At 70.7% G+C, this 87,044-nt stretch carries 80 protein-coding genes, 2 tRNA genes, 1 other RNA gene and 3 pseudogenes; 45 read left to right on the top strand and 41 right to left on the bottom strand.

All coding sequences use genetic code 11. From position 1 onward, the window contains the following. Positions 1-90: 90 nt before the first annotated feature. From lysA to ACWEOE_RS33040, 5 genes are all read right to left on the bottom strand, one after another. On the bottom strand, positions 91-1,428 hold the full coding sequence (gene lysA, locus ACWEOE_RS33060; protein ID WP_452016144.1) for a diaminopimelate decarboxylase: 1,338 nt from the start codon (positions 1,426-1,428) through the stop codon (positions 91-93). A 169-nt stretch (positions 1,429-1,597) separates the two neighbouring features. Further along, the gene (locus ACWEOE_RS33055; protein WP_452016140.1) at positions 1,598-2,500 is read right to left on the bottom strand and encodes a dihydrodipicolinate synthase family protein; all 903 of its coding nucleotides are present in this window, start codon (positions 2,498-2,500) and stop codon (positions 1,598-1,600) included. A gap of 68 nt (positions 2,501-2,568) precedes the next feature. Beyond that, positions 2,569-3,150, bottom strand: coding sequence for a dihydrofolate reductase family protein (locus tag ACWEOE_RS33050; protein ID WP_452016138.1), 582 nt, complete (start codon positions 3,148-3,150; stop codon positions 2,569-2,571). Further along, positions 3,147-3,608 carry a dihydrofolate reductase family protein gene (locus tag ACWEOE_RS33045; protein WP_452016136.1) on the bottom strand — a complete coding sequence of 154 codons (462 nt, stop codon included), beginning with the start codon at positions 3,606-3,608 and terminating at the stop codon, positions 3,147-3,149. The genes ACWEOE_RS33050 and ACWEOE_RS33045 overlap by 4 nt, the downstream gene beginning before the upstream one ends. A gap of 84 nt (positions 3,609-3,692) precedes the next feature. Further along, a complete protein-coding gene (locus ACWEOE_RS33040; RefSeq protein ID WP_452016134.1) occupies positions 3,693-4,163 on the bottom strand; it encodes a heme-degrading domain-containing protein in 471 nt (156 codons plus the stop codon). Between ACWEOE_RS33040 and ACWEOE_RS33035 the strand changes: the two are divergent. Next, positions 4,141-4,545, top strand: a pseudogene (locus ACWEOE_RS33035) (alkaline phosphatase family protein); the annotation flags it as partial. The gene ACWEOE_RS33040 and the pseudogene ACWEOE_RS33035 overlap by 23 nt on opposite strands. 122 nt (positions 4,546-4,667) lie before the next feature. On the opposite strand, the gene ACWEOE_RS33030 reads toward ACWEOE_RS33035, so the two are convergent. Continuing rightward, entirely contained in the window at positions 4,668-5,900 is a 1,233-nt protein-coding gene (locus ACWEOE_RS33030; protein WP_452016132.1) for a M20 metallopeptidase family protein, read from the bottom strand. A 76-nt stretch (positions 5,901-5,976) separates the two neighbouring features. Between ACWEOE_RS33030 and ACWEOE_RS33025 the strand changes: the two genes are divergently transcribed. The 4 genes and pseudogenes from ACWEOE_RS33025 (at position 5,977) to ACWEOE_RS33010 (ending at position 7,683) form a co-directional block, all read left to right on the top strand. Beyond that, entirely contained in the window at positions 5,977-6,459 is a 483-nt protein-coding gene (locus ACWEOE_RS33025) for a tRNA adenosine deaminase-associated protein (protein ID WP_452016130.1), read from the top strand. A gap of 23 nt (positions 6,460-6,482) precedes the next feature. Then, positions 6,483-6,908, top strand: a pseudogene (locus ACWEOE_RS33020) (nucleoside deaminase); the annotation flags it as partial. 45 nt (positions 6,909-6,953) lie between these two features. Then, a tRNA-Ser gene (locus tag ACWEOE_RS33015) sits at positions 6,954-7,040 on the top strand. Positions 7,041-7,476: 436 nt separating this feature from the next. Then, complete coding sequence (locus ACWEOE_RS33010; protein WP_452016128.1) at positions 7,477-7,683, top strand: contact-dependent growth inhibition system immunity protein; 207 nt, start codon at positions 7,477-7,479, stop codon at positions 7,681-7,683. Between the two features lie 104 nt (positions 7,684-7,787). Here the strand turns inward: ACWEOE_RS33010 and ACWEOE_RS33005 are convergent, their stop codons facing one another. The 3 genes from ACWEOE_RS33005 to ACWEOE_RS32995 form a co-directional block, all read right to left on the bottom strand. Further along, positions 7,788-8,360 (bottom strand): hypothetical protein, encoded by a 573-nt coding sequence (locus ACWEOE_RS33005; RefSeq protein ID WP_452016126.1) that lies wholly within the window; start codon positions 8,358-8,360, stop codon positions 7,788-7,790. Next, positions 8,360-8,659 carry a hypothetical protein gene (locus ACWEOE_RS33000; RefSeq protein ID WP_452016124.1) on the bottom strand — a complete coding sequence of 100 codons (300 nt, stop codon included), beginning with the start codon at positions 8,657-8,659 and terminating at the stop codon, positions 8,360-8,362. Before ACWEOE_RS33000 ends, ACWEOE_RS33005 begins: the two co-directional genes overlap by 1 nt. 260 nt (positions 8,660-8,919) lie before the next feature. Continuing rightward, entirely contained in the window at positions 8,920-9,156 is a 237-nt protein-coding gene (locus ACWEOE_RS32995; protein ID WP_452016122.1) for a hypothetical protein, read from the bottom strand. Positions 9,157-9,202: 46 nt separating this feature from the next. Between ACWEOE_RS32995 and ACWEOE_RS32990 the strand changes: the two genes are divergently transcribed. After that, positions 9,203-9,640, top strand: coding sequence for a limonene-1,2-epoxide hydrolase family protein (locus ACWEOE_RS32990; protein WP_452016120.1), 438 nt, complete (start codon positions 9,203-9,205; stop codon positions 9,638-9,640). 327 nt (positions 9,641-9,967) lie between these two features. Here ACWEOE_RS32990 and ACWEOE_RS32985 read toward each other — a convergent pair whose 3' ends face one another. Beyond that, positions 9,968-11,005, bottom strand: coding sequence for a CapA family protein (locus ACWEOE_RS32985; protein ID WP_452016118.1), 1,038 nt, complete (start codon positions 11,003-11,005; stop codon positions 9,968-9,970). Between the two features lie 90 nt (positions 11,006-11,095). Here ACWEOE_RS32985 and ACWEOE_RS32980 point away from each other — a divergent pair, with 90 nt between their 5' ends. Next, positions 11,096-13,609 (top strand): endonuclease/exonuclease/phosphatase family protein, encoded by a 2,514-nt coding sequence (locus ACWEOE_RS32980; RefSeq protein ID WP_452016116.1) that lies wholly within the window; start codon positions 11,096-11,098, stop codon positions 13,607-13,609. Between the two features lie 116 nt (positions 13,610-13,725). Here ACWEOE_RS32980 and ACWEOE_RS32975 read toward each other — a convergent pair whose 3' ends face one another. The 6 genes from ACWEOE_RS32975 to ACWEOE_RS32950 form a co-directional block, all read right to left on the bottom strand. Further along, the gene (locus tag ACWEOE_RS32975; protein WP_452016114.1) at positions 13,726-14,094 is read right to left on the bottom strand and encodes a hypothetical protein; all 369 of its coding nucleotides are present in this window, start codon (positions 14,092-14,094) and stop codon (positions 13,726-13,728) included. Continuing rightward, a complete protein-coding gene (locus ACWEOE_RS32970) occupies positions 14,091-16,832 on the bottom strand; it encodes an FtsK/SpoIIIE domain-containing protein (RefSeq protein ID WP_452016112.1) in 2,742 nt (913 codons plus the stop codon). The genes ACWEOE_RS32975 and ACWEOE_RS32970 overlap by 4 nt, the downstream gene beginning before the upstream one ends. Before the next feature lie 132 nt (positions 16,833-16,964). After that, entirely contained in the window at positions 16,965-17,213 is a 249-nt protein-coding gene (locus tag ACWEOE_RS32965) for a hypothetical protein (RefSeq protein WP_326566930.1), read from the bottom strand. Positions 17,214-17,217: 4 nt separating this feature from the next. Further along, positions 17,218-17,478, bottom strand: a complete 261-nt coding sequence (locus ACWEOE_RS32960; protein ID WP_220244957.1) for a hypothetical protein — start codon at positions 17,476-17,478, stop codon at positions 17,218-17,220. Between the two features lie 528 nt (positions 17,479-18,006). Beyond that, positions 18,007-18,091 (bottom strand) — tRNA-Ser (locus ACWEOE_RS32955). Between the two features lie 200 nt (positions 18,092-18,291). Beyond that, positions 18,292-19,041, bottom strand: a complete 750-nt coding sequence (locus ACWEOE_RS32950) for a PP2C family protein-serine/threonine phosphatase (protein WP_452016110.1) — start codon at positions 19,039-19,041, stop codon at positions 18,292-18,294. 77 nt (positions 19,042-19,118) lie between these two features. Between ACWEOE_RS32950 and ACWEOE_RS32945 the strand changes: the two genes are divergently transcribed. Continuing rightward, complete coding sequence (locus tag ACWEOE_RS32945) at positions 19,119-20,882, top strand: HsdM family class I SAM-dependent methyltransferase (RefSeq protein WP_452016108.1); 1,764 nt, start codon at positions 19,119-19,121, stop codon at positions 20,880-20,882. A 9-nt stretch (positions 20,883-20,891) separates the two neighbouring features. After that, complete coding sequence (locus ACWEOE_RS32940; RefSeq protein WP_452016106.1) at positions 20,892-21,776, top strand: serine/threonine-protein kinase; 885 nt, start codon at positions 20,892-20,894, stop codon at positions 21,774-21,776. Positions 21,777-21,820: 44 nt separating this feature from the next. On the opposite strand, the gene ACWEOE_RS32935 is transcribed toward ACWEOE_RS32940, so the two are convergent. After that, a complete protein-coding gene (locus ACWEOE_RS32935; RefSeq protein ID WP_452016104.1) occupies positions 21,821-22,333 on the bottom strand; it encodes a hypothetical protein in 513 nt (170 codons plus the stop codon). A gap of 225 nt (positions 22,334-22,558) precedes the next feature. Here ACWEOE_RS32935 and ACWEOE_RS32930 point away from each other — a divergent pair, with 225 nt between their 5' ends. From ACWEOE_RS32930 to ACWEOE_RS32920, 3 genes are all read left to right on the top strand, one after another. Beyond that, positions 22,559-23,227: a L,D-transpeptidase gene (locus ACWEOE_RS32930; protein WP_452016102.1), complete on the top strand. Its 669-nt coding sequence runs from the start codon at positions 22,559-22,561 to the stop codon at positions 23,225-23,227. Positions 23,228-23,321: 94 nt separating this feature from the next. Then, positions 23,322-26,315, top strand: coding sequence for a PQQ-dependent sugar dehydrogenase (locus tag ACWEOE_RS32925; protein WP_452016100.1), 2,994 nt, complete (start codon positions 23,322-23,324; stop codon positions 26,313-26,315). Between the two features lie 156 nt (positions 26,316-26,471). Further along, positions 26,472-26,918 (top strand): cupin domain-containing protein, encoded by a 447-nt coding sequence (locus ACWEOE_RS32920; RefSeq protein WP_452016098.1) that lies wholly within the window; start codon positions 26,472-26,474, stop codon positions 26,916-26,918. Between the two features lie 55 nt (positions 26,919-26,973). Here ACWEOE_RS32920 and ACWEOE_RS32915 read toward each other — a convergent pair whose 3' ends face one another. Both ACWEOE_RS32915 and ACWEOE_RS32910 read right to left on the bottom strand, forming a co-directional pair. Beyond that, positions 26,974-28,494, bottom strand: a complete 1,521-nt coding sequence (locus ACWEOE_RS32915; RefSeq protein ID WP_452016096.1) for a 3-hydroxyacyl-CoA dehydrogenase — start codon at positions 28,492-28,494, stop codon at positions 26,974-26,976. Positions 28,495-28,587: 93 nt separating this feature from the next. Then, a complete protein-coding gene (locus ACWEOE_RS32910) occupies positions 28,588-29,265 on the bottom strand; it encodes a TetR/AcrR family transcriptional regulator (protein WP_452016094.1) in 678 nt (225 codons plus the stop codon). Between the two features lie 127 nt (positions 29,266-29,392). Between ACWEOE_RS32910 and ACWEOE_RS32905 the strand changes: the two genes are divergently transcribed. Beyond that, complete coding sequence (locus tag ACWEOE_RS32905) at positions 29,393-29,842, top strand: nitroreductase family deazaflavin-dependent oxidoreductase (protein ID WP_452016092.1); 450 nt, start codon at positions 29,393-29,395, stop codon at positions 29,840-29,842. Position 29,843: 1 nt separating this feature from the next. Here the strand turns inward: ACWEOE_RS32905 and ACWEOE_RS32900 are convergent, their stop codons facing one another. The 4 genes from ACWEOE_RS32900 to ACWEOE_RS32885 all read right to left on the bottom strand — a co-directional run bounded on the left by ACWEOE_RS32900 (position 29,844) and on the right by ACWEOE_RS32885 (position 32,743). Then, positions 29,844-30,038: a hypothetical protein gene (locus ACWEOE_RS32900; protein ID WP_452016091.1), complete on the bottom strand. Its 195-nt coding sequence runs from the start codon at positions 30,036-30,038 to the stop codon at positions 29,844-29,846. Next, positions 30,035-30,718, bottom strand: a complete 684-nt coding sequence (locus ACWEOE_RS32895; RefSeq protein WP_452016089.1) for a response regulator — start codon at positions 30,716-30,718, stop codon at positions 30,035-30,037. The genes ACWEOE_RS32900 and ACWEOE_RS32895 overlap by 4 nt, the downstream gene beginning before the upstream one ends. Beyond that, the gene (locus ACWEOE_RS32890) at positions 30,715-31,866 is read right to left on the bottom strand and encodes a sensor histidine kinase (RefSeq protein ID WP_452016087.1); all 1,152 of its coding nucleotides are present in this window, start codon (positions 31,864-31,866) and stop codon (positions 30,715-30,717) included. Before ACWEOE_RS32890 ends, ACWEOE_RS32895 begins: the two co-directional genes overlap by 4 nt. A 262-nt stretch (positions 31,867-32,128) precedes the next feature. Next, a complete protein-coding gene (locus ACWEOE_RS32885; RefSeq protein WP_452016085.1) occupies positions 32,129-32,743 on the bottom strand; it encodes a hypothetical protein in 615 nt (204 codons plus the stop codon). 174 nt (positions 32,744-32,917) lie between these two features. Here ACWEOE_RS32885 and ACWEOE_RS32880 point away from each other — a divergent pair, with 174 nt between their 5' ends. The 3 genes from ACWEOE_RS32880 to ACWEOE_RS32870 all read left to right on the top strand — a co-directional run bounded on the left by ACWEOE_RS32880 (position 32,918) and on the right by ACWEOE_RS32870 (position 37,113). Then, the gene (locus ACWEOE_RS32880) at positions 32,918-33,667 is read left to right on the top strand and encodes a response regulator transcription factor (RefSeq protein WP_285971785.1); all 750 of its coding nucleotides are present in this window, start codon (positions 32,918-32,920) and stop codon (positions 33,665-33,667) included. Beyond that, the gene (locus tag ACWEOE_RS32875) at positions 33,645-35,138 is read left to right on the top strand and encodes a sensor histidine kinase (protein ID WP_452016083.1); all 1,494 of its coding nucleotides are present in this window, start codon (positions 33,645-33,647) and stop codon (positions 35,136-35,138) included. The genes ACWEOE_RS32880 and ACWEOE_RS32875 overlap by 23 nt, the downstream gene beginning before the upstream one ends. 88 nt (positions 35,139-35,226) lie before the next feature. Next, a complete protein-coding gene (locus ACWEOE_RS32870; protein WP_452016081.1) occupies positions 35,227-37,113 on the top strand; it encodes a glycosyltransferase family 39 protein in 1,887 nt (628 codons plus the stop codon). Here the strand turns inward: ACWEOE_RS32870 and ACWEOE_RS32865 are convergent. Continuing rightward, entirely contained in the window at positions 37,100-38,014 is a 915-nt protein-coding gene (locus ACWEOE_RS32865) for a serine/threonine dehydratase (RefSeq protein WP_452016079.1), read from the bottom strand. The genes ACWEOE_RS32870 and ACWEOE_RS32865 overlap by 14 nt on opposite strands. A 245-nt stretch (positions 38,015-38,259) precedes the next feature. Between ACWEOE_RS32865 and ACWEOE_RS32860 the strand changes: the two genes are divergently transcribed. The 3 genes from ACWEOE_RS32860 to ffs all read left to right on the top strand — a co-directional run bounded on the left by ACWEOE_RS32860 (position 38,260) and on the right by ffs (position 41,302). Continuing rightward, positions 38,260-40,761, top strand: a complete 2,502-nt coding sequence (locus ACWEOE_RS32860) for a nitrate- and nitrite sensing domain-containing protein (RefSeq protein ID WP_452016077.1) — start codon at positions 38,260-38,262, stop codon at positions 40,759-40,761. Beyond that, positions 40,758-41,186 (top strand): roadblock/LC7 domain-containing protein, encoded by a 429-nt coding sequence (locus ACWEOE_RS32855; protein ID WP_452016075.1) that lies wholly within the window; start codon positions 40,758-40,760, stop codon positions 41,184-41,186. Before ACWEOE_RS32860 ends, ACWEOE_RS32855 begins: the two co-directional genes overlap by 4 nt. Positions 41,187-41,207: 21 nt before the next feature. Further along, positions 41,208-41,302, top strand: an RNA gene (gene ffs / locus ACWEOE_RS32850) — signal recognition particle sRNA small type. Positions 41,303-41,328: 26 nt separating this feature from the next. Here the strand turns inward: ffs and ACWEOE_RS32845 are convergent. Then, positions 41,329-42,195: a spermidine synthase gene (locus ACWEOE_RS32845; RefSeq protein ID WP_452016073.1), complete on the bottom strand. Its 867-nt coding sequence runs from the start codon at positions 42,193-42,195 to the stop codon at positions 41,329-41,331. 125 nt (positions 42,196-42,320) lie between these two features. On the opposite strand from ACWEOE_RS32845, the gene ACWEOE_RS32840 reads away from it, so the two are divergent. Both ACWEOE_RS32840 and ACWEOE_RS32835 read left to right on the top strand, forming a co-directional pair. Further along, positions 42,321-43,913 (top strand): ALF repeat-containing protein, encoded by a 1,593-nt coding sequence (locus tag ACWEOE_RS32840; RefSeq protein ID WP_452016071.1) that lies wholly within the window; start codon positions 42,321-42,323, stop codon positions 43,911-43,913. A 45-nt stretch (positions 43,914-43,958) separates the two neighbouring features. Next, a complete protein-coding gene (locus tag ACWEOE_RS32835) occupies positions 43,959-46,088 on the top strand; it encodes a DNA polymerase III subunit gamma and tau (RefSeq protein WP_452016069.1) in 2,130 nt (709 codons plus the stop codon). 19 nt (positions 46,089-46,107) lie between these two features. Here the strand turns inward: ACWEOE_RS32835 and ACWEOE_RS32830 are convergent, their stop codons facing one another. Further along, the gene (locus ACWEOE_RS32830; RefSeq protein WP_452016067.1) at positions 46,108-46,941 is read right to left on the bottom strand and encodes an N-acetylmuramoyl-L-alanine amidase; all 834 of its coding nucleotides are present in this window, start codon (positions 46,939-46,941) and stop codon (positions 46,108-46,110) included. Positions 46,942-47,026: 85 nt separating this feature from the next. Here ACWEOE_RS32830 and ACWEOE_RS32825 point away from each other — a divergent pair, with 85 nt between their 5' ends. Together ACWEOE_RS32825 and recR are read left to right on the top strand one after the other, a co-directional pair. Next, complete coding sequence (locus ACWEOE_RS32825) at positions 47,027-47,389, top strand: YbaB/EbfC family nucleoid-associated protein (RefSeq protein ID WP_452016065.1); 363 nt, start codon at positions 47,027-47,029, stop codon at positions 47,387-47,389. Positions 47,390-47,392: 3 nt separating this feature from the next. Continuing rightward, positions 47,393-47,989 (top strand): recombination mediator RecR, encoded by a 597-nt coding sequence (recR, locus tag ACWEOE_RS32820; protein ID WP_452016063.1) that lies wholly within the window; start codon positions 47,393-47,395, stop codon positions 47,987-47,989. A gap of 57 nt (positions 47,990-48,046) precedes the next feature. Here the strand turns inward: recR and ACWEOE_RS32815 are convergent, their stop codons facing one another. Then, the gene (locus tag ACWEOE_RS32815) at positions 48,047-49,156 is read right to left on the bottom strand and encodes a UDP-N-acetylglucosamine 2-epimerase (protein ID WP_452016061.1); all 1,110 of its coding nucleotides are present in this window, start codon (positions 49,154-49,156) and stop codon (positions 48,047-48,049) included. A 71-nt stretch (positions 49,157-49,227) separates the two neighbouring features. On the opposite strand from ACWEOE_RS32815, the gene ACWEOE_RS32810 reads away from it, so the two are divergent. From ACWEOE_RS32810 to ACWEOE_RS32760, 11 genes are all read left to right on the top strand, one after another. Beyond that, the gene (locus ACWEOE_RS32810; RefSeq protein WP_452016059.1) at positions 49,228-50,253 is read left to right on the top strand and encodes a glycosyltransferase family 2 protein; all 1,026 of its coding nucleotides are present in this window, start codon (positions 49,228-49,230) and stop codon (positions 50,251-50,253) included. Continuing rightward, positions 50,250-51,557, top strand: a complete 1,308-nt coding sequence (locus ACWEOE_RS32805; RefSeq protein WP_452016057.1) for a hypothetical protein — start codon at positions 50,250-50,252, stop codon at positions 51,555-51,557. Before ACWEOE_RS32810 ends, ACWEOE_RS32805 begins: the two co-directional genes overlap by 4 nt. Positions 51,558-51,630: 73 nt before the next feature. After that, positions 51,631-53,595 carry a DUF6541 family protein gene (locus ACWEOE_RS32800; RefSeq protein WP_452016055.1) on the top strand — a complete coding sequence of 655 codons (1,965 nt, stop codon included), beginning with the start codon at positions 51,631-51,633 and terminating at the stop codon, positions 53,593-53,595. A 60-nt stretch (positions 53,596-53,655) separates the two neighbouring features. Further along, positions 53,656-54,360, top strand: a complete 705-nt coding sequence (locus ACWEOE_RS32795; RefSeq protein ID WP_452016142.1) for a glycosyltransferase family 2 protein — start codon at positions 53,656-53,658, stop codon at positions 54,358-54,360. A gap of 9 nt (positions 54,361-54,369) precedes the next feature. Further along, complete coding sequence (locus ACWEOE_RS32790; RefSeq protein WP_452016053.1) at positions 54,370-54,807, top strand: DUF2304 domain-containing protein; 438 nt, start codon at positions 54,370-54,372, stop codon at positions 54,805-54,807. A gap of 44 nt (positions 54,808-54,851) precedes the next feature. After that, complete coding sequence (locus tag ACWEOE_RS32785) at positions 54,852-55,325, top strand: uridine kinase family protein (RefSeq protein ID WP_452016051.1); 474 nt, start codon at positions 54,852-54,854, stop codon at positions 55,323-55,325. Positions 55,326-55,607: 282 nt separating this feature from the next. Next, entirely contained in the window at positions 55,608-57,278 is a 1,671-nt protein-coding gene (locus ACWEOE_RS32780) for an ABC transporter substrate-binding protein (RefSeq protein WP_452016049.1), read from the top strand. A 91-nt stretch (positions 57,279-57,369) separates the two neighbouring features. After that, on the top strand, positions 57,370-58,371 hold the full coding sequence (locus ACWEOE_RS32775; RefSeq protein ID WP_452016047.1) for an ABC transporter permease: 1,002 nt from the start codon (positions 57,370-57,372) through the stop codon (positions 58,369-58,371). Continuing rightward, on the top strand, positions 58,368-59,303 hold the full coding sequence (locus tag ACWEOE_RS32770; RefSeq protein ID WP_452016045.1) for an ABC transporter permease: 936 nt from the start codon (positions 58,368-58,370) through the stop codon (positions 59,301-59,303). Before ACWEOE_RS32775 ends, ACWEOE_RS32770 begins: the two co-directional genes overlap by 4 nt. A gap of 4 nt (positions 59,304-59,307) precedes the next feature. Then, positions 59,308-60,303, top strand: coding sequence for an ABC transporter ATP-binding protein (locus ACWEOE_RS32765; protein ID WP_452016043.1), 996 nt, complete (start codon positions 59,308-59,310; stop codon positions 60,301-60,303). Further along, on the top strand, positions 60,300-61,439 hold the full coding sequence (locus ACWEOE_RS32760) for an ABC transporter ATP-binding protein (protein WP_452016041.1): 1,140 nt from the start codon (positions 60,300-60,302) through the stop codon (positions 61,437-61,439). Before ACWEOE_RS32765 ends, ACWEOE_RS32760 begins: the two co-directional genes overlap by 4 nt. 63 nt (positions 61,440-61,502) lie before the next feature. On the opposite strand, the gene ACWEOE_RS32755 is transcribed toward ACWEOE_RS32760, so the two are convergent. After that, positions 61,503-61,925 (bottom strand): YybH family protein, encoded by a 423-nt coding sequence (locus ACWEOE_RS32755; protein ID WP_452016039.1) that lies wholly within the window; start codon positions 61,923-61,925, stop codon positions 61,503-61,505. A 99-nt stretch (positions 61,926-62,024) separates the two neighbouring features. On the opposite strand from ACWEOE_RS32755, the gene ACWEOE_RS32750 reads away from it, so the two are divergent. From ACWEOE_RS32750 to ACWEOE_RS32740, 3 genes are all read left to right on the top strand, one after another. Beyond that, a complete protein-coding gene (locus ACWEOE_RS32750; protein WP_452016037.1) occupies positions 62,025-62,405 on the top strand; it encodes a YciI family protein in 381 nt (126 codons plus the stop codon). Next, a complete protein-coding gene (locus ACWEOE_RS32745) occupies positions 62,402-63,589 on the top strand; it encodes an RNA polymerase sigma factor (protein WP_452016035.1) in 1,188 nt (395 codons plus the stop codon). Before ACWEOE_RS32750 ends, ACWEOE_RS32745 begins: the two co-directional genes overlap by 4 nt. A 104-nt stretch (positions 63,590-63,693) precedes the next feature. Next, a complete protein-coding gene (locus tag ACWEOE_RS32740; protein WP_452016033.1) occupies positions 63,694-64,335 on the top strand; it encodes a DedA family protein in 642 nt (213 codons plus the stop codon). Here the strand turns inward: ACWEOE_RS32740 and ACWEOE_RS32735 are convergent. Then, positions 64,332-64,904: a TetR/AcrR family transcriptional regulator gene (locus ACWEOE_RS32735; RefSeq protein ID WP_452016031.1), complete on the bottom strand. Its 573-nt coding sequence runs from the start codon at positions 64,902-64,904 to the stop codon at positions 64,332-64,334. The two genes, ACWEOE_RS32740 and ACWEOE_RS32735, sit on opposite strands and share 4 nt — an antisense overlap. Before the next feature lie 90 nt (positions 64,905-64,994). Between ACWEOE_RS32735 and ACWEOE_RS32730 the strand changes: the two genes are divergently transcribed. Further along, positions 64,995-66,137: an MFS transporter gene (locus ACWEOE_RS32730; RefSeq protein WP_452016029.1), complete on the top strand. Its 1,143-nt coding sequence runs from the start codon at positions 64,995-64,997 to the stop codon at positions 66,135-66,137. On the opposite strand, the gene ACWEOE_RS32725 is transcribed toward ACWEOE_RS32730, so the two are convergent. Further along, the gene (locus tag ACWEOE_RS32725; protein WP_452016027.1) at positions 66,134-67,036 is read right to left on the bottom strand and encodes an EamA family transporter; all 903 of its coding nucleotides are present in this window, start codon (positions 67,034-67,036) and stop codon (positions 66,134-66,136) included. The two genes, ACWEOE_RS32730 and ACWEOE_RS32725, sit on opposite strands and share 4 nt — an antisense overlap. 88 nt (positions 67,037-67,124) lie before the next feature. On the opposite strand from ACWEOE_RS32725, the gene ACWEOE_RS32720 reads away from it, so the two are divergent. Beyond that, positions 67,125-68,039 carry a LysR family transcriptional regulator gene (locus tag ACWEOE_RS32720; RefSeq protein ID WP_452016025.1) on the top strand — a complete coding sequence of 305 codons (915 nt, stop codon included), beginning with the start codon at positions 67,125-67,127 and terminating at the stop codon, positions 68,037-68,039. An 853-nt stretch (positions 68,040-68,892) separates the two neighbouring features. Here the strand turns inward: ACWEOE_RS32720 and ACWEOE_RS32715 are convergent. Then, positions 68,893-69,447, bottom strand: a complete 555-nt coding sequence (locus ACWEOE_RS32715; protein ID WP_452016023.1) for a DedA family protein — start codon at positions 69,445-69,447, stop codon at positions 68,893-68,895. 129 nt (positions 69,448-69,576) lie between these two features. Here ACWEOE_RS32715 and ACWEOE_RS32710 point away from each other — a divergent pair, with 129 nt between their 5' ends. Beyond that, the gene (locus ACWEOE_RS32710; protein WP_452016021.1) at positions 69,577-70,476 is read left to right on the top strand and encodes an SDR family oxidoreductase; all 900 of its coding nucleotides are present in this window, start codon (positions 69,577-69,579) and stop codon (positions 70,474-70,476) included. A gap of 255 nt (positions 70,477-70,731) precedes the next feature. Here ACWEOE_RS32710 and ACWEOE_RS32705 read toward each other — a convergent pair whose 3' ends face one another. Together ACWEOE_RS32705 and leuA are read right to left on the bottom strand one after the other, a co-directional pair. Beyond that, a complete protein-coding gene (locus tag ACWEOE_RS32705; protein ID WP_452016019.1) occupies positions 70,732-71,703 on the bottom strand; it encodes a helix-turn-helix transcriptional regulator in 972 nt (323 codons plus the stop codon). A 10-nt stretch (positions 71,704-71,713) separates the two neighbouring features. Next, a complete protein-coding gene (gene leuA / locus ACWEOE_RS32700) occupies positions 71,714-73,501 on the bottom strand; it encodes a 2-isopropylmalate synthase (protein WP_452016017.1) in 1,788 nt (595 codons plus the stop codon). 244 nt (positions 73,502-73,745) lie between these two features. Between leuA and ACWEOE_RS32695 the strand changes: the two genes are divergently transcribed. Continuing rightward, positions 73,746-74,123, top strand: a complete 378-nt coding sequence (locus ACWEOE_RS32695) for a hypothetical protein (RefSeq protein ID WP_452016015.1) — start codon at positions 73,746-73,748, stop codon at positions 74,121-74,123. A gap of 42 nt (positions 74,124-74,165) precedes the next feature. On the opposite strand, the gene ACWEOE_RS32690 is transcribed toward ACWEOE_RS32695, so the two are convergent. Together ACWEOE_RS32690 and ACWEOE_RS32685 are read right to left on the bottom strand one after the other, a co-directional pair. Beyond that, a complete protein-coding gene (locus ACWEOE_RS32690; protein ID WP_452016013.1) occupies positions 74,166-74,837 on the bottom strand; it encodes a hypothetical protein in 672 nt (223 codons plus the stop codon). A gap of 125 nt (positions 74,838-74,962) precedes the next feature. After that, positions 74,963-75,568 carry a nitroreductase family protein gene (locus ACWEOE_RS32685; RefSeq protein WP_452016011.1) on the bottom strand — a complete coding sequence of 202 codons (606 nt, stop codon included), beginning with the start codon at positions 75,566-75,568 and terminating at the stop codon, positions 74,963-74,965. Between the two features lie 234 nt (positions 75,569-75,802). Between ACWEOE_RS32685 and ACWEOE_RS32680 the strand changes: the two genes are divergently transcribed. Beyond that, positions 75,803-77,068 carry an aspartate kinase gene (locus tag ACWEOE_RS32680; protein WP_452016009.1) on the top strand — a complete coding sequence of 422 codons (1,266 nt, stop codon included), beginning with the start codon at positions 75,803-75,805 and terminating at the stop codon, positions 77,066-77,068. After that, positions 77,068-78,108, top strand: a complete 1,041-nt coding sequence (locus ACWEOE_RS32675) for an aspartate-semialdehyde dehydrogenase (protein WP_452016007.1) — start codon at positions 77,068-77,070, stop codon at positions 78,106-78,108. Before ACWEOE_RS32680 ends, ACWEOE_RS32675 begins: the two co-directional genes overlap by 1 nt. 54 nt (positions 78,109-78,162) lie before the next feature. Here the strand turns inward: ACWEOE_RS32675 and ACWEOE_RS32670 are convergent, their stop codons facing one another. The 4 genes from ACWEOE_RS32670 to ACWEOE_RS32655 are packed head-to-tail and all read right to left on the bottom strand — an operon-like array spanning position 78,163 to position 83,620. Beyond that, the gene (locus tag ACWEOE_RS32670; RefSeq protein ID WP_452016005.1) at positions 78,163-79,653 is read right to left on the bottom strand and encodes a M48 family metallopeptidase; all 1,491 of its coding nucleotides are present in this window, start codon (positions 79,651-79,653) and stop codon (positions 78,163-78,165) included. Continuing rightward, positions 79,650-80,963: a hypothetical protein gene (locus tag ACWEOE_RS32665; RefSeq protein ID WP_452016003.1), complete on the bottom strand. Its 1,314-nt coding sequence runs from the start codon at positions 80,961-80,963 to the stop codon at positions 79,650-79,652. Before ACWEOE_RS32665 ends, ACWEOE_RS32670 begins: the two co-directional genes overlap by 4 nt. 52 nt (positions 80,964-81,015) lie before the next feature. Next, on the bottom strand, positions 81,016-82,137 hold the full coding sequence (locus ACWEOE_RS32660) for a DUF4034 domain-containing protein (protein ID WP_452016001.1): 1,122 nt from the start codon (positions 82,135-82,137) through the stop codon (positions 81,016-81,018). Between the two features lie 10 nt (positions 82,138-82,147). Next, on the bottom strand, positions 82,148-83,620 hold the full coding sequence (locus tag ACWEOE_RS32655; protein WP_452015999.1) for a M48 family metalloprotease: 1,473 nt from the start codon (positions 83,618-83,620) through the stop codon (positions 82,148-82,150). Between the two features lie 247 nt (positions 83,621-83,867). On the opposite strand from ACWEOE_RS32655, the gene ACWEOE_RS32650 reads away from it, so the two are divergent. Together ACWEOE_RS32650 and ACWEOE_RS32645 are read left to right on the top strand one after the other, a co-directional pair. Continuing rightward, the gene (locus tag ACWEOE_RS32650; RefSeq protein ID WP_452015997.1) at positions 83,868-85,058 is read left to right on the top strand and encodes an RtcB family protein; all 1,191 of its coding nucleotides are present in this window, start codon (positions 83,868-83,870) and stop codon (positions 85,056-85,058) included. Between the two features lie 50 nt (positions 85,059-85,108). Continuing rightward, positions 85,109-85,486, top strand: coding sequence for a hypothetical protein (locus ACWEOE_RS32645; protein ID WP_452015995.1), 378 nt, complete (start codon positions 85,109-85,111; stop codon positions 85,484-85,486). A gap of 38 nt (positions 85,487-85,524) precedes the next feature. Here ACWEOE_RS32645 and ACWEOE_RS32640 read toward each other — a convergent pair whose 3' ends face one another. Together ACWEOE_RS32640 and ACWEOE_RS32635 are read right to left on the bottom strand one after the other, a co-directional pair. Further along, positions 85,525-86,685: an MFS transporter gene (locus ACWEOE_RS32640; RefSeq protein WP_452016141.1), complete on the bottom strand. Its 1,161-nt coding sequence runs from the start codon at positions 86,683-86,685 to the stop codon at positions 85,525-85,527. Between the two features lie 259 nt (positions 86,686-86,944). After that, positions 86,945-87,044 (bottom strand): annotated as a pseudogene (locus ACWEOE_RS32635) (IS481 family transposase); the annotation flags it as partial.

Raw genomic sequence — 87,044 nt, 5'->3', positions numbered from 1 at the left:
ACCACCTGCCACTGCTCGTCAGTCAACTCATGCCTACGCACCACAACCCAAGATCAAAGCAGGTCGCACCGCCCACTTTGAGGACAGGCCCTAGCAGCGGCGCAGCAGGTCCTCCTCGGTTTCGCGCGGCACGAGCAGCTTCGCGAAGCCGTCGCGCACGCCGACGAGCGGCGGACGGCCCACGAGGTTGTAGTTCGACGCCAGCGAGTGGTGGTACGCGCCGGTGCACGGCACGGCGAGCAGGTCGCCGGCGTGCACGTCGTCGGGCAGGCAGACGTCGGCGGCCAGCACGTCGCCCGATTCGCAGTGGCGGCCGACGACGGTCATCGGCGTGCGCGCGGACTTCGAGTGCCGGCCGACCAAGCGGGCGGTGTAGCGGGCGCCGTACAGGGTGGGGCGCGCGTTGTCGCTCATGCCGCCGTCGACGGCCACGAACGTGCGGCTGCCGCGCTTGACCGCACAGACCCGGTAGACGGTGATCCCGGCCGGGCCGACGATCGCGCGGCCGGGCTCGATCGTCAAGCGGGGCAAGGGAAAGCCGTGTGACGAGCAAACGTAGGCCAGCGCCACCCGCAGCCGGCGCGCATACCCGTCGAGGTCGAAGCTCGCTTCGCGGTCGAGGTAGGGCACGGCGTGGCCGCCGCCGAGGTCCAGCTCGCGCAGGGTGACGCCGTGGTGGTCACGCACGCGCACCAGCACCCCCACCATGCGCCGCGCGGCTTCCTCGTACCGGTCGACGCGCGTGACCTGCGAGCCGATGTGGCAGTGCAGGCCGACCAGCCGCAGTCCCGGCTGCGCGAGGACGGCGGCGACGGCGCGGTCGACGTTGTCGCGGACATCTTCGCGGAGTGAGAATCCGAACTTCTGCCCTTCGGTACCGGTGGTGATCGCCGCGTGCGTGTCACCGGAGACGCCGGGGGTCACGCGGATCAGCACCTGCTGCGCGCCGTGGGCCAGGGCGCCGAGGTGCTCGATCTCGTCGAGCGAGTCGAGCACGATCCGGCGCACCCCGTACTCCAGCGCCGCCTTGAGGTCTTCGGGGGTTTTCGCGTTGCCGTGCAACAGGATCCGTTCGGCCGGGAAGCCGACTGCCCGGGCGACGGCGAGCTCGCCCGCCGAGCACGCGTCCAGCGACAGGCCTTCCTCGGCCACCCACCGCAGCACGGCGCGCGTGCACAACGCCTTGCTCGCGAAGGCGACTTCGGCCTCGGGCAGCGCTTCGCGGTAGGCGCGGGCGGTGGCGCGCACCTGAGCCTCGTCGAGGAGGTACGCCGGGGTCCCGAACCGGTTGGCCAGGTGGCTCACCGGCGCACCCGCGAAGATCAGCTCACCGCCTTCGCCGAGGCGGGTGCCGCGCGGCCAGAGCCCCGGCTCGAGATGGTCGGCGGCCTCGCAACCGAGGCTGGGGAGGAGCTCGCTGAGCGTCACGGTGACCTCCGGACGATGGTCGAATTCGGACACCGTCAGCACACTGCGGTGGTGTTCGAATTGCCCCATCCGTGAACAGCACCCTGACGCTCCACGTGGTGGCGCTGATGGGTTCTTAACGCGCGAGTAACTTCGGCCACATTCCGTTTGACCTGCGAAGAGTCGATCCTTACGGAAGCTCCCACGACGACATCACGCCGAACAACCGTTCCCGCTCAGCCGCGGTCAACAGCCGGCTCGGTGGCCGCACGTCGGGGCGGCAGAGGCCGAGCTGCGACAGCGCGTCTTTGACCACGCTCACGTTGTTGGCGTTGTGCTCCGCCGCACGCATTTCCTCGAATGGCCGGACCAGCTCCCACAGCTTCATGGCGCCGGTGAAATCGCGGTCGCGCAGTCGGGCGAACAGGTCCAGCGAGATGCGCGGGGCCACGTTCACCAGTCCCGACGTGAATCCCTGCGCGCCGACGGCGAAGTAGCCCGGCGCCGAAAGCTCGGCCAGCCCGGCGATCCACACGAACCGCTCCAGGCCTGCGTCACGCGCGACGGTTGCGAATCGAACAGGATCGGGTACCGCGTACTTCACGGCGATCACGTTCGGTGCGGCGTCGGCCAGCCGGGCGAGTTCGGCGCCGCCGATGTCGGGGTTTCGGACATACAGCACCACCCCGACCTCGGGCACGGCCGACGCGATCGCGCGGTGGTACTCGACCCACCCTTCGCGCGAGACGTACGGGTGCACCGGCTGGTGGATCATCACCAGATCGGCTCCGGTGTCCCGCGCGTGCCGCGCGGCTTTCACCGCTGTGCGCACGTCGTGGCCGACTCCGGCCAGCACGCTCGCCTTCCGCGCCGCCTTAACCGTCACCTCGAGGCACAGCCGGGTCTCGTGCTCGTCGAGTGTGTAGAACTCGCCGGTGTTGCCGTTGGGGGTGACCACCTCGACGCCGCTGGTCACCAGCCGCTCGACGAGCCGGCCGTACGTCTCCGCCTCGACCCCGCCGCTCGCGTTGAACGGCGTCACCGGAATGGCGACGACGCCCGCCAGCCGCCGCTTCTGTGCTTCGAACGCCACTGGTGTGTCCGATCTGATATATGATGTGACAGCGGAAGCGTAGCAGGTCAGGTGTCCTGATCTTCGGGTCAAGCGGCCCGGTAGACCTGAACCGAGACGCCCTTGTCCGTGGTGCGGTGTTCGGCCAGCCGCAGCTTGTGCGGGGATGTTCCCTTTTCGAACAGCCGACGTCCCTTTCCCAGCACCACCGGGAACACCCACACTCGGTGCTCGTCGACCAGGCCGGCGGCCATGAGCGTGCGCATCAGGTCGAGGCTGCCGTGCACCTGCAGCTCGCGTCCCGGCTCGGCCTTGAGCTCGGCGACAGCGCGCACGACGTCGTCGCGCAGGAACGCGCTGCGCTGCCACGACGAGCGCTTGAGCGTGCGCGAGGCGACGTACTTCGGCAGGGAGTTCAGCGGTCCGCCGATCGGGTCGGAGCCGCCGACTGTGGGCCAGTAGCCGGCGAAGATCTCGTAGGTGCGGCGGCCGAGCAGGAACGCGTCGGCGCGCGAGAACCAGTCGGCGACGTACTCGGCCATCACGGCGTCGTAGTACGGCGTGAGCCAGCCACCGAGGTCGAAGCCGTCGCGCGGGTCCTCGGTGGGCGTGCCCGGGCCCTGCGCGATGCCGTCGAGGGAGACGAACGTGGTGGCGGTGAGGGTGGTCATGCCATCGCCCCGAACGTCGGCGCGCCCGCTGCCGCGTACTCGTGGATCACGACGCCGGTGCTCGTCGCGCTCGTGGCCAGCGGCCGCAGGGCCAGCGGCCGGGCGCCCGCGGGGAAGAGCAGGTGGCCTTCGCCGAGCACGATCGGGAAGACGAGCAGGCGGTACTCGTCGACGAGGTCGTCCAGCTCGGCCACGAGGCTGCCGCTGGCGTGCAGCTGCAGCTCGCCGTCGTAGCGGGCCTTCAGTCGGTGGATCTCGGCGGCGAGGTCGCCGGTGACGACGTGGCGCGGCAGGTCCTCGCCGCTCGGCCAGTCGTCCGCGACATCCCTGACCTGCAGGAACGCCGAGGCGCGGTGTGACCAGCGGGCCAGGGCCGCGCTCACCTGCTCGTCGACGTGGCCCGGCCCGCGCACCACGCCGTCCAGGGTCAGGAACGCCGTGACCGTCAGCTTGCCCATGTCCTCGCCTCCCTCGTTCGGGGTCTGTGTGTGAACCGTCGAACGAGGGAGGGGCGAAATCGACAACTTCGTGTGCGCGGCTTTTCAGCCGGCGAGGAACACCGCGAGCTGTTCGACGACGAACGCGTGGTCGTCGGCCTGCGGCAGGCCCGAGACCCCGACCGTGCCGACCGGTCCGACGTCCTTGACCAGCACCGGGAACACCCCGCCGTGCGCCGCGTAGAGGTCGGGGTCGAGGCGCGAATCGGCCTCGAAGCTGCTGCCCTTCGCGCGGAACTGGGTGCCGATGAGGAACGAGCTGTGCCCGTAGCGGTCGACGACGCGGCTCTTGCGGTCGATCCAGGCGTCGTTGTCGGCCGATGTTCCGGGGAGTGCGGCGTGGAACAACCGCTGTCCGTTTCTGCGCACGGAGACCGTGACGGGCAGGCCGCGTTCGCGGGCCGCCGCGAGCAGGTGCTGGCCCAGCGCGACGGCGGTTTCGTTGTCGAACCGGGAGAACACCAGCCGGCTCTCCTGCTCCAGCAGCTCCTGGATGAGCTCGGTTTCGGTCGTCATGCCCGCTATTAAATCAACACTGTTGTTTAATTGCCAAGCGGCGGGTCTCGGCGGCGCGTTCGAGGAGGCGACCGCGAGCCCGAGAAGGCGTGGCAGCCTCGACGACGTCGAGCACGTGGTGGTGCTCACGCAGGAGAACCGGTCCTTCGACCACCACTACGGCACCGCGGCCGGCGTCCGCGGCTTCGGCGACACCGCGGCCGTGCGCGGCGTGTTCCGCCCTCCAGACCCGAAGCGCGCCGACGGCGGCCGGCTGCTGCCGTTCCACCTCGCCCTCGCGAGCGGGTTCACCTTGTGCGACAACTACTTCTACTCGATCCAGAGCCAGACCACGCCCAACCGGCTCTACCACTGGACCGGCACGATCGACCCGGCCGGTGAGCTCCGCCCCGGGTTCGTCGTGGGTGCACACGGCTCCCACACCTTCACGACCGACGCCTCCGGCTGGTACGACCTGCGGCTGTCGCTCGTCGGGCACCCGGCCCAGCCACATGACTGGACCCCTCAACCCCGCAACGCGTCGAGCGCGAACCCCGCGTACAGGGCCACCCCCGAGGCCATCGCGGCCTCGTCGAAGATCACGCGGTTCGAGTGGTTCGCGGGCGCGTCCTCGGGCTCGACGCCCGGCGGACAGGCCCCGAGGAACGCGAACGCCCCCGGGACCCGTTGCAGCACATACGAAAAGTCCTCCGCCCCCATGATCGGGTGCGGGATCTCGGTGACGTTGGCCGCGCCCAGCACCCTGGCGCCCACTCCCAGCACCTCCGCCGCGGCGCCGACGTCGTTGACGGTCGGCGGGTAACCCGGCTCGACGTCGGCCAGCACGCGGCAGCCGTGGGCCGCGCCGACGGACTCGCAGACGCGCGGGATCTCGGCGCGGACCAGCGCGCGCGTCGACTCCGACAGCGTGCGGATGGTCCCTTCGAGCACCGCCGTCTCCGGGATGATGTTGGTCGTCGTGCCGGCCTCGATCCGGGTGACGGAGATGACGGCTGGATCGAAGACGCTGATGCGGCGGGTGACCATCGTCTGCAGCGCGCCGACCATCGCGGCCGCGGCCGGCACCGGGTCGACGGCCTCCTGCGGCGCCGAGCCGTGGCCGCCGCGGCCGACGACCGCGACGCGGAACGTGTCGGCCGACGCCATCATCGCGCCGCCGCGGACCTGCAGGGTGCCGGTGGGGACGTTGGCCATGACGTGGAGGCCGAACGCGCGCGAGACGCGCGGGCCGGCCGCGTCGAGCACACCCTCGTGGATCATGAAGCGCGCGCCGTGGTGGCCTTCCTCGCCGGGCTGGAACATGAACACCACGGAGCCGGCCAGTGAATTCACGCGCGCCGACAGCAGCCGCGCCGCGGAGGCGAGCATGGCGACGTGGGTGTCGTGGCCGCAGGCGTGCATGGAATCGTCGACTTCGGACGAGAACTCCAGGCCCGTGTCCTCGTGCAGCGGCAGCGCGTCCATGTCACCGCGCAGCAGCACGGCCGGGCCGGGGCGCGCGCCGCGGAGTACGGCGGTGAGCGACGTCGTCGCGCGGCCTTCGGTCACGGAAAGCGGCAGGTCGGCGAGGGCCTCGCGGATGGCGGCCTGCGTCTGCGGCAGCTGCAGCCCCTCCTCCGGCCGGCGGTGCAGGGCGCGGCGCAGCGCGACGGTGCGGTCCTGCAGAGCCCGTGCGGCGTCGAGGAGACCGTCGAGGCGGGCGTCCGGGAGCGTCGGCAGGTCGGTGGGTCCGGTCATGGCTCGATACTGGCACCAGGGACGCTTCGGGTGCACCGTGCGTGCGCTCGCTCGGGCGGCGGAATACGGTGTGCGCATGGCGGTGCAAGAGCCGGTCACGGGCTTCGCGATGGCAGTGGTCCGAGAAGACGGTCGGTGGCGGTGCAGTGCGCTCGATCCCGCGGCGCTCACGGAGCTCGACGCGGCGATCACCGAGCTGGGAAAACTCCGCTCGACCGGCGCGGCGTTCGGGCTGTTGGCGGTGGACGACGAGTTCTTCGTGATCGTGCGGCCGAGCCCGCGCGGGCCGTCGCTGCTCCTTTCGGACGCCGCGGCGGCGCTGGACTACGACATCGCGGCCGACGTGCTCGACGTGCTGCGCGTCGACCCGCCCGACGAGGACGACGACGCCGTCTGGCCCGAAGGCGACCTCGACCTCCTCGCCGATCTCGGACTGCCGGGCGGCGAGCTTGAAGTTATCGTCGGAGAGGTGGATCTCTACCCCGACGAGCAGCTCCAGATGATCGCCCAGCGCTGCGGCTTCGCGGCCGAGTTCTCGAAACTGCTGGACGAGCTCTGAGACGCCCGGCCGACACCGAAGCCGTGCAGGCAGCGCTCGAAGCCGCCCGCGGCCCAGGCGCCGATGTGCCCATCGGCGCCGTGGTGTTCGGCCCAGACGGACGCCTCCTCGCGGCGGCCCGCAACGCCCGCGTCGAACTCGGCGACCCCACCGCCCACGCGGAAATCCTCGCGCTGCGCGCCGCCGCCCGCGTCCACGGCGACGGCTGGCGCCTGGAGGGCTGCACGCTCGCGGTGACGTTGGAACCGTGCACGATGTGCGCGGGTGCGCTGGTGCTCGCCCGGGTGGCGCGCTTGGTGTTCGGCGCCTGGGAACCGAAGACCGGGGCCGTGGCTTCCCTGTGGGACGTGGTGCGCGACCGCCGGCTCAACCACCGGCCGGAAGTCCACGGTGGGGTATTGGCCGAGGAGTGCGCTGCGCTGCTGGAGACGTACTTCTCGACCCGTCGCCACCCCGCTGACGCCGTGGCTTCGGCCTCCGGTATTGTTCTCGGCGGTGGCGTGTCCGAGCGGCCGAAGGAGCACGACTCGAAATCGTGTGACGGTTAATCCCGTCCGTGGGTTCAAATCCCACCGCCACCGCTCGCGAGTGGGCGAGGTCTCTCGACGGAGTGCGTCGAGAGACCTCGCTCGCTGTGTTTCTGGGGGTGCAACCCCCAGGCCCCGCCCGGGGGCGTTGCCCCCGGACCCCCGGGGTGGGTTGCGTTGGCTGGGTGGGTTGCGTTGGCTGGCCGCCGGGAGAGACCGGCGGTGGGGGGTTGGTCAGGGCCCGGAGGTCGGGTCGCGATTCGGTGCACCTGTTACGTCGCAGACACGCGGACATTGTGATCGCGGCTGAATGTCGGCTTGGCGCCGGCGGCGGGGTTCTGGCGTGGTAGTGGCGTAGGACCAGCCGAACCGAGTCTGGATGACGTCGAGGGCGAGGCCTGGGGTGGCCCGCCGGGTGATGCGACGCGGCTTGTGCGGGCCGTGTACGCGTTGCGGCGCAAGCCGATTGCGTGGCTGACGTTCGAGGATTGTGCGGCTGTTGCTGCGCCAGGACGTGGGCGTCGACGTGTTGGTGCCGGAGGCCCTGAGCGAGCTCGAGGTCGATCCCTTGGTGGAAGGGGATTTCCACCCCGGTGATCTCCTGCTGGCTGTGCTCGCGCTGCCTGCCGAGCGTTGGGATGGGCACCACGCCGAGGCGGAACGTCTCGATCGCGTCGTGGTGAATGCTCTGTGCTGAGGCGGAGATGACGCCGGGGAAGCCCATTCGGCCGAGTACCGCGAACGGCGCCGGGGGCGGGCCGAGCCGCGTCAGGCGTTGGCCGGCCCGGATCCCGGGCAAGGTCAGTCGAACGGCAGGACCGGTGTTCCGAACGGTTCCAGGAACGAGATCGTCTCCGCGATCGTCGAGACGCCCGTCGCCACCGCGCGCGCCACGGCCGCGCAGGCGTCGAGGACCGGTTGGACCGAGGTGGTGGAGCGGTCGCCCGCCAGGACGGCCACGGCGGAAGCCGCAGCGGTGCCTGCGATGTGCGTGACCTGGGTGGCCGTTTCGGCGGCGAGGCGGTCGAGCAGGTCGGCCAGGTCGAGACCGACGGCGGCGGTGCGGGCGGCGGCCTCGGCGGCCTGGCGGTAGTGCACGTCGAGCTCGTCGGCGCGGGTGCGGAAGAGCGCGGCGGGCTCGCCGCCCCAGCGGCGTTCCGCGCGGTGGGCGCCGCTTTCGAAGGCGAGGCGGGCGGTCACCAGGACGTCGCGGCCGGTGGAGAGGGTGCGGGCGGACTCGCGGATCGCCGGGGGTGAACAGTCGATCTGCCGGAGGGCGGCCACGGGGTCCGGGGCGCCCAGGCGCGCGCCGGCCTTGCGCAGCGGCTCGAGGGTCGCGGCGGCTTTTTCCAGGGCGGGGTGGAGGAAGGGCATCAGGTGAACAGCGCCGTCGCCACGGAGGGGCGGATCTTCTCGGCGTGGCCGCCCGCGGTCATGCGCAGCCGGCCGGCCAGGTCGGACGTCGCGTCGCCCAGCACGCGGGCGTCGACGTCGCGCGCGGCGAGGGCCGCTTCCCAGCGGGCGGCGAGTTCCCGGGCGGGCGCGGAGATGCCGAACGGCGTGGACTCCAGGCGCGCCTCGGCGAAGCGGCCGGCCGCCTGGTCGGCGTCGGCCGCGGCCTTGTCGAGCGCGGCGGCCGCGGCGCGCAGGCGTTCGCTCGTCGAGCTCGCCATGGGCCCTCCCCTTCCCGGAACAACAACCAGATCAAGGTGGCCAGGCCCCGACCTCGCCACCCTGTAGGGGGAGATCTAACCTCATCACGTCCTGTGTGGTCACTCGGCCGGGCGAAGGACAGTTCCCCTTCGTGAGGGGCCACGACGTCACCCGGCGCCACCGCCGACGATCCCACATCCTTGCCCCGGAAAGGCACCGCGGCCCGGAAACCGAGTGATTCGCCACGGCGCCGGGCCAATTGTCGTGTAACAAAGCCAATTCACGTGCTCGGCGCTTCACCGACGACGGCCTCCGCCGAGATCCACACGGTCACCGAGAGGTGTGGGAAATCGACCGTCGAACTGTTCACTCTCCGTCTCCACTGTCGGGTGATGGGCGCAGAAATCGCGGCCGTCGACTTCGGAGCGTTAGTGACCCCCGGGATGAAGCCAAGGGACAGATGCTGTTGTTCCGCGAACGGAAAATGACCGACCTGCAACGCCACGCGTTCGTTCACCGCCAAGTGGTGGGGCCGATCGGCCATACGGGCCTAACCTGGGCACATGACCGAACCCCAGGCACCCCAAGCCGTGGTCACCTCGTTCCTGAAGGCGCTCGAGGACATGGACGTCGAACGGGCACTGAGCCACGTCGCCGTGGACATCACCTACCAGAACGTTCCGCTGCCGGCCGCCCGCGGGCTCACGGCGGTGGAAAAGCAACTTCGTTTGCTGACCCGGTTCGGCACCGGGTTCGAAGCACGCACGCACCACATCGCCGCGGACGGCAACGTCGTGCTCACCGAACGCACCGACGTGCTGCGCCGCGGTTCCTTCGCGGCCGAATTCTGGGTGTGCGGCACCTTCGAGGTCGAGAACGGCCGGATCGTGCTCTGGCGCGACTACTTCGACTGGACCACGTTCCTCGCCGCCGGCGCGAAGGGCGCCGGCCGCGCCGCGCTCTCGGGAGCCAAGACGCTCATCGGCAAATACCGTTCGTGAGCGGGCGCGGCCGCGAACCGCGCCCACCCACGAACGTCCCCCGGGGCAAAGCTCGCCAACGCCGCGGTCGCGGGAGAAGCGGAATGTCCCGCGTCCGCGGCGTTCCCCAGCGGGGCGCCTAACCGCGCGAGCCGAACACGATCAACCCCCATGTGATCGTGTCGCCTCCCCCCGCGGTGTGCGACCCGTGAGCTGCCGAGGAAGTGGTCTGCGCCACTTTCCGGTCGCTCGCGAGTAAAGGTACCGCCGTCGCGGACGGACCGCGCCAAAGCTTGAGCTGCATTTAAGACAGATGGGCCGTCCGGGTGACGACCAGCCAAAACGCCCTCACCGCTTCGGCGCCAGGAACCCTTCGACCGTGCCGATCCCCGCGCCCACGGCCACCTTTGTGGACCGCTTCGCCGACAGCTCGGCCACGTGCCTCAGCACCTGCGCCGCAGCCTCACCGGCCAGTGGCACGCACTCGTTGTCCTCACCGCGGCGCACCGGGATGAGCTCGAGCCGCGGCCGTTCGCCGAGCAGGCACCCGGCGAGCAGCCCGTCGACGTGGCGCCCGCGCATCGCGGGCCAGTCGAACACCAGGTTGCCGAGGCTGTAGAGGATCGGGCGGCCGCGGTAGACCTCCACGGCCTGGATGCTGTGCGGCCCGTGACCCACCACGAGGTCGGCCCCCGCGTCGACGATCGCGTGGGCGTAGGCGATCTGGTACTCGGTGAGTTCCTCGCCCGGCAGGCCCCAGTGCATCGACACGACCACGTGCTCGGCCGTCGCGCGAGCGCGGTGCACGTCGGCGGCCAGGCGCTCCAGATCCGCCGGCACCGGTGTGGTGTGGACGATCGGCGGCCGGCCCGGCACGTCGAGCACGCGGGGATCGGGCTGGTAGGAGGTGTACGCGCCGGCGACCGCGACACCCGCCGAGTCGGCCTTCGCCTCTTGACCGATCGGCCAGCACAGCGACGTGTACGCGAGGAAGGCGACGCGGCGCCCGGCCCGGTCGATCACGGCCGGCGTGTGCGCGGCGGTGAGGTTCGGACCGCCGCCGCAGTACGCGATCCCGGCCTTCTCCAGCACCGACAGGCTCGCGAGCATGGCCGGCGGCGGGTACGTCACGTTGTTGGCCACCGACACCACGTCGATGCCGGCCGCCGTGAGCGCCTCGACCATTTCGGGTGCGGAATGCCGCCAATCGGGCTTGTGCGGGATGTCCAGACCGCCGTGGTCACCCATCGAGCCCGACAGCGGGCCCTCGAGGTTGACGAAGCGCAGGTCGGCCCCGCTCAGCAACGGAGCCAGCGCCCGGAATGCCTTTTTCGGCTCAGTTCGGCCCTGCACGTTGACGTCTCCGCCGAGCACGAGAGAGATCACTGTGTCAACCCGTCCCTCGGAGGTAATTCCGCGAACTCGTTACGAATCGTTGCCTCTTAGTCTTTCTTCCCTTCGCTTGTTCGGGGGACGATGCGTCGACCGTTCAGGCAAAGGGGACTCAGGGTGACCATATCCGGTCGAAGAAAGAGCGTGCTGACCGCCGCTGCCGTCGTGGGTCTTGTGGTGAGCGGCGCTCCCGCCGCACTCGCCGCACCCAGCGCGGACGCGGTCATCGCGGAGGTCTACGGCGGCGGGGGCAACGCCGGCGCAACGCTCACCAACGACTTCGTCGAGCTGGCCAACCGCGGCGGGGCGCCGCTCGCGCTCGACGGCTTCAGCGTGCAGTACCTGCCGGCCTCGGCCAGTGCGTCGAGCACGTGGCAGGTCACGAAGCTCGCCGGTTCGGTGGCGGCTGGGGGCCGCTACCTCGTCGCGGAATCGAAGGGTCAGGGCGGCACCGTCGCGCTGCCCACTCCGGACGCGACCGGGACGATCTCGATGTCCGGCACCGCCGGCACGATCGCGCTCGTCACCGGGACCACCGCGCTGACCTGCAAGACCGCTGCCGACTGCGAGGCCGACCCGCAGGTCAAGGACCTCGTCGGCTTCGGTGACGCCGTAATCCGCGAGGGCAGCCCGACCGGGACGCTGTCGAACACCACCTCGGCCGCGCGCGCCGCATCGCTCGCCGACACGGACGACAACAGCGCCGATTTCACCGTCGGCGACCCGACGCCCACCAACTCCAAGGGCGAGACCGCCGGCGGTGGCGACACCGGCCCGGTCGACCCGGGCACGCCGGCGAAGATCCACGACATCCAGGGCACCACGCGGCTCTCGCCGTTGAAAGACAAGAAGGTCAGCGACGTCACGGGTGTCGTCACCGCCGTGCGCACCTTCGGTTCCGCGCGTGGCTTCTGGCTCACCGACCCGAACCCCGACAGCGACCCGCGCACCAGCGAGGGCCTGTTCGTGTTCACCGGTTCGACCACGCCCGCCGTGACCGTCGGCGACGCGGTGACCGCGGCCGGCACGGTGAAGGAGTTCTACCCCGACGCCCCGGCGACGTCGAACTACCAGTCGCTCACCGAGCTGTCCAGTGCACAGTGGACGGTCGGCGCGCACGGGAACCCGTTGCCCGCGCCCACGAAGATCACGCCAGACCAGATCCCGGACGTGCTGGCGCCCAACGCCGGCGGCAACATCGAAGCCCTGCCGCTGGAGCCGGCGAAGTACGCGCTGGACTTCTGGGAGTCGCACGAGAGCGAGATCGTCAGCATCTCCGACGCGCGGGTCGTCGGCCCGAGCAACGACTTCGACGAGCTCTACGTGACCACGAAGCCGCAGCAGAACCCGACTCCGCGCGGTGGCACCGATTACCTGGGCTACGACAAGATCAACACCGGCGTGCTGAAGGTGCAGTCGATCATCCCGTTCGACCAGCAGCCGTTCCCGAAGGTCAACACCGGTGACGTGTTGGCCGGTGTTACATCTGGCCCGGTGGAGTACAGCAGCTTCGGCGGCTACACGCTCTTCGCGTCGCAGATGGGCCCGGCCAAGGACAACCACCTGCAGAAGGAGGTCACGGCGCGCCAGCGGCCGGGGCAGCTCGCGGTGGCGACGTACAACGTCGAGAACCTCGCGCCGTCCGACCCGGACACGAAGTTCGCGCAGCTCGCGCACGGCATCGTCGACAACCTGGCCGCGCCGGACGTCGTGACCCTGGAGGAGATCCAGGACAACGACGGCGCCACCGACGACGGTGTGGTCACCGCCGACGTCACGCTCAAGAAGTTCACCGACGCGATCGTCGCGGCGGGCGGCCCGCACTACCAGTGGCGCGAGATCGACCCGGCCAACGACGAGGACGGCGGCGAGCCGGGCGGCAACATCCGCGTGGGCTTCCTGTTCAACCCGGCGCGAGTGTCGTTCGTGGACCGTCCGGGCGGCAGCGCGACGTCGTCGGTGGGGGTGACCAAGGACCACGGCAAGGTGCACCTCACGCAGTCCCCGGGCCGCGTCGACCCGACGAACGACGCGTGGACCGACAGCCGCAAGCCGCTGGCCGGCGAGTTCGTGTTCAAGGGCCGCACGGTGTTCGTGATCGCCAACCACTTCAACTCCAAGGGCGGCGACCAGCCGACGCACGGCCGGTTCCAGCCTCCGGTGCGCAGCTCCGAGGTACAGCGCCAGAAGCAGGCGACGGTGCTTCGCGGATTCGTGTCGCAGCTGCTCGCGGCCGACCGCAACGCCAACGTGGTGGTCGCCGGCGACCTCAACGACTACCAGTTCTCGCCGGCCCTGTCGCAGCTGACGTCGGGCGGCCTGAAGGACCTCATCGCGACGCTGCCCGCCGCCGAGCGGTACAGCTACGTGTTCGAGGGCCAGTCGCAGGTGCTCGACCACATCCTGGCCTCGCCGTCACTGCGCGGCGTGGACTACGACGTGGTCCACATCAACGCCGAGTTCGCCGACCAGGCGAGTGACCACGACCCGCAGATCGTGCGGTTCCGGCCGTCGTCGGGGAACCAGCTGGAGGACCTGGCTTACGACCTGCTCGACTACCTGGACCAGCTGCTGGGGCGGACGGCTCCGCGCAAGTAGGTTCGCTCTTCTCACCGGAGGCCACCGTCTTTCCCCACGGTGGCCTCCGGCGTTTGCCGGAATCGGCGGCCGGCAAGCGAACGGGCGATCCGACGTGGTGGTTCGGCAACCAGCCGTCAGCGTTTGGCGCGCCAGCCCAGCGCCAGCACCGCCTGCACCAGCTCCTGGTACGACGGCTTCACTTCCTCCAGGTACCGATCGAGGTACTGCGGCCGCGCCGTCGGCACGGGCTGGGGGTCGTCGGCGGGTTCGAGGAAGTTGAGGCGGGCGACGTTGTGCAGCGCCATCTTCCACCAGCGCGACGCGCGCTCGGCGGCCTTCTCCTCGCGTTCCTTCGCGGCGGCGACGGCGGCGTGCGCGTCGGCGAGCTGGTGGTCGATCTCGTCGGCGCGGGCGAGCTCCCAGGCGCGCAGGTTGTCGGCCGAACCGCGGGCCAGGCCGACGATCTCCTTGTAGCGCATGGCCGCGCTGGCACCGTCCGTCATGCCGGGTCTCCCGTCTGCTCGGGGCGCTGGAAGGGGATGATGACCTCCGGTGCGCCGTGCGTGGTGCGGTCGAAGAACAGCGCCCGGCCGGGCCGCGGCGACCAGTGCACGACAAGACCGGCGGCGAACGGCGAGAGTTCGTTGCCCTGCACGTCGAGTGCGGCCCACGTGCCGATGTCGTCCGTGCCGCCGAAGCCGAGGGTGTCCTTGAGGCGCGCGATGCTGCGCCACCAGCCGATGGTGTGCACGCCGTGGCCCGGGCCCGTCTTCAGCACCGTGCGCAGGTGGTCGAGGCCGCTCTTGAGCTGGCCGGGCGCCTTCGTCTCCAGTGCCGGCAACGCTGCGTCCACGCCGTACAGCAACAGAATCCGCGACGGGCCGCCGAGTTCGCCGTCCACAATGGAGGTGAGCAGAGCCGTCGGGTCGTCGATCAGATCGGCAACGTGGCCCTCGGCGCGCAGCCGGTCCGTGAGCTCGAGAACGGCCGGCGCGCACGCGTCGATCGCGCAGTACAGCACGAACTCGACCTCGCCGATCTCGTACTGCCGCGCCAGCGACCGCGCCGCGGAGTCCATGATGGACAGCGCTTCGGCCGACGCGCCGCCGAGCACCGCGACGTTGCGGCCCGGTGCGCGAGGCAGCTCGACGCCCTGCGCGGCCTCCGTCACGTCGATCGACTGGCCCAGCAGCGCGCGCGGGCGGGACGTCGGCTTGAGCTCCGTGTACGCCGGGAACTGTTCCAGCACCGGCGAATGCGCGCCGTCGAACAGTCGGGGGCGCGGGAAGCGCCCGGAGTAGAGCTCCCAGAGCTTGTGCTGCAGGTCGACGAACACGTTGCGGCTGCTGGCATCGGGGATGTGCGCGAGCAGGTTGCCGTGGGCCACGCCGGAGTCGTGGTTGATCACCGCGTGCCACTTCGGCGCGGACACGGCCGCGTTGTTGGTCTCCGCGAGCACGCGCCGTGCCTTCGGCATCGCGATGCGCAGCGTGCACTGCTCGAACACCGCCGGCTTGCCCCAGAACGCCTCGATGCCGGCGACGTCCTGACTCGCCAGCACGAGGTGGATGCCCTGCGAACGCCCGCGCCGAGCGATGTCCTCCAGCAGTTGCGTCGCGGTGGCCGTGACCTGGTCGCGGCCGGCGAAGAGGTACTGGAACTCGTCGATCACGGCGACGATCCGCGGCCAGTGCCCACCCGGGTCCTGCTCACGCAGGTCGGCCAGGTTGGTGACCTCGTGCTCCTTGGCCGCGGCCGAACGCCGGCGCAGCTCGTCGGCGAGGAACCGCAGCAGCGCCAGGCCGAACTCGCGGTCGGTGTTCACGTTGACACCCACGAGCTTCGCGTGCGGCAGCCAGCTCGCGTCCTTGCGCCCGGGCGCGAGCCCGGCGAACGACACGCCTTCCTTGAAGTCCAGCAAGTACAGGGCGAGTTCGTCCGGCGAATACCGCGCGGCGAGGCTGCCCAGGAGTGCGTAGAGGAAATTCGTTTTGCCGGAACCACTGGGCCCGCCGATGAGCGCGTGGGGGCTCGCGTCGCCGATCACGACCTCGACGGCCTCGCCCTCGTAGAACCCGACGGGCGCCCGCAGCTCCCGCGCCGAGCTCTCCTGACCGAACTCCGTGGGCAGCAGGTCGGCGAACGACCGCGGCCCGCCCTGCTTGGCGATCAACGCTTCCGCGATCCGCCCGGCCGCGCGGATCACCTGGCCGGAAGGCAGCGGCGGATCGAGGTCCACGACGAGGTCGGTGCCGGTCATGCTGCTGATCGCCCGCCGTTCGTCGAGCAGGCTCAGCGATTCGACCGACGCGCTCACGGCGGTGGGCACGTCGATGAGGATGAGGCAGATGCCGGCGGCGAGCGCGCCGCTGGCCACGCGCTTGAGGTCGCGCGCCAGCTCGGGTTCGAGCGTCTCGCCGTTGCCGTAGAGCACCGCGATCCGGTACGGCTCCACGCGCTGGTTGCTCGCACGCCGCAGCTCCCGCAACGACGTGTGCCCGGCTTGCATGCCGGTGGCGTGGATGCGGCGGATGTGGCCGGCGAGCTCGTCGAGCAGGTCTTCCAGCCGTGTCGGGTCATACAGCGACAGCGCGCTGGTGCGGCTGATCGGGTACAGGTCGGGCAGGATCGCGGTGAGCTGCCCGATGTCCCACAGGTGGATCTTCACGGCGCCGGGCTCGAACGTCGAGAGCACCCGCATCAGCAGGTTCTGCACGATCCCGTCGATCACCGGCCGCGTCTTCGGCGCGGAGGTGATCTGCAGGTGCGATTCGTCGAGCAGGGGCACGGCGACGTCGAACGTCCGCGAGATGTCGCGGCCGGCCGCCGTCGCCGAGCCGACGCGCCACAGCCCCGGCGCGGTGATGCCGGGGTTGGTCCCCACGCGCCCGAGCCATTCGCTCGGCGGCCGCCCCGCGGGGCCGGGGGCGTTGGCCGCCACCAGGTCCCGCAGGGCGCCCGGGCCCGAGCTCCAATCGGTGTAGAACGCGTTGCGCACGCCGCCGAGCGAAGCGAACACTTCGTGCGCGGCCGGGTGCCGCGCCCATTCCGTCTGCTGCTCGGCATCGGCGTGGTTCATGCCGACCCGCACGATTTCCTGTTCGAGAGCGAGCCGCGCCACGTCGGCCTCCGCGGCCTCGCGGGCGCCGGCGGCGGCACCGAGCACGAGCCCGATCTGGTGCCGGACCCGGTCCAGCGCCGTCTGAACGCGGTTGCGCTGCTCGGCGGATTTACTGGCCATTGGCGTCGCTCATCAGGCTGTGCCATTCGTTACCAATCCGGCCACAGTCACGGCCGCATGGCTTGTGTCGCAACGGTCACCTCTTCTCGAGGGGGCGGCCTACTTTTGGCCGGATCAGTAACGGGTTCTTCCCTACAGGCGTGACTGGTATCCGCTCACCAGGTCGTCGGCGGCGGCTAGGCGGGTGAGGAGGTGGTCGAGTCCCTCGTCGGCCTGATCCAGTTGCGACGGCAGCCAAGGATCGGCCTTCGCCTGTGCGTCGACGAGCGCTCTGCGGGCGTCACCGAGCAGGCTTTTGGCCCGCTCGGCGTGGGCGCGCCCGTCGGTGAGCCCGCTCATCGCGGCGGTGAGCAACTGGTGGATCTCGGCGAGTCCCGACATGCGGTTACAGCCGGGCCGAGTAGGAGTCGGCCGACGAGATACTGGCCTGGATGGTGCTTTGCATCCCGGTGATCCCGTTCAGCGCTTCGGCCAGCAGGCCGTGGGCCTGGTTGACCTCGTGCTGACTGCTGCCCTGCGTCGCCTGGGAAAGCGACAGCTGGGCTTCTTCGAGAGATTGCGCTGCCTGCTGCAGGGCGGCGATGCTCGCGGACGCCTTCTCGTTCGCGAGCGCGATGCCAGCGCGGATCTCTTCCACTCCGGGCATGGGGGCGGACTCCTCGGTGCGTCGGGGCTGGAACGACCACGTACAAACTTAGCGTGATCAGGTGTCTTCGGTAAGTGAGGAACTGGGGGAGAATCGACAAGGCCCCGGACGTGGGTAACGTCCGGGGCCTCGCGGGCGGCGGTCTGTCGCGGTACCCCCGAACCGTGTTCCAGCCATGGTGACCTGCGGTTTTCGAGGTTCGCGCGCGAACGGCCGCGCCCAGGTCAGGCCGGTATTCGTGACACCGAGGAACCTCTCCGAACTTCTACGATCGAGTCTGCGCAGGAGCGTAGCGGGTCGCGTCGGGGCCGATTTCGGAGGTCCTCGGGTGGGCGTTGACCTGCGGAGGTGTCGATCAGCAACGCTTCGGCAACGGTGAGCTGGGGGGAGAAATCGGGCAGGTGAAAGGAAATTCGGGTTTTTGGATCGTCGGTGGGGTCGCCACCGGTTCCGGCTCGTCCGCCGGTGATCCCGGAAACGACGAACGCCGGGCAACCCGAGTTGCCCGGCGTTCGTCGTTTGGTGCGGCGGAGGATACAGGATTCGAACCTGCGAGGGCGTGAACCCAACACGCTTTCCAAGCGTGCGCCTTAGGCCGCTCGGCCAATCCTCCGTGGAGAAGGGTACCGGATGGGGTGGTGCGGTCCCGCAGGTGGGCCGGGGTCGCGCGGTGCACGCTGGGGAAGCGTGCCGGAGATCAGCTCGACGACGTCGGCGTGCGCGACACCGGGAAACGGTGCGGCCGCGGCGCGGCGGTGGGACACGTCTGCCGAGTCCTGCCCCGGTGGGCCGGAGAGCCGAACTGCGGAGGGGTCAAGCCGGGACGACGTCCGCCACGACGATGGTGATGTTGTCCGGGCCGCCGCCGTCGTTGGCGAGGGTGATGAGCGCCGGGACGGCTTCGCCGGGGGTGCCGGTGGCGAGGGTTTCGGCGATGGCGGGTTCGCCGGCGCCGGCGGTGAGGCCGTCGGAGCAGAGCAGCAGGCGGTCGCCCTCGGCGGGGATGAACTCCCAGACGTCGGGGTCGCCCGAGCCGGTGCTCTGGAGGGCCTTCATGAGCAGCGAGCGGCGCGGGTGGTCGATCGCGTCGGCCTGGGAGATGCGGCCGTCCTCGACGAGGGCCTGGACGAGGGTGTGGTCGCGGGTGAGGCGGTGCAGTTCGCCGTCGCGCAGCAGGTAGCCGCGGGAGTCGCCGATGTGGGCGGCGGCGAAGCGGGTGCCGTCGAAGAGCAGGGTGGTGAGCGTGGTGCCCATGCCGCGCGTGGCCGGGTCCTGCTCGGCGACCTCGGCGAGGCGTTCGCCGACGCGCCGCACGCCGTCGGCGAGGGTGCTCTGCAGGTCGATCGACGTGAGGTCGAGCGAGCGCAGTTCGCCGTCCAGGCTCGCGAGCACGCCGACCGCGGTGGCACTGGCCACTTCCCCGTAGGGCTGACCACCGATACCGTCGGCCACGGCGAGCAGGCGTCCGCTGGCGTAGACGGAGTCCTCGTTGATCGAGCGTCGTCGCCCGGTGTCGGAGCCCGCGGCGTAGCGCAGGGTGAACCGGGTCTGGTTGGTGACCATGCCACCATGAAACCATTGGTTGATTGAGTTAACAAGCAAAACGCGGGAAACTCCAGTCATCAGCTATCGTGCTGGCCATGGACGACACCGCGACGGTCAGCGCCGCCGACATCGCCCGGCTCGCCGGGGTGCGCCGCGCCGCGGTGAGCAACTGGCGGCGCCGCCACGAAGACTTCCCACGGCCGGTCGGCGGCACCGCGTCCAGCCCGCTGTTCTCGCTGCCCGCCGTGCAGGAGTGGCTGAGCGGCCGCGGCCGGCCCGTCGAGCTCGCGCCGATCGACCAGGCCTGGCAGCGCCTGCGCGCCCTCGGCGACGACCTCGACCTGGGCGAACGCGTCGCCGATGCCGGTGCCTACCTCGCCCACGCCGCAGAGCACGACCAGGATCCCGAGCTGCTCACCCGGCTCACCGAGGTCGCCACGAAAAGCGGCGCGGCCTGGACGTTCGAGCAGCTCTGCGAACGCTACTTCGAAGCCCACGCCCGCCGCGTCTCCCCTACCGCGCCCGCATATGCGAGCCTGCTCGTCCGCCTCACCGGCGCGAACGGGACCGCGAACGGAACCACGACCGGGCCCACCGTGCTCGACCCGGCGTGCGGCTTCGGCTCCCTGCTGCTCGAAACCAAGCACGCCCACGTGCAGGGCCAGGACAGCGACCCCACCACCGCCCGCATCGCCGCGCTCCGCCTGCGCCTGCACGGCGTCGACACCGAAATCCACGCCGGCGACTCCCTGCGCGAAGACGCCTTCACCGGGCGGCACGCCGACGTCGTCCTCTGCGACCCGCCGTTCAACGAACGCACGTGGGGCCACGAGGAGCTCGTCGGCGACCCGCGCTGGGAGTACGGCCTGCCCCCGCGCGGCGAATCGGAGCTCGCCTGGGTGCAACACTGCCTCGCGCGGGTGAAACCCGGCGGCACCGTCGCCATCCTCATGCCCGGCGCCGCCGCCGGCCGGCGCAGCGGCAAGCGCATCCGCGCGAACCTCCTGCGCGCGGGCGCCCTGCGCGCCGTGCTCACGCTCGCCCCCGGCACCGACCTGTGGCTGCTCACGAGACCCGAGCCCGGGACCCGCGCGCCCGCCACGGTCCTGCTCGCCGAGACCACCGTCGACGAAGCCGAGGCCCTCTGGCGCGACCACCTCGACCACGGCACCGGCGAGCGCATCATCGACCTCCTCGACGACGACGTCGACCTCGCCCCGGCCCAGCGCCGCACCGCGCGCGAGGACCCTGGCCAGGCTTTCCTTGCCGCGCAACGGCTTTTCGGCCGCGTCGGCCTCGAGCTCCCGCCACTGGCACCCGCCGGTGAGGAACCGCCGCACACCACCGTCGGCGAGCTCGTGAAGGCCGGCGCGCTCGAGATCCACCACGCCCCCGCGCGCACCGGCGACGGCGACGAACTCGTGCTCACCCCCGACGACGTGCTGGCCGGCCGCGGCCCCACCGGCTACGCCGCTCCCGACGACGCGGCCGTGATCGCCCGTGAGGGCGACGTGATCGCCTCGGTCACGGGTGCCGTCAAAGTCCACAGTGGACCACCGGTGCGGCTCGGCGGCGCACTTTCGCTCTACCGCGTGGATCCCGCGCGCCTCGACGCCGAGTTCCTCGCCGGCTGCCTGCGCGCAGCCGACTTCCCGGTGCACAGCGCGTCGACCCGCATCGACGCGCGCCGTCTGAGGGTGCCGCGCTACCCGCTGGCCGAGCAACGCTCGTACGGCGCCGCGTTCCGCGCGCTCGCCGAGTTCGACCGGGCCCTGCGGGAGACGGCTGAAATCGGCCGTGACCTGGTGCGGCTAGGCTTTGCGGCGCTCGCCGAAGGACGGCTGCGGCCCGGCGCCTGAAGGGAACCCATGCTGATCGCCGATCGCTACGAGGTCGACGAGCTGCCGCTGGGCCGCGGCGGGATGGGCGCGGTGCACCGCGGACACGACCGGCACCTCGACCGCCGCGTCGCCATCAAGCTGTTGCGCCTGCCCGGCCGCGACGAAGAACTCGAAGAGCGCTTCGCCCGCGAAGCCCGCATCCTCGCCACGATCGACCACCCGGGCGTGCCCACGCTCTACGACTTCGGCACCCACGACGACCGGTTGTTCCAGGTCATGCAGTTCGTTGAAGGCGTCTCGGTCGCCGACCTGCTCGCCGAGCACGGCCCGCTGCCGGTGCCGTGGGCGGCGGCGATCGCGGCCCAGACGGCAGCCGTGCTCTCGGCCGCCCACGCCAGGTCCGTCTGCCACCGCGACCTCAAGCCCGCCAACCTCATGCTCTGCCCCGACGGCAGCGTGAAGGTGCTCGACTTCGGCCTCGCTGTGCTGCGTGAAGCCGACGTCGCCCGCTTCACGCGCGCCGGCCAGCTGCTGGGGACGCCGTCGTACATGGCGCCAGAGCAGATCCAGCGGGGCCTCGCCGAGCCGCGAAGTGACCTGTACGCGCTGGGCTGCGCGCTGCACGAGATGCTCACCGGCCGCCAGCTGTTCACCGGGCCCACCGCGTACGCCGTGTTCGAGAAGCAGGTGAAGGACGCGCCGCCCGCCGTCGCCGGCGTGCCCGCCGCGCTCAACGCCCTGCTCGCCGCGACGCTGGCGAAGGACCCGGCGCACCGCCCGGCCGGCGCCGACGAGCTGTTCGCCCACCTCGGCCCGTTCGTGCGCGACCTGCCGCCGCTGCCCGGCTTCCTGCACCCGGCGCCGAGCCCCGCGCGGATGTACGCCCGCGTGATGGCCCAGGTCGGGGGATGACGAAATCCCGGCCCGCAGGGGGACCGGGAGTGGTTCGCCGTGCGTCAGGCACGCACCGCCGGCCGGCTCTGCTCGGCGAGCGGCAGACCGCGCTGTTGGATGCGGTGGTAGGTGAGCGCGTTCTGCACCCCGATGCTCAGGCCCAGCGTCAGCATGATCGACGCCGAGGTGAGACTGCCGTCGATACCGAGGTACCCGCCGAGGAACCCGAAGCCGACGCGGGCGCCGATCGTGGCGAGCCACAGCACGAGCGTGAGCGCCGAACCCTTCTGGAAGGTCGTGGTGCCGCGGGCGGTGAGCGAGGTGCTCGCGCTGCGGGCCAGGCCGAGCACGACCAGCACCACGATGTCCGCGCCGAGCAGCGCGAGCTCGCCGGTGTTCGCCTTCGGCAGGGCGTCGGCGACGGTGACCACGCCGATCAGGGTGAGCACGAGCGGCATCGTGATCAGCGACTTGCGGCTCAGCAGCGTGCCGCGCAGCTGCTTGTAGACGACGCGGTAGAGAACGAGGGCCGCGAGGGCGACGTAGACGACGATGGTGAGCGGGCCGAAGTTCACGGGGACTCCTTGGTCGGTGGTGACACCCAGGTTCGTCTTTTCGGCCAGCGGATTCGTCGGCTCCCGGGCGGGTTTCGGGTGGATCGCCGAGTCCACCCCCGGGTGGACGCCGGGGTGGAGGCTGTACCGAATTCGTGACATTCGACCCGCAACCCGCGCGGGGCGACGGTCGTCTATCCCCGTGACAAGTTCGACCGACTTCGAATGGCGTGGGGGTACCGGATCGTGAAGAGGCTTCTGGTGGGGATCGCGGCCGTGGCCAGTGCGTTCGCGCTCGCCGCGTGCTCGGGCGGCGGCTCGGCGCCCGCCCCGGTGACCGGTGGTGGCGCGGTCGCGGCGGGCGCCGGCGGCGGTGGCGCCCCGACGACCTCGGCGGCCACGTCGAGCAGCGCGCCCGCGATCACGAGCAGCGCCCCGGCCACCACGAGCTCGCCCACCACCAAGACCAAGCCGCCGACCACCAAACCGCCGACCACCAAGCCGAAGGCGCCCACGACCAAGCCGAAGCCGCCGGTGACCCGGACGGCCGACGTGCCGTGCGCCAAGGCCGCCGCCGCGTCGGGCACGGCCGCGTGTGTGGACCTCTCGGCACACAAGGCGTGGCTGCTGCAGGACGGCAAGATCATCTACGGCCCCGTCGCCATGCTGCCGGGGCGCAAGGGCAACGTGACCCCGACGGGCTCGTTCCACGTGCTGTCGAAGGAAAAGATGCACTACAGCCGCGAGTTCGACAACGCGCCGATGCCCAACTCGGTCTTCTTCTACCCCGGCGACGCTTTCCACCAGGGCAGCCTCAGCACGTACTCGCACGGCTGCGTGCACCTTTCGGCGTCTTCGTCGCTGAAGTTCTACAACACCCTGCACGTCGGTGATGTGGTGCAGGTCGTGCCCTGACCGAAACGATCACGTTCGGGTAAATATCACCCGATCGCCGCAATGAGGTCCCCTTTTCGAGCGATTACAGATCACTCGGGAAGGGGATCTCTGCATGGCCCGCAAGACGCTCACCAAGCTCCGCTCGCTCCTCACGGCCGCCGTGCTGGCCGTGGCGCTCGTTCCGATCACCACCGCGGCCGCCGCGGCTGACGACGGGACACCGACGCTGCCGGCGGGGTTCGTCCTGCGGGACACGCCCACGGGGCTTTCTCCGTACGACTTCACCGACTTCGCCTGGCTGCCCGACGACAGCGTGCTGGCGCTGGGCAAGAGCGGGGTCGTGAACTGGGTCCCCACCGACGGGTCGGGCGCGCCGGTGCAGATCGCGAGCTTCCCGGTCGAGACGCAGGGTGACATGGGGCTCACGAGCATCGCGCTCGCCCAGGACTACACCACCTCGCACCAGCTCTACCTCAACCGCGCCGTGAGCACGGGTGGCGGCCGGTACGTGCTGCGCGCCGCGCGCTTCACCGTGAGCCTCGACAGCGACGGGCACCCCACCGCGTTGAGCAGCGAAAAGGTGCTCTTCGAGCTGCCCGGCAGCGCCTTCTACATCCACGGCCTCGACACCGTGATCCCGGCGCCCGACGGCACGCTGTGGTACTCCGTCGGCGACAACGGCGACGCGGGCAAGACCAACGAGGTCGCCTTCGCGGCGCAGGACCTCGACTCGCCGTCCGGCAAGATCCTGCACATCACGCAGGACGGCAAGGGAGTGGCGAGCAACCCGTACTACAGCGCTTCGGCGCCCGATGCCACGCGCAGCAAGGTGTTCGCGAGCGGCTTCCGCAACCCGTTCCGCTTCACGCTCGACCCGAAGAGCGGCCTGCCCGTGGTGGGTGACGTCGGCTGGTACCTCTGGGAAGAGGTCGACGTGGTGCAGCCGGGCGCGAACCTGGCGTGGCCCTGCTGGGAGGGCAACCACCCGACGCCCGGCTACAGCACCGACGCGCGCTGCGCCCGCGTCGTGAACACGCCACCGCTGTGGGAGCACCAGCACGGCGAGGGTCCGGCGAACGGCAACAGCATCACCGGCGGCATTGTCTACAGTGGAACGACTTATCCCGCTGCGTATCAGGGCGCGTACTTCTTCGGTGACTACGCGGGCCAGAAGATGTGGACGCTCAAGTACAACGCGCAGGGCGCCCTCACCCAGGCGCCGGTGAACCCGCCGCCGTTCGCGAACATCGGCGGGGTCACGAGGATCTCCTCGGCACCCAACGGTGACATCGTGTTCGCCGACCTCAACGGCGGCCGCCTGCGCCGCCTGAGCTACTCGACGAACAACGCGGCTCCGGTCGCCGTGGCGACGTCGTCGACGGACCCCGACACGCGCACGGTTTCCTTCGACGGCACCGATTCCTACGACTTCGACGGCGACGCCCTCACCTACACCTGGGAATTCGGTGACGGCACCACCGCGTCCGGGCCGACGGCGAGCCACCAGTACGGCACGGGAGCCTCGTTCACAGCCCAGCTGACCGTGCAGGACCCCCTGGGCGCCAGGGGAACCACGACGGTCGCGGTCGCGCCGGGCAACCACTCGCCGGACCTGCGGCTGTCCACTCCGGACAAGACGTTCGCCGTCGGTGAGCCGGTGCAGATCACCGCGACGGCCACCGACGCCGAGGACGGCACCCTGCCGGTCACCTGGACGTCGTTGATCCGGCACTGCCCGGACCTCGGCGCGTGCCACGTGCACCCGGACGACGGCGCGACGGGACCGGTGATCTCCGTGCCGTTCACCGACCACACCGACTCGCGCATGGAGTTCACCGCGACGGTGACCGACAGCGCCGGGGTGAAGGCGAGCGAGACCTACGTCGCGATGCCGCGCCAGCACCGGCTCACGCTGGTGGGCACGCAGCCGGCCGCGCTCAGCATTCCCAGCGAGGGCGGCGTGAGCAGCGCGATGGTCACCGAAGGCGCGACGTTCGACGTCACCGCGGCGCCGCTGGGCAGCGACGGCGCGTCGAAGTTCACCGGCTGGCAGGACGGGCCGGCCACGGCGTCGTGGTCGATCACCGTCGGCGCGAGCGACACGACGCTGACCGCGAACTACGCCACCGCGATCGACCAGCGCTACGCCGCGGAACCCGCGCTGCGCACGCTGATCGGCGCGCCGACCGGCCCCGAGGTGGTCGACGGCCCGGTGCGCTACCGCCCGTACGCCAACGCCCGCCTGTACTGGAGCGCGGCGACCGGCGTGAAGGAGATCGGCGGCCAGATCCTCGCCGAGTACCTGGCGATCGGCGGGCCCCAGGCTTACGGGCCGCCGGTGACCGACGAGACGCGGACCCCCGACGGCGTCGGGCGCTTCAACCACTTGCAGGGCACGCCCGGCACCCTGGCGGCATCGATCTACTGGTCACCCTCGTCCGGAGCCCACACGATCCAGGGGCTGATCCGCGCGAAGTGGGCGGCGCTGGGCTGGGAAAAGACCATGGGTTACCCGATCAACGACGAGGCCGCCACACCCGACGGCGTGGGCCGCTACAACCACTTCAGCGGCGGCGGCTCGATCTACTACACCGTGGCCACGGGCGCGCACCAGATCGGCGGCGCGATCAAGCAGAAGTGGGCCGCCTACGACTGGGAACGCGGGCTGGGCTACCCGGCCACGGACGAGTCCGTGACGCCCGACGGCGTCGGCCGCTACAACCACTTCACCTCCGGCGCGTCGGTCTACTGGACACCGTCGACCGGCGCCCACGAGATCGGTGGCGCGATCAAGCAGAAGTGGGCCGCGTACGGCTGGGAGCGCGGATTCGGCTACCCGACCACGGACGAGACCTCGACCCCCAACGGTGCCGCGCGGTACAACCACTTCACCGGCAACGCCTCCGTCTACTGGAGCCCGGCGACCGGTGCGCACAACGTGAAGGGCGAGATCCGCAAGCGCTGGAGCGCGCTCGATTGGGAGAAGTCGTACCTGGGCCTGCCGACATCCGACGAGTACCGCTGGGGCGCCGGTTATCGCAGTGATTTCCAGGGCGGGTACATCGTGTGGACGCCGTCGGGCGGCACGGTGGACCGGCGCTGGTGAGTGGTGGAGATCACCCACGCCGGGAGCAGTGGCGTGGGTGATCTGTCCATTGTGGCGTTCCGAAGCGTGGGAAATGCCCGCAAGTTCGTGAAGTAAGGAACTTTCAGACAAGGGCTCGTGGGGTAACTTCGCGGAAGATCACGAGAGAGGTCTTCCATGCGCAAGTTCGCCTTGGCCGCCGTCGCCGGCGTTGCCGCCCTCACCGCGTTGTTCACCCCGGCTGTCGCGTCGGCCACTCCCGCCCGGGATGCCGCCTCCGTCGACGTGGCCAAGTGGACGGTGGGCAACACCGACTACCTGCTTCGCAAGCTCACGCTCGGCCCCGGTTCCGCGGGCGAGCCCGGCACCACCGGCTGGCACACCCACCGCAACATGGTCCGCGGATGGGTTCTGTCCGGAACGCTGACGCACTACGACTCCAGCTGCGCCGTCGACGGGGTCTACCACGCGGGTGACGCCGTCACGGATCCCGCCGGAGACGACCACGTCCACGAGGGACGCAACGAGGGCACCACACCGATGGTGCTCATGGTTCTCTACGTCGTGCCCACGGGCGTGCCGCTGTCGGACGACGCGCCGAACCCGGGCTGCAGCTTCGACTGAACACGAACGCCGAGGTCAGGGACACCACGTCGGGGGGCGCCCCTGACCTCGGCGTTCAGAGCAGGTCGGCCGGCCGAGTGCCCTTCGCGGTGAGCGGCAGGCCGAGTGCCACGCGCTCGGTGAGCCAGCTGCTCGGCCGGTACCGCGGGTCCCCTGTGGACTGGAAGAGTCCGCTGAGGACCCGCAGCACCTTGTCCGGCCCCACGAGGTCGCCCCATTCGAGCGGGCCGCGCGGGTACCCGAGGCCGAGGCGGACGGCGGTGTCGATGTCGGCCGGTTCGGCGAGGTTCTGGGCGGCGATGGCGCACGCGGTGTTCACAATGGACGCCAGCAGGCGTTGCGCGATGGGCGCGGGACCGTCCTGGACGATGGTCACCGGGCGGCCCGTCGCGGCGAGGGCACCCCACGCGGCGCGTCCGGCGGCGGGATCGAGTCCAGGGTGGACGGACATGGTCAGGCGGCCTTCGTAACCGCCCAGCGCGTCCACACCGCAGACCCGAGCGGCGGGTAGTCCTTCACGAGCGGCGGCGTCCAAAGTGGACTCACCGCGCTGGGCGACGAGCAGCACCGCGTCGGGGTACGCGTCGGCCACGACCTGCACGCCGGCGGCGGTCAGGTACCGGCCGAGGCGTTCGTCGGCCGTGAACACGGGCTTGATCGGGGCGGGCGGTGCGGCCGGCTCGGGCGCGACCTCCTGCTTGCCGTCGACGTAGGAGTAGAAGCCCACGCCGTTCTTGCGGCCGAACAGCCCGGCCGCCACCCGCGGGCGCGTGAGCCAGGACGGCCGCAGCCGCGGCTCGGCGTGGAAACCGCTCCAGATGCTTTCGAGTACGGCGTGGGACACGTCGAGGCCGGTGAGGTCGAGCAGCTCGAACGGTCCGAGCCGCAGCCCCAGCACGTCCCGCGCGATGCGGTCGACGTCCGCCGGTTCGGCCAGCGACTCGGACAGGATCTGCAGCGCCTCTGTGTTGAGGCCACGCCCGGCGTGGTTGACCAGGAAACCCGGCGCGTCCTTGGCGAGCACGGGTTCGTGGCCCCACCGGCGCACCAGCTTCAGCGCTTCGTCGGGCAGCCATTCCGCCGTGCGGACGCCGGGGACCACCTCGACCAGCCGCATCAGCGGCACGGGGTTGAAAAAGTGCAGGCCGATGACCCGGGCCGGGTCGCTCAGGCCCGCGGCGATCTGCGTGACCGACAGCGAGCTGGTGTTGGTGGCGAAGACCGTGTCCGGCCCGGCGACCTGCTCGAGCTTGCCGAACAGCACGCGCTTGGCTTCGAGGTCTTCGCGCACGGCCTCGATCACGAGGTCGACGTCGCCGGCCGGGGACGACGGCGCGTCGACCATCACGAGGCGTTCCTTGGCCGCGCGACCGTCTTCCTCGGACAGCCGGCCCTTGCCGACCAGTTTGTCGATCATGCCGTGCGCGTGGTCCAGCGCGGAGCGCACCGCGTCGGTGTCGAGGTCGGCCAGCTCCACTGTGACACCTCCGGTCGCGGCCAGCTGGGCGATGCCGCGCCCCATCACACCGGTGCCGACCACCCGCACCCTGCTGACCCGCTCGGCCCATCCCGCCACGTCGAACCACCTTCCCCACGAAGTCGTCACGGCGAACGTACCGCCTCCACGCGGCCCGTGAACCGACTCAGGAGGGGTACTTCACAGCGTGGTTCACAGCCCGACGAAATCGGCCATCTGCCCGGTGAGGTGCTCGAAGTAGGCGTCGGACGGGTCGACGCTGCCCACGTACTGGCCGAACAGCTCGAAGCTGATCGCGCCGAACAGCTGCGTCCACGCGCCGATCAGCCGCGTCACGACCTCGGCCGGCGCGTGCGCGCCCAGCTCCGTGGCGAGCCCCTCGGCCTGCACGCGCAGCTCCGCCGACATCGGCGCCGTGACGGCCGGCTCGTGCGGGTCGGCCTCGCGCAGCACCTTCGCGAGCGCCAGCGCGACGCGCGCGGCGGGCACGATCGTGTCGCGCGGTGCCTCGTAACCGGGGATCGGTGAGCCGTAGATCAACGCGTACTCGTGCGGGTGCGCCTTGGCCCACGCGCGGGTCGCCTGCCACACGGCCTGCCAGCGCGTGCGCGGGTCGCCGTCGCCCGGGTCGGCCTTCTCCGCGGCCTCGCCAACGGCATCGTAGGCATCGATGATCAGGTCGGTGAGCAGCCGGTCGCGGCTGGGGAAGTAGCGGTAGAGTGCCGAGGAGACCATGCCGAGCTCACGCGCGACGGCGCGCAGGGACAGGCCGTGCGCGCCGACCTCACCCAGCTGCCGGCGGGCCTCGTCCTTGATCTCCCGCGTCAGCTCGGCGCGGGCGCGTTCGCGGGCGGTCTTGGTGGCGGTCATGAGGACAAGTGTGCCACTTCGAGAGCGTCGCACAAAATAGAGAGCACTGCTCTTGACGGGATGTGCGCCGTGGTGTTCACTGATCTCAACGGAGAGCACCGCTCTCGAATCAGCTGGGAGGCACGTCGTGAACACCGAAAAGCGCTACCTCGAGCCCGCCAAGGCCACCGACGCGTTCAACAACTTCGTGCAGCGGCTCACCAAGATGGGGGTGAGCGTGCTGGGCAGCCGCGTGCTGATGGTGCGGGGCCGCAAGACCGGCGAGATCCGCGAGGTGCCGGTGAACCTCTTGCCGTTCGAGGGCGGCCGCTACCTCGTCGCGCCGCGCGGCGAGACGCAGTGGGTGCGCAACCTGCGTGTGGCCGGCGAAGGGCAGCTGCGGGTCGGCAAGCGGGTGGAGGGTTTCAAGTACCGCGAGCTGGCCGACGACGAGAAGCCCGTGCTGCTGCGCGCGTACCTGAAGCGCTGGAAGTTCGAGGTCGGTGTGTTCTTCGACGGTGTGGACGCCAAGGCGCCGGAGGAGAAGCTGCTCGAGATCGCGCCGGGCTACCCGGTTTTCGAGCTGCTGCCGGCCTGAGTCACTTCCTCGTGGTTCGCCGAGCTGTGGCGGCGATGGCCACGACGCCGACCAGGAACGCGACCAGCCCGATCAGGAACCACAGCTTCTGCCCGGTCATGAAACTGCCGGTGATCACGCCGGCGCCCTGCAGGATCCAGACGGCTCCCACCAGCACCAGCACCGCGCCGACGGCCAGCGTGATCCAGCGTTTCACCGGGTTCCTCCTAGGTTTTCCGTGGTGGTCTTCGCGACGAGGTCGTTGCGGTAGGCGTAGACCACGGCGTGCACGCGGTCGCGCAGGCCGAGCTTCGCGAGCACGCGCGAGACGTGCGTCTTCACAGTCTCCTCGCCGACGTGAAGCCGGCGTGCGATCTCGGCGTTGCTCCGCGCGTCGGCGATGAGCAGCAGCACTTCGCGCTCGCGGGACGTGAGCCGCGCGAGCTCCGGCGGCTCGGCGGCGCGGGGTTCGAGGCTGGTGGCGAAGTGCGCGATGAGCCGGCGCGTGACCGACGGGTCGATCAACGCGTCCCCCCGCGCCGCGACGCGCAGCGCAGCCACCAGCTCCTCGGGCGCGAGGCTCTTGAGCAGGAAGCCGCTGGCGCCGGCGCGCAGGGCGCGGTAGACGTACTCGTCGGCGTCGTAGGTGGTCAGGACCCGCACGCGGGTGTCGTTGCCGGGGGTGGTGAGGATGGCCTCGGTGGCGGCGAGGCCGTCGAGGCGCGGCATGCGCACGTCGAGCACCGCGACGTCCGGCTGGAGGCGCTGGGTCTCGGCCACGGCTTCGCGCCCGTCGGCCGCTTCGCCGACGCACTCGAAGTCGGCCTGCGTGTCGAGGAGGGCGCGCATGCCGGAGCGGAACATCGCGTGGTCGTCGGCGAGCAGCACGCGGATCATGCGACCTCCAGGGGGAAATGAGCTTTGACCTGCCAGGTGTTTTCGCGGCGGCCGTAGGTGACTTCGCCGCCGAAGAGCGCCACGCGCCGGCGGATCCCGGCGAGTCCGCGGCGGGCGCCGTCGCGTGGGGGCGGGGGTTCGCCGGCCTCGTTGGTGACGGTGAGGACGATCTCCGTGCGCCGGTGGTCCAGCTCGACCTCGACGAGGCCGGTGCCGTGGCGCAGGGCGTTGGTGAGGGCTTCCTGCGCGATGCGGTAGAGGGCGACGTCGAGTGAGCCGGGGATTTCGCGGACGTCGCCCTGCACCGTGAGGCGCACGGGCAACCCGGCGGCGCGGACGGTGCCGAGCAGCTCGTCGAGGTTGTCGAGCCCCGGCTGGGCGGCTTCGTCGCCGCGCGCGTGCAGCAGGTCCAGCAGCCGGCGCAGGTCGGCCATCGCCGAGCGGCTCGCGGACTCGACGGCGCCGAGGGACTTGTGGATCGCCCCGTCACCGGCCGGCAATCCGAGCCGGGCCGCGCCCGCGTGGACGCCGATCGCGCTGACGTGGTGGGAGATCACGTCGTGCAGATCACGGGCGATCGTCTCGCGCTCCTCCTGCACCGCGCGCCGGACGGCTTCGGCTTCGTGCCGTTGGCGGGTTTCCGCTTCGCGCTCGAGGTCGGCTATGTAGGCGCCTCGGGCCGTCGTGTACCGCCCGACGAGCCACGGCAGCAACGCCGAGACCGCCATGCTCACCCCGATCAACGCCGGGTTCGCCCCCCGGCCACCCCCGAACAGCTCACTCGCCCCTACACCCACCAGCATCGCTGCGAGCGCGGCCACCGCCGGGCCGGTCCGGAGCCACGCCCCGGCCCGGTACCCGGCCACGAGAATGCCCGCGTTGTTGCCCACGACGAACCCGGTGCACGTACACAACAGCAAGGGCGCGGCGGCGAAGAGGACGGCATGCGCCCCCGCCACCCAGCCGGCGTACCGCGCCGCTCCGGCGAGCGCCCCGTCGACGACCACCGCCCCGGCCAAAACCACCCAGCCCCGCCAACCGGCCTCGGGGAGCGGCCCGCGCAGGGAGAACAGAGCGACGTCACAGACCAGACAGACCAGGGCGACGAGCAGGGCTTGCCGTGCCAGTGAGCTGCTGATGTCGCGCACGGGGTCAACCTACGCAGGGGGGTGGGGTTGTGGGGCGGTTTGGGGGAGGGGCCGCACGGTTGGCTGGGTTGTTCGGGGTTTTGGGGACCGCTCGCGGCGGGCGGGTGGTGCGAGAGGACTGGTCAGGTCGAGCCCGCCGTGCGAGAGGTCCGGTCGCGCCGGCTTGTGTGCGCGAGGGAACCGGTCGCACGAAGGTCTCAACCGCGCCGGCGCCCCGTCCCGGTGGTGGTCGGGACGGGGCGCCGGCAGGGGGACCCGGGCGTCAGTTGTTGCCGTATCGACGACGTCCCTGGCCGGGTTGGCCGCCGGTGCCAGGTTGGGTCGGGCGGGTGGCCGTGGTGGCGGGCTCGAGGGAGGTGGCGGTGGCGGTGGCGCCGTCGAGTTTGGCGAGGACGGTGACGTTGTCGCCGGTTTTCGGGGTGGTGGTGGGTTTCTGGGTGGAGGCGTCCAAAACGTAGGTCTGCTTGTAGCCGTCCTTGCTGGTCAGCGTGACGGAGGTGGCGCTGATCTCCGTGATGGCGCCGGTCTGGAGGCGTTCGGTGGTGTAGCCGCCGGTGGGGGCGGTGACGACGAAGTCGCCGTGGAGGGCGTTGCGGAGGGCGGCGGCGCCGCCGAAGGCGCCCGGGCCGCGTTGGCCGCCGAAGCCCTGGCCGCCGCGGAAGCCGCCTGGCCCACCCGGGCTGCCGGGGGACTGCTGGGCCGAAGCGTCATTGGCGCTCGTGCCGGCCCAGATCGCGAGGCCGCCGCCGACGGCGATGACCACCGCGACGCCCGCGGCGATGGCCGTTTTGCGGCCCGACCACGACTTCTTCGGGGTGGCCGGTGGCTCACCGCCAGGCGCGCCCCACGTGGCGCCCTGTGCTGGATCGGTCGTCATGGCGAAAGTCCTCCGGGAGACGGTGGCTGTCGGACCGAGCGTCGTGGTCGCCGCTGTGTGTGAGCTGTGTCCGGAGTGGGTTGAGGCTGTGTGCCGCGCGCCCGGCGAACGGCGCACAGGAAACCCACAGCCGCCCCACAGCTCGGCCTGAACAGCGGACCCGAAGATGGCACTATGAGCAGCATGAACGCGACGTCGCCCGGCCGGGGCAAGGACGAGCTGCGCCGCGCCGACGGCAGCCCCGTGCGGGTACTCGTGGTGGACGACGAGTCGACGCTGGCCGAGCTCGTCGCGATGGCGCTGCGCATGGAGGGCTGGGAGGTGCGCAGCGCGGGAGACGGCACGGAGGCCGTGCGCGTGGCACGCGACTTCCGCCCCGACGCCGTGGTGCTCGACGTGATGCTGCCCGACTTCGACGGCCTCGAGGTGCTGCGCCGCATGCGCGCCGAGGCGCCGTTCCTGCCGGTCCTGTTCCTCACGGCCAAGGACGCCGTCGAGGACCGCATCGCCGGGCTCACCGCGGGCGGCGACGACTACGTCACCAAACCCTTCAGCCTCGAAGAAGTCGCGCTCCGGCTGCGGGCCCTGCTCCGGCGGGCCAACGGTGTCACCGGCGCCAGCGGGTCGCAGCTCGTGGTCGGCGACCTGACGCTCGACGAGGACAGCCGCGAGGTCCACCGCGGCGGCGACCTCGTGCCGCTCACCGCCACGGAGTTCGAGCTGCTGCGCTACCTCATGCGCAACCCCAAGCGCGTGCTGAGCAAAGCCCAGATCCTCGACCGCGTGTGGAGCTACGACTTCGGCGGCCAGGCCAACATCGTCGAGCTCTACATCTCCTACCTGCGCAAGAAGATCGACGCCGACCGCGAGCCCATGATCCACACGATGCGTGGCGCGGGGTATGTCCTCAAACCCGCCGGCTGAGCGCCGCGCGCACCGGCCGTGGTCGCTGCGGCGCCGGCTGATCGTGCAGCTCGCGGCGTTGCTGGCGCTCGTCTGCCTGGTCGTCGGTGTGGTCACCGAGCTCGCCCTCAACGACTTCCTCGTGGGCCAGCTCGACAAGCGCCTCGCCGCGGCCACCGACCGCGGCTTCCGCAGCGGTGACCGGCCACAGTGGCCCTACGGCGACAAACCGCCACCCGACCCGCTGCGTGTGCTCGGCCAGGGCGACGGCACGCTCGCCGTGCAGGTCCACGCCGGCACGGTCCGCGCGGCCGTGCTGAACTTCGGCCCGACGCCGCCGTCGAAGGCGAAACCGCCGCTCGAACCGGTCAGCTCGGCCCAGCAGAAGATGCTGCTCGGCCTCCCGCCCGACGGCCACCGCCGCACGATCGACCTCGGTGGCGACCTCGGCGAGTACCGGGTGATCGCGTCGTTCTCGCCCAGCGGGGACTTCTCGGTGGTCGGCCTGCCGCTCGCTGACGTCTCGGACACGTTGTGGCGCCTGGGATTCATCTTCGGCGGCGTGGCGCTCGGCGGCATCCTGGTGGCGGGCGTCGCCGGCGCCGTCACGATCCGGCGCACCATGGCGCCGCTCGACCGGCTCGCCGCCACCGCGTCACGCGTGTCGGAGCTGCAGCTGGACCGCGGTGAGGTCGCGCTTTCCGAGCGAGTGCCCGAAGTGGACACCGACCCGCGCACCGAGGTGGGCAAGGTCGGCTTCGCCCTCAACCGCATGCTCGGCCACATCGCCAACGCGCTGAAAGCCCGCCACGCCAGCGAAAGCCGCGTGCGCCAGTTCGTCGCCGACGCGAGCCACGAGCTGCGCACGCCATTGGCCGCCATCCGCGGCTACGCCGAGCTCACCCGGCGCAGCAAGGAGCAGGTGCCGCCCGACGTCGCGTTCGCCATGAGCCGCGTCGAGTCCGAGTCGGCGCGCATGACGACGCTGGTGGAGGACCTGCTGCTGCTCGCGCGCCTCGACGCCGGGCGCCCGGTCGTGCCCGAGCCGGTGGACCTCTCGCGCCTGGTCGCCGACGCCGTGGCCGACTCCCACGTGGCCGGCCCCGACCACAAGTGGCGGCTCGAGGCGCCCGGCGAGCCGATCAGCGTGCTCGGTGACGCGGGCCAGCTGCACCAGGTCGTGCTCAACCTGCTGGGCAACGCCCGCACCCACACCCCGCCCGGCACCACCGTGACCACGGCTCTGTCCACTCAGGACGGCTGGGTCCGCCTGTCGGTGCTCGACGACGGCCCCGGCATTCCGCAGGAGATCCTGCCCGAGGTGTTCGAGCGCTTCGCCCGCGGCGACAACTCCCGCTCGCGTGCGGCCGGCAGCACCGGCCTCGGCCTGGCCATCGTCGCCGCGGTGGTCGCCGCACACCGCGGCCGTGTTTCGGTGTTCAGCGCGCCCGGTCGAACGGAGTTCGTCGCCGTGTTCCCGCCAGTTCCGTGACGCGGCTCTCACCCAGTCGTGAATTTCTCACAGGACGCGCACAGCGGACCCACAAGGCAGCCACAAACCACGTCCAGAGCATGACCGCATGACGAGTGCCCTCACCGCGTCCGGACCGACCACAGTGGACCCGCCGACGCCGCCCGCCGGGCCGAGGTGGGTCCGGCCCGCGGTCGCGGTGCTCCTGCTCGCGACGGCCGCGCTGTATGTCACCGACGTCGCCATTTCAGGCTGGGGCAACGATTTCTACGCCATGGCCGTGCAGGCCGGCACTGAGAGCTGGCAGGCGTGGTTCTTCGGCTCGCTCGATCCGGGCAACGTGGTCACGGTCGACAAACCCCCGTTTTCACTGTGGGTCATGGGACTTTCGGGACGCCTCTTCGGCTTCTCGAGCTGGAGCATGCTGGTGCCCGACGCGCTCGCGGGCGTGGCGTCCGTCTGCCTCCTCTACCTCGCCGTGCGCCGGCTCTCGGGCCCCGGCGCCGGGCTGCTCGCGGGCTCGGCGCTCGCGTTGACGCCCGTCGCGGCCCTGATGTTCCGCTTCAACAACCCCGACGCGTTCCTCGTGCTGCTGCTCGTCGCCGGCGCCTACTGCGTGGTGCGGGCGCTGGAGGAGGCGAGCACGAAGTGGCTGATGCTCGCGGGCGTCGCCGTCGGGTTCGGGTTCCTCGACAAGATGCTGCAGGCCTTCCTGGTGCTGCCGGCGTTCGTGCTCGCCTACGCCGTGGCCGCGCCGACCTCACTCGCCCGCCGCGTCCGGCAGCTGCTCGCCGCGGCCGGTGCGGTGCTCGTGTCGGCCGGGTGGTGGGTGCTCGCCGTCGCGCTGTGGCCCGCGGCTGACCGGCCCTACATCAGTGGCTCGACCGATAACAGCGTGCTGGAGCTGGCTTTCGGCTACAACGGCCTCGGCCGGATCTTCGGGCAGGGCCACGCCGGCGGCGGCGCCCGCCCCGAGCTGACCGCGAACCTGCCCGCCGACCTGCTCGAGCGGGCCGGCGGCTTCCGCGGCTTCGGCGGCGGGACGGGCCTCACGCGGCTGTTCACCGAGCAGTTCGGCGGCGAGGCGTCGTGGTTGCTGCCCGCCGCGGTGATCGGGCTGGTCGCCGGGCTGTGGTTCACCCGCCGCGCTCCCCGTACCGACCGCACCCGGGCCGCGCTGCTGCTGTGGGGCGGCTGGACGGTGGTCAGCGTCGTGGTCTTCAGCTACATGAGCGGCATCATCCACCCGTACTACACGGTGGCGCTCGCCCCTGGAATCGCCGCGACCCTGGGCATCGCGGCGCGCGAGCTGTGGCGCGGCCGCGGCCACTTCGGCCCGCGCGCGGTGCTCGCGCTCATGCTCGCGAGCACGGCGGTCTGGGCGTTCCTCCTGCTCTCACGCACGCCCGAGTGGCAGCCGTGGCTGCGCTTCACCGTGCTCGCGCTCGGCGCCCTCGGCACCGCGGCCGTGCTCTTCGGCGCCGATTCGCTGCGCCGCGCCGGGCCGGTCGTGGCCGCGCTGGGGCTCGTGGCGGCGCTGCTGGGCACGGCGTCGTTCACCGTCGCCACGGCCTCGACCGGGCACACCGGCGGCACGCCGTCGTCGGGACCGGCCGGTCAGCGGGCGGGCGGGTTCCGCGGCGGCTTCGGCCGCGCCACGCAGGCGTCCACAGTGGATCTTGATCGACTTCTCCAGGCGACCACCACGAAGTGGGCCGCCGCGCAGACCGGTGCCATGCAGTCGGCCGGACTCGCGCTGAGCAGCGGCAAGCCGGTGATGGCCATCGGCGGGTTCAGCGGCAGCGACCCGGCGCCGACGCTCGCGCAGTTCCAGCAGTACGTGAGCGCCGGCCAGGTCCACTACTTCATCGGCGGCGGCCGCGGTGGGTTCGGCGGCGGCCGCGGCACCGCCGGTCAGATCACCACGTGGGTCGAACAGCACTTCCCGGCGACGACCGTCGGCGGCGCGACCGTCTACGACCTCACGAAAAACTAACGCCCGCGTTCGCTCCACAGAGGACGAAACACGGCAGCGCGGCGGGCACGCGACCGGCGAGCCACGCCGCGAGCGGCACCGCCGCGGCCGGCTCCACGGCCAATCGGAACTCGGCCCACAGCCGGTCGCGGGCGGCCAGCAGCTCCGCGTCGCTGACCAGCACGGACGTGACGTTCGGGGCGTTCAGGATCCGGAAGGGCACTTCGCCCACGCGGGTCGCACCCAGCGCCGACGCGGCCACGGAGTCGAGCTCCACGTCCACCGGCTGACCGGCCTCCAGCGCGGCGTGCAGCGCCTGGCACCGCTCGGGCTCCACGGCGAACACGCGTCTGCGGTTGGCGGCCAGCGCCGTGCCGGCCGCCAGACCGCCCCCGCCGACGGCGACCACCACGGCGTCGACGTCCGGGTCGTCCGCGACGATCTCGGCGGTCACCGTGCCCTGGCCGGCGACCACGTCGGGGTCGTCGTAGGCGGGCAGGTAGCGCGTGCCGGGCTCGTCGCCCACGGCCAGCGCCGCGGCCGCCGCCTCGGCGTAGGTCGCGCCGTGGCGGATCAGCTTCGCGCCCGCGGCCTCGATCCCGGCGGCCTTCGCGGAGGGCACCGACTCGGGCACGTACACGACCGCGGGCACGCCGAGCGCGTGCGCGGCCGTCGCGACGCCGAGGCCGTGGTTGCCGCCCGACGCCGTGACGACCCTCCGCGGAGTGGGCCCGGCCAGCAGGGCGTTGACGGCGCCGCGCAGCTTGAACGAACCACTGCGCTGCAGCTGCTCGAGCTTGAGCACCACGGGCCGACCGTCGATCTCGGTCCGTAGCTGAGGCGTCCTCCGAACGTGTGGCCGGATGCGGTTCGCGGCTGCGGCCACGTCGGCGGGGGTCGGCGTACGCGGTGGTGTGCTCATATCGTCCATCTTCGTCCTGGGACACGCGGTCTCGAAGCGTTGTCGGGATCTTGTGCCAGTCGCTAAGCTCTCGCGCGGAAGAACCAAGGACCGGCCGGTCTCGTCCGTCACGGTACGGGTCTCACTGTGCGTGTCGAGTTCTCAACGCGGTCCCTCTTCGTGGTGTCAGCCGTTCGATCGAAAGCTCCTTTGTGTACAGATGTCCGCTCGCGGCGCGGTGAGCGGAGGAACGGAAGGTGACGCTGATGCGCCACGGCAGGACCCGGCCCCGGTCGGCCGGTGCGCGGGTGCTGTCGAGACTCGGCATCCGCGGCAAGCTCAACCTGCTGCTCCTGCCGCCGCTCGCCGCCGTGCTGGTGGTGTCCGTGCCCTTCGTGGTCAAGCAGGCCGGCAGCGTCACGGCGGCCGACGACACGGTGCGGGCCGCATGGGACACGCAGGAGCTCAGCGGGCTCGTCTGGCAGCTGCAGCGGGAGGGGGTGCTCGCCGCCGCGTTCGTGGCGTCGCCGGCCACGACCGACACCGACCTCGTGCACCAGCAGCAGACGGTGGACGCCACCGTCGGCCAGGTGCGCGTCGCGCTCGGCGCCGACGCGCCGGCCGAGCTGAAAACCGCGCTCGCCCGCGTCGGCTCACTGGGTGACGAGCGGCAGAAAACCTTGCGCCGCAGCATTTCCGCCGAACGCATCGCACGCACGTACGACACCGTGGTGAGCGCCGTGATCGACGGGCTGCGCCTCGTGCCGCGCACCACGGCCGACAACGAGGGCGCCCGCGAGCTCTCCGCGCTCGAGGCCCTGCTGCGCGACGACGAGGAGGAGTCGCTGCGCGTGACCGCGCTGGTCGTGGCGGCCCAGTCGCGCTCGGCCGGAGAGTCGCTTCTGGACGAAACGACCCAGCGCGCCCAGGTCCACCTCGACCGGTTCACGCAGCTGGCCGGCCACGACCAGGCCGCGCTCGTGGCCGATGTGGACTCCGGCCCCGCGGCGCACCGCGTCGACCAGCTCGCCACCCAGCTGCCCGAGCAAGACGACCAACCCGAGCCGTTCGTCCGCGACGTCGTGGCCGCGGGCCAGCAGCAGGCCGACGAACGCCGTGCCGCAGCGGGGCGCGTGACCGCTGAGATCAACACCGCCGCCGGCGAGCGCGCGGACGCCGCGACCCGGCTGGTCTGGCTGGTCGGCGCCGGCGCGGCCGTCCTCTTCGGACTCGTCGCGTTCCTCGCGCTGGCCGTGAGCCGCTCGATCGCCGAGCCGCTGCGCCGCCTCACCTCGGCCGCCACCTCCGTCGCCGACCTCGCCGACGCCGAGCTCGTCCGCGTCGGCGACACCGAGGCCGACGACGACCAGGCACCCCGCCCGGCGACGATCGACGTCGCTTCCGACGACGAGCTCGGCGAGCTCGCCACCGCGTTCAACCGGGTCCAGACCACTGCCGCCGCGCTGGTCGAACGCCAGACGCTGACGCGGCGCAACACGAGCCTCATGTTCGCGAACGTCGCCAAGCGCACGCAGAACCTCGTCGGCCGGCAGCTCGCGCTCGTGGACGAACTCGAACGCCACGAGCAGGACTCCCGCGCGCTCGCCGGGCTGTATCGGCTCGACCACCTGTCCGCGCGCCTGCGCCGCACGGCCGACAACCTGCTCGTCATCTCCGGTACCCACGACGACAACCCGATCTCCGGCCCGATCCAGCTGTCGACGGCGGTGCGCGCGGCACTGGCGGAGATCGAGGACTTCCCGCGCGTGAGCCTCGGCGAGCTGCCCGACGTGCAGCTGGCGTCCTCCCTCGGCGCCGACCTCGTGCGGTTGTTCGCCGAACTGCTGGAGAACGCGACGTCTTACTCCGCGCCGACCACGTCCGTCGAGGTCGAGACGGAGTTCAGGGACAACGGTGATCTGGTCGTGGCCGTCGTGGATCACGGCATCGGCATGAGCGCCGAGCTGCTGGCGCGGGAGAACCGGCGGCTGCTCGAACGCGAACGCCTCGAACTGGCGCCGACGAGCGTGCTCGGCCTGTTCGTAGCGGGTCGCCTCGCCCGCCGGCACGGCCTCGGCGTGGAGCTCACGCCGACGCCGGGCACCGGCGGGGTCACCGCGCGCGTGACGGTGCCGTTCGGACAGTTCGACCGCACCGACGTGCCGGCTGACGAGCCGCCGGTCGTGGTGACCGCGGCCGCGGCCGAGACCGCGGACCTGTTCGACGCCCCCCGCGTGCCCGAACCCCTGCCGGCGCCGGCGATCGCCGTGCTGGCCACGGCTTCGCTCGGGTTCACGTGGTTCCAGGACCCCGAGCCTGAACTCGAGCCGGAATCGCCCGAGTGGCCCGACGCCGAACCCGACGAACCGGCCGCCTTCCGCCTCGACGGCGACGACCTCGCCACCGCGTTGTCGGCCGACCCCGCCGAATCCGAGCCCGAGCCCGATCCGGTCGAGTCCGTGCCGGCGCAGCAGACGGTGGAAACCGCCGTCGCGCGCGCGAAAGAACTGGCGGCCCGGCTCGAACGCGGCTTGGCCACGAAACAGTTCGCGCCCGTCGACCCGGAGCTCGTGCGCCGTGTCCCCGGTGCGCAGCTGGCTCCCGGCCTGAAGGCGCAGCAGACGATCCGCACGCCGCTGCGCGCGGTCCGCCGCGGCCTGCGTGATCCGGCCGCCGAACGGGCAGTCTTCGATTCGTACTCCGACGGCGTGGCCAAGGCAGACGCGTCGCGAGCCACCGCCACCGCCAACGCAGGAGGAGAGACATGACGATCCCGAAAGTCAGTGCCGAGGCGCAGAACTTCAACTGGCTGGTCAACCGCTTCGCACTGCACACCGCCGGCGCGATCGCCGCCCTCGCGGTGTCGTCCGACGGTCTGCTCATCGCCATGTCGCAGGAGCTGGTGCGCGCCAACGCCGACCGGCTGGCCGCCATCTCGTCCGCGATGCTCGGCCTGGCCCAGGGCGTCGCCGACAGCCACCCGCTGGGCTCGCCGGACAAGGTGATCGTGGAGCTCGAACGCGGTTACCTGCTGGTCTGCACCATCAGCGTCGGCTGCTCGCTCGGGGTGCTGGCCAACAAGCAGGCCAGCCTGGGCACGATCGCGTACGAGATGGCGATGTTCGCCAACCGCGCGACGGAGGTGCTCACACCCGCGTTGATCGAGGAGCTCAAGCAGGCCGTCGGGGCCTGAAGCGGCTCTGCTACAGTGGACAACGGACTCCGCGCGGCGTCCACCCTGTGAACCTCCCCAGGGCCGGAAGGCAGCAAGGATAAGCAGGCTCTGACGGGTGCGCGGGGTCCCCTTTCTTTTCGGGGGCCTGTTCCGGGGGCTTTCAGAAGATCCCGAGCACGTCCTCCGGCGGCTCCGGCGACGCGACCGGCTCGGCGTCCCGCACCGGCGAGGCCTTCCCCCGCAGCTTGCGCAGCTCGTCGCCCGCCACGCAGCGCGCCGGGTAGGGGGAGGAGGCCGCCTTGCGGGTCAGCACGTCGACGGGCAGCGGCTCGCGCGAAGCGGCCACCACGACGTTGCCGAAGCGCCGCCCGCGCAGCACGCCGGGCTCGGCCAGCAGCAGCACGTGCGGGAACACCTCGCCGGCCGTCGCCAGGAACCGGCGGACGAAGGCCAGGCCGGGGCCGTCGGTGACGTTCGCGAGCATCAGCCCGCCACCCCGCAGGACCCGGGCGACGTCGGCCACGAACTCGACCGTCGCCAGGCCACCGGCGAACGACGCCCGCTCGAACGCGTCCACCACCACGAGATCCGCCGAAGCGTCGTACCGCGACGCGACGCCCTCGCGGCCGCCCTCGATCCGCACCTTCAGCCGCGCCACGCTGCGCAGGTCGAGCTGCTCACGCACCAGCTCGATCAGCGGCCCGTCGGCGTCGAACACGAGCTGCCTCGACCCGGGCCGCGTGGCCGCCACGTACCGCGGCAGCGTGCACCCGGCACCGCCCACGTGCAGCGCGTCCAGCGGTCCCTCGGGCAGGCAGTCGACCACGTCGCCGAGCCGCCGGACGTAGTCGAACTCCAGGTTCGTCGGATCGTCGAGGTCGACGTACGACTGCGCGACCCCGTCGACCGAGATCAGCCACGCGTTGGGCCGATCGGCGTCCGCGAGCAGCTCGGCGGTCCCGAACCGCACCGGGTACTTCCCCGGCCGCGGCCCGCCCTTGTCACGGCTGCGAGCAGAACGGCTCACGGGGTTCCTCTCTTCGGACGAGTCTGTTCGAGGGTACTCAGGACAGGTTGCGGGAACTCGTGAAACACCTTCGCGTCCACGTCGATAAGGGGTCGGAAGATCCTTTACCGATGTGGGGGAAACCGTTGAACGGGACAAGACTGCTCGTCTCCGGGGCCGTGCTGGCGCTCGGGCTGGGGGTCGCCACGCCGGCGAATGCCGACGAGCTCGGTGACCGCGCGCAGGCCGTGGCGCTGTACGAGACCGGCGGCCCGACGATGGTCGACGCGGCGCGCAAGGCGTTGCTCGGCACCGCCGACGAGCTGCACACTTTCCTGACCACCGGCCGGCAGAGCGCGCAGGACAACGACGAACGGCTCCTGCTGGACCAGGCGATCGCCGCCGGCGGCCCGATCGTGAAACGCGATGGGCAGAAGGCGCTCGACGGCACGCCCGACGACGTCCGCGCCTACCTCACCACCGGCATCCAGGTCTCGCGGGAGATCGACGAGGACCTGCTGGTCAACCAGGCCATGTCCGCGGGTGGCCCCGAGGTGAAGCGGGCGGCGCAGGCCGCGCTCGACGGCACCCCGGCCGACCGGCACGAGTTCCTCGAGCACGGCCTCGCGCAGGCGCAGGCCGACGACGACCGCGTGCGCGCCACGCAGGTCATGTCCGCCGGTGGGCCGGAGGTGCACGCGGCTGGGCAGAAGGCGCTGAGCGGCACGATCGAGGACGTCCGCTACTTCCTGTCGGTCTGGAACGGCGTGGCGGCGGCCGGAGACACGGAGATCGCGGCGGTCACGCACCAGCGCGACCTCGCCGTGAAGGCGGCGTCCTTCCGCTTCAAGGCCCAGGCCCAGGCGGCGGCCGACGCGGCGGCGAAGCTCGCGAGCGACGCGCGCAAGGTGAACGCCGATCGGCTGCAGAAACAGCTCGTCGCGGGGCAAGCCGCCGGGCAGGCTGCTTCGGCGGCCGCCGCGAAGGCCGATGCCGACGCGCAGGCGAAGGCCGATGAGGCCGCGAAGCTCGTGGCGGAAAAGGACCGGCAGCTCGCCGAGGCCGTCGCGCCCGGCACCGACCCGGCGCTCGCCCTCACCGACGGCCGCTCGGCCGCGCTGTACCTGCTGCGCAACGCCGGCACCGCGGTCCGCACCGCCGCCCGTGCGGCGTTGAGCGGCACGGACGAGAACGTGACCACGTTCGTCCGCACCGGCCTCGTCACCGCACAGGAAGCCGATGACCGCGCTGCGGTTTCGGCGATCGCGAACGGCCACGGGAAGCCCGCGCTGAAGCAGGCCGCGGTGGACGCGTTGGCCGGGACCTGGGCGCAAGTCAAGGAGTTCCTGCGCACGAAGAACTACCCGGGCAAGGAGATCGACGAGCGGGTCGCCGTGGACCAGATCCTGGCCGTGGGCGGCCCCGCGACCAAGGAGCGGGCACAGCAGGCCCTCGACGGCACGCCCGCGGACGTCACCGAGTTCCTCGAGAAGGGCCAGTACGTCGCGAAGCAGATCGACGACCGCATCTTCGTCGGCCAGGCCATGTCCGCGCCCGGTGCCGCCGAGGTCAACGCCGTCGCTCAGGGTGCGCTCGACGGGCCGGACTCGGCGCTGGCGGCGTTTCTCGCGAACGAGGTACCCCGCGCCCAGCAGCGCGACGCGACGACCGCCGCACACGTGGCCAAGGTGAACGCGCTGGTCGCGGACGCGGCGAAGGCCGCCGCCTCGGTGCGCTGACCTGGCCCGGCGAAGGTTGTCGGTCGGTCCCGGTACTCTCGCGGGGTGGCTCTCGCGCTGTACCGCAAGTACCGTCCGGCGACCTTCGCCGAGGTCGTCGGCCAAGAGCATGTGACCGAACCGCTGCGAACGGCTCTCGCGGCGGGCCGCATCAACCACGCGTACCTCTTCTCCGGACCGCGCGGCTGCGGCAAGACGTCGAGCGCGCGCATCATGGCCCGCTCGCTCAACTGCGTCGAAGGTCCCACGCCGGACCCGTGCGGCGTGTGCAACTCGTGCCGCGCGCTGGCGCCCGAGGGGCCGGGCAGCGTCGACGTCACGGAGCTCGACGCCGCCAGCCACGGTGGTGTCGACGACGCCCGCGAGCTGCGTGACAAGGCGTTCTACGCGCCGGCCGAATCGCGCTACCGCGTGTTCATCATCGACGAGGCGCACATGGTCACCACGCAGGGCTTCAACGCCCTGCTGAAGATCGTGGAAGAGCCGCCCGAGCACCTGATCTTCATCTTCGCGACGACGGAGCCGGAGAAGGTCCTCACGACCATCCGCTCGCGCACCCACCACTACCCGTTCCGCCTGATCCCGCCGAGCTCGATGCGGGCGCTGCTGGAGCGCAACGTCGCGGCCGAGGGCGCGCAGGTCGAACCCGCCGTGTACCCGCTGGTGATCCGCGCGGGCGGCGGTTCTGCTCGTGACACGCAGTCGGTGCTCGACCAGCTGCTGGCGGGCGCGGGGCCCGAGGGCGTCACGTACCCGCGCGCGGTGTCGCTGCTGGGTGTCACCGACGTCGCGCTGATCGACGACATGGTCGACGCCCTGTCGGCCGAAGACTCGGCCACGGTGTTCGGCACCGTCGAGAAGCTCGCCGACGCCGGCCACGACCCGCGCCGCTTCGCGACCGACCTGCTCGACCGCCTGCGTGACCTGGTGCTGATGCGGTCCGTGCCCGAGGCCGGCGAGCGCGGCCTGGTGTCCGCGCCCGCCGAGGAACTCGCGCGGATGAGCGCGCAGGCCGAGCGCATCGGTCTCGGCACGCTGTCGCGCTACGCCGACATCGTCCACAATGGACTCCTCGAGATGCGGGGCGCGACGTCGCCGCGGCTCGTGCTCGAGCTGCTGTGCGCGCGGATGCTGCTGCCTTCGGTCACGGAGGCGGAAAAGGCTTTGCTGGCAAGGATCGAGCGGCTCGAACGCCGGGCGGTCGTGGCCGGTGGCGGTGGCGAGGCCGGGGTCGAGCCGCCGGTGCGGCCGGCGGCTGAGCGCGAGTTCCAGCGGCCTTCGCAACGCACTGCCGCTCCGGCCGAGGCGCCGCAGGCTCGGGCTGCCGCTCAGGCGCGGCCCGCCGCGCAGGCTCAGGCTCCGGCGCGTCCGGTGGAAGAAGCAGCGCCCGCGTCTCCGCCTCCTGCGGACGACGGCTGGGGCACCACCCGAACTCCCGGTGGCGCGGCTCCCGCCTCCGCTGCCACGCCGGCATCTGAACCTGCCGCCGCCCGAGCGACTGAACCCGCCGCTCCTCCGGCGCCCGAGGCGGCCCCGGCCGTGGCCTCCGTCGAGGGTGGGTTCGACGCCGCGGCGATCCGCAACGTCTGGCCACAGCTGCTCGCCGCGTTGCGCAAGTTCACCGGCGGCCGCAGCCTCGAGGCGATGCTCACGCAGGCGACGGTCGCGGATGTCGAGGGCACGAACGTCACGCTCACGCACAAGTCCGAGCCCCTCGCGCGGCGGCTGTCCGATCAGGACAACGCGCGCAAGATCGCCGGCGCGCTGTCCGACGTGCTGGGTGGCGACTGGCAGGTGCGCTGCGTGCACGGCGCTGCCGCTGCGGCCGCACCCGCTCGCACTGCTGCTGCCGCACCCCAGCGTCAGCAGGCGGCGCCCGCGCCGGAGCGTTCGTTCACGCGTCCGTCGGCAGCCCCGGCCGCTGCTCCGGTGGCCGCGCCGCCGCAGCCCGCGCCCGAGCCCCCGCGCGCTCCGGAACCCCCGGCGCGCCCGAGGGTCACCACCGCCGAGCCGGACATCCCGCTCCCGCCCGAACCCTCGGACGAGGACGACGACATCTACTCGGAGGACTCGAGCCCCGTCCCGCCGCCGCCTCCGCCGCCCGCGGACGAGGACCCGGACGAGATCGCCCGCAAGCTGATCTCCGATCACCTGGGTGCGCGTCCGCTCGACTGAGTGGTTCAGGCGAGGCGGCTCAGGCGAGGTAGGCCTCGATCGCTTCGGCGATGGCGGCCGCGTACTTCGCGCGCCCGGCGGCCGACGACATCAGCGCGGCCTCCGCGGAGTTGCGCATGTTGCCGCATTCGACGAGCACCGTCGGCCGCGTCGAGAGGTTCAGCCCGCCGAGGTCGGCGCGCGCGGACAGGCCCGCGCTGCCGATGTAGGTGGACGTGGTGAAGCCGTCGGCGCGCAGCCCGTCGCGCAGAGCGTGGGCCAGCTTCGTCGACGGAGCACCCTGGGCGGCGTTCAGCGGGGGTGACGAGTAGGCGACGTGGAAGCCGTGGGCGCCCGCCGAGGTGGAGCCGTCGGCGTGGATGGAAACCACGGCGTCGGCGTTCGCCTCGTTGCCGATTTCCGCGCGACGGTCGACGCAGGGGCCCACGCCGGTGTCGTTCGTGCGCGTGTAGACGACCTTGATCCCCTTGGCGGCCAACGCCGTTCCGACTTCCTGCGCCACCGCGAAGTTGAAGGCGTGTTCGCTGTAGCCGGCGTTGGTGGCCGTGCCGGTGGTGTTGCACGGCTTCATCTGGCCGCGCCCGGCCGGGACGCTGCGGTTGATGTCCTTCGGGTGCGACGCGTTGCCGCCGTTGTGGCCGGGGTCCAGCACCACGACCTCGCCGGACGCCGGGGGCTTCGCGGAGGACGTCGTCGGCGGCGCGGAAGAGGACGTCGGCGTGGGCGGAGTGGTCGAGGCGGCCGTGGCCACCGGGGAAGGGGCCGCGGCCGGCGTCGCGCCGCCACCGGAACACGCCGTGAGCAGCACCAGGCCGGCCAGCAGCGGGAGAGGGTTCACGCGCACGGCGACCACCGTGCCACAGGCGTGCGCGTGGCGCCCGGGCAGACGCGGCTACGCTGGGGAGGAACACCCAGAGGCGGAAGGATCGAGAGCGATCATGGTGCAACCCGGTGGCGGCGGCTTCGATCTGTCGCAGATCATGCAGCAGGCGCAGCAGATGCAGCAGCAGCTCGTGCAGGCGCAGGAGGAGCTCGCGAGCACCGAGGTCACGGGCACCGCGGGCGGCGGCCTGGTCACCGCGACAGTGTCCGGCGACAGCCAGCTCAAGAGCCTCGTGATCGACCCGAAGGTGGTCGACCCGGACGACGTCGAGACCCTGGCCGACCTCGTGGTCGCCGCGGTGCGCGACGCGTCGGCCAACGCGCAGAAGCTCACCGAGCAGAAGCTCGGCCCCCTGGCCGGCGGCCTCGGTGGCGGCGGCGGGATGCCGGACCTCGGCAGCCTCGGGTTCGGCGGCTGACCCTTGTACGAGGGTGTGGTCCAGGACCTGATCGACGAGCTCGGGCGGCTGCCCGGGGTCGGGCCGAAGAGCGCCCAGCGCATCGCTTTCCACCTGCTGGCAACGGATCCCGCCGACATCGGGCGCCTGCAGGACGTGCTCGGCAAGGTCAAGGAAGGCGTGCAGTTCTGCGAGATCTGCGGCAACGTCTCCGAACAGCAGACCTGCCGCATCTGCCGCGACGAGCGCCGCGACCTCACGGTGATCTGCGTGGTCGAGGAACCGAAGGACGTGCTGGCCGTCGAGCGCACGCGTGAGTTCAAGGGCCGCTACCACGTCCTGGGTGGTGCGCTCGACCCGCTGTCGGGCATCGGGCCGGAGCAGCTGCGCATGCGCGAGCTGCTCAAGCGCATCGGCGAGGCCGACGTGCGCGAGATCATCATCGCCACCGACCCGAACACCGAGGGCGAAGCCACGGCCACCTACCTGGTCCGCATGCTGCGCGACTTCCCCGGCCTGTCGGTCACCCGCCTGGCCTCGGGCCTCCCGATGGGCGGCGACCTGGAGTTCGCGGACGAGTTGACCCTGGGCCGCGCCCTTTCCGGGCGGCGCGCGCTGTAGCAGACGTGCAAACGGCCCCTCCACCTGCGCGGTGAAGGGGCCGTTTTTCGCGTGCGCTCAGCAGTAACCGAGCTGCGCCAACGTGTCGACGATGATGTCGGACGGGTGGTATTTGTCCATCCAGGACTCGCCGCGGCGGTTCTGGTACGTGTCCAGGAAGTTCTGCAGCTTGTCGCCGCGCATTTCGGTGAGCACGACGGTTTCGCCGAGGTGCTGGGGCGTCTCCGTGCGCTCGCGGTGGACCGCGCAGGGCAGACCGAGGTAGTAGCACTCGGCGGACAGGCCACCGGAGTCGGTGACGACGTACTCGGCCTTCGCCACCAGCGGCAGGAACTTCAGGTAACGCATCTTGGGCTGGGCGATGAACTTGTCGTCGAACAAGTTGTCCAGGCCCAGCGACCGGATCTTCTCGCGCTCGGGCGCGCCGGCCATGTAGAGGATCGGCATCTTGCGGCTCTGCTCGCGCAGGATCTCCAGCGCCTCGCGGTACTTGTCCGCGCGCGACACCAGCTCGAAGCGGTGCAGCGTCGCCAGGCCGAACTTCTCCGGTAGGTTCGGCACGTCCAGCGGCTGGCCGATCGCCAGGCGCATCGCGTCGATGGCGGTGTTGGCCTCGGTGTCGACGACGACGCCGCGCGCGTGGCGCAGGTTGTTCACCTCACGCGAGGTCGGCGCGAAGTGCATGTCCACGATCTTCGCCGCGATCTTGCGGTTGAGCTCCTCCGGCAGCGGCGACAGGATGCTGCCCGACCGCGCCCCGGCCTCCACGTGCCCGACGCGCGACTTCAGGATGCGCTTCCCGATGAGAGCTCCGTACGGCGTGGTGAACGTGTCCCCGTGCACCAGCACCAGCGGCGGCCGCCCGTCCTCGTTGAGCGCGGCGCGCAACTCGGCCCGCCGCCTCCACGCGGTGCGCATCACCTGCGCCGCCCACCCCGGCACCTGCGCCGGCGACTCCAGGTTGTGGGCCTTGTCCTGCGGCACGAGCCAGACGTCGGGCTCGGGCAGCTTCAGATCCGACAACGCGTCGGCGACCTCGTCCACGTGCTGCGCGGTGAACCAGATCTTCGGCCGCATGCCGCGCTCGGCGATCCCGTGGTAGACCGGCGCGATCTTGATCAGTTCCGCGGTGGTGCCGAGAATGAAGGAAATCACCGTAAGGCCCATTTCTGGTCGGTTTGCGGTACCCGAAGGATACTGGGCACGTCCGGCCTGACCGCACAGGGTAGCCTCGGCCCGTGAGTGCGAACCCGCTCCTTCCCTCGCTCAGCGTCGTGATTCCGGTCTACAACGAGCAGGACTGGATCGAACGCAGCGTCGGCGCACTGGTCACGGCGGCGGAGGTCGCGGGCTGGCCGGTGGAGATCGTCGTGGTCGACGACGGCAGCACCGACGCGACGCCCGAGAAGCTGGCCGCACTCCAGCGGCGGCACGGCATCACCGTGCTGGCCCAGCCCAACAGCGGACGCTTCGAAGCGCGCCGCGCGGGGCTCGCGAAGGCGTCGGGCCGGCAGATCCTCCTGGTCGACAGCCGGGTGATCGTGGACCAGGCCTCACTCGTGTTCCTGCGCGACCAGCTCGTGGCGCACCCCGAGCGCACGGTCTGGAACGGCCACATCAACGTGGACTCCGAGCGCAATCCGTACGCGGGCTTCCTCGCCGGCATAGTGAAGATTCCGTGGCGCCGCTACTGCGCGAATCCGCGGCTGATGTCGTTCGGCATCGACGAATTCGACGTGTTCCCGAAGGGCACCGGATTCTTTTCCGCACCGCGTGAAGTTCTGGAGAACGCGAGCGCCGCATTCGAATCGTTGTTCGACGATTCCCGCTTCGCGAGCGACGACACCGGCGTGCTGCGCTGGATCGCCGAGCGCCACCGCATCTTCCTCGCACCGGACTTCGCCGCGACCTACCACGGGCGCGACTCCTTCAAGAAGTTCACGGCCCAGTCCTACTTCCGCGGCACCACGTTCGTGGACTCCTACCTCGCTTCGCCCGGCCCCGCCCGCAACGGCCTCTTCGCCGCCTTCGCCGTCGGCCTTGTTGGCCTGGGGCTGGCCGCGCGCCGCCCGAAGACGGCCGTGGCCCTCGCCGCCGTTGGTTCCGCCGCGGCGGGCGCCGCGGTGACGCGCTTCGGCGCCACGAAGTCCGAAGCCCGCGCGGTCGCGCTGCTCGCCCCGGTGTTCGGTGCCGGGTTCGGCGCCGGTGCCGTGCGCGGTCTGGTGATGGCCCTGCGCTCCCGTCGCGGCCGGTCCTCCCGGTGAGCACGCCGAGCACACCGGTGACCGACGAGGGACAACGCGAGCTGGCGAAGGAAACCGGCAAGTCCGCGGGCAAGATCGGCATTTCGCTGCTGGTCGCCATCGCGCTGGGCTACGTCCTGACCCTCCTGGTCGGCCGCTGGCTGGGACCGGTCAACAGCAAGGTGTTCCTGTCGTTCTGGGGCATCCTCATGGGGCTGGGCAGCGCCCTGTCCCCCCTTGAGCAGGAGCTGTCGCGCCAGTCGGCGGTCGCCAAGCTGGCCGGTCACCGGCCGGGCAAGGCGGCCCTTCGCGCGCTCACCGTCGGCGCCTTGATCGTCGCCGTGATCGCCGCGCTGACGCTGGTCGTGCCGGTGCTCACCGACCGCCTCTACGACGGCCGCCCCGAACTCGGGTTCATCGTGCTGCTCGGCGCGCTGTCGTTCTCGTGCCAGTTCGCGGCGCGCGGCCTGCTGGTCGGAGCGCAGAAGATCGCCCAGTACTCGTGGCTGGTGCTCGCCGAGGCCGCAGTGCGCGTGGTGGTGCTCACCGGGGTGTTCCTCGCGGGCCTGACGGGGGTCGTGTCGTTCGCGATCGCAGCCGCGGCAGGGTCTTTCGCGTGGCTGTTGTTCGTTCGCCCGATCACCGGGTTGATCGACCCACACCTGGAGGGCGAAGCGTGGCGGCCGGTGGCCTCGCGGATCGTGCTGCTCATGATCGGCGCCGGACTCACCGCGAGTGTGATCACCGGGTATCCCGCGCTGGTCAGTCTGCTCGCCCCAGGTGGCGATGATGCCCAGGTCGGCGTGCTGTTCAACACGCTCACCGTCTCGCGGGTGCCACTGCTGCTGCTCTCGCCGCTGCAGGCACTTGCCGTGCCGACTGTGGTGCGACTGTCGGGCTCGCTTGACGGCATGCACCGCCTGCGCCGTCTGCTCGCGATCGGCACGATCGGCACGCTGGTGGTCGGCGTGGTCGGCTTCGTGGTCGGCCTGCTGATCGGTCCGTGGCTGGTGAAGCTGCTCTACGGGCCCGATTTCGTGGCGCAGGGCTGGTGGGTCGCTGGGATGGTCTGGGGTGCCGTCCTGCTCACCGCGATGCAGCTCATGACCGCGGTCCTCGTCGCCAGGACGCAGGCGAACAAGGTGCTCGTCACCTGGGCCGTGGTCGCCGTTTCGACGGCGTTGGTGCTGCTGTTGCTGCCGGGTGACACGATCTTGCGGGCCGTGGTCGGACTGGCGGTCGGGCCGACGGTGGGGCTCGTGGTCGCGGCCGCGTTCGTTTTGCGGCGACCGGCGGGCAACGTTCAGGCCACCCCGGGCGTCTGAGTACTGTGCAGGCGAGCTCAGGCCGGCGGACGAGCCGGTGTGAAGAGCCGGTAAGGGTTGGACAGCGAATCCGATGAACGTAGTACTGATCTTGCTCGCCTTCTGGGTGCCCGGGCTGGTGTTCGGCACCGCCATCGGCCTGCGCGGCTGGACGCTCGCGGCAGCGGGGCCGCTGCTGACGTTCGGCATCGTGGCGCTCGGCGTGCCGGTGCTGGGCGACCTCGGCATCCGCTGGAACCTGCTCGACGTGGCACTGTGGACGGTGGTGCTCGCGCTCATCGGCTTCGCGATCGGCTTCGGCGTGCGCCGCTTCACCGCGCGCCGCCACCCGGAGCGTGAGCCCGAGGAGAAGCTGGCGCGCTCGGTGCGCGACCACGTGCTGATCGGGCTCGGCGTGTTCGTCGGCATGGCCGTGGGCGCGGTCACGTTCTTCCGGGGTACCAACGGCATCGACAGCGTGCAGCAGGGCTGGGACGCGCCGTTCCACGCGAATTTGGTGCGCTGGATCGCCGAGCACGGCGACGCGCGCCCGTCCACTGTGGGCACGATCGCCAACCTGCCCAACCAAACCGACTACTTCTACCCCGACACCTACCACGCGCTGCTCGCCCTCGTGTTCGACAAGGCCGGGCTCACGATGATGCCCACGCTGAACCTCGCGGTCCTCGCCGTGATCCTCAGCGTGCCGCTCGGCGTCGCCGCGATGTGCCGGGCCTGGAACATGCCACCGCTGGGAATCGCGGCCGCCGCGGCCGTGACCACGTGGTTCACCGCCTTCCCGTACGACTCGCTGTGGCGTGGACCGTTGTGGCCCTACGTCGCGGGCGTCGCGATGATCCCGGCGATGCTGGCGATCGCCAAGCTGCTGCTGAAGCCCATGGGCATCGCCGGCCCGGTCGCGATCGGCGTCGGTGTGGCGGGTCTCACGGGCCTGCACACGAGCATCGTGTTCGTGATCGCCGTCTACTTCATCCTCATCCTGCTCGCGGTGCTGTTCCGCTGGGAGAAGATCGACTGGCGACGGTCGGGCCCATCGCTCGTCGCGACCGTGGTGCTCGCAGCGGTGCTGGGCGTGCCGCTCGTGCTGCCTTCGCTGTACAACGCGGGCGGAGTGACCAGCGCCACGTGGGCCTCGGAGGCCACGGTGAGCGGCGGCCTCGGCGAGACGATCACGTTCTCCCCGATGGCCGATTTCCCGCAGTGGTGGATCGGCATCCCGGCGATCATCGGGGTGTTCCTGATGGTGCGCCACCGCCGGATGATGTGGATGGTCGGCGCGTACATCGTGTTCGGCGGCCTGTTCGCGGCCACCGTCTCGCTGGAGACGCCCCTGATCCACACCCTGACCGGCATCTTCTACAACGACCACTGGCGCATCGCGGCTCTGGTGCCGCTCGCCGGCAGCGTGGCCTTCGGTGAGTTCACCCACACGGTTTCGGGTTGGTTCGCTCGCAAGGTCGGCTCCCGCGTGAAGCTGCAGCCGGCGACACTGGGTCTGATCGGCGCGGTACTCATCGCGATCGTGGCCGGCGGGCTCAGCCGCGGTGGCTACATCGGACGCAACACCGCGCGGCTGGAGATCAACTACGGCGACGGCCCCGCCGTCTCGAAGGCCGAGGAAGCCGCCTACCAGTGGCTGGGGCAGCACACCTCGCCGGGCGAGCGGGTCATGAACGACAAGTCCGACGGTTCGGTGTGGATGTACGCCCTGGCCGGGGTGCAGCCGGTGGAGTGGACCTTCTACGGCGCCGAACCGGACACCGAGGCCGGCTACCTGTCCGTGTGGCTCGACGACATCGAGAAGTACCCACAGGTGCGCAAGGACCTCACGGATCTGCACGTGCGCTACGTCATCGTGGGCAAGGGCAAGGCGACGCCCACGGCCGAAGCCTCCGTCGGGGTCGCCGACCTCGTCGCCGGTCCCGATTTCCACGAGGTATTCCGCAACGACGGCGCCACGATCTACCAGATCGAAGGCCAGCAGGGCGTCGTCGCGGCGGGTGCCTCACCCGGGTCCGCCGCCCCTCACGGTCAGTGAGAAGTTAGAGTGATCTCCGTGTCCACCACCTCCGTGAGCACCCGACGCGTTCTGATCGTGATGCCCGCCCTCAACGAACAGGCCAGCGTCGGCTCCGTCATCACCCAGGTCAAAGCCTCCCTGCCCGGTATGGACATCCTGGTCGTCGACGACGGCTCGGTGGACACCACGGCCCGGATCGCGCGCGCCGCGGGGGCCGAAGTGGCGCGGCTCGCGGTCAACCTCGGTGTCGGTGGCGCGATGCGCACCGGCTTCCGCTACGCCGCCGCTCGCGGGTACGACGTGGTGGTGCAGGTGGACGCCGATGGTCAACACGACCCCGAAGAGGTCGGCGCGCTGCTCGCCGAGCTCGACAACGGTGCCGACATCGCCATCGGTTCGCGCTTCGCCGGCAAGGGCGCCTACCGCGCCGTCGGCCCGCGCAAGTACGCGATGGTCGTGCTCTCACTCGTCTTCTCACGCCTGGCTGGGCGCAAGATCTCCGACGTCACGTCGGGGTTCAAAGCCATGGGCCCGCGCGCGATCCGGATGTTCGCCTCGTACTACCCGGCCGAGTACCTCGGGGACACCGTCGAATCGCTCGTGATGGCGATCCGCGGCAAGCTCGTGATCGCCGAGGTGCCGGTGGTGATGCGGGAACGCGTGGCCGGCACGCCGAGCCACTCGCCCGTGAAGTCGGCCGTCTACCTCGGCCGCGCGGGCCTGGCGCTGTTGCTGGCGCTGGTCCGCCGTCGTCCGTCCGTCGACTCGTCCGACGCAGCGTAAGGGGATTCCATGGCCGGCTGGCGCGTACTGAGCATCGTCGTCGCGTGCCTCGTGCTGTTCGTCGTCATCGAGATGATGCGGCGCCGCAAGCTGCGCGAGAAGTACGCGGGCGTGTGGCTCATCGTCGCCGTCGGTGTCGTGGTGCTGGCGGTGATCCCGCAGGCCGCGGAGTTCCTGGCGAGGATCACCGGGGTCCAGACCCCGTCGAACTTCGTGTTCCTGCTGGCCGGCGTCGTCCTGGCCCTCGTCGCACTCCACCTCTCCACCGAAGTCGGGCACCTCGAGGAAGAGGTCCGGACCTCTGTCGAGGAGACGGCGCTGCTGCGCTGCGAGCTCGAGGACACCAAGCGTGAGCTCGAGGCCCGCATCGAAGCGCTGGAGGCCAAGACGGCCACGCCGGACGACGTGCAGGGCCTGCCTGAAGTGAGCACCGCACGCGTGCGCTGATCGAAGCACTGCTCGCCGCCCCGCCTCGGCTGGGCGGTGTTCGGGTGCTCGCGGTCGACGGGCCGTCCGGGGCGGGCAAGTCGACGCTGGCGGCGGCCGTGGCGGAGGAGCTCGGGGCCGGACTGGTCAGTACCGATGCGTTTGCGACGTGGGACAACCCGGTGGCGTGGTGGCCGCAGCTGGAACGTGGGGTGCTGGAACCGCTTTCAGCCGGGCGTTCGGGCGCGTACCGGCAGGTGGACTGGACCTCCGGGGAACCGCGGCCGGGTGCGCTCGTGACCGTTGAGGTGCCTCGAGTTCTGGTGCTGGAGGGCGTGTCGAGCGGCCGGCGCGCGGTGCGGTCGCGGTTGTCGCACCTGTGCTGGGTCGAAGGGGGCACGCAGGAGGCGCGGCTGGAGCGCGCGGTGGCGCGCGATGGTGAGCCCTCGCGCGCGGATCTGCGTCGCTGGCAGTTGTTCGAACAAGGGTGGTTCGCCGTCGACGGCACGCGGGAATCGGCACAAACCAGACTGCCGTGATCGTCACCCGACGTCCGGAACAGCCCGAAAACCGCCTTCTGGACTAGGCCATTAGAGTGGCCGTAGTGTCACCCTTCGTACCAAAGCGACAAAACTCATCACGGTGCGTACACATTTCTCGACACATTGCGGTGACTTTGGCCCTTACGTAGTGCGATCGTAACCTCACGTGCTTAAGTGCGAGGCGAGTTCCCGCTAGTGTCGCTGAGCACACCGACCGTCCGAGTGTTTCCTGACCGACCGGACGGTTCTTGACACCGAACATCTCCCAAGGGGTGCCAGATGCAGCAATTGCGCCTGACCCGAACACGTCGAGCGGCCCTGATCGGGCTCGCCGGGGTGCTCGCGGTCTCGCTCACCGCGTGCGCCGAGTCGAAGCGCGACGAGGCCGGAGGCGGTGGCACCGGAGGCACGATGGTCTTCGGCGACACCGGCAACCCGAAGATGTTCGACCCGGCGTTCAACGACGACGGCGAGACCTTCCGGATCACGCGGCAGATGCTCGACACGCTGATCCAGAACAAGCAGGGCACCGCTGAGCTCGAGCCTTCGCTCGCCACCAAGTGGGAGTCCAGCAACGACGGCAAGACCTGGACCTTCACCCTCAAGCAGGGCGTGAAGTTCAGCGACGGCACCGCCTTCGACGCCAGCGCGGTCTGCTTCAACTTCGACCGCTGGTACAACATGAAGGGCGCCGCCGCCCAGAGCCAGATGATCTACTACGGCGACGTCTTCGAGGGCTTCGCCAAGAACGAGGGCGACGCCGGCGGCGACCCCGTCTACAAGAGCTGCGAGGCGAAGGACCCGTCGACCGCGGTCATCAACCTCAACAAGGCCAAGGGTGCGTTCCCCGCCGCGTTCACGCTGCCGTCGTTCGCGATCCAGAGCCCGACCGCGATGAAGCAGCACGACGCGGACAAGGTCACGCAGTCCGGTGACTCCTTCACCTACAGCGACTACGCGTACAAGTTCGTGACCGGCACCGGCCCGTTCAAGTTCGACAGCTGGGACCAGGGCAAGGGCGAGATCACGCTGGTGCGCAACGACAGCAGCTACGCGCCGGCGAAGCTCGACAAGCTCGTCTTCAAGGTCATCCCGGACGAGAACGCCCGCAAGCAGGCCCTCAAGGCCGGCGACATCCAGGGTTACGACTACCCGGCCCCGGCCGACTACGGGCTGCTGCGCAACGAGGGTGAGCAGGTCCTCATCCGCCCGTCGTTCAACGTGCTGTACCTGGGCATCAACCAGTCGGGCAACCCGAAGCTGAAGGACGTGAAGGTCCGCCAGGCCCTGGCCTACGGCATCAACCGCGAGCAGTTCGTGAAGTCGAAGCTGGCCGAGGGTTCCGAGGTCGCGACCGAGTTCGTGCCGAAGGCCATCTCGGGCTACACCGACGACGTCACCAAGTACCCGTACGACCCGGCGAAGGCCAAGCAGCTGCTCGCCGAGGCCGGCGCCAGCAACCTGACGCTGAAGTTCTACTACCCGACCGAGGTCACCCGGCCCTACATGCCGAACCCGGCCGACACGTTCACCTCGATCTCCGAGGACCTGAAGAACATCGGCATCACCATCCAGCCCGTCGCCGAGCCGTGGAACGGTGGCTACAAGGACGACGTGCAGAAGTTCGGCAAGCAGGACCTGCACCTGCTCGGCTGGACCGGTGACTACAACGACGCCGGCAACTTCGTCGGCACGTTCTTCGGCCGCGAGAAGAAGGAGTTCGGGTTCAACAACCCCGACCTGTTCAACGCGCTGGCCCAGGCCGACGCCTCGCCGGCCGGTGACGCGCACGCCAAGGCCTACCAGGGCGTGAACAAGCAGATCATGGACTACCTGCCCGCCATCCCGATCGCCTACCCGACGCCGGCGATCGTGGTCGGTCCGAAGGTCAAGGGTGTGGTGGCCAGCCCGCTCACCGACGAACGCTTCAACAACGTCACGATCGGCTGACGTGCTCCGCTGAGCAGCCGGGCTGGGGGGCAGGTGCTACCGCGCCTGCCCCCTTTGCCCACGTTCCCGGGCTGTACACAAAGGACTACAAGTGCTCCGTTTCCTCGTGCGTCGGGTGCTACAAGCGATTCCGACGCTCCTCATCCTGTCCATCCTGGTCTTCGCCTGGTTGCGCTCCCTGCCCGGCGGCCCCGCGGCCGCGCTCCTGGGTGACAAGGCGACGCCGGAGAAGATCGCCAGCCTCAACCACGTGCTGGGCCTGGACCAGCCGATCATCCTGCAGTACTTCGGATTCCTCGGCCGCGCCGTGACCGGCGACTTCGGCAACTCCCTCGTCTCGGCTCAGCCGGTGATGGGCGAGATCGGCACGTTCCTGCCCGCCACCATCGAGCTCGGGCTCACGGCGATGATCATCGCGATCGTGCTCGGCGTGCCGTTCGGTTACCTGGCCGCGCGCTTCCGCGGTGGCATCCCCGACAACATCATCATCGTGCTGACGCTGATCGGCGTCGCGGTGCCGGTGTTCTTCCTCGGCTACATGATGCAGGACCTGCTCGCCGCCCCGCTCGGGCTGCCGTCGCAGGGCCGCCAGGCGCCCGGCATCGACGCCACGAGCATCACCAACTTCGCCATCCTCGACGGCATGATGACCGGTGAGTGGGACGCCGTCTGGGACGCGATCAAGCACTTGATCCTGCCGGCGTTCGCGCTGGCGACCATCCCGCTCGCGGTGATCACCCGCATCACGCGTGCGTCGGTGCTCGACGTGTTCAACGAAGACTTCCTCCGCACGGCCAACTCCAAGGGCCTGACGCAGTCGGTGATCCGGCGGCGGCACGTGCTGCGCAACGCGTTGCTGCCGGTGGTCACGACCATCGGCCTGCAGACCGGCGCGCTGCTCGGCGGCGCGGTGCTGACCGAGCGGGTCTTCAACTTCCGCGGCCTCGGCTTCCTCCTGGCCGAAGGCATCGAACGGCGCGACTACCCCCGGCTGCAGGCTCTGCTGCTGTTCGGGGCTCTGGTGTACGTGCTGGTGAACATGCTGGTCGACATCTCGTACGGGATCATCGACCCGAGGGTGCGTGTGCGATGAACACTTTGCTGGCCAAGAAAAAAGAACCGATCGACAAGCTGGCGAAGGCTTCGGCGAGCGGCCGCAGCCTCGGGGCCGAGGCCCTGCGGCGCATGGTGCGCAGCCCCGTCGCCATCACCGGTGGCGTGATCACGCTGCTGTTCCTGCTGCTGGCCATCTTCGCACCGCTGATCGCGCCGAAGGACCCGCAGATCCGCTACCTGCAGAGCCAGGTGGAGCTGGGCAAGGGCATCATCCCCGGCCCGAGCCCGGGCTTCCCGCTCGGCGTCGACGACTTCGGCCGCGACTTCCTGTCCCGGCTCATCGTCGGAGCGCAGCAGACGTTGATCGTCGGTGTGCTCGCGACCGTGATCGGCGTGCTGATCGGGGTGATCATCGGTGGGCTCGCCGGTGCGTTCGGCGGCTGGGTCGACACCGTCCTCATGCGACTGGTCGACGTGCTGCTGTCGTTCCCCTCGCTGCTGCTGGCGATCTCGATCGCGGCGCTGTTCGCGAAGCCGAGCCAGTGGACGGTGATCCTGGCCGTGTCGATCATCGGTGTGCCGATCTTCGCGCGGCTGCTGCGGGGTTCCATGCTGGCGCAACGGGAAGCCGACCACGTGCTGGCCGCGACGTCACTCGGCGTCAAACGCGGCACGATCGTCTTCCGCCACATGCTGCCCAACTCGCTGGGCCCGGTCATCGTGCAGGCCACGCTCACGCTGGCCACCGCGATCCTCGAGGCCGCGGCGCTGTCGTTCCTCGGCCTGGGCGACCCGGACCCGACGCGCGCGGAGTGGGGGCTGATGCTGGGCAACGCCTCGCGCCAGTTCCTCGACATCCGCCCGGAACTCGCGTACTACCCGGCCATCGCGATCATCGTGGTGGCGCTCGGGTTCACGCTGCTCGGCGAGTCACTGCGTGAAGCCCTCGACCCGAAGAACCGGCGGTAAGACCATGGCACTCCTCGAAGTCCGCGACCTCTCGGTCGTGTTCCAGCGCCGCGGTGAGAAGCCGTTCACCGCCGTCGACGGCGTCAGCTTCGACGTCGAACCCGGCCAGACCGTCGGGCTCGTGGGCGAGTCCGGCTGCGGCAAGTCCGTGACGTCGCTGGCGATCATGCGGCTGCTGGCCAAGCGCGGCAACAAGGTCAGCGGTTCGGTGTCGTTCGAGGGCACCGACCTGCTGAAGATCTCCGATCGCGAGATGCGCGACCGGCGTGGCCGCGACCTGGGCATGGTGTTCCAGGATCCGCTGTCCTCGCTCAACCCCGTGATCCCGATCGGGCTGCAGATCACCGAGGTGCTCGAACGCCACCGCGGGATGTCGCGCAGCAAGGCCAAGGTCGAGGCCGCGGACCTGCTCGACAAGGTTGGCATCCCGGACCCGACGCGGCGCCTTTCCGAGTACCCGCACCAGCTTTCGGGCGGGATGCGCCAGCGCGCGCTCATCGCGATCGCGCTCGCGTGCCGGCCGCGGCTGCTCATCGCCGACGAGCCGACGACCGCGCTCGACGTGACGATCCAGGCGCAGATCCTCGCGCTGCTGCGGGAGCTCGTGCAGGACACCGGCACCGCGCTGATCATGATCACGCACGACCTCGGTGTCGTCGCCGGCCTCTGCGACGAGGTCAACGTGCTCTACGGCGGCAAGATCGTGGAGCGCAACGAGCGCCACGCGCTGTTCGCCGAGCCGCGGCACCCGTACACCCACGGGCTGCTGGCCTCGATCCCGCGCCTCGACGAGGGCCGGGGCGAGAAGCTCGTGCCGATCCGCGGCTCCGTGGCCGACAACATCCCGTGGGAAGGCGGGTGCGCGTTCGCGCCGCGCTGCCCCAACGCGTTGCAGGTGTGCGAGGAGCGCTCGCCGCAGCTCGTGCCCGAGCGCGACGGCCTGCTGCGCTGCCACAACCCGGTGAAGCCCGCCGTGGCCACCGCAGGAGGGACCCGATGACGACCGAGGCGACCGAGGTGTTCACCCAGCCGGACACCGAATCGGACGTGCTGCTCGAGGTCACCGACCTCAAGGTGCACTTCCCGATCAAGCGCGGTGTCGTGGTCGACCGCACGGTGGGGCACGTGTACGCCGTGGACGGTGTCGACCTGTCGATCCGCCGCGGCGAGACCTACGGTCTGGTCGGCGAGTCCGGCTGCGGCAAGTCGACGCTGGGCCGCGCGATCCTGCGGCTCAACGAACCGACGGCCGGCAAGGTCGTGTTCGACGGCACCGACGTGGCCCACCTCAAGGGCGAGAAGCTGCGCAAGGCCCGCCGCCGCATGCAGATGATCTTCCAGGACCCCATGTCCAGCTTGGACCCCCGGCAGCCGGTCGAGTCGATCCTGCTGGAAGGCATGAAAGCCCACGGCCTGGCGAAGGACAAGGCGGCCACCGACCAGCGGCTGCGTGAGCTGCTGGGCGCGGTCGGCCTGCCGGAGACGGCGCTGCGGAAGTACCCGCACGAGTTCTCGGGCGGGCAGCGCCAGCGCATCGGCATCGCGCGGGCGCTGGCCGTGGAGCCGGACCTGATCGTGGCCGACGAACCGGTGTCGGCGCTCGACGTGTCGGTGCAGGCCCAGGTCGTGAACCTGCTGGAGGACCTGCAGAACGAGCTGGGACTCACCTACGTGGTGATCGCCCACGACCTCGCCGTCGTGCGGCACATCTCCGACCGCATCGGCGTGATGTACCTGGGCGCGCTGGTCGAGGAGACGACGTCGGCGGAGCTGTACGAGAACCCGCTGCACCCCTACACCCGGGCGCTGCTCTCGGCCATTCCCGTGCCCGACCCGGTCGTGGAGGACACCCGCGAGCAGATCCTGCTGGCGGGCGACCTGCCTTCGCCGGCAAACCCGCCGTCGGGCTGCCGCTTCCACACGCGCTGCCCGTGGCGGCAGGCGAGCCTGTGCGACACCGACCGCCCGCAGCTTCGGGAGATCGGCGAGGGGCACCGCGTGGCCTGCCACTACGCCGAGGACATCCGCGACGGCCGCATCCAGCCGCACGACGTGGAGCCGGAGCTGGTGGAGCTCACCGGGATGCTGAACCCGGACGTCGCGCCGGACATCGGCTCGGTGACCGAGATCCTGTGAGGCGAACGATCGGCGGCGCGTCCCGTGTGGACTCGCCGCCGATCGCTTTTTGTCGGGCGAGAGTCACGGCTGCAGGTCGATCGCGGCGCGGAACCCGCCGTCCATGTAGAACGGCGTGGAGTTGTGCTCGTGCACGATCCGCCACGCTCCGTCGATGCGGCGGAAGCACAGCGTCGAGCGGAACCACAGCGTGAACGGTTCGCTCATCCCCACCGGCACGGCCGACATCTTCGCCAGCGCCGTCGTGAACGCCAGGTCGCCGGATTCGGTCACCTCGACCTGGGTGTATTCATACGTCACCGGGCTGGTGAAGCCGCCGAACCACGTCGTGAGGAACTCCGCCGACGCGCCGGTGTTGCGCAGCGGCGGCGCGAGGTCGAACTTCACGGCTCCGTCGGCGTAACGGGCGACCAGGCGCTCGGGGTTTTTGGCGAACATCGCGGCGGTGCGCTCGGCCAGCAGGTCGCGAATCTCGTTCTCGGACATTCTGTGCTCTCCTTGAGTTCGTCGGGTTTCGCAGGGGACGTCGAAACCGCCGGCACGGCTTCGACATCCAGGGTGACGACGATTTCGAGGAGGCACCCGATGAAGTACCTGGTCCTGATCTACGGCAACCCGGCGTCGCGTTCGGCCTGGGCGGGGATGAGCGACGAGCAGAAGGCCGCGGGCCTGCGCGCGTACGTCGAGTTCAACGCTTCGCTGGACGACTCCGGCGAGCGGATCCTGTCCGAACGGCTGGCCGCGCCCGAGCTCACGAAGCAGGTGATCGTGCGCGACGACGAGGTCAGCACCACCGACGGGCCGTTCGCGGAGATCAAGGAGCAGCTCGCGGGCATCTACTTGCTGGAATGCGACAGCGAGGGACGCGCCCTGGAGATCGCCGCGCGGATCCCGGAGGCGCCGTACGCGACGATCGAGGTCCGGCCCGTGATGGGTCTGACCGGTGACGTGGACTTCGAGCTGTGAACGAGGGTCTCCTGCGCGAGCTGGCACCGCAGGTCCTCACCGCGCTCGTGCGCCGCTACGGCGGGTTCGACACGTGTGAGGACGCCGTGCAGGAGGCCCTGCTCGCCGCCGCCGTGCAGTGGCCGCGCGACGGCGTGCCGGACAACCCGAAGGGGTGGCTGATCACCACGGCGTCGCGCCGGCGGATCGAGCTGTTCCGCAGTGAAGCCGCACGTCAGCGGCGTGAGGAGGCGGTGTTCGCGCTCTCGTCACCCGAGCCGGACCCGGCGCCCGCGGTGGACGACACACTCACGTTGCTGCTGCTGTGCTGCCACCCAGCGTTGACGCGGCCTTCGCAGGTGGCGCTGACGTTGCGGGCCGTCGGCGGCCTGACGACGGCCGAGATCGCGCGGGCGTTCCTCGTGCCGGAATCGACGATCGGCCAGCGAATCAGCCGGGCGAAGCAGAAGGTGAAGGGCACCTCGTTCAGCCTGCCGCCGGCGGACGAACGGCCCGCTCGCGTCGCCGCGGTGCGGCAGGTGCTCTACCTCGTGTTCACGGAGGGGCACACGGCCAGCGAGGGTTCGGCCGTCGACCGGGTGGAGCTCACCGCCGAGGCCATCCGGCTCACCCGGCAGCTGCACGCCGAGCTGCCCGACGACGGCGAGGTCACGGGCCTGCTCGCGTTGATGCTGCTCACCAGCGCGCGCCGGGCCGCGCGGCTGGGGCCGCACGGCACGATGGTCCCGCTCGCGGAGCAGGACCGCTCGCGCTGGGACGCCGGCGCCATCGCCGAGGGCACGGCGCTGATCACCCACGCGCTGACGACCGCGCCCGTCGGCCCCTACCAGCTGCAGGCCGCGATCGCCGCCGTCCACGACGAGGCAGCCACGGCGGAGGACACCGACTGGCCGCAGATCCTGCTGCTCTACGACCTGCTGCGCCAGGTGGCGCCCGGCCCGATGGTCACGCTCAACCGGCTCGTGGCGCTCGCCATGGTCGAGGGCCCGGCCGTCGCGCTGGCCGAGCTCGACGCCGCCGAGCAGCCGGACCACTACCGCGTGGACGTCGTACGGGCGCACCTGCTGGAGCTGGCGGGGGACCGCTCCGGGGCGCGCGAGTACTACGCGGCGGCGGCCCGGCACACGCTGAGCTTGCCGGAGCGCCGGCACCTCGAACTGCGTGCTGCGTCCGATCGACCCTGACTCAAGTCGGACCCCACCCCCGACTGAAGGGTGACGCCCGCGCACCAGGGCCCCGGTACGCTGCTGGGGCAGACGAAACCGGCAAGCCACGGGGGGTAGGCGTAGTGAACATCGACCACGTGCTGGAGGCGATTCCTCCGCTGTCGGTCTATCTCCTCGTGGGTTTCGTCGTGATGATCGAGAGCCTCGGGATCCCTCTGCCCGGTGAGATCGTGCTCGTGAGTGCGGCTCTGCTGGCTTCGTCGCACGGTGGCCTCAGCCCGCTGTGGATCGGCATCCTCGCCAGCGCCGGCGCCATCATCGGCGACAGCATCGGCTACCTCATCGGGCGCAAGGGCGGTAAACGCCTCTTCGACTGGGCGGGCAGGAAGTTCCCCAAGCACTTCGGGCCGGCGCACATAGCCAACGCGGAACGGATGTTCCACAAACGCGGCATGTGGGCCGTTTTCTTCGGCCGCTTCGTCGCGGTGCTGCGCATCCTCGCCGGGCCACTGGCGGGCTCGCTCAACATGCACTACCCGCGCTTCCTCGTCGCGAACGCCCTGGGTGGCATCGTCTGGGCCGGTGGCACCACCGCGTTGATCTACTACCTGGGTGTGGTCGCGGACAAGTGGCTCAAGGGCTTCCAGTGGGCGGGCCTCGGCGCCGCGCTGGTCATCGGCGTGATCGTGACGCTGGTGCTGAAGAAGCGCATGTCGCGCAACCACCCGGACGCGGCCGAGCAGAAGGACGACGCGGTCGCCTAAGGCGTTTCCGGCGCGGTCAACGTGGCCGCGAGCCGCTTCGCCGTGCGGAACGGCTCGGCGCCCTGGGTGACCACCGACGTGACCGCGGCGCCCTCCAGCAGGAGCATCAGCTCGTCGGCCAGGGTTTCCGCCCGCTTCGGCCGGCTGTGCCGGAGCTGGTTCAGCAGGTAGCCGTGCAACGCGGTCTTGTGGTGGCGCACGACCTCGCGCACCGGGTCGGCCGGATCGGGGAACTCCGAAGTGGCGTTGAGGAAGCCGCAGCCGCGGTAGCTGTCGCGTGAGAACCAGGCTTCGTAGGCGTCGAACACGGCCAGCACCCGCGCCACCGGATCGATGTGCGCGGCGGTGATCCGGTCGATCTCCTCCTGCCACCGCCGGTCCCGTTCTCGCAGGTAGGCGACGACGAGGCGGCTCTTCGAGCCGAAGTTGCCGTAGAGGGCCGCCTTCGTGACACCCGCTTCGGCCACCACGGTGTCGACGCCGACGGCGTGAATGCCTTCGCGGTAGAACAACGCCGACGCGGCCTCGAGCACCTTGGCTGCGGCGTCGCCGGGCCGGGTCCGAACCACTGCTTCTCCAGACTGTTCTGTCTCTGCGCTGAGCAGGGCACAGCCTAGCATCGGTTGACACCAGACAGACCTGTCTGTTTAGTGTCGGCAATGGTGCGGATCAGCGAGGAGACGACCGGGCGCTGGGTGTCCACCGCCGCGATCGGCGCGGGCGTGATCGCCCTCTGCTACGGGTTCGCGCGGTATGCCTACGGGCTGTTCGTGCCGCGGTTCGGCGAGACGTTCGGGCTCACGACGGTCGGTGTCGGCGTGCTCGGCGGCCTGTCCACCGCGGGCTATGGCGCCGGGCTACTGGTGACCCTGTGGACGGCCTCGAGGTCGCCGCGCGGCACCGTCGTGCTGGCCGCGGCGTCGGCCGCGGTGGGGCTCGGGCTCATGGCCGCCGCGGCGAACGTGGTCCTGTTCGGCGCCGGGATCGTGATCGCGGGCGCCAGTGCGGGCCTGGTCTCGCCCGGCGTCGCGCAGCTGATCGGGGAAACGGTCGGCGTGCGCCGCAGGGTCCGCGCGCAGACCTGGGCGAACACCGGCACCGGCCTCGGGCTGGCGGCGTCGGCCTTCACCCCGCTGCTGGCGCTCGGCTGGCCACTGATCTGGGCGGCGTTCGCCGGGCTCGCCGTGGTGATGACGCTGCTCGCGTGGCGGACCTTGCCGCGTGCCGAGAGTCCGGTGCCCTCGGGTGCCGTTCGTGGGCTGGGCCCCCTCGTGGCCAACTCGGTGCTGATCGGGATGACGAGTGCGCCGTACTGGACGTTTTCCAGCTCCCGCCTCACCGCGGCGGGCCTCAGCGGGGCCGCGGTGACCTGGTGCTGGTTCACGATCGGCGTGGCCGGACTGATCGGCGGACTGGCCGGCCACGCCGCCGAACGCTTCGGGCTGCGCGCCGCGAACCTCGGCACCTGGACGCTCGCGGCGGCCGGGATCGCGTTGCTCGCGCTGCCGGACCTCCCAGTGCCCGGGGCGCTGGTCTCGAGTGCGCTGTTCGGCTCCACGTACATGGCGCTGACCGGGCTGTGCATCCTCTGGGCCGACCGCCTGCTTCCCGGGAGCCCGGCCCGGGGCGTCACCTGGTCGTTCGTCGGCCTCGGTGTGGGGCAGACCGCGGCGTCACCCCTGGCCGGGGCGGCGGCGGCCGGGATCGGGCTGCCCGCCGTGTTCGGTCTGGCCGGCCTGGTGGCCCTCGCGGCGTGGAGCCAGCTCGACGACCGGCTGGCGCCGCCCGGTCGGGTCGCTTAGGCCGGCAGCAGTTCCTCGTCGGGCGTCAGGGTGGGTTTGCGCCTGAGCGAACCCAGCAGCACCCCGCCGATGACCACGACCGCGGCGACGATCTCGAGTACCGTGGGCACCTCGTCGAGCACGAAGTACGACGCGGTGAGCCCAACCACCGGCACGAGCAGCGAGAACGGCGCGACGACACCGGCCGGGTGGTGCTTCATCAGAGTGGTCCAGATCCCGCTGCCGACGACCGTGCCGAAGATGACGACGTAGGCCATGCCCGCGACGGCGACCAGGCCTTCGGTGGAGCCGAGCGTGGTGAGAGAGTGCCAGCCGGCCGTCGGGCCTTCGAAGATGGCCGACAACGCGAGCATCGGCAGTGGCGGCACCACGGACATCCACAGCATGAAGTGCACCGGGTTGTCGGGCGTCGCGCGGCGCATCGCCAGGTTGCCGAACGCCCAGCTCAGCGCACCGAGCAAGGTCAGGATCACCGGCAGCAGCGCGGCGTGGGCCGATTGCTGCCAGGCGATGGCCGTCATGCCGGCCACGGCCAGCAGGATGCCGGCGAGCTGCCGCCCGGACACGCGTTCGCGCAGCAGCACGGCGCCGAGCAGGACCGTGAACGGCGCGGACGCCTGCAGCACCAGCGACGCCAGCCCCGTCGGCATGCCGATGTCCATGGCCACGAACAGGAACGCGAACTGGCCGGTGCCGAACCCGAGACCGTAGCCCAGCAGGTAACGCAGCTTCACCTTCGGCCACGGCACGAACAGGATCGTCGGGATCGCGATGAGCGCGAACCGCAGCGCACCGGCGAACATCGGCGGGAAGTGGCCCAGTGCGGCGTGGATGGCGAGGAAGTTGCACCCCCACAACACGGCGACGAGCACGGCGAGGAGACGGTCACGTGCGGGCATGACCTCCACTGTGCAGATCGAAATCGTGAAGGACCAGCGAGAATAATTGCACTGACTGTTTAGTGCGGCTTCACATAAACTGCATATCGTGGACCTCGGCAGACTCCGGACCTTGCGGGAGTTCGCGGACCGCGGCAGCGTCACGGCCGCGGCCAGGGCCCTGCACTGCACCCCTTCAGCGGTGTCCCAGCAGCTGCGCGCCCTCCAGTCGGAGGTCGGTCTGCCCCTCACCGAGCCCGACGGCCGCGGCCTGCGGCTCACCGACGCCGGCCGCGCGCTCGTCGCCCGCGCCGACGAGGTGCTCGCCGCACTGGACCGCGCGGAATCCGAGCTCGACACGTACCGCAGCGCCCCGCGCGGCCGCGTCCGCATCGCGATCTTCCAGTCGGCGGGCCTGATGCTGCTGCCCGGCTTGCTCACCCGCGTCGCCGCGTACGACGGCCTCGAGGTGGACGTCCGCGATGTCGACATGACGCCTTCCGACGTGCCCGGCCTGGTCGCGGACTACGACGTCGTCGTGACCCACCGCGACGAGCACGCCGGCGAGTTCTCGTCCGATCGGCTCGAGGTCGTACCCCTGCTGCGCGAGCCCCTCGACGTCGCCCTGCCCGCCGGCCACCCCCTGGCCCGCCGGCGCCGCGTGGACCTCGCCGACCTCGCCGACGAACGCTGGATCTCCGTCGACCACGGCTTCCCCGTCGACGACGTGCTGCGCTCGCTCACCGTCCGCACGGGGATGCGGCCGCAGATCGTCCAGCGCATCAACGACTTCCGCATCACCGAACGCCTCGTCGCCGCGGGCCACGGCATCGCCCTCCTGCCCCGCCACACCATGGACACCCGCCGCGGCAGCGGCCTGGTCGGGCGCCCACTGGCCGGCATCCGGGCCGCGCGCCTGGTGGAGGTGGTGTGCCGGCGCGGTGCGTTGTCCCGCCCGGCGGTGGCGACGGTGATCGCGGAGCTGCGAGCGGAGGTGGCGGTGTTGACGGATCGGGCGGGTTAGCGTTCGCGCTTGGTGTTGGTGGCGAGCAGGTGCTGGTCAGAGGGTTGTCGGGGAGGCCTCCGCTTGCACGGCGCTCGTCGTGGTCCTGTCGGCGAGGCAGGCGAGCGTGAGGCCGGTTGAGGCTCGCGTTGAGTCTGCGTGGTCCCGTCACCCCGGGGAAGCTTCGGTCTCGTTGGTGCGGCGGTTCGGCTTCGGCGCGAGCGCTGCTGAGCTGCGGGTGCGGGGCGTGTCGCGGTCCTTGCAGCGAGGTGGGTGCTCGCAGCCGAGCCAAGCTGGTCGTGGGCGGCGGCGTTGAACGGCAGCAGCGCTGCCGATCAGCGGCCAGCAGCGTCGCTGCGCCGGTGGCCGGCGGGTCGGCGGGTCGGCGGGTCGGCGGTGAGAGCGGAGCCGGTGCAGCGCGTGTCGCGGTCGTCGCAACAGGGCAAGTGCTCGTAGCCGAGCCATGCTGGTCGTGGCGGCTGCGGCGGCGCCGAACGAAAGCAGCGCTGCCGATCAGCGGCCCGCGGCGTTGCGGCGCCGGTGACCGGCGGGTCGGCGGTGAGAGCGCGGCGGGTGCAGCGTGTGTCGTGATCCTTGCGGTGAAGCAGGTGCTCGTAGCCGGGCCGGGCTGGTGGTGGCGGCGGCGTTGAACGGATGCAGCGTTGTCGACCTGCGGCGTCGGCTGCTGCTGCGGACGACGAAGGTGATCGCCACGACGAGCAGTGTTGCGGCGCCGGTGACCGGCGGGTCGGCGGTGAGAGCGCGGCGGGTGCAGCGTGTGTCGTGATCCTTGCGGTGAAGCAGGTGCTCGTAGCCGGGCCGGGCTGGTGGTGGCGGCGGCGCCGAACGAAAGCAGCGTTGTCGACCTGCGGAGTCAGCTCCGGCTGCGTGCGCCGCGGCGGACGCCGAAGGTGATCGCCACGCCCAGCAGTGTTGCGACGCCGAAGGAGAGCAGCATGCTGACCAGCGGTTCGTCGATCAGTTCGCCGCCCGCGTAGCCGAGGAAGGCGACGTATGACACCCACAGCGCGCCGCCGATCGCCGATGCCGGGAAGAACTCCCCCATCGGCCAGCGCAGGGAACCGGCGAGCAGCGAACCGACCGTGCCGCCCGAGGGGAGCCAGCGGGCGAGGACCAGGATGGGCCGCGGGTGGCGCTGCAGGCGACCGTCGAGCCAGGCCAGGCCGGCCGCCATCTTGCGTCGGCGGCCGAGGCGCTCCAGCACGCGCGCGCCGCCGAAGCGGCCCAGGGCGTACAAGACCTGGTCGGACAGGAGGCAGCCGGCGGTGGCGACCGTGATCACCACGGCCAGCGACGTCCCGCCCTGCGCCGCCGCGATGCCCATGCCGAGGATCGTCACCTCGGTGGGCAGCAGGGGCACCAGCGAGACGACGAACAGCACGACGAGCCCTGCTGTCGTTGCGTCCATTTCTCCATTAACCGCCGTGCGCGGGCGGATGAGTCCCGTTCACCGTGTACTCACAGCAAGCCACAGGCCGTACACAGCTTCCGCGAACCATGACAGCAGCTGTCATGGTTGCCCGCCAAGGTCATCGGCATGAACCTTTCGGGAAGAGTCGCCCTCGTCGCGGGCGGCACGCGCGGGGCGAGCCGCGCGATCGCCGTGGAACTGGGGCGTGCGGGCGCGTTCGTCTACGTCACCGGCCGCTCGACGCGCGCGGGACGGTCCGAAGTGGACCGTCCGGAGACGATCGAGGAGACCGTTTCGCTGGTGGAACAGGCGGGCGGCCGCGGCGAGGCCATGCGCGTGGACCACCTGGTGCCCGCCGAGGTCGCCGCGCTGGCCGCCCGGCTCGAGCGCCTCGACATCCTCGTCGACGGCCTCTGGGGCGGCGACCGCCACCTGGAGTGGGGCAAGCCGGTGTGGGAGCACTCGCTGGAGGCGAGCCTGCGCATGATCCGCCTGGGGATCGACGCGCACCTGATCACGAGCCACTTCCTGCTGCCGCTGCTCATCCGCCAACCGGGCGGCTTGGTGGTGGAGCTGACCGACGGCACCGCTTCGTACAACGCTAAGTACCGCGAAGGCACTTCGCTGCCGTTCTACCTGGCCAAGGCCGCCGCCCATCCCCTGGCGATCGGGGAGGCTGCTGAGCTGGCTCCCTTCGGTGCCACGGCCGTCGCCTTCACCCCTGGGTACCTGCGGTCCGAGGCGATGCTGGAGATCTACGGCGTCGCGGAGTCCAACTGGCGCGATGCTTGTGCACGGGTGCCGCACTTCGAGATCTCGGAATCGCCGACGTTCTGCGGCCGCACGATCGTGGCGTTGGCGGCGGATCCGGACCGCTCACGCTGGAGCGGCCAGACGGTGAGCAGCGGACAACTCGCACAGGCCTACGCGGTGGACGACGTGGACGGCAGTCGGCCGGATGCGTGGCGGTACCTGGAGGAGGTGGTGGACGTCGGAAAACCGGCTGATACCACGGGTTATCGCTGAGCGCTGATTTGGCCGGAGTTGTCCACAGGCACGCGGAGTTGTGGACAACTTCGGCCTCGGCGGCTTTGTCGCGGGGTTTTGTCGGGGGTGGCCGATAGATTGTCGGGGGTGGCCGATAGAATGGACATGGGCACGCTCCCTTTGGAAGGGCGGGGGTTGCTGCCAGACGGGGTTGCTGCCAGACGGGGTTGCTGCCAGACGGGGTTGCTGCCAGACGGGGTTGCTGCCAGACGGGATTGCTGCTGCCAGGGCCGCCTACCGCTGAGCGTTTCGCGCAGCCATCTCAGCACCGATCCCCGCCAATGCCGCACGCAAATCCAGAGGCTCAACAACCTCCACCCCCGGACTCAACGCCACCAGCTGCCCCAACCCGATCTCCTCACCTTCCAGCGCGAGATCCGCCGACACCCACCCGTCCGCCTCCGGCTCGCCCGACGACACCACCGTGTCCGCCAGGTGCTCACCACCGAAAACTCGCCGCAGGCCCCGAACAGCGACAGGACTCAGCCGCACCCGGACCCGCAACGGGCGCGCCACCTGCTCGAACGTCGCCGACGACGTGCGCCACCAAGCCGGCAGGTCGAAGTCAGCCGGACGCGAGAATGACGCAAGCTCCTCAGCCTGCTCGATCCGGGACACCCGATAGGTGCGATAACCACCGCCCACCCCGGCGACGAGGTACCACACGCCCGCCTTCAGCACGAGCCCGAGCGGCTCCAGCTCACGGAAAGCGACCGTCCCGTCCTTGCGCCGGTAGGAAATCGCGAGCCGGCGCTGGGCCCAGACCGCGCGGGAGACCGAAGCCAGCGCAGGAGGCTGGTCAGCGGCCCCGAACCACCCAGGTGCATCGAGGTGGAACCGGCCGGCCACCAGCGTCGCGTGGTCGCGCAGTTGCGAAGGCATGCCGGCCGACACCTTCGCGCGCGCGGCGCTGCCGGCCGTGTCGAGACCGAGGCCCGCCAGCGCTTCCGGCGCCCCTAACGCGAACAACGCCACGGCTTCCCGCGCCGTCAGCCCCTCGAGCCCGGCCTTCCAGCCCTCGACCAGCCGCACGCCACCGTGGCGTCCCGGCTCCGTCCACAGTGGAACGCCCGCGTCGCGCAGGGCCGCGAGGTCCCGGTGCATCGTGCGTTCCGATACGCCCAGCTCGGCGGCCAGCGAAGAGGCGGTCGCGCTGCGGCGGCGCTGCAGGGTGAACAGCAGCGCGACCAGCCTCTCCGCTTTCATCCCAACGACATCAGCGGTTGGCGCGGTTGACCGCGCTCACCACGGCGCGCAGCGACGACGTGACGATCGACGGGTCGATGCCCACACCCCAGAACACGCGGTCGGAGATCGCGCACTCGATGTACGACGCCGCGCGCGAGTCGTCGCCCGGGGTCAGGGTGTGTTCGCTGTAGTCCAGGAGCCGCAGGTCGAAGCCGACGGTGGACAGGGCGTCGAAGAAGGCTGCGATGGGGCCGTTGCCGCGGCCGGTGATGTCGTGCTCGTCGCCTTCGACGGTCACTGTGGCTTCGATGTCGTACTCGCCGCCGCCGTTGTCGGTCACGCGCTGGCGCACCAGCTCCAGCGGGGTGCGCGGCTCGAGGTACTCCTTCGAGAACGCGTTCCACATCGTCGCCGGGTCGACCTCGCCGCCCTCGGTGTCGGTGTAGGCCTGGACCACCTTCGAGAACTCGATCTGCAGCCGGCGCGGCAGGTCGAGCTGGTGCTCGGCCTTCATGATGTAGGCCACGCCGCCCTTGCCCGACTGCGAGTTCACGCGGATCACGGCCTCGTACGTGCGGCCGACGTCCTTCGGGTCGATCGGCAGGTACGGGACCTCCCACGGGTAGTCCTCGACCGGCACGCCCGCCTTGTCGGCGGCGTCCTTCAGCGCGTCGAGACCCTTGTTGATCGCGTCCTGGTGGCTGCCGGAGAACGCGGTGAACACCAGGTCGCCGCCCCACGGCGTGCGCTCGGCCACGGGCAGCTGGTTGCAGTACTCGACGGTGCGCTTGATCTCGTCGATGTCGGAGAAGTCGATCTGCGGGTCCACACCCTGGCTGAACAGGTTCATGCCCAGCGCGACGAGGTCGACGTTGCCGGTGCGCTCGCCGTTGCCGAACAGACAGCCCTCGATGCGGTCGGCGCCGGCCTGGTACCCCAGCTCGGCCGCGGCGATGCCGGTGCCGCGGTCGTTGTGCGGGTGCAGCGACAGGATCACCGAGTCCCGGCGGGCCAGGTTGCGGCTCATCCACTCGATCGAGTCGGCGTAGACGTTCGGCGTCGCCATCTCGACGGTGGCCGGCAGGTTCAGGATCACCGGCTTCTCCGGCGTCGGCTGCCAGATCTCGGTCACGGCGTTGCACACCTCGAGCGCGTACGACAGCTCGGTGCCGGTGTAGGACTCGGGCGAGTACTGGAAGCGGAAGTCGGTGTCCGGCTGCTTCGCGGCCAGCTCCAGGACCATTTCCGCGCCCTGCGTCGCGATCTTCTTGATGCCCTCGCGCTCCTCGCGGAACACCACACGCCGCTGCAGGATCGACGTCGAGTTGTAGATGTGCACGATCGCGCGCGGTGCGCCTTCGAGCGACTTGAACGTGCGCTCGATCAGCTCGGGACGGCACTGCGTGAGCACCTGGATGCTCACGTCGTCGGGGATCGCGCCCTCGTCGATGATCTCGCGGACGAAGTCGAAGTCCGTCTGCGAAGCCGCCGGGAAACCGACCTCGATCTCCTTGTAACCCATGCGCACCAGCAGGTCGAAGAACTTGCGCTTGCGCGCCGGCGACATCGGGTCGATCAGGGCCTGGTTGCCGTCACGCAGGTCCACCGCGCACCACAGCGGCGCGCGCTCGATGCGCTTGTTCGGCCAGGTGCGGTCGGGCAGGTCGATGTTCTCGATCAGCTCGTACCACGGCTTGTAGCGGTGGACCGGCATCGAGGTGTTGCGCTGGGGGTTCCACTTCGGCTGCCCCTCGGGCGCCGGGCGCGAGGGCGTGCGAACGCGGGAAGTGTTCGTGCGGGGGTCGGTCGTGCTCATGGGTAGAGACGTCTCCTGACGAGGTGGGTGCTTACGACCGGCACCACAAAGCCCCGCGACGAGGAGCCGGTCTGGTCAGGCCCCGTCGCGGCAGCGAAGCAGGAGAGCACGCGCCACCCAGCCACCTTAACCACGGACCGCCACGGTTGTGAAGTCACCTCCGCGATCGAACTGTTACGTCCGGTGTCCACCGGGTGTTACCAGCGGGTAGCGGCTGACAGTGTGACGTGCCAGACTGCCGGGCATGGGCGAGCACGCCGAACAGGCATCCGACGCGGAAACCGAGTCGCGGCCGAAGCGCGCCGAGATCGACTGGCGGCGCACCCGTGAGCAGGCGTTTTCCTTCTTGGCCACGCTGGTGCGCTGGGTCGGGCTGATCTTCGCCGCGATCCTCGTGCTGCACGTGATCTTCGTGGTCGGGGAGGCCAATCCGGACAACGGAATCGTCTCGTTCGTCCGAAGCTGGGCCGACGGCCTGTCCATCGGCTTCAAGGACCTCTTCACCCCGAGTGACGCGAAACTCAGGGTGCTGGTCAACTACGGCATCGCGGCGATCTTCTGGCTCGTGGTGTCCGGGATCGTCGCGAAGATCCTCCGGCGCATCGGCGGCGGCATTTCTTGAGTGCGGACCGTCCCGCACGCGGACGGCCCGCACTGTCCGGCTTCAGGACTGCCAGGTGATCGGGTCGGTGCCGTAGTCGGTGTTCGGCGCCTGGTCCTTGTAGTCGGCCTCGTTGTACGACGCGCCGGTCACCGCCCCGCCGGCCGGCGCGACCGAGATGTCGCAGCTCTGGAACGTGGCTCCCTTCGTGGTGAAGGCCTTGCCCGCGTCGCCGCTGTCGCACTTGTCGAACGTGCCGATCACCGACACGCCCTGCGCCTGGTCGCCGTCGGGGAAGATGCCGTTCATCAGGCCCAGCGACGTGTAGGAGAAGTCGGTGCCGCTCTCGTTCGAGACGGTGACGCGCACGTAGAACGGCGTCATGCCCTTCGCCCGGTCGCCCAGCTGCAGCGGCGCGAGGTCCGCCTCGGTGCCCTTGTCGATCGCCGTCACCGTGACGCCGATCGCACCCGTCCTGCCCTCGGACTTGAACGGCACGATCGCCTTCTCACCCAGCTTCAGCTTGGTGCCCTGCGGCGTGAAGCTCACCGTTGACGACGTGCCGGTCGAAGGCGCGGAGCTGCTCGTCTCGGGCGCGCTGCTGCTCGGGGCCTGGCTTTGCTGCGCGGGGGCGCCGCCGGTGGCCGAAGGCGTGCCACTCATCTCACTCGAACAGCCGGCCAGGGCCAGCACCGCCGCCGAGGCCCCCAGGACTGCCAGCACACGACTACGCATGGTCGTTCTCTCCTCGTGTCCACCCAGTGTGTTGCCGGCTTCGATGCGGTGCCCCGACCAGCGGTTCCCCGGCCGAACGACATTACTTAGCGGTGCGAAGTGAATGCGATCAGTCGTGCGGTGGATCAATCCGGCAAGTCGGTCAGCGCGGGCGTGCCCCATTCACCGGTGAATGCGAACTCCCCGAGCGGGATCCGCTGCCTCGGCTTGAGCTCCCGCTCGATCCGCCGCTCGTCTTCCAGCACGGCGGCCTCGGCGGGGTGCCCGACGGCGATGGCCACGAGCGGCACGGCGTCGCCCGGCAGCGCGAACGCCGAACGGACCGAGTCGGCGGAGAAGCCCGCCATCTGGTGGGCGATCAAGCCCAGCTCCACCGCCTGCAGCACCAGGTTCTCGGTCGCCAGGCCGAGGCCGTACTCCGCGTACGGGACCTCGCCCTTCTCGTTCGTGGTCACCGCCACGCCCACGAGCAGCGCCCCCGCGCGGAACGCCCAAGCCTGGTTTCCCGAGTTCAGCGCGGCCAGGATCCGGGCGAACGTCGGGTCGCCGCGGCGGCCGACGACGTAGCGCGCGGGCTGGGTGTTGCCGAAGGACGGCGCCCAGCGCGCGGCCTCCAGCAGCGTCGTCAGTTCACGCGGGGACACCTCGGCCGTCGCGTCGAAGGCGCGGGGGCTCCAGCGCTCGGCGACGGCCTTGCTCACGGGGACACTCGTCTCGGCGGGTTTGCGCACGTCCCGAACCGTAGTACGGCAGGAGTGCTCTCCATCACTCCGGAGGAAGGGCTTCGAACATTTCGGTGGTGTTAAGGAAGATTTACTTCCAGCAGACCCTCGTCCGGTGTGCGCCGCCACTCGATTGAGTGGCGAGGGCCCTCGGCCCCGGTAGAGTTCCCGCCAAGTGAAGGGACGCGGGGGCTCCTCGGTGCCCACCAGGAGCAGACCCGGCCCGTCAAGGAGGTTCGGGCTGTGGCCCTCGTGGTCCAGAAGTACGGCGGATCGTCGCTGGAAAGTGCCGACCGGATCAAGCGCGTCGCCGAACGCATCGTCGCCACCAAGAAGGCGGGCAACGACGTCGTGGTGGTGTGCTCGGCGATGGGTGACACCACCGACGAGCTGCTCGACCTGGCGCAGCAGGTGAACCCCGCGCCGCCGGAGCGGGAGATGGACATGCTGCTCACGGCCGGTGAGCGCATCTCGAACGCGCTGGTCGCGATGGCGATTTCCGCGCACGGCGCCGAGGCGTGGTCGTTCACCGGTTCGCAGGCCGGGGTCGTCACGACGTCGGTGCACGGCAACGCGCGCATCATCGACGTCACGCCGAGCCGCGTCACGGAAGCGCTGGAGCAGGGCTACATCGCGCTCGTGGCCGGGTTCCAGGGCGTTTCCCAGGACACCAAGGACATCACGACGCTCGGCCGCGGCGGCTCCGACACCACCGCCGTCGCGCTCGCCGCGGCGCTGGGCGCCGATGTGTGCGAGATCTATTCCGATGTGGACGGTGTGTACTCCGCCGACCCGCGGATCGTGCCGGACGCGCGGAAACTCGACACGATCCCGTACGAGGAGATGCTGGAGCTCGCCGCGAGCGGTTCGAAGATCCTGCACCTGCGTTCGGTCGAGTACGCGCGCCGCTACGGCGTGCCGATCCGAGTCCGCTCTTCCTACAGCGACAAACCGGGCACCACCGTGACCGGGTCAATCGAGGAGATCCCCGTGGAACAAGCGCTGATCACCGGTGTGGCACACGACCGTTCGGAGGCCAAGATCACGGTCACCGGCGTGCCGGACCACACCGGCGCGGCCGCACGGATCTTCCGCGTGATCGCCGACGCGGAGATCGACATCGACATGGTGCTGCAGAACGTGTCGAGCACCGTTTCGGGGCGCACGGACATCACGTTCACGCTGTCGAAGGCCAACGGCGCCAAGGCCGTGCAGGAGCTCGAGAAGGTCAAGGCCGAGATCGGGTTCGAGACCGTGCTCTACGACGACCACGTCGGCAAGGTCTCGCTCGTCGGCGCGGGGATGCGCTCGCACCCCGGTGTCACGGCGACGTTCTGCGAGGCGCTCGCGCAGTCGGGCGTGAACATCGAGATCATCAACACCTCGGAGATCCGCATTTCGGTGCTGATCCGCGACGCGCAGCTCGACGAGGCCGTGCGCGCGATCCACGAGGCGTTCGAACTCGGCGGCGATGAAGAAGCCGTCGTCTACGCGGGGAGTGGTCGCTGATGGCGAACGGGCTGCGCGTCGGGGTGGTCGGGGCGACCGGCCAGGTCGGCGCTGTGATGCGGAAGCTGCTGGAGGAGCGCAACTTCCCGGTGGACGAGATGCGCTACTTCGCGTCTTCGCGCTCGGCCGGGACCAAGCTGCCTTGGCGGGGCGAGGAAATCACGGTCGAGGACGCCGCCATCGCGGATCCGTCCGGTTTGGACGTCGCGCTGTTTTCCGCGGGTGCCTCGACTTCGCGTGCGCAGGCGGCTCGATTCTCCGCCGCCGGCGTGACGGTGATCGACAACTCGTCGGCCTTCCGCCGCGATCCCGACGTGCCGCTGGTCGTGAGCGAGGTGAACCCGGAAGCCATCAAGGAGGCGCGCAAGGGGATCATCGCGAACCCCAACTGCACCACCATGGCGGCCATGCCGGTGCTCAAGCCGCTGCACGACGGAGCCGGCCTGCTGCGCTTGATCACGAGCACCTACCAGGCGGTGTCGGGCAGCGGCCTCGCCGGCGTCGACGAGCTGGCCGCCCAGGTCAACGCCGTCGCCTCCCGCGCGGCCGCGCTGACCCACGACGGTTCCGCCGTCGAGTTCCCGGCCCCGGCCAAGTACGTGGCGCCCATCGCGTTCAACGTGCTGCCGATGGCCGGCTCGGTCGTCGACGACGGCACCTTCGAGACCGACGAAGAACAGAAGCTGCGCAACGAAAGCCGCAAGATCCTCAGCATTCCGGACCTGCTCGTGTCGGGTACGTGCGTGCGCGTGCCGGTGTTCTCGGGCCACGCGCTGTCGATCAACGTCGAGTTCGCCTCGCCGATCTCGCCGGAGCGCGCCACGGAACTGCTTTCGCGGGCGCCCGGCGTGCAGCTCTCCGACGTCCCGACGCCGCTGCAGGCCGCGGGTAAGGACCCGAGCTTCGTCGGCCGCATCCGCACCGACCCGGGCGTGCCCGACGGTCGCGGCCTGGCCCTGTTCGTGGCCGCGGACAACCTCCGCAAGGGGGCGGCGCTGAACGCGGTGCAGATCGCGGAGCTGGTGGCGGGCAACCGCTGATTTCCCGTTCCGGCCGCCTTTCCCGTGTTCCGGGAAAGGCGGCCGGTCGCGTTTTCAGCTGAGGGCGGTGCTGCGCGACGGCCGGAAGTCCAGCGGGACCTCCGCTTCCTTGAGCAGCGCCCGCAACGCCGTGGTGTCCGGGTCGGCGCCGCAAGCGGCGTCGAGTGCCGCCGACACGACCTCCTTGCCCGGTCCGCCGACGACGAGATCGGCCGGTCCGGACCACGACACGCGCCAGCGCACCACGCCGGCGTCGGCGAGCGCTGCCGTGATCACCCGGGACAACCGCGGCCGGATCGCGGCGCCGATGATCGCCCGGCGCACCTCGGGCGCCGCGCCGGCCGGCGGGGCGGTACCGGGACGAGCGAGCGGGCCGGCTTCACCGGCGTCGATCATGTCGAGCGCGTCACCGAGCGTTTTTCCGCCCAGCACACCCAGTGCGGCTTCGAGCGCCGAGTAGCGGGCGCCGAGGTCGGCCAGGGTGTCCCAGTCGGTGCGTTCTTTGGTGCCGACCTCGTCGATCAGACCGGTGAGCAACGCGGCGTCGAGCGTTTCCTCGGCGTCACGCAGGATTTCGTAGGCGGGACCTTCGCCGCCGGCCGGCGGCGGCACGGCGGGAGCCGCTTCGAGCGCGGCGATGCGCTCGGGCACGGCCGGATGGCGGTCGAAACGGCCGGTCTTGCGCTTCGCCAGTGTCTTGCGCACGTCGGCGATCTCCCGCTGCCGCCAGTCGTCGGCCAGCAGCGCGCGGTACCCCTCGGCGAGCCGCGCCGGGAAGTACCCGGCGGCCCAGCCCTCGGTGGCGTAGGCCCTGAGGAAGAAGTGCCAGGCCTCGTCGAGCCCTTGCACCTCACGCAGTGCGCTCACCGCGGCCGACGTGCCGGCGAGGCGCACGGAACCGAGGTCGGCGGCGAACTCCGCGTCGCGGCGGACCCGCGCCGAAAGGGAGAGGTACAGCTTCGCGTAGCTCTGCAGCAGCGGCCGGACGAACCAGTCGAGGCCCCGTGCGTGGTCCAGTCCGGCCACGGTCCGGGTCAATGACCGGTGCCAGCGGTAGGAGGCGGCCGAGAGCCACTGCTCCTGGTCGTAGTGGGTGAGCTCGTGTGCCAGCACGGCGCGGAGTTGATCGAGCCGGAACGCGCTGAGCAACAGGGCGCCGAGCAGCAGCTGCCGGCGCGAAGGCCGGAAGAGCCGGCGTTTGTCCAGCACACCGGCGTTCGCGTCGGCGGTCAGGAAGATCTCGTCGGGCGCCCGCGTGCCGATTTCCGCCGCGAACTCGCGCACGAGGCGCCACAGCTCGGGCTGCTCCTCGGGCGTCACGCGCAGGCCGGGTTCCCCGTGGGGCGCCCGGCCGAGGACGAGCACGGTGCGCAGCAGCACCCCCAGGCTCGGCACGGCGATGATGCCGAAGGCCAGCGCCCAGATCGGCGAGTGGAACAGCGCGTAGACCTCGACGATGACGATCCCGGCCACGAGCAGCAGGACCAGCAGTGGGAACCCCGCGAGCAACGCGATCGCGGCCAGCGCGCGCGGTGATGTCTTCATTCCGGCAGAACCTCCCCAGGCCGACGCCCACGCGTCGCGCTCATCGTGCCGGAGATCGTTCCCGGCGGCGAAGACGTTTCCGACGCCGCCAGCAGCTCCCGCAACGCGGTGGTGTCGGGGATCTCGGCGCACGCCGCGTCCAGCGCGCTCGCCACGGCCGCCTGCTCCTCCACGACCAGTTCCGGCGGGCCTGTCCAGGACATCCGCCAGCGGGCGCGCCCGGCCGCGGCCAGCTCGGCGGTGACGGCCACCGACAACCGGTGGCGCGCCGACCTCCGCCACGCCTCGGCGACCGCCGGCGGGTCACCCGGCTGCGGTGAGGTCAGGCCGGGGTCGGCGATCTCCGCGAGCCCGTGTGCGTCGAGACCGTCGAGGATCCGGGGCAGGGAGCGGAACTCGCGGATCTGCGCAGCCCGCTCCCGCGAGACGCCGCGCGCGGCCGCGTCGGCGACGGTGTCCCAGTCGGCGAGTTTCGTCGGCGCATCGGGCGGCAGACCGGCGAACAGGACGGTGTCGACCGTCGTTTCGTGGTCGAGCAGCAGCAGCTCAGCGCGACTGTCCACTGTGGGCACTTCGCCGAGGAAACGGCGGAAGCCGGCGGCGAGCCGAGCAGGCAGGTAACCGTGGTGCCACGCCATCGTGACGAAGTTGTCCATATAGAACTGCCACGCTTCGCGAACGGTGGCCAGTGCTTCCAACGTCGTCGGCTCCGGAGGGCCGTACGACGAGGTGACCAACGCCAGATAAGCGTTCGCAAGGGCCCGCAGCAGCGGTGCGGTGAACCAATGGAGCCCCGGGTGCTCCAGCGCCTCGGGCACGCGCAGCATGGAGCCGGCGCCACGCTGCACGATCGCGTCCAGCCCGACGTGCGCGTGCACCGCGAAGGACCGGACCAGCGCGGCCCGCAGCTCACCCCGGCTGAAGCCGAGGAACACCGGTGCGCCGACGACCAGCGAACGGCCGGTGGAGCGCAGCCCGAACCACCGCGTGTGATCGACGACCCCGGCCACCGGCTCCGACACGAGCAGAACCCGGCCGGGCGCGAACGTCCCGGCTTCAGCCGCGGCCTCACGCGCGAGCGCCCACAACCACGGCTGCTGCGCCGGCGTCACGGGCACCCGCGCACCCGGCATCGCCGGCGCCCGGTCGAGCGCCAGCACCGACCGCAGGGACGCCACCGTGGTGAGCGCGACCGCCGGGACCATGCCGACCAACCGCAGGTCGCCGTGGAACATCAGGAGGGCGGCGCCGGCGACGACGGCCGCCGGGACCAGAGCGACCAGCACCGGCAGTGCGGCCAGAAGCCCCACCGCGAGCACCTTGCGCGTTCTCGCTTCGAGTCGCGGCATTCGGACGGGTGGGTCAGGACTTCTCGGCGAGCCGGCAGGCCAGGTGCCGGACCCGCTTGAACTCGACGATCCGGCCCTTGTTCCCGTACGCCCAGACAAGTTCGTCCGCGTGCACGCCGAGGTGCCGGAACTGCTCCACGGCCTCCTTGCCGCGCCCGAGCTCCACCAGCGCCCGTGCGGCGTACGCCCGGCTCGTCGCCGTGCCCGGCGCGTCGCGGCCCTCACCGTCGAGCCAGGGCAGCAGCCGATCGATGGCCGACGCGACCAGCGGGTTCTGCCACGCACCCTTGACCCCGCGGTATTCCGCCTCGTGTGCCGCGACCAGCGGTAGCCGCGCCAGCTTCGGGTGTTTCGCCGCGCCCGCCTCGGCGAACGCCCACATCAGCTCGTGCGACCCGAACCACTTCTCGCACCAGTACTGCAACGCGGAGCTGTGCGCGGGCAGGTGCGCCGGATCGCGGGCGACCAATTCGTTCCACACCTCGCCGAACGCGTCGTTGTCGTACTGCAGACCGCGAGCGACCGCCAGCATCGTCACCCACGGCGTGGGGTCGTCGGGCGCCAGCTCCGCCGCCTCGCGGGCCGCGGGCTCAGCGGACTTGAGGATGGCGAAGAACTTCTGGAACTGCTCGCGGCTCACGTGTTCGGCGCCCAGCGAGCTGCGGACCTGCCAGGCCAGGCACACCAGGCTCTCGGCGTTGACGGCGGCCGCGTCCGGATCGCCCGGTCGTTCGGTGCGCCAGCCGTCCAATCCGATCTCGTCGTTCGCAACGGCCTCACCGAGGCGGCGCACGAGCGCGACGCGCCGGTCCCAGCCGGTGCCGATCTCGGAGAGCAGCTGGGCCGCCGGCTTCCAGTTGCCGGTGACGAAGGCCCGCTCGGCCTCGTCGATCTCGCGGTCGGCGACGAACGGCTCGGTTGTGATCTCGGCGTCCGCCGGCAAGCCGAACTTCGTCACGTCCGGCACCTCGACCTTCGGCGCTTTCTTGTCCGGCGCGACGTACCGCGCCAGGTCCTCGCGGCTCAGCGAAGCAGTGAACTGGGCGACGTTCATCCCGCGTTCGCGCGCGGCCTTGGCCAGCGCCAGCGCCGTCTTCCGGCGTCTCGGGTTGAACAACAGGCTTACGAGTCCCATGGATTTCCTCTCAGGAGTGGATCGGGTCGGGATCGGCGGCGGGCAGCAGGGCCCGCAGCCCGGTGGTGTCGCCGGCGACAGCGGCGTCGAGCGCCGGTTCGAGTGCTTCGTCGTACGGCGCGGCCAGCTTCTGCTCGGCCGGCCCGGACCACGACAGCGTCCACTTCGCGTGCCCCGCGGTCGCCAGGTTCGAGATGACCACAGTGGACAGTCGTCTGCGGGCGGAATCGCCGAGCAGCTCGCGTCGGGCCCGCGCGCCGGCGCCCGCGGGCACCTTCAGGTCGGGATCGGCCAGCTCTTCGAGCTTTCCGGAGTCGACGAGGTCGAGCAGGTCCTCAAGCGATCGTCCCCTCAGGACCTTCCCCGCGTCCTCGCCGAACCGGTGCCGGACGGAGGTGTCGACGAGAGTCTCCCAGTCGACCGGCTTCTTCCGGCGGGCCTCGGCGGACAGACCTGTGAGCAGGGTGGCGTCGAGCGTCTTGGTGGCATCACGAAGGATTTCGGCAGCCGGCCGTTCGCCGCCCTCGGTCACCGGCACGACGGGTCCTGCTTCGAGCACCGCGATGCGTTCGAGCGTGGCCGGGTGGCTGTCGTACGGGGACGTCTTGTGCTCAGGCGGGTTGCGCCGCACCTCGTCGATCTCCTCGGCGCGGCTGTTGTCGGCCAGCAGGTGCCCGTACCCCTCGGCGAGCCGGGCGGGCAGGTAGCCCGCCTTCCAGCCCATCGTCGCGTAGGTGTTCAAGAAATACCGCCACACGACGTCCAGCGCCTCCACCTCACGCAACGCGCTGGTCGCCGCGGCCGTGCCCGCGACCCGTGCGGCCGCGGCGTCGGCGGCGAGCTCGTGGTCACGGCTCACCCGCATCGACACGACGAAGTAGAGCTTGGCGTAGGCGTGGAACAGGACTCGCAGCATTCGGCCGAACCAGGTGCTGCCGTTCAGTCCGTTCACGACTCGACCGATCGTCTGCCTGCCCCGGTAGGTCACGTCGGCGAAGCGGGTGTCGCGGTTGCTGTAGTGCGCGAGTTCGTGTCCCAGCACCGAACGGAACTGGTCGGTCCGGAGCCCGGCGAACAATTGCGCGCCGATGTACAGCCGGCGACGGGTCACCTGCAGGCCGAGCCACCGCGTGCGCTCCTCGACGCCCGCGTTGACGTGCGGCACCAGGTAGATCTCGTCCGGCGCCCGCGTGCCCACGGCGTCGGCGAGCTCGCGGACCAGTGCCCACAGCTCCGGCTGCGCCTCGGGCGTCGCCGGCCGGCCCGAGATCTCGTCGTCGGTGGTGCGTTCAAGGGTGAAAAGGGCTTGCAGCAGCACGTAAACGACCGGCACGGCGATGATCGCGAGCCGCAGGCCGATGGCCGGGCGGTCCTGGATCGCGTAGATCTCGAGCGCCACGAGCGCGGCGATGATCGCCAGCACGAGCACCGGGAACCCGGCCAGCAAGACGACAGCGAGCAACGCCCGCAGTGAGTTTTTCATGGAAAAGCGGAATCCTCCCAGAGCGGCGCCTTGAGCGCCGGGCTCGATCATCGTGCCCGATATCGGCGGGAACCTCGATTTCGTTTCGCTCACGAATCGGTTGCCGGCCGGAGGAAACCGGCAAACCGAACGATTCGGGCTGGACTGTGGATGTCCACTTCAGACACCGTCCGTGGGAAAATCCGTTGTCGGCTCGTCGGCCCCCGGGGGATGCTTCACCGAGAAATCCAGCCAGGAAAGGAAAGTCATGTACACGGCGGTAGACGGTGCCCGCGTTCCGATTCGGATGTGGGCCGACCCCACGTCGGTCGAGGAACCAGCCATGCGCCAGCTGCACAACGTCGCCAATCTGCCTTGGGTGCACGGCGTCGCGGTGATGCCGGACGTCCACTACGGCAAGGGCGCCACGGTGGGCAGTGTCATCGCCATGCGTGACGCGGTGTCCCCGGCGGCGGTCGGTGTCGACATCGGGTGCGGGATGAGCGCGGTGCGCACGTCGCTGACCGCGGCCGACCTGCCTGAGGACCTCGGGCGGCTGCGGCGGCGGATCGAGTCGGCCGTGCCGGTGGGCTTCGGGCTGCACAAGACGCCCGTGAACCCGGCGAAGGTCCACGGCGTCAGCGGCTGGGACACGTTCTGGAAGTCGTTCGGCGAGCTCCACGAGGGCGTGCAGGGCCTGCACGACCGCGCGGCGCGGCAGGTCGGCAGCCTCGGGGGCGGGAACCACTTCATCGAGGTCTGCCTCGAGCAGGGCGGCGAGGACGAGGGCCGGGTGTGGGTGATGCTGCATTCGGGTTCGCGCAACATCGGCAAGGAGCTCGCGGAGCGGCACATGGCCGTGGCGCGCAAGCTGCCGCACAACGCCGACCTGCCCGATCGCGACCTCGCGGTGTTCGTCGCGGGCACGCCCGAGATGGCGGCCTACCGGCGTGACCTGTTCTGGGCGCAGGACTACGCGGCGCGCAACCGGGCGACGATGGTGGCGCTGGTGAAGCTCGCCGTCGCCGAGGTCATCCCGGGCACCACGTTCGACGACGCGATCAGCTGCCACCACAACTACGTCGCCGAGGAGACCTACGACGGCGTCGACCTGCTCGTGACCCGCAAGGGCGCGATCCGGGCCGGCGCGGGTGACCTCGGGATCATCCCGGGCAGCATGGGCACCGGCTCGTACATCGTGCGCGGGCTTGGCAACCGGGACTCGTTCGAGTCGGCCTCCCACGGCGCCGGCCGGCGCATGTCGCGGACGAAGGCCCGCAAGACCTTCACCGCGGCGGACCTCGCCGCCCAGACCGACGGCGTCGAGTGCCGCAAGGACACCGGCGTGGTCGACGAGATCCCAGCGGCGTACAAGGACATCGACGCCGTGATCGAGGCGCAGACCGACCTCGTGGAGGTCGTGGCGCACCTCAAACAGGTGGTGTGCGTGAAGGGGTGAAGGTGCTCGCGGGGCCGGTTTCGGCCCCGCGAGCCCGCTACGCTGGGCGCATGACGAGGTGGGGAGCGGTGGCCGCGCTGGCGGCCGCCGGGTTGTTGCTGGCCGGCTGCGACCAGGTCAGCACGGCCGTGGACACGGCGAACTCGACGGCCGACAAGGTCAGCGCGTGCACCCAGGCCCTCGGCCTGGCGGACCTCAACCCGCTGGTCGACCCCGACAAACTGAAGGCCCGCGCGCAGGACAAGGAACAACGCCTCCGCGCCCTGGCCGCCGACGTGCAGGAACAGGACGTGAAGAACGCCCTGCTCGGCATGGCCGACTCCTACGTCGAGGTCCAGAAGGAACACATCCAGGACGCCGGCGTGGTCGCCGCGTGGGCGAAGCGCAACGTCGCGAAGCTGGACGCTCTGCGCAAAGCCTGCAGCTGATCCCGCTGTCTCAGCCTCGCCGACCGGCTTGGGTGTGGTCAGCGCCGCGCCTGAACCGCCGCAGCCATCGCCGGCGCAGCAGTCGACGTCCGCCGTCGATGTGTCCACAAGAGCCCCGCCGCCGCCAGCACCAGACCACCGGCACCCGCGGTCACAAACCCCCACGCCGGGTTCGAGTGGTCGATCGCGAAGCCCACCACCGGGCTGCCCAGGGCCAGCCCGAGCCGGGTCGACGCGTCCTGCAGCCCCATCGCCTCGCCGCGCACGGCCGGGGGCGCGAGGGCACTCACGGTCTCCGTGGTGGCGGCGAGTGTCGGGGCGCAGAGCAGGTTGGTCGGGATCAGCACGAGCATCAGCAGCCACCACGGCTGGTCCGCCAGCCCCACCGGCAGCACCAGCGCCGCGAGCAGCAGCATCAGCACGCCCTGCGGCAACGACTTCCGCACGGCGCCGTGCACGATTCCGCCGGCCATGGACGCCGCGCACATCACCGCGATGACCAGGCCCGTCCAGCCGACGTCGTCGTGGGAGCGCAGGGCCGCCAGCGTCGCGACCTCCGTGCCGACCAGGCAGAACAGCGCGCCCGCGGCGACCAGGAGCGTCGCGAGGAGCCGGCCCGTGAGCCACGACCGCAGCGGCGGGCGCACGGAGCCGACGGGGGCGAGCTCGTCCTCGTTCCGGATCGGCGGGTTGAGCAGGAAGATGAGCAGCGCCGTGCCGCCGAAGAGCACGCCGATCGCGCTGAGCGTGAGCGTGGCCGACAGCGCCGTGATCGCCGCGATGCCGGCCGCCGGGCCGATCATGAACGACGCTTCCACGAGGATCGTGTCGAGCGAGTAGGCCGCGCGCCGGTGTTCGGCGGGCACGAGCGCGGCCAGGATCTGGCGCGCCAGCGAACCCGCGGGCACGGACAGGAACCCGGCGGGCAGCGCGCACGCCACCAGCACCGCGTAGGACAGGTGCGGCGCCGCGATCCAGAACGCCGCCGACGCGACCCCGCACACGGCGACCACGGGACGCAGGCCGTAGCGGTCGATCGTGCGCCCGAGCAGCGGCGCGCCCAGGGCCATGCCCAGCGTGGTGGCGGCGCCGACGACGCCGGCCGCGCCGTAGCCGTGGCCGAGGTTGCTGACGACGTACAGCGTGAGCGTGACGCCGGTCATGGTCATCGGCAGGCGCGCGAAGAACATCAGCGCCATCGACGGGCGGACTCGGGGCAGGGACAGCACCTGGCGGTACGGCTTGAACGGCACGTACCTCATGAGAGCAAATCCTGGTACGCGCGTGCAACTTCTTTTGGGGCGATCTTCATGACACCCCGCGGGCAGCCCAGGGCGCCGAGCGTGCGGCCCGCGTCGAATCGGCGCAACCGGCAATTGTGAAGCGAAACAGTTCACGAATGTTTTTGCGCATTTTCACGCTCACCTGCGGGCGCTCGGCGAAGTGCGCATTCGTGCGCTAGCTGTATGAGGCCATGACGTTCGTGACGCCGGTGCGGAGCCTCGACGCTGGTGGCTGATCTCCGGCGGCAGTGTGTGGTCGATGGTAGTTGTAATGC

The sequence above is a fragment of the Amycolatopsis sp. NPDC004368 genome, assembly GCF_053602515.1.
Note: the sequence above shows the minus strand (reverse complement) of the source record. Positions and strands in the feature narration are given on the sequence as shown.

Excerpts from the sequence above, each read along its gene's own strand:
- ACWEOE_RS33050 (WP_452016138.1), bottom strand. The coding sequence starts at position 3,150 with ATGACCACCCTCACCGCCACCACGTTCGTCTCCCTCGACGGCATCGCG.
- ACWEOE_RS33045 (WP_452016136.1), bottom strand. The coding sequence starts at position 3,608 with ATGGGCAAGCTGACGGTCACGGCGTTCCTGACCCTGGACGGCGTGGTG.
- ACWEOE_RS33040 (WP_452016134.1), bottom strand. The coding sequence starts at position 4,163 with ATGACGACCGAAACCGAGCTCATCCAGGAGCTGCTGGAGCAGGAGAGC.
- ACWEOE_RS33030 (WP_452016132.1), bottom strand. The coding sequence starts at position 5,900 with ATGACCGGACCCACCGACCTGCCGACGCTCCCGGACGCCCGCCTCGAC.
- ACWEOE_RS33025 (WP_452016130.1), top strand. The coding sequence starts at position 5,977 with ATGGCGGTGCAAGAGCCGGTCACGGGCTTCGCGATGGCAGTGGTCCGA.
- ACWEOE_RS33005 (WP_452016126.1), bottom strand. The coding sequence starts at position 8,360 with ATGCCCTTCCTCCACCCCGCCCTGGAAAAAGCCGCCGCGACCCTCGAG.
- ACWEOE_RS33000 (WP_452016124.1), bottom strand. The coding sequence starts at position 8,659 with ATGGCGAGCTCGACGAGCGAACGCCTGCGCGCCGCGGCCGCCGCGCTC.
- ACWEOE_RS32990 (WP_452016120.1), top strand. The coding sequence starts at position 9,203 with ATGACCGAACCCCAGGCACCCCAAGCCGTGGTCACCTCGTTCCTGAAG.
- ACWEOE_RS32980 (WP_452016116.1), top strand. The coding sequence starts at position 11,096 with ATGCGTCGACCGTTCAGGCAAAGGGGACTCAGGGTGACCATATCCGGT.
- ACWEOE_RS32975 (WP_452016114.1), bottom strand. The coding sequence starts at position 14,094 with ATGACGGACGGTGCCAGCGCGGCCATGCGCTACAAGGAGATCGTCGGC.
- ACWEOE_RS32970 (WP_452016112.1), bottom strand. The coding sequence starts at position 16,832 with ATGGCCAGTAAATCCGCCGAGCAGCGCAACCGCGTTCAGACGGCGCTG.
- ACWEOE_RS32965 (WP_326566930.1), bottom strand. The coding sequence starts at position 17,213 with ATGTCGGGACTCGCCGAGATCCACCAGTTGCTCACCGCCGCGATGAGC.
- ACWEOE_RS32960 (WP_220244957.1), bottom strand. The coding sequence starts at position 17,478 with ATGCCCGGAGTGGAAGAGATCCGCGCTGGCATCGCGCTCGCGAACGAG.
- ACWEOE_RS32950 (WP_452016110.1), bottom strand. The coding sequence starts at position 19,041 with ATGGTCACCAACCAGACCCGGTTCACCCTGCGCTACGCCGCGGGCTCC.
- ACWEOE_RS32945 (WP_452016108.1), top strand. The coding sequence starts at position 19,119 with ATGGACGACACCGCGACGGTCAGCGCCGCCGACATCGCCCGGCTCGCC.
- ACWEOE_RS32940 (WP_452016106.1), top strand. The coding sequence starts at position 20,892 with ATGCTGATCGCCGATCGCTACGAGGTCGACGAGCTGCCGCTGGGCCGC.
- ACWEOE_RS32925 (WP_452016100.1), top strand. The coding sequence starts at position 23,322 with ATGGCCCGCAAGACGCTCACCAAGCTCCGCTCGCTCCTCACGGCCGCC.
- ACWEOE_RS32920 (WP_452016098.1), top strand. The coding sequence starts at position 26,472 with ATGCGCAAGTTCGCCTTGGCCGCCGTCGCCGGCGTTGCCGCCCTCACC.
- ACWEOE_RS32910 (WP_452016094.1), bottom strand. The coding sequence starts at position 29,265 with ATGACCGCCACCAAGACCGCCCGCGAACGCGCCCGCGCCGAGCTGACG.
- ACWEOE_RS32895 (WP_452016089.1), bottom strand. The coding sequence starts at position 30,718 with ATGATCCGCGTGCTGCTCGCCGACGACCACGCGATGTTCCGCTCCGGC.
- ACWEOE_RS32885 (WP_452016085.1), bottom strand. The coding sequence starts at position 32,743 with ATGACGACCGATCCAGCACAGGGCGCCACGTGGGGCGCGCCTGGCGGT.
- ACWEOE_RS32880 (WP_285971785.1), top strand. The coding sequence starts at position 32,918 with ATGAGCAGCATGAACGCGACGTCGCCCGGCCGGGGCAAGGACGAGCTG.
- ACWEOE_RS32875 (WP_452016083.1), top strand. The coding sequence starts at position 33,645 with ATGTCCTCAAACCCGCCGGCTGAGCGCCGCGCGCACCGGCCGTGGTCG.
- ACWEOE_RS32870 (WP_452016081.1), top strand. The coding sequence starts at position 35,227 with ATGACGAGTGCCCTCACCGCGTCCGGACCGACCACAGTGGACCCGCCG.
- ACWEOE_RS32865 (WP_452016079.1), bottom strand. The coding sequence starts at position 38,014 with ATGAGCACACCACCGCGTACGCCGACCCCCGCCGACGTGGCCGCAGCC.
- ACWEOE_RS32860 (WP_452016077.1), top strand. The coding sequence starts at position 38,260 with ATGCGCCACGGCAGGACCCGGCCCCGGTCGGCCGGTGCGCGGGTGCTG.
- ACWEOE_RS32855 (WP_452016075.1), top strand. The coding sequence starts at position 40,758 with ATGACGATCCCGAAAGTCAGTGCCGAGGCGCAGAACTTCAACTGGCTG.
- ACWEOE_RS32825 (WP_452016065.1), top strand. The coding sequence starts at position 47,027 with ATGGTGCAACCCGGTGGCGGCGGCTTCGATCTGTCGCAGATCATGCAG.
- ACWEOE_RS32815 (WP_452016061.1), bottom strand. The coding sequence starts at position 49,156 with ATGGGCCTTACGGTGATTTCCTTCATTCTCGGCACCACCGCGGAACTG.
- ACWEOE_RS32800 (WP_452016055.1), top strand. The coding sequence starts at position 51,631 with ATGAACGTAGTACTGATCTTGCTCGCCTTCTGGGTGCCCGGGCTGGTG.
- ACWEOE_RS32795 (WP_452016142.1), top strand. The coding sequence starts at position 53,656 with ATGCCCGCCCTCAACGAACAGGCCAGCGTCGGCTCCGTCATCACCCAG.
- ACWEOE_RS32790 (WP_452016053.1), top strand. The coding sequence starts at position 54,370 with ATGGCCGGCTGGCGCGTACTGAGCATCGTCGTCGCGTGCCTCGTGCTG.
- ACWEOE_RS32780 (WP_452016049.1), top strand. The coding sequence starts at position 55,608 with ATGCAGCAATTGCGCCTGACCCGAACACGTCGAGCGGCCCTGATCGGG.
- ACWEOE_RS32770 (WP_452016045.1), top strand. The coding sequence starts at position 58,368 with ATGAACACTTTGCTGGCCAAGAAAAAAGAACCGATCGACAAGCTGGCG.
- ACWEOE_RS32765 (WP_452016043.1), top strand. The coding sequence starts at position 59,308 with ATGGCACTCCTCGAAGTCCGCGACCTCTCGGTCGTGTTCCAGCGCCGC.
- ACWEOE_RS32760 (WP_452016041.1), top strand. The coding sequence starts at position 60,300 with ATGACGACCGAGGCGACCGAGGTGTTCACCCAGCCGGACACCGAATCG.
- ACWEOE_RS32755 (WP_452016039.1), bottom strand. The coding sequence starts at position 61,925 with ATGTCCGAGAACGAGATTCGCGACCTGCTGGCCGAGCGCACCGCCGCG.
- ACWEOE_RS32750 (WP_452016037.1), top strand. The coding sequence starts at position 62,025 with ATGAAGTACCTGGTCCTGATCTACGGCAACCCGGCGTCGCGTTCGGCC.
- ACWEOE_RS32730 (WP_452016029.1), top strand. The coding sequence starts at position 64,995 with ATGGTGCGGATCAGCGAGGAGACGACCGGGCGCTGGGTGTCCACCGCC.
- ACWEOE_RS32725 (WP_452016027.1), bottom strand. The coding sequence starts at position 67,036 with ATGCCCGCACGTGACCGTCTCCTCGCCGTGCTCGTCGCCGTGTTGTGG.
- ACWEOE_RS32715 (WP_452016023.1), bottom strand. The coding sequence starts at position 69,447 with ATGGACGCAACGACAGCAGGGCTCGTCGTGCTGTTCGTCGTCTCGCTG.
- ACWEOE_RS32710 (WP_452016021.1), top strand. The coding sequence starts at position 69,577 with ATGAACCTTTCGGGAAGAGTCGCCCTCGTCGCGGGCGGCACGCGCGGG.
- ACWEOE_RS32705 (WP_452016019.1), bottom strand. The coding sequence starts at position 71,703 with ATGAAAGCGGAGAGGCTGGTCGCGCTGCTGTTCACCCTGCAGCGCCGC.
- leuA (WP_452016017.1), bottom strand. The coding sequence starts at position 73,501 with ATGAGCACGACCGACCCCCGCACGAACACTTCCCGCGTTCGCACGCCC.
- ACWEOE_RS32695 (WP_452016015.1), top strand. The coding sequence starts at position 73,746 with ATGGGCGAGCACGCCGAACAGGCATCCGACGCGGAAACCGAGTCGCGG.
- ACWEOE_RS32690 (WP_452016013.1), bottom strand. The coding sequence starts at position 74,837 with ATGCGTAGTCGTGTGCTGGCAGTCCTGGGGGCCTCGGCGGCGGTGCTG.
- ACWEOE_RS32675 (WP_452016007.1), top strand. The coding sequence starts at position 77,068 with ATGGCGAACGGGCTGCGCGTCGGGGTGGTCGGGGCGACCGGCCAGGTC.
- ACWEOE_RS32670 (WP_452016005.1), bottom strand. The coding sequence starts at position 79,653 with ATGAAGACATCACCGCGCGCGCTGGCCGCGATCGCGTTGCTCGCGGGG.
- ACWEOE_RS32660 (WP_452016001.1), bottom strand. The coding sequence starts at position 82,137 with ATGGGACTCGTAAGCCTGTTGTTCAACCCGAGACGCCGGAAGACGGCG.
- ACWEOE_RS32655 (WP_452015999.1), bottom strand. The coding sequence starts at position 83,620 with ATGAAAAACTCACTGCGGGCGTTGCTCGCTGTCGTCTTGCTGGCCGGG.
- ACWEOE_RS32650 (WP_452015997.1), top strand. The coding sequence starts at position 83,868 with ATGTACACGGCGGTAGACGGTGCCCGCGTTCCGATTCGGATGTGGGCC.
- ACWEOE_RS32645 (WP_452015995.1), top strand. The coding sequence starts at position 85,109 with ATGACGAGGTGGGGAGCGGTGGCCGCGCTGGCGGCCGCCGGGTTGTTG.
- ACWEOE_RS32640 (WP_452016141.1), bottom strand. The coding sequence starts at position 86,685 with ATGGCGCTGATGTTCTTCGCGCGCCTGCCGATGACCATGACCGGCGTC.